The sequence below is a fragment of the Variovorax boronicumulans genome (genome assembly GCF_009811375.1).
In the GTDB taxonomy this organism is placed as follows: domain Bacteria; phylum Pseudomonadota; class Gammaproteobacteria; order Burkholderiales; family Burkholderiaceae_C; genus Variovorax; species Variovorax boronicumulans.
Genome location: NZ_BKDH01000004.1, coordinates 1 through 110,773 on the forward strand (window position 1 = coordinate 1; position 110,773 = coordinate 110,773).

Annotated in this window: 108 protein-coding genes and 1 tRNA gene (1 of these 109 cut by a window edge); 71 read left to right on the forward strand and 38 right to left on the reverse strand. The window is 69.0% G+C overall.

All coding sequences use genetic code 11. The features are described 5' to 3' along the window. Positions 1-485: 485 nt before the first annotated feature. Positions 486-1,028, reverse strand: coding sequence for a hypothetical protein (locus VHAB30_RS25020; RefSeq protein WP_159278950.1), 543 nt, complete (start codon positions 1,026-1,028; stop codon positions 486-488). Positions 1,029-1,151: 123 nt separating this feature from the next. Here VHAB30_RS25020 and VHAB30_RS25025 point away from each other — a divergent pair, with 123 nt between their 5' ends. Next, entirely contained in the window at positions 1,152-2,123 is a 972-nt protein-coding gene (locus VHAB30_RS25025; protein ID WP_159278951.1) for a LysR family transcriptional regulator, read from the forward strand. A gap of 50 nt (positions 2,124-2,173) precedes the next feature. On the opposite strand, the gene VHAB30_RS30995 is transcribed toward VHAB30_RS25025, so the two are convergent. After that, positions 2,174-2,347: a hypothetical protein gene (locus tag VHAB30_RS30995; RefSeq protein ID WP_167394953.1), complete on the reverse strand. Its 174-nt coding sequence runs from the start codon at positions 2,345-2,347 to the stop codon at positions 2,174-2,176. Positions 2,348-2,476: 129 nt separating this feature from the next. Here VHAB30_RS30995 and VHAB30_RS25030 point away from each other — a divergent pair, with 129 nt between their 5' ends. Beyond that, a complete protein-coding gene (locus tag VHAB30_RS25030; RefSeq protein WP_159278952.1) occupies positions 2,477-3,283 on the forward strand; it encodes a metallophosphoesterase in 807 nt (268 codons plus the stop codon). A gap of 16 nt (positions 3,284-3,299) precedes the next feature. Here the strand turns inward: VHAB30_RS25030 and VHAB30_RS25035 are convergent, their stop codons facing one another. Beyond that, positions 3,300-4,034, reverse strand: coding sequence for a GntR family transcriptional regulator (locus VHAB30_RS25035; RefSeq protein ID WP_062470492.1), 735 nt, complete (start codon positions 4,032-4,034; stop codon positions 3,300-3,302). Between the two features lie 297 nt (positions 4,035-4,331). Between VHAB30_RS25035 and VHAB30_RS25040 the strand changes: the two genes are divergently transcribed. The 8 genes from VHAB30_RS25040 to VHAB30_RS25075 all read left to right on the forward strand — a co-directional run bounded on the left by VHAB30_RS25040 (position 4,332) and on the right by VHAB30_RS25075 (position 12,106). Next, positions 4,332-5,669, forward strand: a complete 1,338-nt coding sequence (locus VHAB30_RS25040; RefSeq protein WP_159278953.1) for an aromatic ring-hydroxylating dioxygenase subunit alpha — start codon at positions 4,332-4,334, stop codon at positions 5,667-5,669. Between the two features lie 9 nt (positions 5,670-5,678). Beyond that, entirely contained in the window at positions 5,679-7,124 is a 1,446-nt protein-coding gene (locus tag VHAB30_RS25045; protein WP_159278955.1) for a glutamine synthetase family protein, read from the forward strand. A gap of 8 nt (positions 7,125-7,132) precedes the next feature. Next, positions 7,133-7,456, forward strand: a complete 324-nt coding sequence (locus VHAB30_RS25050; RefSeq protein ID WP_062470484.1) for a 2Fe-2S iron-sulfur cluster-binding protein — start codon at positions 7,133-7,135, stop codon at positions 7,454-7,456. A gap of 97 nt (positions 7,457-7,553) precedes the next feature. After that, the gene (locus VHAB30_RS25055; RefSeq protein ID WP_235926917.1) at positions 7,554-8,756 is read left to right on the forward strand and encodes an ABC transporter substrate-binding protein; all 1,203 of its coding nucleotides are present in this window, start codon (positions 7,554-7,556) and stop codon (positions 8,754-8,756) included. A 36-nt stretch (positions 8,757-8,792) separates the two neighbouring features. Then, the gene (locus VHAB30_RS25060) at positions 8,793-9,653 is read left to right on the forward strand and encodes a branched-chain amino acid ABC transporter permease (protein ID WP_062470478.1); all 861 of its coding nucleotides are present in this window, start codon (positions 8,793-8,795) and stop codon (positions 9,651-9,653) included. Then, entirely contained in the window at positions 9,650-10,612 is a 963-nt protein-coding gene (locus tag VHAB30_RS25065; RefSeq protein ID WP_159278957.1) for a branched-chain amino acid ABC transporter permease, read from the forward strand. Before VHAB30_RS25060 ends, VHAB30_RS25065 begins: the two co-directional genes overlap by 4 nt. Beyond that, a complete protein-coding gene (locus tag VHAB30_RS25070) occupies positions 10,609-11,385 on the forward strand; it encodes an ABC transporter ATP-binding protein (RefSeq protein ID WP_159278958.1) in 777 nt (258 codons plus the stop codon). The genes VHAB30_RS25065 and VHAB30_RS25070 overlap by 4 nt, the downstream gene beginning before the upstream one ends. Beyond that, positions 11,378-12,106, forward strand: a complete 729-nt coding sequence (locus VHAB30_RS25075; protein WP_159278960.1) for an ABC transporter ATP-binding protein — start codon at positions 11,378-11,380, stop codon at positions 12,104-12,106. The genes VHAB30_RS25070 and VHAB30_RS25075 overlap by 8 nt, the downstream gene beginning before the upstream one ends. Positions 12,107-12,110: 4 nt before the next feature. On the opposite strand, the gene VHAB30_RS25080 is transcribed toward VHAB30_RS25075, so the two are convergent. The 3 genes from VHAB30_RS25080 to VHAB30_RS25090 form a co-directional block, all read right to left on the reverse strand. Further along, a complete protein-coding gene (locus VHAB30_RS25080; protein WP_159278961.1) occupies positions 12,111-12,461 on the reverse strand; it encodes a hypothetical protein in 351 nt (116 codons plus the stop codon). Between the two features lie 101 nt (positions 12,462-12,562). Beyond that, positions 12,563-13,732, reverse strand: coding sequence for an ABC transporter substrate-binding protein (locus VHAB30_RS25085; RefSeq protein WP_062470539.1), 1,170 nt, complete (start codon positions 13,730-13,732; stop codon positions 12,563-12,565). Positions 13,733-13,817: 85 nt separating this feature from the next. Continuing rightward, positions 13,818-15,413 carry a phospholipase D family protein gene (locus VHAB30_RS25090; RefSeq protein ID WP_159278962.1) on the reverse strand — a complete coding sequence of 532 codons (1,596 nt, stop codon included), beginning with the start codon at positions 15,411-15,413 and terminating at the stop codon, positions 13,818-13,820. Positions 15,414-15,509: 96 nt separating this feature from the next. On the opposite strand from VHAB30_RS25090, the gene VHAB30_RS25095 reads away from it, so the two are divergent. Continuing rightward, a complete protein-coding gene (locus tag VHAB30_RS25095; protein WP_159278963.1) occupies positions 15,510-16,739 on the forward strand; it encodes a nucleoside recognition domain-containing protein in 1,230 nt (409 codons plus the stop codon). A gap of 6 nt (positions 16,740-16,745) precedes the next feature. Here VHAB30_RS25095 and VHAB30_RS25100 read toward each other — a convergent pair whose 3' ends face one another. Further along, positions 16,746-18,746: an alkyl/aryl-sulfatase gene (locus VHAB30_RS25100; RefSeq protein WP_159278964.1), complete on the reverse strand. Its 2,001-nt coding sequence runs from the start codon at positions 18,744-18,746 to the stop codon at positions 16,746-16,748. 132 nt (positions 18,747-18,878) lie between these two features. Between VHAB30_RS25100 and VHAB30_RS25105 the strand changes: the two genes are divergently transcribed. The 5 genes from VHAB30_RS25105 (at position 18,879) to VHAB30_RS25125 (ending at position 22,788) form a co-directional block, all read left to right on the forward strand. After that, on the forward strand, positions 18,879-19,793 hold the full coding sequence (locus VHAB30_RS25105; RefSeq protein WP_159278966.1) for a LysR family transcriptional regulator: 915 nt from the start codon (positions 18,879-18,881) through the stop codon (positions 19,791-19,793). A 50-nt stretch (positions 19,794-19,843) separates the two neighbouring features. Next, a complete protein-coding gene (locus tag VHAB30_RS25110) occupies positions 19,844-20,353 on the forward strand; it encodes a flavin reductase family protein (RefSeq protein WP_139703538.1) in 510 nt (169 codons plus the stop codon). Beyond that, positions 20,350-20,856 carry a BON domain-containing protein gene (locus tag VHAB30_RS25115; protein ID WP_159278967.1) on the forward strand — a complete coding sequence of 169 codons (507 nt, stop codon included), beginning with the start codon at positions 20,350-20,352 and terminating at the stop codon, positions 20,854-20,856. Before VHAB30_RS25110 ends, VHAB30_RS25115 begins: the two co-directional genes overlap by 4 nt. A gap of 82 nt (positions 20,857-20,938) precedes the next feature. Further along, on the forward strand, positions 20,939-21,847 hold the full coding sequence (locus tag VHAB30_RS25120) for a DMT family transporter (RefSeq protein ID WP_062470449.1): 909 nt from the start codon (positions 20,939-20,941) through the stop codon (positions 21,845-21,847). Further along, positions 21,844-22,788, forward strand: a complete 945-nt coding sequence (locus VHAB30_RS25125) for a glutaminase (RefSeq protein WP_159274323.1) — start codon at positions 21,844-21,846, stop codon at positions 22,786-22,788. Before VHAB30_RS25120 ends, VHAB30_RS25125 begins: the two co-directional genes overlap by 4 nt. 7 nt (positions 22,789-22,795) lie before the next feature. On the opposite strand, the gene VHAB30_RS25130 is transcribed toward VHAB30_RS25125, so the two are convergent. Beyond that, positions 22,796-23,785, reverse strand: coding sequence for an NAD-dependent epimerase/dehydratase family protein (locus VHAB30_RS25130; RefSeq protein ID WP_159278969.1), 990 nt, complete (start codon positions 23,783-23,785; stop codon positions 22,796-22,798). Positions 23,786-23,880: 95 nt separating this feature from the next. On the opposite strand from VHAB30_RS25130, the gene VHAB30_RS25135 reads away from it, so the two are divergent. The 13 genes from VHAB30_RS25135 to VHAB30_RS25195 all read left to right on the forward strand — a co-directional run bounded on the left by VHAB30_RS25135 (position 23,881) and on the right by VHAB30_RS25195 (position 36,997). Continuing rightward, a complete protein-coding gene (locus VHAB30_RS25135) occupies positions 23,881-24,837 on the forward strand; it encodes a LysR family transcriptional regulator (RefSeq protein WP_159278970.1) in 957 nt (318 codons plus the stop codon). Further along, positions 24,838-25,332, forward strand: coding sequence for a hypothetical protein (locus tag VHAB30_RS25140; protein WP_095948507.1), 495 nt, complete (start codon positions 24,838-24,840; stop codon positions 25,330-25,332). It abuts the gene before it with no gap. Between the two features lie 400 nt (positions 25,333-25,732). Next, positions 25,733-26,926 carry an urea ABC transporter substrate-binding protein gene (gene urtA / locus VHAB30_RS25145; protein ID WP_159278971.1) on the forward strand — a complete coding sequence of 398 codons (1,194 nt, stop codon included), beginning with the start codon at positions 25,733-25,735 and terminating at the stop codon, positions 26,924-26,926. A 5-nt stretch (positions 26,927-26,931) separates the two neighbouring features. Beyond that, the gene (urtB, locus tag VHAB30_RS25150; RefSeq protein ID WP_062470432.1) at positions 26,932-27,834 is read left to right on the forward strand and encodes an urea ABC transporter permease subunit UrtB; all 903 of its coding nucleotides are present in this window, start codon (positions 26,932-26,934) and stop codon (positions 27,832-27,834) included. Between the two features lie 3 nt (positions 27,835-27,837). Next, positions 27,838-28,890, forward strand: coding sequence for an urea ABC transporter permease subunit UrtC (urtC, locus tag VHAB30_RS25155; RefSeq protein WP_159278972.1), 1,053 nt, complete (start codon positions 27,838-27,840; stop codon positions 28,888-28,890). Positions 28,891-28,904: 14 nt separating this feature from the next. Further along, entirely contained in the window at positions 28,905-29,687 is a 783-nt protein-coding gene (urtD, locus tag VHAB30_RS25160) for an urea ABC transporter ATP-binding protein UrtD (RefSeq protein WP_070061447.1), read from the forward strand. 17 nt (positions 29,688-29,704) lie between these two features. Next, a complete protein-coding gene (gene urtE, locus VHAB30_RS25165) occupies positions 29,705-30,394 on the forward strand; it encodes an urea ABC transporter ATP-binding subunit UrtE (RefSeq protein WP_159278973.1) in 690 nt (229 codons plus the stop codon). A gap of 42 nt (positions 30,395-30,436) precedes the next feature. Continuing rightward, on the forward strand, positions 30,437-31,474 hold the full coding sequence (locus VHAB30_RS25170; protein WP_159278974.1) for an aliphatic amidase: 1,038 nt from the start codon (positions 30,437-30,439) through the stop codon (positions 31,472-31,474). An 11-nt stretch (positions 31,475-31,485) separates the two neighbouring features. Next, entirely contained in the window at positions 31,486-32,496 is a 1,011-nt protein-coding gene (locus VHAB30_RS25175) for an alpha/beta fold hydrolase (RefSeq protein ID WP_159278975.1), read from the forward strand. Beyond that, positions 32,493-33,311 carry a CbbQ/NirQ/NorQ/GpvN family protein gene (locus VHAB30_RS25180; RefSeq protein WP_159278976.1) on the forward strand — a complete coding sequence of 273 codons (819 nt, stop codon included), beginning with the start codon at positions 32,493-32,495 and terminating at the stop codon, positions 33,309-33,311. Before VHAB30_RS25175 ends, VHAB30_RS25180 begins: the two co-directional genes overlap by 4 nt. Continuing rightward, positions 33,308-34,942 (forward strand): nitric oxide reductase activation protein NorD, encoded by a 1,635-nt coding sequence (locus VHAB30_RS25185; RefSeq protein ID WP_159278978.1) that lies wholly within the window; start codon positions 33,308-33,310, stop codon positions 34,940-34,942. Before VHAB30_RS25180 ends, VHAB30_RS25185 begins: the two co-directional genes overlap by 4 nt. A gap of 66 nt (positions 34,943-35,008) precedes the next feature. After that, positions 35,009-36,163 carry a transporter substrate-binding domain-containing protein gene (locus VHAB30_RS25190; protein WP_095743106.1) on the forward strand — a complete coding sequence of 385 codons (1,155 nt, stop codon included), beginning with the start codon at positions 35,009-35,011 and terminating at the stop codon, positions 36,161-36,163. 180 nt (positions 36,164-36,343) lie between these two features. Then, positions 36,344-36,997: an ANTAR domain-containing response regulator gene (locus tag VHAB30_RS25195; RefSeq protein ID WP_095948498.1), complete on the forward strand. Its 654-nt coding sequence runs from the start codon at positions 36,344-36,346 to the stop codon at positions 36,995-36,997. A 6-nt stretch (positions 36,998-37,003) separates the two neighbouring features. Here VHAB30_RS25195 and VHAB30_RS25200 read toward each other — a convergent pair whose 3' ends face one another. After that, positions 37,004-37,894, reverse strand: a complete 891-nt coding sequence (locus VHAB30_RS25200; protein WP_062470400.1) for a LysR family transcriptional regulator — start codon at positions 37,892-37,894, stop codon at positions 37,004-37,006. Positions 37,895-37,984: 90 nt separating this feature from the next. On the opposite strand from VHAB30_RS25200, the gene VHAB30_RS25205 reads away from it, so the two are divergent. Both VHAB30_RS25205 and VHAB30_RS25210 read left to right on the forward strand, forming a co-directional pair. Continuing rightward, complete coding sequence (locus VHAB30_RS25205; RefSeq protein ID WP_159278979.1) at positions 37,985-38,179, forward strand: DUF1127 domain-containing protein; 195 nt, start codon at positions 37,985-37,987, stop codon at positions 38,177-38,179. A gap of 64 nt (positions 38,180-38,243) precedes the next feature. Continuing rightward, positions 38,244-39,911: a hypothetical protein gene (locus tag VHAB30_RS25210; RefSeq protein WP_159278981.1), complete on the forward strand. Its 1,668-nt coding sequence runs from the start codon at positions 38,244-38,246 to the stop codon at positions 39,909-39,911. Here VHAB30_RS25210 and VHAB30_RS25215 read toward each other — a convergent pair. From VHAB30_RS25215 to VHAB30_RS25240, 6 genes are all read right to left on the reverse strand, one after another. After that, entirely contained in the window at positions 39,817-40,476 is a 660-nt protein-coding gene (locus tag VHAB30_RS25215) for a uracil-DNA glycosylase family protein (RefSeq protein ID WP_159278982.1), read from the reverse strand. The two genes, VHAB30_RS25210 and VHAB30_RS25215, sit on opposite strands and share 95 nt — an antisense overlap. A gap of 10 nt (positions 40,477-40,486) precedes the next feature. Continuing rightward, complete coding sequence (locus VHAB30_RS25220) at positions 40,487-41,317, reverse strand: isocitrate lyase/PEP mutase family protein (RefSeq protein ID WP_159278983.1); 831 nt, start codon at positions 41,315-41,317, stop codon at positions 40,487-40,489. A 25-nt stretch (positions 41,318-41,342) separates the two neighbouring features. Further along, a complete protein-coding gene (locus VHAB30_RS25225) occupies positions 41,343-42,452 on the reverse strand; it encodes a serine hydrolase domain-containing protein (RefSeq protein ID WP_159278985.1) in 1,110 nt (369 codons plus the stop codon). A gap of 115 nt (positions 42,453-42,567) precedes the next feature. Next, complete coding sequence (locus VHAB30_RS25230) at positions 42,568-43,953, reverse strand: L-serine ammonia-lyase (RefSeq protein ID WP_174250298.1); 1,386 nt, start codon at positions 43,951-43,953, stop codon at positions 42,568-42,570. 4 nt (positions 43,954-43,957) lie between these two features. Continuing rightward, entirely contained in the window at positions 43,958-45,127 is a 1,170-nt protein-coding gene (locus VHAB30_RS25235; RefSeq protein WP_070061374.1) for a M20 aminoacylase family protein, read from the reverse strand. A 25-nt stretch (positions 45,128-45,152) separates the two neighbouring features. Beyond that, positions 45,153-46,502 (reverse strand): DUF3100 domain-containing protein, encoded by a 1,350-nt coding sequence (locus VHAB30_RS25240; RefSeq protein WP_095948491.1) that lies wholly within the window; start codon positions 46,500-46,502, stop codon positions 45,153-45,155. Positions 46,503-46,614: 112 nt separating this feature from the next. Between VHAB30_RS25240 and VHAB30_RS25245 the strand changes: the two genes are divergently transcribed. Together VHAB30_RS25245 and VHAB30_RS25250 are read left to right on the forward strand one after the other, a co-directional pair. After that, positions 46,615-47,592: a LysR family transcriptional regulator gene (locus VHAB30_RS25245; protein ID WP_159278988.1), complete on the forward strand. Its 978-nt coding sequence runs from the start codon at positions 46,615-46,617 to the stop codon at positions 47,590-47,592. Between the two features lie 56 nt (positions 47,593-47,648). Further along, the gene (locus VHAB30_RS25250) at positions 47,649-48,107 is read left to right on the forward strand and encodes a CopD family protein (RefSeq protein WP_159278990.1); all 459 of its coding nucleotides are present in this window, start codon (positions 47,649-47,651) and stop codon (positions 48,105-48,107) included. Here VHAB30_RS25250 and VHAB30_RS25255 read toward each other — a convergent pair. From VHAB30_RS25255 to VHAB30_RS25275, 5 genes are all read right to left on the reverse strand, one after another. Beyond that, complete coding sequence (locus tag VHAB30_RS25255; RefSeq protein WP_159278992.1) at positions 48,104-48,511, reverse strand: hypothetical protein; 408 nt, start codon at positions 48,509-48,511, stop codon at positions 48,104-48,106. The genes VHAB30_RS25250 and VHAB30_RS25255 overlap by 4 nt on opposite strands. 13 nt (positions 48,512-48,524) lie before the next feature. After that, on the reverse strand, positions 48,525-49,100 hold the full coding sequence (locus tag VHAB30_RS25260; protein WP_159278994.1) for a hypothetical protein: 576 nt from the start codon (positions 49,098-49,100) through the stop codon (positions 48,525-48,527). A gap of 86 nt (positions 49,101-49,186) precedes the next feature. Then, complete coding sequence (locus tag VHAB30_RS25265) at positions 49,187-49,645, reverse strand: VOC family protein (RefSeq protein WP_159278996.1); 459 nt, start codon at positions 49,643-49,645, stop codon at positions 49,187-49,189. A 13-nt stretch (positions 49,646-49,658) separates the two neighbouring features. Beyond that, entirely contained in the window at positions 49,659-50,897 is a 1,239-nt protein-coding gene (locus VHAB30_RS25270) for a CaiB/BaiF CoA transferase family protein (RefSeq protein ID WP_159278998.1), read from the reverse strand. A gap of 8 nt (positions 50,898-50,905) precedes the next feature. Further along, positions 50,906-52,105: an acyl-CoA dehydrogenase gene (locus VHAB30_RS25275; RefSeq protein ID WP_062470370.1), complete on the reverse strand. Its 1,200-nt coding sequence runs from the start codon at positions 52,103-52,105 to the stop codon at positions 50,906-50,908. A 185-nt stretch (positions 52,106-52,290) separates the two neighbouring features. Here VHAB30_RS25275 and VHAB30_RS25280 point away from each other — a divergent pair, with 185 nt between their 5' ends. The 3 genes from VHAB30_RS25280 (at position 52,291) to VHAB30_RS25290 (ending at position 54,463) form a co-directional block, all read left to right on the forward strand. Then, positions 52,291-53,193, forward strand: a complete 903-nt coding sequence (locus VHAB30_RS25280) for a LysR substrate-binding domain-containing protein (RefSeq protein ID WP_159279000.1) — start codon at positions 52,291-52,293, stop codon at positions 53,191-53,193. Positions 53,194-53,256: 63 nt separating this feature from the next. Further along, on the forward strand, positions 53,257-53,751 hold the full coding sequence (locus VHAB30_RS25285; protein ID WP_159279002.1) for a helix-turn-helix domain-containing protein: 495 nt from the start codon (positions 53,257-53,259) through the stop codon (positions 53,749-53,751). Then, positions 53,744-54,463 carry a nucleotidyl transferase AbiEii/AbiGii toxin family protein gene (locus tag VHAB30_RS25290; RefSeq protein WP_159279004.1) on the forward strand — a complete coding sequence of 240 codons (720 nt, stop codon included), beginning with the start codon at positions 53,744-53,746 and terminating at the stop codon, positions 54,461-54,463. Before VHAB30_RS25285 ends, VHAB30_RS25290 begins: the two co-directional genes overlap by 8 nt. Before the next feature lie 16 nt (positions 54,464-54,479). On the opposite strand, the gene VHAB30_RS25295 is transcribed toward VHAB30_RS25290, so the two are convergent. Then, a complete protein-coding gene (locus VHAB30_RS25295; protein WP_159279006.1) occupies positions 54,480-54,989 on the reverse strand; it encodes a GFA family protein in 510 nt (169 codons plus the stop codon). A gap of 120 nt (positions 54,990-55,109) precedes the next feature. Between VHAB30_RS25295 and VHAB30_RS25300 the strand changes: the two genes are divergently transcribed. Beyond that, positions 55,110-55,823: a 2OG-Fe(II) oxygenase gene (locus VHAB30_RS25300; RefSeq protein ID WP_159279008.1), complete on the forward strand. Its 714-nt coding sequence runs from the start codon at positions 55,110-55,112 to the stop codon at positions 55,821-55,823. Between the two features lie 226 nt (positions 55,824-56,049). Beyond that, on the forward strand, positions 56,050-58,014 hold the full coding sequence (locus tag VHAB30_RS31295; protein ID WP_159279010.1) for an adenylate/guanylate cyclase domain-containing protein: 1,965 nt from the start codon (positions 56,050-56,052) through the stop codon (positions 58,012-58,014). Positions 58,015-58,045: 31 nt separating this feature from the next. Here the strand turns inward: VHAB30_RS31295 and VHAB30_RS25310 are convergent, their stop codons facing one another. Continuing rightward, positions 58,046-58,489, reverse strand: a complete 444-nt coding sequence (locus VHAB30_RS25310) for a YbaY family lipoprotein (protein ID WP_159279012.1) — start codon at positions 58,487-58,489, stop codon at positions 58,046-58,048. 31 nt (positions 58,490-58,520) lie between these two features. Beyond that, a complete protein-coding gene (locus tag VHAB30_RS25315; RefSeq protein WP_159279013.1) occupies positions 58,521-60,515 on the reverse strand; it encodes an acetoacetate--CoA ligase in 1,995 nt (664 codons plus the stop codon). Positions 60,516-60,615: 100 nt separating this feature from the next. Between VHAB30_RS25315 and VHAB30_RS25320 the strand changes: the two genes are divergently transcribed. The 7 genes from VHAB30_RS25320 to fahA are packed head-to-tail and all read left to right on the forward strand — an operon-like array spanning position 60,616 to position 66,867. Further along, positions 60,616-61,395, forward strand: coding sequence for a TetR/AcrR family transcriptional regulator (locus VHAB30_RS25320; protein ID WP_235926918.1), 780 nt, complete (start codon positions 60,616-60,618; stop codon positions 61,393-61,395). Beyond that, positions 61,392-62,339 carry an ABC transporter substrate-binding protein gene (locus VHAB30_RS25325; protein ID WP_159279014.1) on the forward strand — a complete coding sequence of 316 codons (948 nt, stop codon included), beginning with the start codon at positions 61,392-61,394 and terminating at the stop codon, positions 62,337-62,339. The genes VHAB30_RS25320 and VHAB30_RS25325 overlap by 4 nt, the downstream gene beginning before the upstream one ends. Continuing rightward, entirely contained in the window at positions 62,336-63,121 is a 786-nt protein-coding gene (locus VHAB30_RS25330; protein WP_139703481.1) for an ABC transporter ATP-binding protein, read from the forward strand. The genes VHAB30_RS25325 and VHAB30_RS25330 overlap by 4 nt, the downstream gene beginning before the upstream one ends. Beyond that, complete coding sequence (locus VHAB30_RS25335; RefSeq protein ID WP_159279015.1) at positions 63,114-63,884, forward strand: ABC transporter permease; 771 nt, start codon at positions 63,114-63,116, stop codon at positions 63,882-63,884. The genes VHAB30_RS25330 and VHAB30_RS25335 overlap by 8 nt, the downstream gene beginning before the upstream one ends. Further along, complete coding sequence (locus VHAB30_RS25340; RefSeq protein ID WP_159279016.1) at positions 63,881-64,675, forward strand: ABC transporter permease; 795 nt, start codon at positions 63,881-63,883, stop codon at positions 64,673-64,675. The genes VHAB30_RS25335 and VHAB30_RS25340 overlap by 4 nt, the downstream gene beginning before the upstream one ends. Positions 64,676-64,724: 49 nt before the next feature. Next, positions 64,725-65,531, forward strand: coding sequence for a cyclase family protein (locus tag VHAB30_RS25345; RefSeq protein ID WP_095743084.1), 807 nt, complete (start codon positions 64,725-64,727; stop codon positions 65,529-65,531). Positions 65,532-65,544: 13 nt separating this feature from the next. After that, positions 65,545-66,867, forward strand: a complete 1,323-nt coding sequence (gene fahA, locus VHAB30_RS25350) for a fumarylacetoacetase (RefSeq protein WP_159279017.1) — start codon at positions 65,545-65,547, stop codon at positions 66,865-66,867. Between the two features lie 54 nt (positions 66,868-66,921). Here fahA and VHAB30_RS25355 read toward each other — a convergent pair. The 3 genes from VHAB30_RS25355 to VHAB30_RS25365 all read right to left on the reverse strand — a co-directional run bounded on the left by VHAB30_RS25355 (position 66,922) and on the right by VHAB30_RS25365 (position 68,414). Continuing rightward, positions 66,922-66,997, reverse strand: a tRNA-Gly gene (locus tag VHAB30_RS25355). Positions 66,998-67,060: 63 nt separating this feature from the next. Next, complete coding sequence (locus tag VHAB30_RS25360; protein WP_159279018.1) at positions 67,061-67,963, reverse strand: NAD(P)/FAD-dependent oxidoreductase; 903 nt, start codon at positions 67,961-67,963, stop codon at positions 67,061-67,063. Continuing rightward, positions 67,953-68,414 (reverse strand): Rrf2 family transcriptional regulator, encoded by a 462-nt coding sequence (locus tag VHAB30_RS25365; RefSeq protein ID WP_159279019.1) that lies wholly within the window; start codon positions 68,412-68,414, stop codon positions 67,953-67,955. Before VHAB30_RS25365 ends, VHAB30_RS25360 begins: the two co-directional genes overlap by 11 nt. A 249-nt stretch (positions 68,415-68,663) precedes the next feature. Between VHAB30_RS25365 and VHAB30_RS25370 the strand changes: the two genes are divergently transcribed. Then, on the forward strand, positions 68,664-69,140 hold the full coding sequence (locus VHAB30_RS25370; RefSeq protein WP_159279020.1) for an adhesin: 477 nt from the start codon (positions 68,664-68,666) through the stop codon (positions 69,138-69,140). Between the two features lie 106 nt (positions 69,141-69,246). On the opposite strand, the gene VHAB30_RS25375 is transcribed toward VHAB30_RS25370, so the two are convergent. From VHAB30_RS25375 to VHAB30_RS25395, 5 genes are all read right to left on the reverse strand, one after another. Next, positions 69,247-69,693: a MaoC family dehydratase gene (locus VHAB30_RS25375; protein WP_159279021.1), complete on the reverse strand. Its 447-nt coding sequence runs from the start codon at positions 69,691-69,693 to the stop codon at positions 69,247-69,249. 10 nt (positions 69,694-69,703) lie between these two features. Further along, positions 69,704-70,984 carry a benzoyl-CoA 2,3-epoxidase subunit BoxA gene (gene boxA, locus VHAB30_RS25380; RefSeq protein WP_070061454.1) on the reverse strand — a complete coding sequence of 427 codons (1,281 nt, stop codon included), beginning with the start codon at positions 70,982-70,984 and terminating at the stop codon, positions 69,704-69,706. Positions 70,985-71,034: 50 nt separating this feature from the next. After that, positions 71,035-72,462, reverse strand: a complete 1,428-nt coding sequence (boxB, locus tag VHAB30_RS25385; protein ID WP_062470322.1) for a benzoyl-CoA 2,3-epoxidase subunit BoxB — start codon at positions 72,460-72,462, stop codon at positions 71,035-71,037. A 34-nt stretch (positions 72,463-72,496) separates the two neighbouring features. Next, the gene (gene boxC / locus VHAB30_RS25390) at positions 72,497-74,170 is read right to left on the reverse strand and encodes a 2,3-epoxybenzoyl-CoA dihydrolase (RefSeq protein ID WP_159279022.1); all 1,674 of its coding nucleotides are present in this window, start codon (positions 74,168-74,170) and stop codon (positions 72,497-72,499) included. A 436-nt stretch (positions 74,171-74,606) separates the two neighbouring features. Then, on the reverse strand, positions 74,607-75,554 hold the full coding sequence (locus VHAB30_RS25395) for a helix-turn-helix transcriptional regulator (protein WP_095743079.1): 948 nt from the start codon (positions 75,552-75,554) through the stop codon (positions 74,607-74,609). A gap of 168 nt (positions 75,555-75,722) precedes the next feature. On the opposite strand from VHAB30_RS25395, the gene VHAB30_RS25400 reads away from it, so the two are divergent. The 9 genes from VHAB30_RS25400 (at position 75,723) to VHAB30_RS25440 (ending at position 84,749) form a co-directional block, all read left to right on the forward strand. Continuing rightward, a complete protein-coding gene (locus VHAB30_RS25400) occupies positions 75,723-76,217 on the forward strand; it encodes a 4-hydroxylaminobenzoate lyase (protein ID WP_159279023.1) in 495 nt (164 codons plus the stop codon). Then, entirely contained in the window at positions 76,214-77,764 is a 1,551-nt protein-coding gene (locus tag VHAB30_RS25405) for a 3,4-dehydroadipyl-CoA semialdehyde dehydrogenase (protein ID WP_159279024.1), read from the forward strand. The genes VHAB30_RS25400 and VHAB30_RS25405 overlap by 4 nt, the downstream gene beginning before the upstream one ends. 30 nt (positions 77,765-77,794) lie before the next feature. Continuing rightward, the gene (locus VHAB30_RS25410; RefSeq protein WP_159279025.1) at positions 77,795-79,348 is read left to right on the forward strand and encodes a benzoate-CoA ligase family protein; all 1,554 of its coding nucleotides are present in this window, start codon (positions 77,795-77,797) and stop codon (positions 79,346-79,348) included. Next, positions 79,345-80,169, forward strand: a complete 825-nt coding sequence (locus tag VHAB30_RS25415) for an alpha/beta fold hydrolase (RefSeq protein ID WP_159279026.1) — start codon at positions 79,345-79,347, stop codon at positions 80,167-80,169. The genes VHAB30_RS25410 and VHAB30_RS25415 overlap by 4 nt, the downstream gene beginning before the upstream one ends. After that, on the forward strand, positions 80,166-81,341 hold the full coding sequence (locus VHAB30_RS25420) for an ABC transporter substrate-binding protein (RefSeq protein WP_139703460.1): 1,176 nt from the start codon (positions 80,166-80,168) through the stop codon (positions 81,339-81,341). Before VHAB30_RS25415 ends, VHAB30_RS25420 begins: the two co-directional genes overlap by 4 nt. 105 nt (positions 81,342-81,446) lie before the next feature. After that, positions 81,447-82,319, forward strand: coding sequence for a branched-chain amino acid ABC transporter permease (locus tag VHAB30_RS25425; protein WP_062470301.1), 873 nt, complete (start codon positions 81,447-81,449; stop codon positions 82,317-82,319). After that, positions 82,316-83,299, forward strand: coding sequence for a branched-chain amino acid ABC transporter permease (locus VHAB30_RS25430; RefSeq protein ID WP_159279027.1), 984 nt, complete (start codon positions 82,316-82,318; stop codon positions 83,297-83,299). Before VHAB30_RS25425 ends, VHAB30_RS25430 begins: the two co-directional genes overlap by 4 nt. Beyond that, the gene (locus tag VHAB30_RS25435) at positions 83,296-84,048 is read left to right on the forward strand and encodes an ABC transporter ATP-binding protein (RefSeq protein WP_062470295.1); all 753 of its coding nucleotides are present in this window, start codon (positions 83,296-83,298) and stop codon (positions 84,046-84,048) included. Before VHAB30_RS25430 ends, VHAB30_RS25435 begins: the two co-directional genes overlap by 4 nt. Then, positions 84,048-84,749 carry an ABC transporter ATP-binding protein gene (locus VHAB30_RS25440; protein ID WP_139703457.1) on the forward strand — a complete coding sequence of 234 codons (702 nt, stop codon included), beginning with the start codon at positions 84,048-84,050 and terminating at the stop codon, positions 84,747-84,749. The genes VHAB30_RS25435 and VHAB30_RS25440 overlap by 1 nt, the downstream gene beginning before the upstream one ends. A gap of 16 nt (positions 84,750-84,765) precedes the next feature. Here VHAB30_RS25440 and VHAB30_RS25445 read toward each other — a convergent pair whose 3' ends face one another. Continuing rightward, positions 84,766-85,677: a LysR family transcriptional regulator gene (locus VHAB30_RS25445; protein ID WP_159279028.1), complete on the reverse strand. Its 912-nt coding sequence runs from the start codon at positions 85,675-85,677 to the stop codon at positions 84,766-84,768. Between the two features lie 107 nt (positions 85,678-85,784). Between VHAB30_RS25445 and VHAB30_RS25450 the strand changes: the two genes are divergently transcribed. The 3 genes from VHAB30_RS25450 to VHAB30_RS25460 all read left to right on the forward strand — a co-directional run bounded on the left by VHAB30_RS25450 (position 85,785) and on the right by VHAB30_RS25460 (position 88,914). Continuing rightward, positions 85,785-86,525, forward strand: coding sequence for an SDR family NAD(P)-dependent oxidoreductase (locus VHAB30_RS25450; RefSeq protein ID WP_159279029.1), 741 nt, complete (start codon positions 85,785-85,787; stop codon positions 86,523-86,525). Positions 86,526-86,556: 31 nt separating this feature from the next. Then, a complete protein-coding gene (locus VHAB30_RS25455) occupies positions 86,557-86,781 on the forward strand; it encodes a tautomerase family protein (protein WP_070061404.1) in 225 nt (74 codons plus the stop codon). Positions 86,782-86,943: 162 nt separating this feature from the next. After that, positions 86,944-88,914, forward strand: a complete 1,971-nt coding sequence (locus VHAB30_RS25460) for a sigma-54-dependent Fis family transcriptional regulator (protein WP_159279030.1) — start codon at positions 86,944-86,946, stop codon at positions 88,912-88,914. A 54-nt stretch (positions 88,915-88,968) separates the two neighbouring features. Here the strand turns inward: VHAB30_RS25460 and VHAB30_RS25465 are convergent, their stop codons facing one another. Further along, complete coding sequence (locus tag VHAB30_RS25465; RefSeq protein WP_174250285.1) at positions 88,969-90,276, reverse strand: hypothetical protein; 1,308 nt, start codon at positions 90,274-90,276, stop codon at positions 88,969-88,971. A 507-nt stretch (positions 90,277-90,783) separates the two neighbouring features. Here VHAB30_RS25465 and VHAB30_RS25470 point away from each other — a divergent pair. Beyond that, positions 90,784-92,586, forward strand: a complete 1,803-nt coding sequence (locus VHAB30_RS25470) for an NAD(P)/FAD-dependent oxidoreductase (protein ID WP_159279032.1) — start codon at positions 90,784-90,786, stop codon at positions 92,584-92,586. Between the two features lie 40 nt (positions 92,587-92,626). Here VHAB30_RS25470 and VHAB30_RS25475 read toward each other — a convergent pair whose 3' ends face one another. Continuing rightward, complete coding sequence (locus tag VHAB30_RS25475) at positions 92,627-93,337, reverse strand: Crp/Fnr family transcriptional regulator (RefSeq protein ID WP_062470280.1); 711 nt, start codon at positions 93,335-93,337, stop codon at positions 92,627-92,629. Positions 93,338-93,351: 14 nt separating this feature from the next. After that, positions 93,352-93,732 carry a DUF1090 domain-containing protein gene (locus tag VHAB30_RS25480; RefSeq protein WP_159279033.1) on the reverse strand — a complete coding sequence of 127 codons (381 nt, stop codon included), beginning with the start codon at positions 93,730-93,732 and terminating at the stop codon, positions 93,352-93,354. A gap of 168 nt (positions 93,733-93,900) precedes the next feature. Here VHAB30_RS25480 and VHAB30_RS25485 point away from each other — a divergent pair, with 168 nt between their 5' ends. From VHAB30_RS25485 to VHAB30_RS25500, 4 genes are read left to right on the forward strand one after another with little or no spacing between them, the layout of a single operon-like run. Next, positions 93,901-94,821 carry a BKACE family enzyme gene (locus VHAB30_RS25485; RefSeq protein ID WP_159279034.1) on the forward strand — a complete coding sequence of 307 codons (921 nt, stop codon included), beginning with the start codon at positions 93,901-93,903 and terminating at the stop codon, positions 94,819-94,821. Positions 94,822-94,854: 33 nt separating this feature from the next. Next, positions 94,855-96,063: an ABC transporter substrate-binding protein gene (locus VHAB30_RS25490; protein WP_159279035.1), complete on the forward strand. Its 1,209-nt coding sequence runs from the start codon at positions 94,855-94,857 to the stop codon at positions 96,061-96,063. Beyond that, positions 96,060-97,007: a 3-hydroxyacyl-CoA dehydrogenase NAD-binding domain-containing protein gene (locus VHAB30_RS25495; protein WP_159279036.1), complete on the forward strand. Its 948-nt coding sequence runs from the start codon at positions 96,060-96,062 to the stop codon at positions 97,005-97,007. Before VHAB30_RS25490 ends, VHAB30_RS25495 begins: the two co-directional genes overlap by 4 nt. Before the next feature lies 1 nt (position 97,008). Beyond that, positions 97,009-98,817, forward strand: a complete 1,809-nt coding sequence (locus tag VHAB30_RS25500) for a feruloyl-CoA synthase (RefSeq protein WP_159279037.1) — start codon at positions 97,009-97,011, stop codon at positions 98,815-98,817. A 13-nt stretch (positions 98,818-98,830) separates the two neighbouring features. On the opposite strand, the gene VHAB30_RS25505 is transcribed toward VHAB30_RS25500, so the two are convergent. Then, the gene (locus VHAB30_RS25505; protein WP_159279038.1) at positions 98,831-99,643 is read right to left on the reverse strand and encodes a PaaX family transcriptional regulator; all 813 of its coding nucleotides are present in this window, start codon (positions 99,641-99,643) and stop codon (positions 98,831-98,833) included. Positions 99,644-99,723: 80 nt separating this feature from the next. On the opposite strand from VHAB30_RS25505, the gene VHAB30_RS25510 reads away from it, so the two are divergent. Continuing rightward, positions 99,724-100,506 carry a crotonase/enoyl-CoA hydratase family protein gene (locus VHAB30_RS25510; RefSeq protein WP_159279039.1) on the forward strand — a complete coding sequence of 261 codons (783 nt, stop codon included), beginning with the start codon at positions 99,724-99,726 and terminating at the stop codon, positions 100,504-100,506. A gap of 47 nt (positions 100,507-100,553) precedes the next feature. After that, the gene (locus VHAB30_RS25515; protein ID WP_159279040.1) at positions 100,554-102,098 is read left to right on the forward strand and encodes a class I adenylate-forming enzyme family protein; all 1,545 of its coding nucleotides are present in this window, start codon (positions 100,554-100,556) and stop codon (positions 102,096-102,098) included. Positions 102,099-102,113: 15 nt separating this feature from the next. Here the strand turns inward: VHAB30_RS25515 and VHAB30_RS25520 are convergent, their stop codons facing one another. Next, a complete protein-coding gene (locus VHAB30_RS25520; protein WP_159279041.1) occupies positions 102,114-103,505 on the reverse strand; it encodes an aminotransferase-like domain-containing protein in 1,392 nt (463 codons plus the stop codon). A gap of 137 nt (positions 103,506-103,642) precedes the next feature. Here VHAB30_RS25520 and VHAB30_RS25525 point away from each other — a divergent pair, with 137 nt between their 5' ends. The 3 genes from VHAB30_RS25525 to VHAB30_RS25535 all read left to right on the forward strand — a co-directional run bounded on the left by VHAB30_RS25525 (position 103,643) and on the right by VHAB30_RS25535 (position 106,863). Next, the gene (locus VHAB30_RS25525; protein ID WP_159279042.1) at positions 103,643-104,929 is read left to right on the forward strand and encodes a hydroxymethylglutaryl-CoA reductase, degradative; all 1,287 of its coding nucleotides are present in this window, start codon (positions 103,643-103,645) and stop codon (positions 104,927-104,929) included. A gap of 93 nt (positions 104,930-105,022) precedes the next feature. After that, a complete protein-coding gene (locus VHAB30_RS25530; protein ID WP_095743059.1) occupies positions 105,023-105,478 on the forward strand; it encodes a hypothetical protein in 456 nt (151 codons plus the stop codon). Between the two features lie 41 nt (positions 105,479-105,519). After that, the gene (locus tag VHAB30_RS25535; protein WP_159279252.1) at positions 105,520-106,863 is read left to right on the forward strand and encodes a tripartite tricarboxylate transporter permease; all 1,344 of its coding nucleotides are present in this window, start codon (positions 105,520-105,522) and stop codon (positions 106,861-106,863) included. Between the two features lie 154 nt (positions 106,864-107,017). Here the strand turns inward: VHAB30_RS25535 and VHAB30_RS25540 are convergent, their stop codons facing one another. Next, positions 107,018-108,340 carry an AsmA-like C-terminal region-containing protein gene (locus VHAB30_RS25540; RefSeq protein WP_159279043.1) on the reverse strand — a complete coding sequence of 441 codons (1,323 nt, stop codon included), beginning with the start codon at positions 108,338-108,340 and terminating at the stop codon, positions 107,018-107,020. A gap of 87 nt (positions 108,341-108,427) precedes the next feature. Here VHAB30_RS25540 and VHAB30_RS25545 point away from each other — a divergent pair, with 87 nt between their 5' ends. From VHAB30_RS25545 to minC, 3 genes are all read left to right on the forward strand, one after another. After that, on the forward strand, positions 108,428-108,850 hold the full coding sequence (locus VHAB30_RS25545; protein ID WP_159279044.1) for a hotdog fold thioesterase: 423 nt from the start codon (positions 108,428-108,430) through the stop codon (positions 108,848-108,850). A gap of 159 nt (positions 108,851-109,009) precedes the next feature. After that, positions 109,010-110,296, forward strand: coding sequence for a solute carrier family 23 protein (locus VHAB30_RS25550; protein ID WP_070061419.1), 1,287 nt, complete (start codon positions 109,010-109,012; stop codon positions 110,294-110,296). A 131-nt stretch (positions 110,297-110,427) separates the two neighbouring features. Next, a protein-coding gene (minC, locus tag VHAB30_RS25555) for a septum site-determining protein MinC (RefSeq protein WP_070061420.1) crosses the window boundary here: on the forward strand, positions 110,428-110,773 show its beginning. The gene runs 431 nt beyond the window's last position; only the first 346 of its 777 coding nucleotides appear in the window; it begins with the start codon at positions 110,428-110,430; its stop codon lies off the right edge, out of view.

Genomic DNA, 110,773 nt, shown 5'->3' on the forward strand with positions numbered 1-110,773 from the left:
CTGAAGTTGTTTCAGCGAAGCCTTCGATTATGCACTGTTTTTTCAAACCGCGTCAACTTTCGAAGACTTTCTTCACCACTCACAACCAACGCTCCTGAGAGCACCAGTCGCTTCGAAACACCAGAGGTATTCAGCAGCGAAGCCTGCCAGTGTATGTCATTTTGGGTGCCGAAGCCAACACGAGATGAAAAGAATCTTGCATCGAGACCGCTCCACAGCTTGCCGCGTCTTCAGGGACCGCTTGATCCCACGGCGTTCCCCAGGAGCGACTCCATTCGCCCCCTTATATATAGAGGCATAGAGGCGCACACTCCCCCAACCAGGGCGCCGTCGAACAACTCCCTCAGCGCCTTCATGACAGCAGAGACATTCACCAACCTGCATCGGCTCCGCCCCCAATGAAAAAGGCCCGTCGGACATACGTCCGACGGGCCTTTGAACCAACTCAACTACAGCCGGCCGCTCAACGCCCGGTTCAGCCTCGTTTAGTAATAGCGCGAGCTGTTCATGCGGCGCATCGCTTCGTACAGCGTGGGCATGCGCACCTCTTGCGAACGGCGGTTCATGCGGGCCAGGGCGTCGACCTTGGCGACGGCCTGAACCGACACGACGTCCTCCGACTGCTGGCGCCACACCGCGGCTTGCAGCTCTTGCATGATGCGCGGATCGCTCTGGGCGGTCGCCAGGAAGCGGGCGTCTGCACGCGCTTGCGCACGGCGCTCTGCAGCTTCGCGCCACAGGGTGGCCAGGCTGCTCTTGCGGACCGAGCCGACGAAGAGTGCGAACAGGGCGATGGCGGCGACGCAGAACACGGTCCATGCGGCGAGCAGCGCGCCTTCGTCCCAGTTGGAGACGATCTTGTCGGCGACCACGAGCACGGCGGCCGCGAGGGCCAGCACGAACAGTGCGATCAGCGGACGGGCGCCATGGGCACCGGCGCGGGCGGCCTGGATCTGGCCGAAGAGAACTTCGGCGCGACGGACGCCGGGATGTTCGGTGGGTTGGTCAACGTGGACAAAGCTGGTCATGATGCATCCCTCCTGGGGACAAGTGGTAATCAGTGGTGGCGAACAAGGCCGATGACCTGATATTAGGGATTACCCCAGTGTTCCACCACTTTATCTTTCTGATGTTTATCATTCATATCACTGATGGACGTCAATTTCCGCACATTCGACCTCAACCTGCTGCGCGTCTTCGATGAGGTGATGGCGGAGCGCAACCTCACGCGCGCCGCCCGCAACCTCGCGATCACCCAGCCGGCCGTGAGCAACTCGCTGCGCCGTCTGCGCGAGCTCTTGGGCGACGAGCTGGTGCGGCGTTCCGGTGCGGGCGTGGAACCCACGCCGCGCGCGCAAGCCCTCTGGCCGACGGTGCGCGACGCCTTGCGCCAGCTGCAGCACACGCTGGCGCCCGGCGAGTTCGATGCCGGCACCGCCGACACGACCTTCCTGCTGGCCATGGCCGATGCCACGGCCGCCGAACTCATGCCGGGCCTGGTGAAGATTGCGGAAGAAGAAGCCCCGGCCATCTCGCTGCGCGTGCTGCCGCTGACCACGCGCGACCCGCGCCGCATGCTGGAGCACGAAGAAGTCGACATGGCGATCGGCTACTTTCCCGCCGTGATCGCGAGCCTGGCGGCGCGCGGTCAGTCGGGGGTGGGGGTGCCGTTCGAGACCCAGCGGCTCTACCTGGGCCAATATGTCTGTGTGATGCGGCGCGGCCATCCACTGGCCAGCGCACCGCTGACGCTCGACAGCTACTGCACAGCGCGGCACCTGCTGGTGAGTTTTTCGGGGCGGCCGTACGGCTTCATCGACCAGACGCTGGGCGCCATGGGGCGCGAGCGGCGGATCGCGGTGACGGTGAACCAGTTCTTCACCGCCGGGCGCGTGGTCGCGAATTCGGACCTGCTGGCGGTGCTGCCGCGTCACTTCGTGAGCGTGACGGGCATCGAGAATCAACTGGTGGTGCGGGACCTGCCCTTCGACCAGCCGCCGGTGCACGTGGATGCCATCTGGCACCGGCGCGCCCAGCATGGGCATTCGCACGAGTGGCTGCGCACGGCGCTGTTGCGCTCGGCGGCCGCGGCGTTTGCGGACTCGGTCCACGGGCAGGCGTGACCTGCCCTTGGATTCCGGGTGCACCGCACGGGGCGGCGCGCGTCAGCGAATTACCTGACGACGCTGAGCCAGGCGGAAGCCGCCGCACGCAGCTCTTGCGCGTGGTGCGCACCGCGACCGGCACGGCTGTCGGCGCTTTCCATCAGCGCGGCAGCGTGGCTGGCGGGGGTCTGGCTCGGCGACGAACGGAAGAAACGGGCCACTTGGGCAAGAAGACTGAACATGACGGTGCGCGGCTTGTGGCTGCGACGGGGTTGATTAACGATGGATATAGATTAAGGGTAATCCCTAGTAAAGCAAGCCCCAGGTTATGCATCTCACGCATAGTGCGATTCACCTAGACTGACCCGACGATGAAGCTGCAACTGCTCTCCGACCTCCACCTGGAATCCCATCCGCGTTTCCACGCCGACCCCATCCCGGGCGCCGACCTGCTCGTGCTCGGGGGCGACATCGGCTCCTACCAGGAAGGCTCCCGCCTGGCGGACACCGACTTCGGCCTGGGCCGCTTCTCGCCACGCAAGGGCTGGCCGACGCCAGTGGTCTACGTGCCGGGCAACCACGAGTACGACAACCTCGATTTCGATGCGACGCATGCGCGCCTGCGGGCGCTGTGCGACGAGCTCGGCATCCTCTGGCTGGAGCGCGAGACGCTGGTCATCGAAGGCATCCGCTTCATCGGCACCACGCTGTGGGCCGATTTCGACGCGCTGGTCGAGCCCCGCGACGGCCTCGCCGAGGCGCTCAAGAAGCGCGGCAAGGCGATGCGCGCGGCCGATTTCTACCTCGAGAAAATGGCCGGCACACGCGACGGCAAGCCCTTCATGGCTGCCGAAATGAGAGAGCAAGCGCTCACCTGCCAGGCCTGGTTGCGTGATGCGCTGGCCCAGCCTTACGACGGCACGACGGTGGCCATCACCCATTTCGCGCCCAGCTTGGCGAGCGCCGATCCACGCTACGGGCTCACGCCCGGCACCGCGGGTTTCTGCAATTCGCTCGACGAGCTGCTGCCGCACGCACAGCTGTGGCTGCACGGCCACCTGCATTGCCCGTTCGACTACGTGAGGGACGGCTGCCGCGTGGTCGCCAATCCGCTGGGCTACCGCAGCAACGGCGAGCAAGAGGGCTACCAGCCCCAGCTGCTGATCGAGATCCGCTGACCGGGCGTTTCGCCGGTCAGGCGGTGCGCCCCTTGGCCACGAGCCGGATGCCCGGCATGAGCTCGGCCGCGAGCTCGGGCCGCTCCAGCGCGTAGTCGAGGTTCATGCGCGCGATCTCGACGTGCTCCTCGCCGAGCGCCTGGGCGCGCGAGCCCTGGCCGCGCTCGATGGCCTGCACCATCGCGTGGTGCGTGCGGTGCGCCTGGCGCATCCACTGCTGACCCTCCTCCATCGACGACTGCATGGGCAGCATCGCGCTGGGCGCGGCAAAGGGCTGGCCGCCGAGCATGTCCATCACGCGCTTGAGCGCAAGGTTGCCGCAGCCTTCGAGGATCAGCCGGTGGAAGCGGTCGTTCATCTCGACGTAGGCCGCGTAGTCGTCGATCTCCATGCTGGGCTTGTTGACAGCGCGGTCGCCGTCTTCCAGGCAGTCCTTCAGGTCGCGCAGCAGCTGGCGCGACACGCCGTCTTCGGCCAGCAGGCGGGCGGCAAAGCCCTCGATCACGCCGCGCACGCGGATGGCGTCGGCCACTTCCTGCGAGGTGAAGCGGCGCATCTGGTAGCCGCCGCTGGGCGACTGCTCGATGAGCCCTTCGTGCTCGAGGCTGGCCAGCGCCAGGCGCACCGGCGTGCGCGAGGCCCCGAGCTTCTCGGCCAGCGGGATCTCGGCCAGCCGCTCTCCAGGCACGAATTCGCCCTTGAGGATCAGGTCGCGCAGTTGCACGAGCACGCGGGATTGTTGGGAGTCCATCGGGAGGCGCCAGGGCAACAAGGAGAGGGATGAATGGGCGGATTCTAGGAGACCCGCCCACCACTGCACACAGCATAGCCAAACGGGCGCGGTTGTTGCATGCACTGCAAACAGAAGTGTGTCAAAAACACACAAACATCTCAGAGTTAACCCTATATATGGCCGCTCCAAGCCCCAAAAAAGGGCGAATCGGCTGATGAAAGTTTGACCTTTGTCAAAAATCACCAAGACAATGCATACAACTGCATGCAATGCCTGCAGGCCTTCTGACAAAGACCTCTCGATGGAGCCCGCACGATGATCAGCGCCGAGCAAAACGATTTCATCACCCGCGTCGGACCCGGCGCGCCCGCCGGCAAGCTGCTGCGCCGTTATTGGCAGCCGGTGGCCCTGGCCGACGAACTGGCGGGCCCGCGCCCGGTCAAGCCCGTGAAGCTCATGGGCCAGGACTTCGTGCTGTTCCGCGACGAGAGCGGCCAACTCGGCATGCTCGACCGCGACTGCCCGCACCGCGGCGCCGACCTGGCCTTCGGCCGGCTGGAAAACGGCGGCATCCGCTGCGCCTTCCACGGCTGGCTGTTCGACGCCAAGGGCAACTGCCTGGAGACCCCCGCCGAGCCCGCCACCAGCAAGCTGTGCAGCCGCATCAAGCAGTCGGCCTACCCGGTGGTCGAGAAGGCCGGCATCGTCTTCGCGTACATCGGCGAGGGCGAGCCCCCGGCCTTCCCCGACTTCGACTGCTTCGTCGCGCCCGACACCCACACCTTCGCGTTCAAGGGCCTCTTCGAATGCAACTGGCTGCAGGCGCTCGAGGTGGGCATCGACCCCGCGCACGCCTCGTACCTGCACCGCTTCTTCGAGGACGAAGACACCTCCGAGAGCTACGGCAAGCAGTTCCGCGGCGCCTCGGCCGACTCCGACATGCCCATCACCAAGGTGCTGCGCGAGTACGACCGCCCCGACATCAGCGTGGAACCCACCGACTACGGCTTCCGCCTGAAGGCGCTGCGCAAGCTCTCGGAAGACACCACCCACGTGCGCGTGACCAACGTGGTGTTCCCGCAGGCCTTCGTGATCCCGATGAGCGCCGAGATGACCATCTCGCAGTGGCACGTGCCCGTGGACGACACGCACTGCTACTGGTACGCCGTGTTCACGAGCTTCACCGGCCCGGTCGACAAACAGCAGATGCGCGACCAGCGCCTGAAGCTGTACGAGCTGCCCGACTACACCTCGCGCAAGAACAAGCGCAACAACTACGGCTACAGCATCGAGGAACAGCTGACCGAAACCTACACCGGCATGGGCGACGACATCAACGTGCACGACCAGTGGGCGGTGGAGTCGCAGGGCGCCATCCAGGACCGCACGCGCGAGCACCTGGGCAGCACGGACAAGGGCATCATTGCCTACCGCCGCGTGCTGGTGAAGGCCATCGAGGCCACGCTCGCCGGCGAAAGCGCGCCGATGCTCATCGACGCCGCGCAGGCCAGCGCCATGACCGGCCCGCCGTCGATCGACGGCATCGGCAAGGTCGTCGATGAAGCCGCCACCGAGGCCTACTGGCAAGACGCCGACCGCGCGCGCCGCCTGAAGTCCGACTGGGCGTCCGCACGTCTGGCCGCCACGGCCTGAGCACGCGCCATGAACAGCCACACCTTCGTCGACCGCTTCGGTCTCTGGTCGGCCGACCAGCATGCGCAGGCGCGCGAACTCGTGCGCCGCATCGACAGCGGCGAGGTGGACACCGTCCGCTTCGCCTGGCCCGACCAGCACGGCCTGCTGCGCGGCAAGACCCTGGTCGCGGGCGAGGCGCGCTCGGCCCTGTGGGAGGGCGTGAACCTCACCTCCACCCTGCTGGCCAAGGACACCTCGCACAAGACCGTGTTCCCCGTGTTCACCCAAGGCGGCGGCTTCGCCATCGAGGGCCTGCAGGGCGGCGCCGACTTCACCATCGTGGCCGACCCCGCCACCTTCAAGGTGCTGCCCTGGGCGCCGCGCACTGGCTGGATCCTGTGCGACGCCTACATGGCCGACGGCCGGCCCTGCCCCTTCGCCACGCGGCAGATCCTGCAGCGCGCGGTGACGCAGCTCGACGAGCTCGGGCTGGACTTCATCGCCGGCCTCGAGGTCGAGTTCCACGTCTTCAAGCTCGAAGACGCGCGCATGGGCCTGGCCGACTCGGGCCAGCCTGGCGAGCCGCCGCGCGTGTCGCTGCTGTCGCATGGCCACCAGTATCTGACCGAGCTGCGCTACGACCGCGTCGACGGCCTCATGGAGCTGCTGCGCTCGCAGCTCGTGGCGCTCGGCCTGCCGCTGCGCTCGCTGGAGATCGAGTTCGGCCCGAGCCAGTTCGAGCTCACCTTCGGCCCCACGGCCGGCGTGACGCCCGCCGACACCATGGTGCTGCTGCGCAGCGCCATCAAGCAGATCTGCCAGCGCGCCGGCCTGCATGCCACCTTCATGTGCCGCCCGAAGATCCCGAACGTGATGTCCAGCGGCTGGCACCTGCACCAGTCCTTGCGCCGCAAGAGCGATGGTGTGAATGCCTTCATGCCCGAGCCCGGCGGGCGCGACCTCAGCGAGATCGGCATGCACTACCTCGGCGGCCTGAAGGCGCACGCCTGCGGCGCGGCCGCGCTCGCCAGCCCGACGATCAACGGCTACCGCCGCTATCGCCCCTTCTCGCTCGCGCCCGACCGCGCGATCTGGGCCCGCGACAACCGCGGCGCGATGCTGCGCGTGCTCGGCGGCCCGGGGCAGAACGCCTCGCGCATCGAGAACCGCGTGGGCGAGCCGACGGCCAACCCGTACCTGTACCTCGCGTCGCAGCTGTTCTCGGGGCTGGACGGCATCCGCAACAAGACCGACCCAGGCCCCTCGGCCGATGCACCGTACGAAACGCCGGCCGAGCAACTGCCGCGATCGCTCGGCGACGCCCTCGCCTGCCTGCGCCGCGACGAGATGCTCAACACGCAGATGGGCAAGACCTTCGTCGACTACCTGTGCCACATCAAGGAAGCGGAGATCGCCCGCTTCAACCTCGAAGTCAGCGAGTGGGAACACCGCGAGTACTTCGACATGTTCTGAACCCTTCAATGCCCACGATCCACTACATCCTCAAGGACGGCACCACGCGCGAGGTCGACGCCAAGGTCGGCGCCAGCGTGATGGAGACCGCCATCCGCGGCAACGTGCGCGGCATCGACGCCGAGTGCGGCGGCTGCTGCTCGTGCGCGACCTGTCACGTCTACGTCGACGACGCGTTCCTCGAACTGCTGCCGCCGCCCGACGACATGGAAAGCGCGCTGCTCGATGCCGTCGCGTCCGAGCGTCGGCCCGGTTCGCGCCTGAGTTGCCAGCTCAGCGTGAGCGCCGCCCTCGATGGCCTCACGGTGCGTGTGCCCGATACACAGGTCTGACCAACGCGTCGGGCATCATCGCCCGCTGCCAAACATCCGGTTACAAGCCAGCGGCGCCCGTGCGGCGCATTCCACTCCCACTGAAAGGCGTTTTTTCATGACGACGACGATGACCAAGCGAACCCTCCTCTCGACCCTGCTGCTCGCCGGCCTCGGCATGGCGGGTGCGGCCCAGGCACAGACCAGCGAGCCGCTGCGCATCGGCCTCATCGCGACCTACTCCGGCCCCTACGCCGACTACGGCCGCCAGTTCGACGCCGGCATCGCGCTGTACCTGAAGGAGCACGGCGGCAAGGTGGGCGGGCGCACCGTCGAGATCATCAAGAAAGACACCGCCGGCCCGGCGCCCGACGCCGCCAAGCGCATCGCGCAGGAGCTCATCGTGCGCGACAAGGTGAACGTGCTCACCGGCCTGGACTTCAGCCCCAACGCCTACGCCGTGGGCGCCATCGCCACGCAGGCCAAGATCCCCACGCTGGTGATGAACGCCGCCTCCTCGGCCATCACCACCAGCTCGCCCTACGTGGCGCGCCTGTCGTTCACCGTGCAGCAGGTCACCGACCCGATGGCGCGCTACATGCTCAAGCAGGGCGTGAAGGACGCCTACACCGTGGTCGCCGACTACGCCTCGGGCGTCGACGCCGAGACCGCGTTCAAGAAGGCCTTCACCGCCGGCGGCGGCAAGGTCTCGGGCGAGGTGCGCACGCCGATGAACAACCCTGACTTCTCGGCCTACGTGCAGCGCATCAAGGACGCCAAGCCCCAGGCCGTGTTCTTCTTCTTCCCCTCGGGCGTGATGCCGCCAGCCTTCCTCAAGGTGTGGAAGGAGCGCGGCATGGAGCAGGCCGGCATCAAGCTCTTTGCCACCGGCGAAGCCACCGACGACAGCTACCTGGACGCCACCGGCGACGTGGCGCTGGGCCTGGTCACCAGCCACCACTACTCGTTCGCGCACAACTCGCCCAAGAACCAGAAGTTCGTGAAGGACTTCGCCGCCGACAACGGCGCCAAGCTGCGCCCCAGCTACTTCGCCGTGACCGCCTACGACACCATGGCCGCCATCGACCTGGCGCTGGCCAAGACCAAGGGCGACACCGCCGGCGACAAGTTCATGGACGCGCTCAAGGGCCTGAGCTTCGAGAGCCCGCGCGGCCCGATCGAGATCGACGCCGCCACGCGCGACATCGTGCAGACCGTCTACATCCGCAAGACCGAGCGCGCCAACGGCCAGCTGGTGAACGTGGAGTTCGACAAGTTCGAGCGCGTCAAGGACCCGGCCAAGGAAGCCGCTCCCAAGTAAGACAACGCCAGCCAGCACGCAGCAAGCAGGAAATTCATGGGCATCGTGATCTTCGATGGAGTGGCCTACGGCATGCTCCTGTTTCTCATCGGCGTGGGCCTGTCCATCACGATGGGACTCATGAATTTCGTCAACCTCGCGCACGGCAGTTTCGCGATGGTGGGCGGCTACGCGGCCAGCGTGCTCATGAACCAGTGGGGCCTGGGCTTCGGGCTCTCGCTGGCGGCCGCCTTCGTGGCGGCAGCGGTGGTGGGCGCGGTGCTGGAGTTCGTGTTCTACCGGCGGCTGTACCGCGCGCACCCGCTGGACCAGGTGCTGCTGTCGATCGGCGTGGTGTTCGTCTCGATCGCCGCGTTCACCTACTTCTTCGGCCCGACGATGCAGCCCTTCACGCTGCCGAAGGCGCTCGAGGGCCAGGTGTCGCTGCTGGGCCTCGAAGTGGGCCGCTACCGCCTGTTCCTGATCGGCTGCGGCGTGGCCGTGCTGGTCGCGCTGCTGCTGGGCCTGGGCAAGACGCGCTACGGCGCGATGGTGCGCGCCGCGGTCGACAACCAGCGCGTGGCGGGCGGCACGGGCATCCACGTGCAGCGCCTGTTCTTCCTGACCTTCTCGCTGGGCTGCGGCCTGGCGGGCCTGGGCGGCGCGCTGAGCCTGGGCATGCTGGGGCTGGAGCCGTCGTTCCCGCTCAAGTACCTCGTCTACTTCCTGATGGTGGTGTGCGTGGGCGGTGCGGGCACCGTCACCGGGCCTTTCATCGCGGCGCTGCTGGTCGGCATCGTCGACGTGGCGGGCAAGTACTACCTGCCTGAAACGGGCGCCTTTCTCATCTATGTGTTCATGATCGTCATGCTGCTGGTGCGCCCGAACGGCATCGTCGCCAAGAAGGGGCTCGCATGAAGCCGCTGAGCCTGTCCCCCGCGCAACTGCGCGTGGCCGAAATCGCCTTCTGGCTCGCGCTCGCGTCGAGCTTCTTCCTTCTGCCCGACAAGCTCACGCTGATGAGCCAGATCATGATCTTCGGGCTCTTCGCCGTGTCGCTGGACATGGCGCTGGGCTACGCGGGCATCCTCACCGTGGGCCACGCCGCCTTCTTCGGCGCGGGCGCCTACGCGGCCGGCCTGCTCGCCAAGTACGGCTGGAGCGAGCCCTTCAGCGGCCTGGTGTTCGCGCTCGCCGTGTGCGGCCTGCTGGGCTACGTGCTGAGCTACCTCGTGGTGCGCGGCGCCGACCTCACGCGGCTGATGATCACCATCGGCGTGTGCGTGCTGCTGTTCGAGCTGGCCAACCGGCTCTCGGGCATCACGGGCGGCACCGACGGCCTGCAGGGCGTGGTGATCGCGCCGGTGCTGGGCCTGTTCGGCTTCGACCTCTACGGCAAGACCGCTTTCGGTTATGCCTTCGGCGTGGTGCTCGCGATGTTCCTGCTGGTGCGGCTGGTGCTGCGCTCGCCCTTCGGCCTGGCGCTGCGCGGCATCCACGACAGCCGCAAGCGCATGACGGCCATCGGCTCGCCGGTGGAAGCGCGGCTGCGCATGGCCTACGCGATGTCGGCCGCCGTGGCCGGCGTGGCCGGCGCGCTGCTGGCGCAGACCACGCAGTTCGTCGGCATCGAATCGATCAGCTTCAACCGCTCGGCCGAAGTGCTGATCATCCTCGTGCTCGGCGGCACCGGGCGGCTGTACGGCGGCCTCATCGGCGCCATCGTCTACATGCTGGTGCACGACTGGTTCGCCGACATGAACCCGCAGTACTGGATGTTCTGGCTCGGCATCTTCCTGATCGCGGCCGTCATGCTGGGACGCGGCGGGATCATGGGCGCGCTCTCGCGCGTGGTGCGCACGGGGAAGGCGCGATGAGCTCCACCACCGCAACCACCACGCACGCCCTGCGCACGCAGAACCTGGGCATCAGCTTCGGCGCCTTCCAGGCCGTGAGCGAGGTCAACCTGTCGCTCGAGCCCGGTGCGCGGCAGGCGCTGATCGGCCCCAACGGCGCCGGCAAGACCACGCTCATCAACCTGCTCACGGGCGTGTTCAAGCCCACCAGCGGCCACATCCACCTGGGCCCGCGCGACATCACGCGCCTGCCCGGCGACAAGCGCGCCCGCATGGGGCTGGCGCGCACCTTCCAGATCAACACGCTGTTCCCCAGCCTCACGCCGCTGCTGTCGGTGGTGCTGGCCATCAGCGAGCGCGAAGGGCTGGGCGCCACCTGGTGGCGGCCGCTCAAGGGCTGCACCGCCGTGTTCGACGAAGCGCATGCGCTGCTGGCCACGCTGAAGCTCGACGCCCTGGCCGACGTGCCCGTGGCCGAGCTGGCCTACGGCAAGCAGCGGCTGCTCGAGATCGCGCTGGCGCTCGCCGCCAAGCCCCGCATCCTGCTGCTCGACGAGCCCGCCGCCGGCGTGCCGGAAGACGAGAGCGGCGAACTCTTCGAAGCCATCGCGGCGCTGCCGGCCGACATCAGCGTGCTCTTCATCGAGCACGACATGAAGCTCGTGTTCCGCTTTGCGCGCCGCATCTCGGTGCTGGTGGGCGGACGCATCCTCACCGAAGGCACGCCCGCCGAGATCGGCGCCGACCCGCGCGTGCGCGAGGTCTACCTGGGAAGCTCGCACCACCATGGCTGAAACCGCCGCCCTCGCCTTCGACCGCGTCACCGCCGGCTACGGCAACGCCGTGGTCCTCGACCGCCTCGACTTCTCGCTGCGGCCCGGCGAAAGCCTGGCCATCCTCGGGCGCAACGGCGTGGGCAAGACCACGCTGCTCGAAACGCTGATGGGCAACACCCGCGTGATGCAAGGCGCGATCCGCTGGCAGGGTGCCGACATCACGCGCTGGCCCGCGCACCAGCGCGTGCGCGCGGGGCTGGGCTGGGTGCCGCAGGAGCGCGAGGTGTTCCCCTCGCTCACGGTGGAAGAAAACCTCACGGTGATCGCCCGCCCCGGCAGCTGGACCTTGCAGCGCGTGTACGAATTCTTTCCGCGTCTGCGCGAGCGGCGCGGCAACTACGGCAACCAGCTCTCGGGCGGCGAGCAGCAGATGCTGGCCATCGGCCGCGCGCTCATGACCAACCCGAAACTGCTGCTGCTCGACGAGCCCATGGAAGGCCTCGCGCCGATCATCGTGGAAGAGCTGGCGGCGGCGATCCGGCGCCTGTGCGAATCGGAAGGCCTGGCCTCGATCGTGGTGGAGCAGCACCCGGTGCTGGCCCTGGACATGACGCACCAGGCGATCGTGCTGGAGCGCGGCACCGTCGTGCACGCCGGCCCGAGCGCGGTGCTGGCGGCCGACAAGGAGCTGCTCGAAGGCCTGCTGGGCGTCGGCATCGCCGAGGCGCCGGCCGGCTGAACCGTCAGGCCAGCAGGCCGATCCGCCGGGCACCGACAAAGAAACGCCACGACGCCAGCCCGCCGGCGATGAGGCTCACGCCCCACGACAGCCACACGCAGGTGTACAGGATGAAGGCCAGGCCGACGTCCACCACGGGCGCCAAAAAAGTCGTGTCCTTGCCGAACAGCACATGGGTGCCCAGGCCCCACCACACGAAGTACGGCAGCACGGCCAGGCACAGGCCGTAGACGAGGCTGGCCACCAGCGGGCCCAGGTGCTCGCGCAGCACGGCCCAGCGCACGAGGAAGAACAGGGCCAGGTCCAGCAGCACCAGGGCCAGCAGGCCGAGGCCCAGGATGAGTTCGAGGGTCATGGCCGCACTGTAAGCACGCCGACCCGCGACAGGGCCGCGCGTGCGCCGGCGTACCGGCAGGCGCTACCGTGCGCCGCAGCGCGCGGTACGCCTCGACCGCATCAGCTCAGCATCTGCCCGCGGCTGCCGATCACGGCCACGTCCACGAACTGGCCGCCTTCGCGGTTGGAGCGGCCGTAGTTGATCTTCACGCCGCCCAGGTCGAAGTTCTCGATGCTCGCCATGCCGCCGAGCACGGCGGCGCGCGTCGGCGCGGGGCCGGCGCGGCGCAGGCCCTCGGCCAGCACGGCGGCGTTCATGTAGCCCTCCAGGCTGGTGAGCGAAAAATCCTTGGTGCCGTTGGCCACCATGTCGGCCTGGTAGCGGCGCACGATCTCGAACTTGGTCGAGTACGGCGACGGCACCACGATCACGAAGCCCAGGCCGCGCGCCAGGTCGCCCATGGCCGACAGCGCGCTGGCCGTGATCGACAGGCCGTAGGCCGAGCTGCTGTTGCCCGCGCCGCGCAGCGCCTTCAGGAACACCGGCGCCGTGCCGGCCAGGCCGACCACCACCACCTGCGGCTTGGCCTTGGCGATGGCCTCGGCGGCCGGGCCCACTTCCATGCTCGTGGTGTTGGGCGTGGTGGCGATCACCGCCGGCTCCAGCTTGGCCTTGGCCAGCGCGTTCTTGAACGCCGCCAGCACCGACTGGCCCAGTGGGTCGTTCGAATGCACGAGGCCGATGCGGGTCTGGCCCAGCACGGCGGCCGTGCTCACCAGCTTGTCGACCTCCTGGTCGTAGTTGGCGCGCACCCAGAAGGTGTTGGGCGAGGTCTTCTTGCGCAGCGCGATGGTGCCGGTGATCGGGCCGACCACGGCCATGCCGGGCACCGCGTCCATCACCTCGGCGGTCTGGCGCGTGCCCAGCGGGTGCACCAGCGCGAGCACCGAGCTGTCCTTCTCGAAGGCCAACGCGTTGGCCTTGGCCACCTCGGGCTTGAAGGTGTCGTCGGCCATCACGAGCTCGACCTTGCTGCCGTGGATGCCGCCGGCCTTGTTCAGCGCGTTGAAGAACGCGGTGGAGCCCTGGTACAGGCCCTGGCCATTGGCCTTTTCGACGCTGCTGTTGTCGAAGGTCGTCCCGATGCGGATCGCACGGTTCTGCGCGAACGCCGGAAATCCCAGCCCGACGCCAGCCGCGGCGGCCGTCGTGGCGGCCAGCCCGGAAAGGGCGCGGCGGCGGCTGGTGGAAAGCGGCGCGGTCGACTCGCGCGGCACGGGGACGGTCATGATCAAAGCCTCCAATAGTCGGTGACAAAAGTTCACATTTCAAACAGAAATGTAACGCACCTCACTGGATCGGTCATGACAAACCCTAGAGCAGCTCCTCGCCCACGATGGGTAAAAGCAACCAGTTCTTGAAGCGCAGCCAGAGGAATTCCCCCGGTTCGTCCTCGTGCACGATGTCGCCGCCGGCATCGTCGTATTCCAGCCACTGCACGCGCCGCCCGCCGGGCGCGAGCCGCAGCCGGTAGCCCAGATTGACGCGCTCGCCGTTCATGAGCTTGTCGTAGTCCTGCACCAGCCGCGGGCTGTCGATCACCAGCCCCATCTCGGTGTTGACGGCGGCCGAGCGGTGGTCGAGGTTCATCGAACCGACGAAGAAGCGCTCGTCGTCCACGATGGCCAGCTTGGCATGCAGCCGGCTGATCGACTTGCCGAAGTCGCCGAATCGCCCCGAACGCCCGGTGAGCGTGGGCGCGATCTCGTAGATGGTCACGCCGATCTTCAGCATGTCGGCGCGGTAGCGCTCGTAGCCCGCATAGGCCAGCGGTTCGTCGGTGGCGCCCAGCGAATTGGTGACCACCGTGATGCGGCCGCCGCGCTCGATGGTCGCCTTCATCATCGCCATGCCCCGCGCGCCCGGAATGAAGTACGGCGAGCCGATCTTCACTTCGTGCTTCGCCGCCTGGATCACGCCGAGCGCGCCCTCGGTCACGCTGCCGCCGTAGGCCGCCTCGGCCTTGCGCGTGATCTTGTCGGGGTCGTCCACGAACAGCGTGGCCGGGGCCCAGTAGCGGTCGATGCGGCCGGTGGTGAGCTGCTCGCCGAGCGGCGACTTGTTCAGGATGTCGCGCTGGCGCATGGGCACGTCGGGCACGGCCGCGCGCGCCAGGGTGTCGAAGCGCCGCTGGGCTTCTTCCACCGGCACGCGCCGCGGCGCGATGCGCTCGATGGGCCAGGCGTGCTCGCTGTTCCAGTAGCGGTCGAAGCCCTCGGACATGCGTCGCACGATCGGCCCGCTGGAGAGCACGTCCATGTCGATGAAGTTCGCCGCCGTGCTGCGCATGAAGTACTCGTTGGCGATGTTGCGCCCGCCCGAGACCGCGAAGCTGTTGTCGGCCACCAGCAGCTTGTTGTGCATGCGGTGGTTGATGCGCCCGAAGTCGCCCAGCGAGAACAGCAGCCGCGCGGCCAGCGAGCCGGCGCGCGAAGGCAACGGGTTGAACAGCCGCACCTCGATGTTCGGGAAGGCCGAGAGGCTGCTGAACACCTCGTCCTCGCCCGCCGTGTACAGGTCGTCCACCAGCAGCCGCACGCGCACGCCGCGCGCGGCGGCCTCGCGCAGCTCCTTGAGGAACAGCAGGCCGACGTCGTCGTTGCTGATCAGGTAGTACTGCACGTCGAGCGATTTCTCGGCGTGCCGCGCCAGCGAGATGCGCGCATCGAACGCGAACGCCGCCTCGGGCAGCAGCCGGAAGCCCGACAGCGGCACCGCCGCGCTGCCCTGCGGCGCGTCCTGGGCGGCCAGCCGGCCCAGGTCGGTGTCGGCCACGTCGGTGATCGCGTTCGTGAGCACCGGGTGCGGCTGCGGCGGCGGCAGGCTGGCGCAGCCCGCGAGCCAGGCGAGGGCCAGCCCGCTCGACACCAGGGCGACGAAGCGACGAAGGCGGAACAGGGCGGCGGCCATGGGTTGCACTGTAGCGCCGCAGAGCCCGGCCCGGGCGGCATGCCGCCCTATGATCAACGGCACACACGGCAGCCAACGAAAAGAAGGAAAAAACGCGTGCTCAATGGGTTGTGGCTGGGGTTCTTCGGGATGGCGGCGCTCGCAGCGCTGGGACGGTGGCTCGTCGGCGGCGACCCGACCGTGTTCGCGGCGCTGGTCGAAAGCCTGTTCGCGATGGCGCGGCTGGCCGTCGAGGTGATGGTGCTGCTGTTCGGCACGCTCACGCTGTGGCTGGGCTTCCTGCGCATCGCCGAAACCGCCGGCCTCGTCGGCTGGCTGGCGCGCCTGCTCGGGCCGCTGTTCCGACGGCTGATGCCGGGCGTGCCGGCGGGGCACCCGGCGCTGGGGCTCATCACGATGAACTTCGCGGCCAACGCGCTGGGGCTGGACAACGCCGCCACGCCGATCGGCCTGAAGGCCATGCGCGAACTGCAGCGCCTGAACCCCGACCCCGTGACGGCCACCAACGCGCAGATCCTGTTCCTGGTGCTCAACGCCTCGTCACTGACCTTGCTTCCCGTCACCATCTTCATGTACCGGGCGCAACAGGGCGCGAGCGACCCGACGCTGGTGTTCCTGCCGATCCTGCTGGCCACGAGCGCCTCGACGCTGGTGGGCCTGCTGTCGGTGGCGGTGGTGCAGCGCCTGCGGCTGTGGGACCCGGTGGTGCTGGCCTACCTGGTGCCCGGCGCGCTGCTGCTGGGCGGCTTCATGGCGCTCCTGGGCACGCTGTCGGCGGCGGCCATCGCCTCGCTGTCGTCGCTGCTGGGCAACCTCACGCTGTTCGGCGTGATCATCGTGTTCCTGGCGGCCGGCGCGGTCCGGCGCGTCAAGGTCTACGAGGCCTTTGTCGAAGGCGCGAAGGAAGGCTTCGACATCGCGAAGCACCTGCTGCCCTACCTCGTCGCGATGCTGTGCGCGGTGGGCGTGCTGCGCGCCTCGGGCGCGCTCGACTTCGCGCTCGACGGCCTGCGCTGGCTGGTGCAGGCGGGCGGCTGGGACGCGCGCTTTGTCGACGCCATGCCCACGGCGCTCGTCAAGCCCTTCTCGGGCAGCGCGGCCCGCGCCATGCTCATCGAGACCATGAAGACCCAGGGCGTCGACAGCTTCCCCGCGCTGGTGGCCGCCACCATCCAGGGCAGCACCGAGACCACGTTCTACGTGCTGGCGGTGTACTTCGGGGCGGTGGGCATCCAGCGCGCCCGGCACACCGTGGCCTGTGCCTTGCTGGCGGAGCTGGCGGGGGTGGTGGCCGCGATTGCGGTCTGCTACTGGTTCTTCGGCTGAGCCCGCTTACTTGCGGGGCTCGACCACCGGGAACATCAGGTTGAAGTTGTCGAGCATCCCGAACAGCTCGCCCAGCTTCGCCCGGTTGCCGTCGATCTTCACGAGCCCCGACTGCACGGCTTCTGGAAAGGTCGTCTGCTTCAAGGTGATCGCATCGAGCGTCGCCCGGCTCAATGTGACCGTGGCATCCGCGCCGGCCGCCTGCTGGTTCTTCACATGCGTGAGCGCCGAGTTCTCCAGCGTCAGCACGAACTTCTGGTTCGAATCGGTGAAGTTCCAGTTGACCACCATCGTCTTGCCCTCCGCCTTGGCCGCGTCGAGCCGCACGCCGAGGTAGTCGAAGAAAAGTTCGTTGCTCACGGCCTTGAGCGTGTCGCCGTTCGCACTGCTGCCGCCCGGAATCTTCGGCACGCCGTTGCGCAGTTCCATCGCGCCCACCAGGTAGGCGCTGCGCCAGGTGCCCGCCTCCGATTGGTAGCCCAGCTGTTCGAGCGCATCGGCGCCGAGTTCGCGTGCCGCGCGGTTGGCCGGGTCGGCGTACACCACCTGGCTCATCGCGCTGGCCACCCAGCGGTACTCGCCCTTCTTGAAATCTTCGCGGGCGCGCGCCACCACCGCGTCGGCGCCGCCCATGTACTCGACCGTCTTCTTCGCCTGCGCCACCGGCGGCAGCGGGTTCAGGTTGGCCGGGTTGGCGTCGTACCAGCCCAGGTACTTCTGGTAGACCGCCTTCGCGTTGTGGCGCAGCGTGCCGTAGTAGCCGCGCGTGGACCACTCCTGCTCCAGGCTCGCGGGCATGCGCAGCGTCTCGGCGATCTCGGACGCCGTGTAGCCGTGGTTCAGCAGGCGCAGCGACTGGTCGTTGATGAACTTGTACATGTCGCGCTGCTTCTTCAGCAGGTCGACGATGCGTTCGCGCCCCGTGGTGGGCCAGTGGTGCTGCGCGATGAGCACGTCGGTCCTGTCGCCGAAGGCCACGCGCGCCTCGTCGATGTACTTGGCCCACAGGTTGCCGTCGCGCACCTCGGCGCCGCGGATCGTGTACAGGTTGTGCATGTTGTGCGTCACGTCCTCGGCCATGTTGAGCACGCGGAACTGCGGCAGGTACATGAGCATCTCGGACGGCGCCTCCGAGCCCGGCACCAGCTGGAATACGATCTGCACGCCGTCGATGGTGCGCTCCTCGGTGGTCTTCTCGACGGTCGAGGTGGGCGCGATCAGCGTCACGCTGCCACGCGCCAGCGCCTTGCCCAGGCCGGTGTCGACCTGCCCGCGCGCGCCCGGCGGCAGCAACGTGCCGAACTGGTACTGCGAGCGCCGGTTCATCGCATTGCCCGCCAGGATGTTCTCGGCCACCGCCGACTCCATGAAGCCCGAGGGCGCGATCACCTGCACCTTGCCCGCGGCCACATCGGCCTCGCTGACCACGCCCTTCACGCCGCCGAAGTGGTCGGCGTGGCCGTGCGTGTAGATCACCGTGCCGACCGGCTTCTTCGGGCGGTGCTGGTAGTACAGCTCGAGCGCGGCGCGCGCGGTCTCGGCGGCCAGCAGCGGGTCGATCACGATCAGCGAGGTGTCGCCTTCGACGATGGTGACGTTCGCCAGGTCGAAGCCGCGCACCTGGTAGACCCGGTCGGTCACCTTGAACAGGCCGTGGATGGCATTGAGCTGCGCCTGCCGCCACAGGCTCGGGTTGACCGTGTCGGCCGCCTCGTTCGCCTTCAGGAAGTCGTAGGGCTTCATGTTCCAGACCGGGCGCGGGCCGCTGCCGCTCACCAGTGCGTCGGGCACGGTGCCGATGAAGCCGCGCATCGCGTCCTCGAAGTCCTGCTTGTTCGCGAAGGGCAGCGCCTTCGCCATGTCGGCGTTGGCCTTCAGCGTGACGGGCTCGGCCGCCTTGGGCGCGACCACCACCGGCTGCGCGGTGGCGGTGAAGGCGCAGGCCCAGGCGACGAGGGCCAGGGAGAAGCGGGCGGAAGGCGCGGAAGCAGAAGCAATGCGGGTCATCGATGTCTCGGGGTTGTTGTCTGTCGGACGACGGAGCACGGGAAAGCACGGGGAGGCCGTGGCCGATTCTCGGAAGCACCCAACCCCTTGGCAAATGCAAAATGTGATCTTGCTTTTGAACCAAAACGCAAAATGCAGCTGCGCCACCTCCAGCATCTGATCGCCCTCGCCGAGCAAGGCAGCTTCGGGCGTGCCGCGCAGGCCGTGCACCTGTCGCAGCCCGCGCTCTCGCGCAGCATCGACGCGCTGGAGCAGGCGCTGAAGGCCCGCCTCATCGACCGCGCCTACGGCACCGTGCGCTTCACGCAGGCCGGCGAGCTGGTGCTGGCGCGGGCCCGCGAGCTGGTCGCCGACGCGCGGCAGATCCAGCGCGAGGTGCAGCAGCTCGAAGGCCTCACGCTCGGCAGCCTCAACGTCGGCCTGGGGCCCTTCGCGGCCGGCCTGCTGGGGCGCGCGGCGCTCTCGCTCATGACGCAGCGCCACCCGCAGCTGCTGATGCGCATGGAAGTGGCCGACACCCCCACCCTCAGCGAGCGTCTGCACCGGCGCCAGATCGACCTGTTCATCGCCGACACCCGCGACCTGAAGAAGCAGCCCGGCCTGAAGCTGGCGCGGCTGCCCAACGTGCCGGTGTCCTTCTTCGTGCGGCCCCGGCATCCGCTGCTCAGGCAGCCGGCGCCGGTCACGCTCGAGCAGCTCATGGACTACCCGGTGGCCGGCCCCAACCTGCCGGCCGAGGTGGCCGCGCATTTCGACCGGCAGATCCGCCGCACCGACCGCGGCGTGTTCAACGTGACCTGCGACGACGCCGACACGCTGCGGCACCTCGCGCTCACGGCCCACGCGGTGATCCTCGCGCCCCACGCGCCCGGCCTCACGCCCGAGACCGCCGCGCTCGCGCCGCTGCCGGTCGCGGGCCTGTCGCGCATGCGCACCCACTACAGCCTGGTGACGCTGGCGGGCCGCACGCCCTCGGCCGCAGCCACGGTCTATACCCGGCTGGTGACCGAGTTGCTCGGCCCCGCCAAGCAGCCCGCCGGGGCCTGAGCCAAAATGGCCCCTCCTCCGCCGCTCACCGCCTTGCCGTCCGTTCTCCCGTGACCACTTCCCGCCGGGCCCAGCCCCCCACCTTCTCGCCCGGCGAATTCCGCAAGGCACTCGGCATGTTCGCCACCGGCGTGACCATCGTCACCGCGCGCGCGGCCGACGGCAGCCTGGTCGGCCTCACGGCCAACTCGTTCAACTCGGTGTCGCTCGCGCCGCCGCTGGTGCTGTGGAGCCTGGCGCGCGCGGCCGCGTCGATGTCGGCGCTGCGTGCCGGCTCGCACTACGCGGTCAACATCCTGGCCGCCAACCAGAAGGCGCTGGCGGAGCGCTTCGCCACCAAGAACATCGACCGCTGGGCCGACGTGGCCTACACCGACGGCCTGGGCGGCGCGCCGGTGCTGCAGGGCGCGGCGGCGAGCTTCGAGTGCTTCAACCGCAGCCGCTACGACGAAGGCGACCACGTGATCTTCGTGGGCGAGGTGGAGCGCTGCACGCACGACCCCGACGCCTCGCCGCTGCTGTTCCACGGCGGGCGCTTCTACACCGAGCATCCCTTGTGAAACACCCCGCGCTGCTGGCCGTCCTGCTGCTCGCCGCGCGGATCGCCACGGCGCAGGGCACGCCTGAGCCATCGCCGCCGCTGCGGCAGAACTGGTTCGACGACCCCTTCTTCCAGGTCGCCGCGGGCCTGCCGGCCTGCCCCATGCCGCAGGGCCCCTACTACACCGCCGAGGAACGCCGCGCGCAGACCCACTCGCGGCTGGAGCGCGGCACCAGCTGCTGGCTCGCCGGCAAGTGCACCGACAGCAACGCCTACCGCTACGACAAGCCGCTCGCGCCGAAGGTGCGTGCCGCGCTGCTCGCGGTGCCGGGCGTGCGCCGCAGCAGCGTGTGGGTCACGGTGCAGCGCCGCTGGGTCTACCTGCAGGGCTGCGTGCCCGACGCGGCCCTGGCCCGCAAGCTCGAGCGCGCGGCGCGCACCGTGGCCGACGTCGAGACCGTGGTGCCCGACCTGATGGTGGGCACGCGCGGCAAGCCGCCCTACCCGCTGGCCGGGCACTGAGCGGCGCCGCACGGGTTCTTCGCCGGCGCGATACGATCATCGGATGAATTCCGCGGCCCGTGCCGCCACCGATTGACCGCGAATGATCCAGCGCAAGACCCACCTCGACTCCCTGGCCATCGGCCTGCTCATCGTCTGCTGCGCGTTCTGGGGCCTGCAGCAGATCCTCATCAAGACCACCGTGACCGAGGTGCCGCCGCTGTGGCAGGCCACGGTGCGCATGGTCGGCGCGGTGGCGCTGCTGTGGCTGTGGTGCGCGGTGCGGCGCGTGCCGCTGTTCGAGCGCGACGGCACGCTGTGGCCCGGGCTGCTGGCCGGCCTGCTGTTCGCGGGCGAGTTCGCCGGCATCTACCTGGGCCTGCAGCACACCAGCGCCTCGCGGCTCACGGTGTTCCTCTACACGGCCCCGTTCTGGGTCTCGCTGCTGCTGCCGCGCTGGGTGCCGGCCGAGCGGCTGCGCGGCTTCCAGTGGCTGGGCCTGTTCATCGCCTTCGCGGGCGTGGTGCTGGCCTTCAGCGAGGGCTTCGGCCACATGAGCTCGTCGCAGCTCATCGGCGACGGCATGGCGCTGGCGGCCGGCATGCTCTGGGGCCTGACCACGCTCACGCTGCGCACCACGCGCCTGGCCACGGCCAGCGCCGAAAAAACGCTGTTCTACCAGGTGGCCGTGACCGCCGCCGTGTGCCCCCTGCTGTCGCTCGCACTGGGTGAAACCTGGGGCTTCTCGTACTCCGCCTGGGCCTGGACCTCCATCGGCCTGCAGACGGTGGTGGGCGCCTTCGCGAGCTACCTCACCTGGATGTGGCTGCTGCGGCACTACCCGGCCACGCAGATGTCGTCCTTCACCTTTCTCACGCCGCTGTTCGCGCTGATCTTCGGCGTGGCGCTGCTGAAGGAGCCGCTCACGCTGCAACTGGTGGTGGCGCTGATCGGCGTGGCGCTGGGCATCGTGCTGGTGAACCGGCGGCCTGCGGTACAACGCCCGGCATGAGCAAGAAACTCCACCGGTTCCAGCCCGTCCTCGACGAGATCGTCGCCACCCTGCGCCTGCAGCTCGGCCAGGGCGGCACCGTGGCCAGCTACATCCCGGCGCTGGCGCGCGTCGATGCGCGGCAGTTCGGCATTGCGCTGCGCACCTGCGACGGCGAGGAAGCCGGCGCGGGCGACTTCGAGACGCCCTTCTCCATTCAAAGCGTGTCCAAGCTCTTCACGCTCACGCTCGCCATGCAGCGCATGGGCGACGCGCTGTGGGAGCGCATCGGGCGCGAGCCCTCGGGCAACCCCTTCAACTCGCTGGTGCAGCTGGAGAACGAGCAGGGCAAGCCGCGCAACCCCTTCATCAATGCCGGCGCCATCGCGGTGGCCGACCGGCTCGTGAGCCAGGCGAAGGCCAAGGGCGGCAGCGCCAAGGCCGACATCCTCGCGCTCATGAGCAGCCTGTGCGGCGAGCGCATCGACTTCGACGGCGAGGTGGCGCAGTCGGAGGCCGACACGGGCTTTCGCAACGTCGCGCTGGCCAACTTCATGAAGAGCTTCGGCAAGATCGACAACGACGTGGCCGAGGTGCTCGACACCTACTTCCACCAGTGCGCGCTGCGCATGAGCTGCCGCCAGCTCGCGCGCGCCGCTGCCTTCCTGTGCCGCGACGGCGCGCACCCGATCGCCGGCGAGCCCGAGGTCACGGGCGAGCGGCAGACGCGCCGCATCAACTCGCTGATGCTCACCTGCGGCACCTACGACGCGGCCGGCGACGTGGCCTTTTCGATCGGCCTGCCCTGCAAGAGCGGCGTGGGCGGCGGCATCGTCGCGGTGGTGCCCGACCAGCTCACGCTGTGCGTGTGGTCGCCGGCGCTCGATGCCACCGGCAACTCGCTGCTGGGCATGAAGGCGCTGGAGCTGTTCGTGGCGCGCACCGGGCTGTCGGTGTTCTGACCTGCATTCAGGCCGCCACGGCCACGGGTGCCACGGGCAGGCAGCCCATGCCGTCGAGCGATGCTTCCACGGCCTCTTCGAGCGGCGTGTGCGGCTCGCGGCCCAGAAAGGCCACCAGCTTCGCGTTGTCCATGCCCACGGGCGTGCGCCACAGGTAGCGCATCTCGCGCAGCTCGCGAAAAGTGACGACGAAGGGCGAGGCCAGCGCCAGCAGCCACCAGGGAAAGGCCGACACGCGCACCTGGGCGCCGGTGCGCCGGGCCACCACCTGGCGGATCGCGTCGCTCATGCGCGTGCCGTCGGCGTCCCAGTGGCCTGCCATGTGGAAGCGCGCAAAGGGCGGGAGCCGGTCGCGCCGCGCCAGCAGCTCGACCATGGTGCGGGCCACGTCCGGCAGGTACGACCACTGGTGGCCCACACCGGGGTCGCCGGGGCGGCTGACGGCCCGGACGGGCTGGCCCGCCTTCACCAGCCCCTGCGAGAACCAGTTGTTGCCCGCCTTCGGGCCGAAGAAGTCACCGGCGCGCACGATCAGCACGCGCGCGCCCTCGCGGCTGGCGTCTTCGAGGCGCTTTTCCATCTCGACGCGGATCGCGCCCTTGGCGGTGAGGGGGCGCTGCGGCGAGTCTTCGGCCAGCAGCGGGAAGGCATCGGGGCCGAAGTTGTAGACCGTGCCGGGCAGCACGACGGTCGCGCCCTCGGCCTTCGCGGCGGCCAGGGTGCTGTCGAGCATCGGCAGCACCAGCTCCGACCAGCCGCGATAACCCGGCGGATTGACCGCATGCACGATGACCGCGCATCCCTTCGCGGCCCGCCGCACGGCCTGCGCGTCCATCGCGTCGCCGGCCAGCCAGGTGATGCCCTCGCGCTTTCCCTCGGCGGCGCCGCGCTTCAGGGCGCGCACCTCCCAGCCCGCATCGCACAGCTGGCGGGCCACCTCGCCGCCGATGCCGCCCGTGGCGCCGAGCACCAGAACCGTGTTGTCGTTGCGTGCCATGAAATGCTCCTGAACAGTGATCGATGGACGAATTCTGGGCAGGACGGGGTTCGAATGGAATTGCCGAACATGCACCATCGACCATACATTTCCGTATGACCTGGAACATCAGCTGGGAGCTGTACCGCTCCTTCCTCGGCGTGCTGCGCGAGGGTTCGCTCTCGGGTGCGGCGCGCGCACTCGGCATCACGCAGCCCACAGTCGGGCGCCATGTGGCGGCGCTCGAAGAAGCGCTCGGCGTGGTGCTCTTCACCCGCTCGCAGGTGGGCCTGCTGCCCACCGAGGTGGCGCTGGCGCTGCGCACGCACGCCGAGGCCATGGAAAGCACCGCCGCCTCGCTGCAGCGCGCGGCCAGCAGCCAGGGCGACGGCGTGCGCGGCGTGGTGCGGGTGTCGGTCAGCGAGGTGGTCGCGGTGGAGGTGCTGCCGCCCGTCGTGGCGCGGCTGCGCGAGGCGCACCCGGCGCTGAAGGTCGAGCTGGTGTCGACCAACCGCGTGCAGGACCTGCTGCGGCGCGAAGCCGACATCGCCGTGCGCATGGTGCGGCCCCGGCAGGCGCAGCTGGTGGCGCGCCGCATCGGGAACATCGAGCTGGGCTTTCACGCGCACACCAGCTACCTCGCGCGCCACGGCACGCCGCGCACGCCCGACGACCTGGCGGCGCACGCGCTCATCGGCTACGACCAGCCTTCGGCCTTCGTGCGCGAGGCGATCAAGTCGTTCAAGTCGGTCACGGGTTTCACGCGCGATGCCTTTGCGCTGCGCACCGACAGCGACCTCGCGCAGCTGGCCCTCATTCGCGCGGGCGCGGGCATCGGCGTGTGCCAGGTGGGCCTGGCCAAGCGCGACGCCGCGCTGGTGCGCCTGCTGCCGCGCGCGCTCTCGCTCAAGCTCGACACCTGGGTCACGATGCACGAAGACCTGCGCCACAGCCCGCGCTGCCGCGTGGCCTTCGATGCACTGGTCGAGGGCTTGCAACAGTACGTTGGCGCAGCTTCCACGCCCGCGCCCCGGGCGACAATGCCCCGCGCAAGACCCAAAGCCTCTCCCTGAATGACGACGACCGATTCCCCCGACCACCTCCCCCTGCAGGAACCCCGCCTCTGGCGCGACGACCTCTGGACCGCCCGCATCATCAAGAACGAGGAAGACGACGGCTGGGCCGTCGAGATGACCCGCCACGGCGACCCCGAGCCCGCGCTCGTCGGCCCCTGGACCATGGGCCGCGACAAGAAGAACCCCAAGCCGCTGGACACCCCCGCCTTCCACACGCTGGTGAAGACCGCCGCCGAGGTGATCCGCCGCCACGAACAGCAGCTGCACGCCACGCTCAACAAGAGCGTGACGGTCACCGCGCGCAACGACCAGCGCATCCGCGTGGCGCTGTCGATCGTGCCCGACGAAGACAACCCCTCGGCCACGCTCACGGCGTATGACGATGCCGACGACTCGGAGCTGGCGAGCGTGAACGTGTCGCCCGCGTTCCGGCTCACGACCTCGAGCGCCACCGCGTGGATCGAGTCGGACTACGCACGCCCGCGCAGCTGATGTGTTCAGGCGCTGCGCGCGAATAGCACACGCGCCGCCCTTTCGCCAATTAGCGAAAAAGCGTATGTTCACACCGGGGTGAGTTGAGAAGAATCCGCCCCAACGAGCAATCGTTCCCAGTCATACGACGCCCGCTGCCAGTGCTGCCAGCGAGGTGTCGGGCAATTAAGCCCGAATCGGTTTCACCACCGGTTCGGGCTTTTTTGTTTTTTCGGTCGCAACAACGCCTTTTTCAAACGGATGCGCGCCATCCGGTGGCGCAGCCTTGCCCGGAGAAAACGCACTGGCAACACAGCGCTCGTTTGCAGGGGCCGCGCGGCGGGAGGAGACACCCAAAACGCGGTGCCGAAGGTCGGATGTTCCTGATGACTCGCACAAAACCAAAGCAAAGGAATTTGACATGACGAACGCTTTCAACCGCCGCCAGATCGTGAAGACCGGCGGCTCGATGATCGTGCTGGGCGCCGCCTCCGGCGTGGCCGGCCTGGCCCGCGCGCAGGACGGCGCCACCGTGAAGCTAGGCCTGCTGCATTCGCTCTCGGGCACCATCGCCATCGCCGAGGCTTCGCTGGTCGACGCCGAGAAGCTGGCCATCGAGGAGATCAACGCCGCCGGCGGCGTGCTGGGCAAGAAGATCGAGGCCGTGGTCGAAGACGGCGCGAGCGAGAACTCGGTGTTCGCCGAGAAGGCGCGCAAGCTGCTGGAGCGCGACAAGGTGGCGGCCATCATCGGCTGCTACACCTCGGCCTCGCGCAAGGCGCTCCTGCCAGTGCTCAACCAGGCCAAGGGCCTGCTGTTCTACCCGACCTACTACGAAGGCCAGGAGCAGGACAAGCGCGTGTTCTACCCCTCGCAGGAAGCCACGCAGTCGGTGATCGCGGCCGTGGAATGGATGGCGCGCGAGAAGGGCAAGAACTTCTTCCTCGTCGGCTCCGACTACATCTACCCGCGCACCTGCAACAAGATCGCCAAGCCCGCCATCGCGAAGGCCGGCGGCAAGGTGCTCGGCGAAGAGTACGCGCCGCTGGGCCACACCGAGTTCTCGTCGATCATCAACAAGATCAAGGCCGCCAAGCCCGACTGCATCTACAGCACGGTGGTGGGCGGCTCCAACGTGGCCTTCTACAAGCAGCTGCGCGCGGCGGGCCTGGACGGCGCCAAGCAGGTGCTGCTCTCGACCGTGGTGTCCGAGAACGAGATCGACGGCATCGGCAAGGACAACGCCGCCGGCTACTACGCCTGCATGGGCTACTTCCAGAGCATCAAGTCGCCGGCCAACGAGAAGTTCGTGAAGGCCTTCAAGGCGAAGTACGGGCAGGACCGCGTGATCGGCGACCCGATGGAGGTGGCCTACAACAGCGTGTACCTGTGGAAGCTGGCGGTGGAAAAGGCCAAGTCCTTCGACGTGGACAAGGTCACGGCCGCCGCCGCGGGCGTGGAGATCGAGGCGCCCGAGGGCACGGTGCGCATCCACGCCACCAACCACCATGTGTGGAAGAAGGTGCGCGTGGGCCGCGCGCGGCCCGACGGGCAGTTCGACATCGTGTGGGAATCGCCGCAGCTGGTCGAGCCCAACCCCTTCCCGAAGGTCTGAACGCGATGAACTTCGACATCGCGGTGATGCAGGTGTTCAACGGCGTGAGCCTGTTCACCATCCTGCTGCTCATGGCCATCGGGCTGGCCATCGTGTTCGGCCTGATGGGCGTCATCAACATGGCGCACGGCGAGCTGATGGCGCTGGGCGCCTACATGACCTACCTGGCGGCGCGCTTCTTCGCACACTACGCACCGGGCTTCATGGACCTGTACCTGTTCGCCGCGATCCCGTTCGCGTTCGCCGTGACCTTCGCGTTCGGCTATGTGCTGGAGCGGGGCTTCATCCGCTTCTTCTACGACCGCCCGCTCGACACCCTGCTGGCCACCTGGGGCCTGAGCCTCATGCTGCAGCAGGCCTACCGCTCGATCTTCGGCGCGCAGGAAGTGAGCGTGCCGCTGGCCTCGTGGCTGGCGGGGGCGTGGGAGCCGACGGCGGGCATCCAGCTGCCGCTGAACCGCATCTTCATCGTCGGGCTCACGGCCCTGGTGGCGGTCGGCGTGTACCTGCTGCTGTACCGCACGCCGTGGGGGCTGAAGGTGCGCGCGGTGACGCAGAACCGCGCCATTGCCGGCGCGGTGGGCATCGACACGCACCGCGTCGACGCGATGACCTTCGCGCTGGGCTCGGGCCTGGCGGGCATCGCGGGCGCGGTGTTCACGATGATCGGCTCGACCAACCCCGGCACGGGCCAGCTGTACATCGTCGACTCGTTCATCGTGGTGGTGTTCGGCGGCGTGCAGAGCCTCATCGGCACCGCGCTCTCGGGCTTTGCCATCGCGCAGTCGCAGACCTGGCTCGAGTACCTCATGAGCGGCTCGATGGCCAAGGCCACGATCCTGCTGCTGGTGATCGCGGTGCTGTACTTCCGGCCGAACGGCCTGTTCGCCACGCGTTCGAGGAGCTGAGGCATGCACGGTCTTTCTCCTCAACGCAAGCGCGACCTCGGCGCGATGGTAGCGGTGCTGGTGCTGCTGGCCGTGGTGCTGCCGCTCACGCTCGACGCGTTCCGCCTCAACCTCGTGAGCAAGTACCTCGCCTTCGCGTTCGTCGCGGTGGGCGTGGTGCTCACCTGGGGCTACGGCGGCGTGCTGAGCCTGGGCCAGGGCATGTTTTTCGGCCTGGGCGGCTACATGATGGCGATGTTCCTCAAGCTCGAGGCCTCGGCGCCCGAGCTGCCGGACTTCATGGTGTGGAGCAGCGTCGAGCAGCTGCCCACGTGGTGGCAGCCCTTCCACTCGCTGGGCTGGACGGTGGTGGGCATCCTCGTCGTGCCCGCCGTGCTGGCCTACGTGTTCTCGTACGCGATCTTCAAGCGGCGCGTGAGCGGCGTGTACTTCGCGATCGTCACGCTGTCGCTGGCGCTCACGCTCACGGTGGTGGTGGTCGGCCAGCAAGGCGACACCGGCGGCGCCAACGGCATCACCGATTTCCGCACGCTGCTGGGCTGGGACATCGCGGGCGATGAAGCCAAGCGCACGATGTACTTCGTCGAGGTGGCGGCCATTGCGCTCGTGATGATGGTGTCGCTCGCCATCGTGCGCAGCCGCTTCGGCAAGCTGCTGATCGCCATCCGCGACAAGGAAGACCGCGTGCGCTTCAGCGGCTACAACACGGCGCACATGAAGGCCTTCGTGTTCGCGGTGGCCGCCGTGCTGTCGGCCATCGGCGGTGCGTTCTACAGCCTGCAGGTGGGGCTCATCGCGCCGGGCGTGATCGGTGTCGTGGCCTCGGTCGAGATGGTGATCTACGCGGCGGTCGGCGGGCGGCTGTCGATTCCGGGCGCGGTGATCGGCGCGCTGCTCATCGGCTTTCTCAAGTCGTACCTGTCGGAGACCTTCCCCGAAGGCTGGCTGTACGTGCTGGGCGCGGTGTTCATCCTCGTGGTGTGGGCGATGCCGAACGGGCTCGCGGGCCTGGGCGAAAAGCTCGTGCGCCGCCGTGCCGCGGAGGTGGCACCATGAACGCCACGATGACGATGCCCAACGGCGGGCTGCCGCAGGCCGCTTCGGCGGTGCCGCCGTCGAGCGAGCAGATCCTGCGCATCGAGGACCTCACCGTGTCCTTCGACGGCTTCAAGGCCGTGGACGGGCTGAGCCTCTCGGTCGAGCGCAACGAGTTGCGCGTGATCATCGGCCCGAACGGCGCCGGCAAGACCACGCTGCTGGACATGGTGTGCGGCAAGACCAAGCCCAGCGCGGGCCGCGTGCTGTTCAACGGCCAGGACCTCGGGCGCCTGAACGAGTACGAGATCGTGCGCGCCGGCGTGGGCCGCAAGTTCCAGACGCCCTCGGTGTACGAAGACCTCACGGTGCTGGAGAACTTCGAGATCTCGCTGCCGCGCATGCACGGCCTGCTGCAGTCGCTGACCTTCCGCCGCACGCCCGCCGTGCGTGCGCGCATCGACGCGATGGCCGAGCAGGTCTTCCTGGCCGATCGCCTGGGCCACCGCGCCGGGCAGCTCAGCCATGGGCAAAAGCAGTGGCTCGAGATCGGGATGCTGCTGATGCAGGAGCCCGAGCTGCTGCTGCTCGACGAGCCCGTGGCCGGCATGAGCCCGCGCGAGCGCGAGCAGACCGGCGACCTGCTGCGGCGCATCTCGGCCGGCAAGTCGGTGGTCGTCATCGAGCACGACATGGACTTCGTCAAGCGCATCGCGCACCGCGTCACGGTGCTGCACCAGGGCAAGTTGCTGAGCGAAGGCACGGCGGCCGAGGTGCAGGCCGACCCGCGCGTGATCGACGTGTACCTCGGCCATTGAGAAAAGGAGATATCCAGATGCTTGAAGTCTCCGACCTCAACGTGGCGTATGGCGAGTCGCACGTCATCCGCGATGTGTCGCTGCGCGTCGCGCCCGACGAGGCGGTCGCCATCATGGGCCGCAACGGCATGGGCAAGACCACCTTGCTGAAGTCGCTCATCGGCCTCTTGCCCGCGCGCGGCGGCCACATCCGCCTGAGCGGCACCGAGCTCACGACGCTGCCCAGCTACCAGCGCGTGGCGCAGGGCCTGGCCTTCGTGCCCCAGGGGCGCATGGTGTTTCCGTTCCTCACGGTGGAGCAGAACATCCTGTCGGGCGCCGCCCGGTCGGGCCACCGCACGGTGCCCGACTACCTCTACACCTTCTTCCCCGTGCTCAAGGACATGAAGCAGCGCAAGGCCGGCAATCTCTCGGGCGGCCAGCAACAGATGCTGGCGATTGCGCGCGCGCTCATCTCGGAGCCGAAGGTGCTGATCCTCGACGAACCCACCGAGGGCATCCAGCCTTCGATCATCAAGGAGATCGCGCAGACGCTGAACGTGCTGCGCGCCGAACGCGGCTTCGCCGTCGTGGTGTCGGAGCAGGTGCTGAGCTTCGCGCTCGACCTGGCCGACCGCTTTCTCGTCATCGACCGGGGCCGCATCGTGCACGACGAAGCGCGCGCGAGCCTCGACCAGGACAAGGTCAGGTCCTTCCTGACCGTGTAGCCCTTCCTCTTTTTCTTCAACCACCCCTTCAGGAGCAGCGTCATGAGACATGGTGATATTTCGAGCAGCAACGATTGCGTCGGCGTCGCGGTCGTCAACTACAAGATGCCCCGCCTGCACACCAAGGCCGAGGTGCTGGACAACGCACGCAAGATCGGCGAGATGCTGGTCGGCATGAAGAAAGGCCTGCCGGGCATGGACCTGGTGATCTTTCCCGAGTACTCCACGCACGGGATCATGTACGACGCCAAGGAGATGTACGACACCGCGTCGGCCATCCCCGGCGAGGAGACCGCGATCTTCGCGGACGCCTGCCGCCGCGCCAACGTGTGGGGCGTGTTCTCGCTCACCGGCGAGCGCCATGAGGAACATCCGAACAAGGCGCCCTACAACACGCTGATCCTCATGAACAACCAGGGCGAGATCGTCCAGAAGTACCGCAAGATCATGCCGTGGGTGCCCATCGAGGGCTGGTACCCGGGCGACTGCACCTACGTGAGCGAAGGCCCCAAGGGCATGAAGATGAGCCTGATCATTTGCGACGACGGCAACTACCCCGAGATCTGGCGCGACTGCGCGATGCGCGGCGCCGAGCTCATCATCCGCTGCCAGGGCTACATGTACCCGGCCAAGGAGCAGCAGATCCTGGTGTCCAAGGCCATGGCCTTCATGAACAACACCTACGTGGCCGTGGCCAACGCGGCGGGCTTCGACGGCGTGTACTCGTACTTCGGCCACTCGGCGCTCATCGGCTTCGACGGCCGCACGCTCGGCGAATGCGGCGAGGAAGAGATGGGCATCAACTACGCCGAGCTGTCGATGGGCCTGATCCGCGACGCGCGCAAGAACGGCCAGTCGCAGAACCACCTGTTCAAGCTGGTGCACCGCGGCTACACCGGCACCATCAACTCGGGCGACGGCGACAAGGGCGTGGCGGCCTGCCCCTACAACTTCTACACGCAGTGGATCAACGACCCCGAGGGCACGCGCGAGAGGGTGGAGTCGTTCACGCGCACCACGGTCGGCACGCCCGAGTGCCCGATCGAGGGCATTCCGAACGAACCGGCCAAGCACCGCTGAAACGCCGCCCCATGGACCACGACATCTTCGAACTCGGCGATGTCGCGCTGCAGCGGGGGGCCACCCTGCGCGGCGCGAAGCTCGCCTACAAGACCTACGGCACGCTCAACGCACAGAAGAGCAACGCCATCGTCTACCCGACCTGGTACTCGGGCCAGCACACCGACAACGAATGGCTCATCGGCCCCGGCATGGCGCTGGACCCGGCGAAGTACTTCATCATCGTGCCCAACATGCTGGGCAACGGGCTGTCGTCCTCGCCGAGCAACACGCCCGAGCCCTACAACCTGGCGCGCTTTCCGAACGTCACGCTCTACGACAACGTGACGCTGCAGCACCGGCTGGTGACCGAACAGTTCGGCATCGAACAGCTCGCGCTGGTGGTGGGCTGGTCGATGGGCGCGCAGCAGACCAACCAGTGGGGGTGCCTCTACCCCGGGATGGTGAAGCGCATCGCGCCCTTCTGCGGTTCGGCGAAGACGGCACCGCACAACATCGTGTTCCTCGAAGGCGTGAAGGCCGCGCTCACGGCCGACGCCGCGTGGAACGGCGGCTGGTACACCGCGCCGCCGACGCGCGGGCTGCGCGCGGTGGGCCGCGTGTACGCGGGCTGGGGCCTGTCGCAGCCCTTCTACATGCAGCAGCTGTGGCGCGAACTGGGCTTCAGCTCGCTCGAAGACTTTCTCGTAGGCTACTGGGAAGGCTTCTTCTTGCAGAAGGACGCGAACAACCTGCTCGCGATGCTGTGGTCGTGGCAGCACGGCGACATCAGCGACAACCCGGTGTTCAAGGGCGACTTCAAGAAAGCGCTGGGCGCCATCCGGGCGCGCGCGATCGTGATGCCGGCCGAGCGTGACCTGTACTTTCCCGTGGCCGACAACGAATGGGAGGTGTCGCACATGCCGAACGCCGAGTGCCGCCCGATCCCCGGCGTGTGGGGCCACTTCGCGGGCGGCGGCAGCAGCCCGGTCGACACCCGCTTCATCGACAACGCCCTGCAGGAACTGCTCGCCACGCCATGAACGCTCCCGTGCACGACCCGCTCGCCAGCTACCGCATCGAGACCGAGCCCTTCTACAGGCCCGCGGACCACGAGGTGGCGCTGTACCGGCACGCGTACCGCCACCGCATGCCGCTGATCCTGAAAGGCCCGACGGGCTGCGGCAAGACGCGCTTCGTGGAGCACATGGCGTGGTCGCTCGGGCGGCCGCTGGTCACGCTCGCGTGCAACGAGGACATGACGGCGTCGGACCTCGTGGGCCGCTACCTGCTCGACGCGAACGGCACGGCCTGGCACGACGGGCCGCTGACGCTCGCGGTGCGCCACGGCGGCATCTGCTACCTCGACGAGGTGGTGGAGGCGCGGCAGGACACCACCGTGGTGATCCACCCGCTGACCGACGCACGCCGCATCCTCCCGCTGGACAAGAAGGGCGAGCTGGTGCACGCGCACCCCGACTTCCAGCTCGTGGTGTCGTACAACCCCGGCTACCAGAGCAGCGCCAAGGACATGAAGCCCTCGACGCGCCAGCGCTTCGCGGCGCTGGAGTTCGACTACCCCGACGGCGCGCTCGAAGCGGAGATCGTTGCGCACGAGGCCGGTGTCGACCCCGCGCTCGCCGCGAAGCTGGTGGCCATTGCGCACTGCTCGCGCGAGCTCAAGCACCGCGGGCTCGACGAGGGCGTGTCGACGCGCATGCTGATCTACGCGGGCGTGCTGATCCGCGACGGCGTGTCGCCGCGCGACAGCTGCGACATGACGATGACGCGCGCCCTCACCGACGACCCCGACATGGCGAGCGCGCTGCAGGGCTTTGTCGAGGCGCAGTTCGGATGAACGACGGGCACGGCGCCCTCTCGCTGCTGGCCCGCGGGCTGGCCGGCGTCGATGTCGACGTGCAGCCGCTGGCCGGTGCGCGTGCGGTACTCGCGGGCCGCCGGCTGCTGCTGCCCGAGGGCGACGAAGCCGCGCGCCTGCACCGCGCGATGGTCGCGCATGCGGTCGCGCACCTGCGCCACTCGACGCCTGCGCGGCCGGCGCGCGCGCTCAAGCCGATGGGCATCGCCATCGTCTCGGCCATCGAAGACGCACGCGTCGAGCGGCTGCTGTGCCGCGACTTTCCCGGCCTGCACGGCTGGTTCACCGCCGCGCTGCCGCCCGCGCCCGATCCGCTGGACCTGCGCTTTGCCGCGCTGGTCGCGCGCATGGACCGCGTGCTGCTGCGCGCCGAGGCGCAGGACGACAACCACTGGGTGAACAAGGCGCGCCGCCTGTTCGAGGAGACGGTCGCCCGCGCGGGCCTGGAAGACTACGACGCCTTCCGCGCCGTCGCCTCGATCCTCGCCAACGACCTGGGCCAGATGCGCGTGCGCTTCGAGCCGCAGGACTACGCCGTGCCCGCGCCCTGGCGCGACGACAACAGCTACCTGTGGGACTTCGGCGAGGCCGAGACGCCGCCCGACGAGGCCATCGCGCTGCAGCAGACGGGCGCGCGGCCACCACCACCTTCCGATGCATCGAACGAAGGCAACGACGCGCCACCCGAAGGCATCGCCGACATGGAACTCGGCCGCTACACCTACCCCGAATGGGACCGCACGCAGGAGCGCCTGCGCCCCGACTGGTGCACGGTGATCGAGAAGCTGCCTGCGTGGCAGGGCCTGGGCGCGGCGGGCGCTTCGGGAGCGGCGGGCCATGAGCGCATCGTGCCGCTCGCCCTGCCCCGCGCGCACCACCTCGACCGCACGCACCGCCTGCGCCGCCAGTGGGAAGGCGACGACATCGACCTCAACGCGGCCATCGAGGTGCTGGTCGATCGCCGCCTGCGCCTGCGGCCCGATGCGCGTCTGTTCATGCGCCCCGGCAAGGGGCCGCGCCCGTCGAGCGTGCTGGTGCTGCTCGACCTCTCGGAGTCGGCCAACGACGCGGGCCACGGCGGCGGCGCCGTGTCGCTGCTCGACCTCGAGAAGCAGGCCGCTCTGCTGCTCGCCGCCTCGAACGCGCGCGGCATCGACCGGCTCGCCATCCACGGCTTCTCGTCGAACACGCGCGCCGAGGTGTACTACTACCGCCTGCTCGAGTTCGGCCAGCCGCTGGCCGCGCCCTCGCGCGCCATGATCGGCGCGGTGCGCGGGCGCTACTCGACGCGCATGGGCGCCGCGCTGCGTCATGCGGCCTCGCACCTGCAGGCCGAGCCGGCGGGGCCGCGCGCGATCCTGCTGGTGACCGACGGCGCGCCCTCGGACATCGACGTGCACGACCCGAAGTACCTGATCGAAGACGCCCGCCAGGCCGTGGCCGAGGCGCGCAACGCCGGCGTGCGCAGCGCCTGCATCGCGGTGGACGGCGCGGCCGACGCGTACGTGCGGCGCATCTTCGGCTGGCGCAACTATTGCATCGCCGACGACGCGCGCAGCCTGCCCGCGCGGCTGGCCCGCATGAGCACGCGGCTGGCCGCCGCCCATTGACCGACCGAATGAAGAAAGCCAGGGAGGAGCACACAATGAGGGCCCACACATCCAGGAGACACCCCAGTGGCTGACAGGGACCCTCTTCGCGTCGGCATTCTGTATTCCGAGACCGGCGTCACCTCGACCATCGGCCTGTCGCAGTTGCAGGGCGCGCTGCTGGCCATCGAGGAGATCAACGCGGCCGGCGGCGTCGACGGCCGCGAACTCGTGGCCGTGCGCTACGACCCGCAATCGAACCCCGTGCGCTACGCCCAGCTGGCCGAGCGGCTGATCGTGCAGGACCGCGTGAACGTGCTCTTCGGCTGCTACATGTCGAGCAGCCGCAAGGCCGTGATCCCGGTGATCGAGAAGTGGAACAAGCTGCTGTTCTACCCCACGCTGTACGAAGGCTTCGAGTACTCGGGCAACGTGATCTACACCGGCGCGGCGCCCAACCAGAACAGCGTGCAGCTGGCCGAGTTCATGACCACGAACTTCGGCGCGCGCGTGTACCTGATCGGCTCCGACTACATCTACCCCTATGAGTCGAACCGCATCATGGGCGAGCTGGTGATGCAACGCCCCGGCAGCGAAAAGCTCGGCGAGCGCTACGTGGCGCTGGACGCCACCGAGAAGGACTACCGCGCGATCATGGACGACATCCGCGACAAGCGGCCCGACTTCATCTTCTCGACGGTGGTGGGCGATTCCACCGCCAGCCTGTACCGCGCCTATGCCGAGGCCGGCTTCGACCCGAAGACGATGCCCATCTCGAGCCTCACCACCTCGGAGGCCGAGATTTCGCAGATGGGCCCCGGCGTGGCCACGGGCCATTTCACGGCGGCGCCGTATTTCCAGTCGATCGACTCGCCCGCCAACCAGCGTTGCCTGACGCGGCTGCGCGCGCGCTTCGGCGACGGCTGCGTGCCCAACCTGTGCTGGGAGGCCTCGTACTTCCAGATGCACATCTTCGCCAACGCCTTCCGGCAGGCGGGCACGGACGGCATCGCGGAGATCCTGCCGCACATCCTGGGCAGCGAGTTCGATGCGCCGCAGGGCCGCGTGAAGATCGACCCGACCAACCACCACACCTGCCTGTACCCGCGCATCGGCCGCGTCGACGCGCACGGGCAGTTCACCATCGTGCGCCAGGCGACGCGCCCGGTGTACCCGGACCCGTACCTCGTCACGCACTCGCTGGGCGACTGGACGGCGCGGCTCGATGCGCTGGAGCTCTAGGATGAACCCGCAGCGGTCGTTCATCGGCGAGCCCCGGCAGCGCGTCCCCGTGCGCAGGACACCGGGTGCTTCCCGCAGCGAAATCAAGGAGGAGCCGAAGGCGGGGGACATTCGCGGAGGGAAGTACCCGGTGGCCTGTGCACGCACCCCGGACAGCAGCGTCAAGAGAAAGCCCTGACCGTGGACAGCACAGCCCCCAAGCGACACACCCTGCGGGTGACGCCACCGCAGCTCAAGGAGCTGCGGCTGCTGAAGATCGCGGTGATCCACCCCGACGACGCAGACGGCCGGCAGCTCACCCAGCAACTGCAGCGCATCGGCTGCCAGGTGCAGGCCTTCTGGCCGCCCGTGCAGCACCTGCCCGAGGGCATCGACGTGGCCTTCATGGCCGTGCAGCCCGACTTCATCAACCTGCGCTTCGAATGGACCCAGAGCGAGGACGCCCCCGCCGTCATCGCCGTCGTGACCTACGAGAACCCGACCATCGTCGAGGCCGTGCTCGAGATCCGCGCCAAGGCCGTGCTGCCGTCGCCGGTGCGCTCGTTCGGCCTGCTGTCGGCGCTGGTGGTCGCGCGCGAAGCCCACAAGGAAAGCCGCTCGCTCGCGCGGCGCCTGCGCAAGACCGAGGCCAAGCTGCTCGGCGTGCGCCAGCTGGCCGAGGCCAAGAGCATCCTCATGAAGACGCACGACGTGTCCGAAGGCCAGGCCCACGACCTGATCCGCGAACAGGCCATGAGCAAGCGCACCACCATGGAAGACATCGCCGCGGCCATCGTCAACGCCAACGAGATCCTCTCGCTGGGCACGCGCGGCCCCAAGCCCGGGCCGGGCTGACCGCACTCAGAGCTGGCGGAACGCCGTCAGCACCTTCAGCACGCTCTGCGTGGCGCCGTCGAGCGTGGCGTGCGGGCGGTGCGCGATGCCCAGGCGGCGCGTGAGCTTCGGCGTGACTGGCACGATCTGCATGCGCTCGTTGAGCGCCGCGTCGGTGGTCTGCTGCAGCGGCAGCAGCGCCGCGCCATAGCCCGCCGCCACCAGGCTGCGGATCGCCGCGTCGTAGTTGAGTTCGATGCGCGCGCGCGGCGCAAAGCCGGCCGCGGCAAACCACTCCATCGACAGCCGGTACATGTGCGTGGTCGCGTCGTTGAAGATCAGCGGCTGCGTCGCCAGCCAGGCCGGCGTGGCGCGCTTGGGCGCCTTCCAGCGCGGCGGCACGAAGGCCATCATGGGCTGCGTGCGCCACGGCGTGACCACCAGGTCGCGCTGCGGCGGCTGCGGCATCGCGACCAGGCCGATGTCGAGCGTGCCCGCCGCCAGCCGCGCCATCGCCTCGGCCGAGCCGAGGATGCTCACCTCGACGTCGATGCCCGCATGGCCCACGCCCAGCGCCTCGAGCACCTGCGGCAGCAGGTCGACCACCACGCCGGTGGAGGTGCCCAGCCGCACGCGGCCCGTGCGGCCCTCGGCCTGGCGCTTGACGGCCTCCACCGCCTCGTCGGTGTCGCGCAGCAGCTTGCGCCCGCGCTCGACCAGCGCCGCGCCGGCCGCGGTGGGCGTGACGCGGCGGTTGCCGCGCACCACCAGCTGCGCACCCAGGCGCGATTCGAGCTCGCTGATGTGCAGGCTCACGGTGGGCTGCGCCAGGTGCAGCGCCTGCGCCGCCGCCGAGAAGGTGCCCAGGTCGGCAATGGCGATGAGCGTACGCAGTTGATCGAGGTTGAGCTGTCGCATCAGGAATACTGATTGAAGGTGTCAGAAATCTCAACTTCCACAATAGCACGCGCCGCCGGAAGATGAGCGCTCCCCTACCAGGAGCCCACCGTGACCGCGCCGAAGCCACCGTCTTTTCATCAACGCCTGCTGCACGCCCTGCACGACTGGCGCCGCCGCGCCGTGACACGCCGCCGCGCCCGCGACGACGTGCAGCTGCTGGCCGGCATGAGCGACCACGACCTGCGCGACCTGGGCATCGGCCGCAGCGAAGTGCCCGAGCTGGTCGACCGCAGCCGCTACTGACCCGCTGGACCTCGCCTGCGGTTTCTTCAGGAAGCCGCGGGCGATTTGAGGTTCAATCCGGGGCGTGCCCTCCACCGCCTCCCCTGCCCTTCTTTCCATCGAACTCACCTCGCCGCAGTCCGTCGACGGACGGCGCGCGGCCTTCCAGTCGCTGTGGCTGCTGGTGCGCATGCAGCACGCCCATGCCCACGGCGGCGGCAGCGGCGTCGTGCGGCTGGCCGACCTGCGCGGCGAGGTGTCCGACGCCAGCACGCTGCGCATGGTCGTGAGCCGTGCGTTCCGCGACTTCAAGGCCTGGGGCCTGGAGGTCGGCTGGGGCGAAGACCTGCAGCGCGAGCCGCGTTTTCTCAACGCCGAGCGGCGCAGCCAGGGCCCGTTCTGGCTGCCGGCCGCGCAGGCCAAGCGCCTGCGCCTGCTCGTGGACAACCGACCGGCCACCGCCGCCGAGGTGGCGTCGTTCCTCGGCCTGCGCGCCCGCAAGGCGCAGGCCGCCGGCTCGATCACGCCGCCCGACGCCGTGCACCTGCAGGACGCCGCCTTCTGGAAACAGCTGGTCGCCTCGCAGCAGGCCGCGCGGCAGGGCCGGCTGATGTCGCCGGTGGCGGGCGGAAACGGCAACGGCAGCGCGCTCGAAGCCATCCGCCTGGCCGGCACGCTGGCCGCCAGCGACTTCCAGCGCGCGCTGGTCACGCTCAACGAGGCCATGCTGTGGCGCCGGCTCGGCGACAACGAACAGGCCCGCCGGCGGCTGCAGGCGCTCAAGAAACAGCGGCTCGCGCACCACGTGGCGGGCAACGACTACCTCGGCGCGATGGAGTGCATCGTCTCGGCCTGGTGCGCCTACACGGCGCGCGACCTGCCGCTGGCGCAGTCGCTGCTAGGCGGCATGGCGCAAGACCCGGCGCGCGCACTGGTGCTGCGCCACCACCCCGACGTGCGCTTCGAGTGGTGCAACCTGTGGGCGCTGGCCTGCCGCTCGCGCGCCCTCGCGCTGGCCGCCGACGACCGCCCGGCCGCCGCGGCACTCGCCGAAGAGTCGCTGCAGCGCTTCGGCGAAGCGCTGGCGGCGGCCTTCGAGTCGCACTCCTTCGATGCGGCGCAGCACGTGGCGGCCAACATGGGCATGGCCGCATGGCTGTTCGACCGCGTGGGCCTGGGCGACCTTCCGGCGCTCGCGCACGATGGCCACCGGGCCGACACCACGCGCCGCGCGGTGCAGTGGATCGCCTTCAGCGAATGGCTGTGCGGCCACACCGACGGCCAGGGCCGCTCGGCATGGAACGCGATCTACCTGATGCGCATCGCACGCGGCCACTGCCGGCCCGACGCGCAACCCACGCTCGCGCAGTTTCGCGCGCAGAAGCCGCTCGACCCGGCCGCGATGTCGAAGCTCGCGGGCCCGCTCGCCGACGCCTTCGACACCGCGAACTGGCCCGCACGCTGGGTCGACGTGGCGCAGGCGCGGCTGGCCGACCACCAGGCCGGGCGACGCCGCTACCCCGGCTTGCAGCAGGGCAGCCTGCTGTTCGAGCACGCGTGGTACGCGGCGCATGCGGGCGACCTGAAGGCGGCCGAACGCTCGCTGGGCCTGCTGCGCGAGGTGCTGCCGCAGTTGGTGCCGAGCGACCGCGCCTACTTCACCGAGTCGTGGAACGATGCGCTGCCGGCCGAGCTGGTGCTGGAGGCGAAGCCGCCGCGGCGGCCGTCGGCCCCTCGGAAACAGGCGCACTGAGCGCCTGCTGCACGCGCTCGCGCAGCACCGGCAACACGTCGCGCTCGAACCACGGATGGTGCTGGAACCACGCGGTGTTGCGCGGCGACGGATGCGGCAGCGGGACGAAGCGCGGCGCGTAGTCCGCAAAGGCCTCGACGGTCTCCGTCACGCCCCCGCGCGCGGTCTTGCCGAGGAAGTGGCGCTGCGCGTACTGGCCGATGAGCAAGGTCAGCGCGATGTGCGGCATCTGTGCCAGCAGGCGGTCGTGCCACAACGGCGCGCACTCCTTGCGCGGCGGCAGGTCGCCGCTGGTGCCTCGGCCCGGGTAGCAATAGCCCATCGGCACGATGGCGATGCGCGCCGCGTCGTAGAACAGCTCGCGGTCGATGCCGAGCCAGCGGCGCAGCTGGTCGCCGCTCTTGTCGTTCCACGGCACGCCGGTCTGGTGCACCGTGAGGCTGGGCGCCTGGCCGACGATCAGCAGCCGCGCGCTCGCACTGGCCTGCACGATCGGGCGCGGCCCAAGCGGCAGATGCGCCTCGCATGCGCGGCAGGCGCGGATGTCGGCGAGCAGCGCATCCACGACGTTGGAGCTAGTCGGCGAACGGACGGAAGAAGGCGTTCAGCTCGGTGCCCGGCGTGGCATCGGCAAAGCCGTCGAAGCGGCCTTGCTCGGCCAGCGTGCGCGCGGCGCGGATGAAGCCGCCCCAAGCCGCGCGCGCCATGCCGCCGCCCACGCTCACGCGGCGCACGCCGAGCGCGGCGATGTCCGCCATCGTGAGCTCGCTGGTCGCGCCGACCAGCAGGTTGACCGGCTTGGGCGCGACGGCGGCCACCACGGCCGCGATCTGCTCGCGCGTCTTGATGCCGGGCGCGTAGAGGCAGTCGGCGCCGGCCTCGGCGTACGCACGCAGGCGCGCGATGGTGTCCTCCAGGTCAGGGCGGTTGGCAAAGAAGTTCTCGGCGCGGCCCACGAGCAGCGTGTCGCCACCCGCTGCGTCGATGGCCCGGCGCGCGGCGCGCAGGCGCTCGACCGCGACGTCGATGGGGAACAGCGGGTCGTCGGGGTTGCCCGTCGAGTCCTCGATCGACAGGCCCGCCACGCCGGTCTCGACCGCGAGGCGCACGCTCTCGGCCACGCCCTGCGCGTCGGCGGCGAAGCCGTTCTCGAAGTCGGCGTTCACCGGCAGGTCGGTGGCGGCCACGAGTTCACGCAGGTGCGCGAGGATCTGGTCGCGCGACAGCGCCCCGTCGGCATGGCCCTGCGACCACGCGAAGCCGGAGCTGGTGGTGGCCAGCGCCTTGTAGCCCAGGCCTTCGAGGTAGCGCGCGCTGCCGGTGTCCCAGGGGTTGGGAATGACGAAGCAGCCTTGGGTATGAAGCGCGCGAAAGTCGGCGCGCTTCTGCGCGATGGAGCGGGTCATGAGAGCCTCATCTTTCCTTTGGGGTTCAGGGAGGGGTGGCGGCCGCAGGTGAGGCCACCGGTGCAGCCGCGAGGATGTGTGCCGCGAGCACGGCGAACTGGTCGGTGCGGACCTCGCTGCGTTGGAACCAGCCCTTGCTGTTGTCGACACGGTGCACCACGACGAGGTCGCGCTTGCGATCGACCATCATGAACTGGCCGCCGGCACCCACGGCCAGGAGCAACTGGTTAGGCCCGCGCTGCCAGAACGGGAAGCCCTTGAGCGGCACCCACCACAGATAGCCATAGCCGCTCCAGCCGGGTCCGACGGTCGTGTACGAGGTGGTGCTTTCGGTCACCCAGCCGGCCGGGACGATGCGCTTGTCGTGCCACATGCCGTCGCGCGCCATCAGCAGGCCGATGCGGGCCAGGTCGCGCGCCGACAGATGCATCACTTGGGCCGGGTGCTCGGAGCTGCGTTCGAGCCGGGACTCGGTGTCCTGCGGGTAGCGGAAATCCTGGAACTGCAGCGGTTCGGCCAGGTCGGTCTTCAGCGCCTCGAAGACGCTGCGTCCGGTGCGGCGTTCGAAGATGGTGCCCAGCACGTTGGCGTCCCAGTTGTTGTAGTACCAGAACTCGCCCGGCGCATGGCTGCCCCGGGCCGGTCGCTCGGCCTTGGCCTGGGCGGTCTCGTAGGCGGCCGGATGGTAGACCCCCGAGCGCAGCTGCAGCAGCTGCCGCACGGTGGCCGTGCGTTCGGTGTCGCTGAGCCCGTCCTTGTCGCCGATGCCGAGCTGGCCCAGCGTCTGGTCCAGGTCGATCTCGCCGCGGCCGACGTGAATGCCGTAGAGCACGCTCTGCACGCTCTTGCGCACCGAGGCCAGGTTCATCGGCTTGTCGATGTCGCCGTAGGCATGCACGAGCACGCCCTTGTCGATCACGAGGTAGGCGTCGGACTTGATCGATGCGGCAAACGCATCGGCCACCTTGAGCTTCGCTTCGGACCAGTGGCTCGGTTCAGCCACGCTCGGGGTGGCCCACTGCGCGGCGGGGAACACGCCGGCCGCGGGCACGGCGTGCGCGGCGCACAGCAGCAGCACGGCAGACAGCGCGGTGCGCAACACGCCGGGCAAGAGACTGCGCGGAAGACCGGCCATGGGCATCTCGACTCCTGAAAGTCGTGCGCCTTGGAAACGACGTGGGAACCTGGGGGCTGCGGGGCCCGGCGCGACGAGCTTCGCATTCTGACGCAGCGACGCCAGCCTTGCTGCCTCAGCACTCCACCACGTTGACCGCAAGCCCCCCCAGCGAGGTCTCCTTGTACGTGGACTTCATGTCCTCGCCGGTCTGCTTCATGGTGCGGATCACGGCGTCGAGCGACACGTAGTGGCTGCCGTTGCCGCGCAGCGCCATGCGCGAGGCGTTGATGGCCTTCACGGCGCCCATCGCGTTGCGCTCCACGCAGGGAATCTGCACCATGCCGCCGACCGGGTCGCAGGTCAGGCCCAGGTTGTGTTCCATGCCGATCTCGGCCGCGTTCTCGACCTGCGCGGGCGTGGCGCCGAGCACGGCGGCGAGCGCGCCCGCCGCCATCGAGCAGGCCACGCCGACCTCGCCCTGGCAACCGACCTCGGCGCCAGAGATGGAGGCGTTGGTCTTGTAGAGCATGCCGATGGCCGCGGCGGTGAGCAGGAAGTCGACGATGCCATCGTCGCTGGCCTGCGGCACGAAGCGCTGGTAGTAGTGCATCACGGCGGGCACCACGCCGGCCGCGCCGTTGGTGGGCGCGGTGACGACACGGCCGCCGGCCGCGTTCTCCTCGTTCACCGCCATCGCGAAGGCGTTGACCCAGTCCATGGCCGCGAGCGGATCAGCGGCGCCGGCCTGTGCCAGCAGCTCGCGGTGCAGCTCGGGCGCGCGGCGGCGCATGCGCAGCGGGCCGGGCAGCGCCTGCGCGGCGAGCGGGTTGTCGATGCCGAAGCCGCGCTGCACGCACTGCTGCATCACGCCCCAGATGCGCAGCAGGCCCGCGCGCACCTCAGCCTCGGGCCGCCACACGCATTCGTTGCGCAGCACCAGCGTGGCCACGGAAATGCCGTGCGCGCGGCACTGCGCCATGAGTTCGTCGCCGGTCGTGAAGGGATGCGGCACGGCCGCAGCCGCCGCTGCCGTTTGCGCCACGGCCTGCCCGCCCTCGACGACGAAGCCGCCGCCGACCGAGAAGTAAGTGCCTTCGGCCAGCACGGCGCCGTCGGCCGCGAAGGCGGTGAAGCGCATCGCGTTCGGGTGCTCGGGCAGCGACTCTTCGCCGCGAAAGGCGATGTCGCGCACGCGGTCGAAGGCGATGGGCGTGGTGCCCAGCAGCGCGAGCTGGCCGGTGCGGCGCAGCACGTCGAGGCGCGGCTGCACGGTCTCGGGCCGCACGGTGTCAGGCGCGTCGCCGAAGAGGCCGAGGATCACGCCCTGGTCGGTCGCGTGGCCGTGGCCGGTGGCGCCGAGCGAGCCGAACAGGTCGACGTGCAGCCGCGCCACCTGCGCGAGCAGGGCGCGCCGTTCGAGCGATTGCGCGAACAGCAGCGCGGCGCGCATCGGCCCGACGGTGTGCGAGCTGGACGGGCCGATGCCGATCTTGAAGATGTCGAAGGCGGAGAGCATCAGCGCATCATGCGACCGGAAGCTGCTGTTTGACCAGCGCCACCCAGTAGGCCGCACCGAGAGGCAGGATGTTGTCGTTGAAGTCGTAGTACGGGTTGTGCACGTTCGGGTCGTTCGGGCCCTCGCCCGCGCCGATGCCGATGTAGGCGCCGGGGCGCTTTTGCAGCATGAAGGCGAAGTCTTCCGAGCCCATGGCCGGCGGAATGTCGGTGTGCACCTGCTCGATGTCGACCAGGCTGGCCGCCGCCGCGATGGCCGCGTCGGTCTCGGCCGGCGTGTTGACCACGCCGGGGTAGCCGCGGCGGTATTCGAGCGCCACCTTGGCGCCGTGCGTGGCGGCCACGCCGTCGCAGATCTGCTGCATCGCCGCCTGGGTCTTGTCCTGGATGGCGGCGTCGAGCGTGCGCACGGTGCCGCGCAGCACCACGGTCTCGGGAATGACGTTCCAGGTGTCGCCGCCGTGAATCTGCGTGACGCTGACCACGGCCGCGTCGGTGGCGCCGGTGCGGCGGCTCACGATGGTCTGCAGCGCGTTGATGAGCTGGGCCGAGATCACCACCGAGTCGATGCCGGTCTCGGGCATGGCGCCGTGGGCGCCCTTGCCGGTGATGACGATCTCGAAGGTGTCGAGAAAGGCCGTCATGGTGCCCTTGCGGATCGCGAAGCGCCCGCGCGGCAGGCTCGGAAAGTTGTGCATGCCGTAGACGGCGTCGGCCGGGAACTGCTCGAACAGGCCCTCTTCCACCATCACGCGGCCGCCGCCTTCGTTTTCCTCGGCGGGCTGGAACACGAAGTGCACCGTGCCCTGGAAGGGCTTGTGGCGCGACAGGTGCTCGGCCGCGCCCAGCAGCATCGCCGTGTGGCCGTCGTGGCCGCAGGCGTGCATCTTGCCGACGCATTTGGAGGCATGCGCCTGCGTGCCGAGCTCCTGCATGTTGAGCGCGTCGAGGTCGGCGCGCAGCGCGATGCTGGGGCCCTCGCCGTTCTTCAGCGTGCCGACCACGCCGGTGCCGGCCAGGCCGCGGTGCACGGGCAGGCCCATGAGCATCAGCGCGTTGGCCACCACGTTGGCGGTGCGGTGTTCCTCGAAGGCGGTCTCGGGGTTGGCGTGGATGTCGCGGCGCCAGCTGAGCATGCGGGCGCGGGTGTCTTCGGCAATCTCGGGGTCGCGGTACATGGCGTTTATCTCTCGTGGGACGGAATCAGTGGAAGAACTCGGCGATGAACGTGGCGCCGAGGAAGGTGCCGGCGGTGGCGGTGAGCGACACCACCACGATGCGCCAGCCGAGCCGGCGGAACACGGGCAGGTCCTTGGCGACCGAGAAGCCGGCCAACGCCAGCACCGGCGTGGTGAAGGCCAGGAAGTTGAGCTTGGCGGTGATCGCGATCAGCGCGTCGGAGAACGGGAACAGGCCCGGGATGCCGACCACGGTGGCCACCACCGAGAGCACCAGCACCATCGGCAGGCGCGGCACGAAGCGCTTGATGGCTTCGACGGCGCCGGCGATCGCCACCACGGCGAGCACGCCTTCGAGCGACACCAGCACCGGTACCTTGTAGGTCACGGCATTGCCGATGAGCACGCCGCCGCCCACCACCAGCCAGGCCAGCAGCGTGTCGCGCAGCGAGGTCGGCGCGGCGTGGGCCACGTCGGCGCTCGAGACGTTCGCGCCCGCGTCCACGGCGGCGCCCTGTTGTGCGCCATGCTTCGAGAAGCGGCCCAGCACCGGCTCCAGCTTGCCGTAGAGCCACGAGCACAGCGGCAGCGAGAGGAACAGCGTGAAGTAGAAGCCGGCCACGGTGGTCAGCAGGTTCGACGCGGCGGCAATCGCCGTGAGCTGCGGCAGCATCTCGGGCGGGCTCTGCGCGGCGATGGCGCCCAGCGCCGCCGCCATCAGGCTGCCCGAGCCCACGCCGGCGCCCATGGCCAGCGAGCGCGGGTCGAAGATGTGCAGGCTGGCGATGAAGCCCGCCAGCACCGCGATGAAGAGCGCGCCCAGCACGGTGCCGGTGATGTACTCGGCCAGCACGCCGCGGCCTTCGGGCGAGGCCATGCCGTACTTCTCGCCGATGATCACGAGGTTGCCCTCGCGGCCCACCGAGAAGGTGGCGCCCACGGCCTCGCGCTTGATGCCCAGCAGCAGCGCCAGCGGCAGGCCCAGCGCCAGGGTGCCAAGCGCATGGCCGAACTCCTGGAACAGCAGCGCCCAGCCGGCCTGCTTGACCTGCGGCAGCGCGGCGCCGACCGTGAGGCCCAGCTTCACCACGAACAGCAGCAGGCCCGCGTTGAGCAGGCCGCCGGCCAGCGACTGCTGCGCCGTGGCCACGCGCACCACGCCCGGCACGCGCCGGTGCGCGATGCCCCAGGCGGCGGCCATGAGCAGTGCCCACAGCATCGGCAGCAGCACCACCTTGCCGGGGCCGACGCTGAACTGCGTCGGGCCGATGAGTTCGGCCACGGCCACGAGGACCAGGGTGACGACGAGGAGCTTGAATTTGCCGGCGGCGCTGGAAGGCGCTACGGCTGCAATCGTGGAGGCAGCGGAGGTCATGGGTGGGCGTTTTCGAGGGGTGCCGGCGAGTTTCAGGCGGCGAGCCTCTTGCATCAATGACCGCAAATAAGGATATTCGTTGCATTGAATGCAACACTCGGAGACGACCGCCATGGACGACAAGCTCGACACCCGCCGGGTGCGCTACTTCATGCAGGTGCTCGACAGCGGCTCGGTGCGCGGTGCGGCCGACGTGCTCGACATGGACCCGTCGGCCGTGAGCCGCGCCATCGGCATCCTGGAGACCGAGTGCGGCCTGCCGCTGCTGGAGCGCCACGGACGCGGCGTGGTGCCCACCGACGCGGGCCAGCTGCTGGCCGGCTACGTGCGAAGGCAGCAGGGGCAGAAGCAGCACCTGCTGGCGCAGATGGACAGCATCCGCAAGATCGAGAGCGGCCACATCGACATCGTGGCCGGCGAAGGCTATGTCGACTGGCTCATGCGGCACAGCCTGCGCATCTTCATGGCCAGCCACCCGAAGATCACGGTGAACCTGGACGTGGCCAGCACCGACGAAATCGTGCGCCGCGTGATCGAGGAGCGCGCCCACATCGGCATGCTGTTCCAGCCGCCGAAGGACGAGCGGCTCACCTCGCACCAGTCGCACGCGCAGCCGATCCAGGCCATGGTGCTGGGCTCGCACCCGCTCGCGCAGCTGGAGCGCCCGCTGAAGCTGGCCGACCTGCTGCCCTACCCCGGCGCCACGCTGCACCGCAATTTCGGCGTGCGCCAGCACATCGAGGCGGCAGAGATCAGCGAGGGCGTGCGGCTGCCCGCGCTGCTGACCACCACCTCGTTCAGCGCGCTGGGCCACTTCGTGTCGGCGGGCCTGGGCTACACGCTGGGCACGCGCATCTCGCTCACGCCCAATGCCGACCACCCGTCGCTGGTCGAGCTGCCGATGAAGAACCCGCTGCTGTCGCAAGGGCGCTCGCACATCGTGTCGCGGCACGGCCGCCTGCTGCCGCCGGCCGCGGCGACGCTGCTGCGGCAGGTGGTGGCGGACATGAAGCGCTATGCCGACTCGATCGCGGGCACAGGCACCGCCAAGCCCCGCGCGAGCACGCGCGGGCGCGGCGCGACGGGTTGAAGGGCATGGGGCCTTGCGTTGCGTGCGCGCACGGTTCGGTGTTCTGATCGGAGCCCATGTCCTACCTCGCTCCCCTCTTCGTCCACCTGCTGTGTGCCGCCTTCTGGGTCGGCGGCATGGCGGTCATGCACTTCGCCGTGCGCCCCGCCGCCGTCGCCACGCTGGAGCCGCCGCTGCGCCTGCGCATGATGGCCGCGACGCTGCGGCGTTTCTTCATCGGGGTGGACGCGTCGGTCACGCTGCTGTTCGTGAGCGGCTTCGCGATGATCCTCGCGACCGGTGGCTTTCGCGCCGTGCACTGGCGCGTCGAGGCCATGATGGGCATCGCGCTCGTGATGGCGGCGATTTACGTCTACATCCGCGCCTCGGTGTTCCGCGCCTTGCGCCGCGCGGTGGACGACAGCGCCTGGCCCGTAGCGGCCGCGCGGCTCAATACCGTGCGCCAGCTGGTGACGCTGAACCTCGCGCTGGGCGTGGTAGTGTTCGCGGTGGCGGTGATGGGGCGCGGCGGCTAGCCGTTGCCGCGGTCGAATTCGACCTGCGGCTCGCCCGTGCAAAGCACGGAAACGCAATCGGTGAATCCGGCCACCAGGTATTCGTGCACATCGCCGTAGAACAGCCCGACACAGCTGCCGGGCCGCGCCGACTCTTGCGACAGCCAGCCACCCGACTGAATGGAGAACACCCAGCCGTTCGGCAAGGAGCACGCGGGCCAGTACTCGCCGAGATCGCGCTCGTCCATGACGCGGTAAGCCACCACATCGTCGAAGCGGACCCGGAGGGACGCGTCGCTTCCTGCCTCCTGGATGACGACCGTGAGTTGCTTCACCGCATAGTCGACACGCACGATCTCCCAGGTGCCTTCGCCATCGAATGCAATGGACACCGCGACGGCCTCGACCTGGACCGTTTCAGTCATCGCCCGACAGCCCTCAGCGTTCGCCCAGCACCGCGCCGTCGACCGGCTTCTGCAGCCACTGCGCGATGTCCTCGCCCAGCTTGTAGGTGACGACACCGACCATGCTGCAGGTGCTGCGCGGCATGCCGAAGTAGATGAACATCTGGCGCTGCGCCGTGAACTTGGCGGGCGCCGTGCCCTCGCGCTCCAGCGTGCCGCGCAGCTGGACGATCTTGGGGCCGCCGTAAAGGCCGCCCGCGTTCGCGAGCAGGTCGGTGATCTCCAGCTTCAGCACGGGCGCGCCCTGCGCATTGGCGGGCAGCGGCGGTGCGAGCAGGAACTCGTAGGGCGCGAGCAGCTGGTCCTGCACGGCCTGGCGCAGCGAGGCGGGCACGTCGCACGCATCATCCGCCTTCGACAGCGCGACGCCCTTGGCGGTGGTGCCGTAGGCCACGGGCGCCATGAGCACGCTGTTGCGCGCCGTGGCTTCGGGCGGCGGGGGTTCGGGGGCCGCAGGCTGGCGCGTGCCGCAGGCGGCCAGCAGCGAGGCGGCGCCCGCGAGTGCGAGAAGCCGCGCGGCAATGCCCGCGGCGAACGGATGTTCGGTCATGTGGAATCCCCCTGAATGATTGTTCTGCGCCGGGTGGCGCGCGCCGATTCTGCGCCCGCAGCGGCGGGCACAAGGCGCCGCAGAGTCTAGGCCGCGGGGCCCTTCAGTTCAACGCCATTGCCATCGGGATCCTCGATGTAGATCGAAGGCCCACTGCCTTCGGCCCCGAAGTTGTTCTGCACCTCGCCCTGCACCGGCACGCCGTGCCGCGCCATGCGCGCGCGGATCGCAGCCTCGTCGAAGGGCTCGATGCGCAGGCAGAGGTGATCGACGTTGCGCCCCTCGCGCCCGGCCAGCGCGCCGCCCTGGCGGCCCAGCTTGCCGTCGTGCGTGACGAGGTCGATGAGGCTGCTGCCGGCGCGCAGGTGCACGAGGCCGAGGTCGTCGCGGCGCTTCTCGAGCGTGCAGCCGAGCACGTCGCAGTAGAAGGCCATGGACCGCGCGGCGTCGCGCACGCGCAGCACGACGTGGTCGATGCGCAGCACCGCGAACGGCGGCGCATCGGCCACGGAAGAAGCTGGAGACGAAGCAGGCGAGCGCGTCATGCCCGCCAGTGTGTCAGACCACCCCGGCCGCGCGCAATGCCTCGAAGCGCGAGGCGTCGACGCCCATCTCGGCCAGCACCTCCTGCGTGTGCTGCCCGAGCGCGGGCGGTGCGCGGCGCAGCACGGGCGGCGTGGCCGTGAGGCGCAGCGGGCTCGCCACGCCGGTGATGCTGGCGATGCCGTCGCCCGCGTCGCGCGGCAGCGTGACGGCCAGGCCGCGCGACTTGACCTGCGCGTCGTCGAAGGCCTGCGCGATGTCGTTGATGGGGCCGCAGGGCACGGCCTTGTCTTCGAGCAGCGCGACCCAGTCGGCGGTGGTGCGGGTGCGTGTGAGCTCTTCCATCATCGGGATCAGCACGCCGCGGTGTTTCACGCGCAGTGTGTTGGTCGCAAAGCGTTCGTCGGCGGCCCATTCGGCGTGGCCGGCGGCTTCGCAGAAGCGCGCGAACTGGCCGTTGTTGCCGATGGCCAGCAGCATCGAACCGTCTTGCGTCGGAAAGTCCTGGTAAGGCGCGAGGCTCGGGTGCGTGTTGCCCTGGCGGCCCGGCGCCTTGCCGGTGTTGAGAAAGGCGCTCGCCTGGTTGGCGAGGATGGCCATGCCCACGTCGAGCAGCGCCATGTCGATGTGCTGGCCTTCGCCCGTGCGGTCGCGCACCTGCAGCGCCGCGAGGATGGCGGTGCTGGCGTACACGCCGGTGAACAGGTCGGTGAGCGCCACGCCCACGCGCAACGGGCCACCGCCGGGTTCGCCGTCAGGGCGGCCGGTGATGCTCATCATGCCGGTCATGGCCTGGATCATCAGGTCGTAGCCCGCGCGCTCGGCGTAGGGGCCGTCGTGGCCGAAGCCGGTCACGCTGCAATAGATGAGGCGCGGGTTGGCCGCGCGCAGGCTTTCCTGGTCGAGGCCGTACTGCTTGAGGCCGCCGGTCTTGAAGTTCTCGACCACGATGTCGGCCTGCGCCGCCATCTGCTGCAGCAGCGCCTGCCCCTCGGGCGTGGCCATGTCGATGGTGACCGAACGCTTGTTGCGGTTGCAGGACGTGAAGTAGCTGGCCTGGTCGGTGTCGTGGCCGTTCGCGTCCTTCACGAAGGGCGGGCCCCAGGTGCGCGTGTCGTCGCCGACGCCGGGGCGTTCGATCTTGACGACGTCGGCGCCCAGGTCCGCGAGGATCTGCGTGCACCACGGGCCCGCGAGCACGCGGGACAGATCGAGGACCTTGATGCCGTCGAGTGCTGCGGGCTTGGTGCTCATGCGTTCGTTCAGTTGGCGAAAGCTGCGATGCCGGTGATGGCGCGGCCCAGGATCAGGGCGTGAATGTCGTGCGTGCCTTCGTAGGTGTTCACGACTTCAAGGTTCACCAGGTGGCGCGCCACGCCGAACTCGTCGCTGATGCCGTTGCCGCCCATCATGTCGCGCGCCATGCGGGCGATGTCCAGCGACTTGCCGCAGTTGTTGCGCTTCATGATCGAGGTGATCTCGACCGCCGCAATGCCTTCGTCCTTCATGCGGCCCAGGCGCAGGCTGCCTTGCAGGCCCAGCGTGATCTCGGTCTGCATGTCGGCCAGCTTCTTTTGAATGAGCTGGTTGGCGGCGAGCGGGCGGCCGAACTGCTTGCGGTCCAGTGTGTACTGGCGGGCGCGGTGCCAGCAGTCTTCGGCGGCACCGATGGCGCCCCACGAGATGCCGTAGCGGGCGCTGTTCAGGCAGGTGAACGGGCCCTTGAGGCCTTGCACTTCAGGGAACGCGTTTTCTTCGGGGCAGAACACGCCGTCCATGACGATTTCGCCGGTGATGCTGGCGCGCAGGCCGACCTTGCCATGGATGGCGGGGGCGGTCAGGCCCTTCATGCCCTTTTCGAGCACGAAGCCGCGGATCGGGCCGACGGTGCCGCTTTCGCTGACTTCCTTGGCCCACACGACGAACACGTCGGCGATGGGCGAGTTGCTGATCCACATCTTCGAGCCGCTCAGCGAGTAGCCGCCCGGCACCTTCTTGGCGCGCGTGGCCATGCTGCCGGGGTCGGAGCCGTGGTCGGGTTCGGTCAGGCCGAAGCAGCCGATCCATTCGCCGGTGGCGAGCTTGGGCAGGAACTTCTGCTTTTGTGCTTCGGTGCCGAATTCGAAGATCGGCACCATCACCAGCGAGCTCTGCACGCTGGCCATCGAGCGGTAGCCCGAATCGACGCGCTCGACTTCGCGGGCGATCAGGCCGTAGGCCACGTAGTTCAGGCCAGGGCCGCCGTACTGCTCGGGGATCGTCGGGCCGAGCAGGCCGAGCGCGCCCATTTCGCGAAAGATCGCCGGGTCGGTTTCGCCGGTACGGAAACCTTCGATGACGCGGGGCGCCAGGCGCTCCTGGCAGTAGGCGTTGGCCGCGTCGCGGATCATGCGTTCTTCGTCGGTCAGTTGCTGGTCGAGAAGAAGGGGGTCGTCCCAGTGGAATTGCGCTTTGGCGGCCATGTGGATGTCTCCGGAAAAGGAAGAAGAAACAAAAGAAGGGGGAATGCGGTCGATCGTAGCCACGCAGGAGGCCTGGCGCAAACGATGAATCCTCACCCAGATATGCGTCTGGCGCACATCTTGAGAGATACATCTTGTTGATTTACCGGTGAAACCAGGACGCCAGTCATACACTCCCGGCATACATGCGCCGCAAGATCCCGCCCCTGCAAACCCTCGTGTGCTTCGACGCCGCCGCGCGCCACGAGAGCTACACCCGCGCCGCGCAGGAACTGGCGCTCACGCAGAGCGCGGTGTCGCGTCAGGTCGGCGCGCTCGAGGCCTTCCTGGGCGTGGCGCTGTTTCGCCGCACGCGGCACGGCGTGGCGCTCACGGCCAGCGGCGCTGCCTACGCACGCCAGATCGCCCGCCGCCTGGAGGCCATGGAACGCGACACGCTCGACGCCATGGCGCACCAGGGCGAAGGCGGGTCGCTGTCGCTGGCCGCGGTGCCCACCTTCGCCACGCGCTGGCTGGTGCCGCGCCTGCGCGGTTTTGCGGCGCTGCAGCCCGACGTGGTGGTGCACATCGAGACGCGCACCCGTCCCTTCCTGTTCGCCGACGCGGAATTCGACGCCGCGCTGTACGCCGGCACACCCGCGCAGGTCGAGAACTGGGCCGGCACGCGCGCGCTGCTGCTCATGCATGAAGACGTGGTGCCCGTGTGCAGCCCTTCATTGCTGCCCCACGGCAAGGCCGTATCGCCCGAAGCCATCGCACAGATGCCGCTGCTGCAGCAGAGCACGCGCCCCGACGGCTGGCGCCAGTGGTTCGACGCGCAGCAGGTCGACGCGCCCACCGCACGTGGCGGCCCGCGCTACGAGCTGTTCTCGATCCTCGCCGCCGCCGCCTCGCACGGCCTGGGCGTGGCGCTCATGCCGACCATGCTGGTGGCCGACGAGCTGGCGCGCGGCGAGCTGGTGGTGGCCTGCCCGCGGGCGCTGTCGGGGGAGCGCAGCTATTACCTGGTGACGCCGGAGCGGGCGGACCAGCGGCCGTTGTTGAAGCTGTTCAGTGACTGGCTGTTGGGGCAGGCGCGCGAAGGTTGAAGCAGCCAAAAATGTATCTCTTACTAGACATTTCATTAGTTTTGCCTAATATGAGATACACATATGCCATCCACCGCCCCGCCGACCTTGGACAGAGCCAGCCGACGCCTTGAAGCGTTCGGCCGGCACATCCATGCCCGTCGGAAGTCGCTCAGGATCAGCGCCACCACGGCCGCCGAGGCGGCGGGCATGTCGCGCATGACGCTGCATCGCATCGAACGCGGCGAGCCCTCCGTCACGATGGGGGCCTACATGAACGCCCTGGCGGCATTGGGTCTGGATGTCGAAGTGACGGCACCGGTCGCAGGCACCGCCAAAGAGATGGCGACGCCGGCGCCTTCGCGCACGCCGACGCAGACCGTCCGGGTGGGCGACTTCGCGCAGTTGCGCCGCCTCGCCTGGCAATTGCCCGCGGACGCGGAACTCACCCCCGAAGAGGCCTGGGGCACCTACGAACGCAACTGGCGCCACGCCGATCCGTCCGCGCTCGAGGACAACGAACGCCGGCTGCTGGCCGAACTGGCCCACCTGCTGGGCCGAAAGCCACTGGATGTTTGAGCGCGCCCACCATCGCCAGGTGGCCGAGGTGCTCGCGGCGCTGAATGCGCCCCTGCTGGCGGACAACCATTGCCTGTTCGGCGGCGGCACCGCCATCGCGCTGCGCCATGGCGAATACCGCGAGTCGGTGGACATCGACTTCCTCGTGTCCGATGTGGCGGGCTACCGCTGCCTGCGCCAGCTCGCCACCGGCAGCGAGGGACTGCGCGCGTTGGCCCGGGAAGGCGCGACCTTGCAGCAGGTCCGCGAGGTGCGCGCCGATCAATACGGCATCCGGAGTGCCGTTCGCGTGGGCGAGACGGACATCAAGTTCGAGATCGTGCTCGAAGCGCGCATCGCACTCGAAGCCCCCGGCGCTGCAGACCGCATCGACGGCATCGCCACCCTCACGCCGCTGGACATGGCGGCAAGCAAGCTGCTCGCCAACTCCGACCGCTGGGCCGACGACAGCGTGTTCAGCCGCGACCTGATCGACCTGGCCATGATGCAGCCCGGCAAGCCCCTGCTGCAGCGCGCGGCAGGCAAGGCGCGGCTCGCCTACGGGGACAGCATCGATGCCGATCTTGCGAAGGCCGCCGACGCGCTGCTGGCGCGGACCGGACGCATGGAGCGGTGCATGCACATGCTGCAGATGACCGCGATTGCGCCGGCCTTGCTGCGCAAGCACATCAAGGCCCTGCTGCCGCGAGCGAAGCGCAGCCCCGGCACTTGAACCGAGGCAGATCCGGTCAGTCCTTCGCAGCCGGCCGTGCGCCCTCTTGCGCGTACGCCTGAATCATCGCCGGAAAGGCGTCCATCGCAGGCAAGGTGCCGAAGCTGTGCTTTGCGGGCGTCGTGGCCCATGGCAGCTTCTCGTCGGTCCAGGTTTCCGCAAAGGGCACGACCCATTCGTGTCGGTCGAGCATGGTGGCGCGCAGGTTGACGAAATAGTCCATGCCCTCGGTGCGCGTGAACATCCAGCTCATGCAGTGCGGGCAGAAGAAGTGGTGCGACTCCTCGCCGTGCAGCCCGCCGACGACAGGTTCGCCCGACACCACTTCGAAGCCCGGCGTCGGGATGGCCAACGACAGCGAGAACGCACTGGCGCTCATGCGCTGGCAGCCGGTGCAGTGGCAAGCCATGGCCAGCAGCGGCGGTGCGGTGATGCGCAGGCGCACCTGGCCGCAGCGGCAGCCGCCGGTCCAGGGGAGTTGCCAGTCGTTGGCGGTGTCTTGGGGGGTGTGGTTCTGGGTGCTCATTGAATGTGAATGCTTTCAGGCTGGGTCTTCAGGATGATCGCTCAAGCCGGGCCCTGCCCCACCGAAAACCGCGTCCGAAAACGGCGAGCCCGCATCCCGCCGCCGCGCGACACTGCCCGCATGAGTTCTTCCGTCGCCGCCCGCATCCACGCCCTCGACTGGCCCCGCATCGATGCCGACCTCGCCGCGCGCGGCTGTGCCGTCACCGGGGCGTTGTTCACGCCCGCGGAATGCGCCGCGCTCACGGCCATGTACGACGAGGGCGCGCGCTTTCGCAGCCGCGTGGTCATGCAGCGCCACGGCTTCGGACAGGGCGAGTACCAGTACTTCGCGAACCCGCTGCCTTCCAAACTCGTGGCGTTTCGCAGCGCGCTGTACGAACGCCTCGCGCCGCTGGCCAATGCCTGGGCCGCGGCCATGGGCCAGCCGGCCGACTACCCACCGGACCACGCGGCCTACCTCGATCGATGCCATGCGGCGGGCCAGCTGCGCCCCACCCCGCTGCTGCTGCGCTACGGCGAAGGCGACTACAACTGCCTGCACCAGGACCTGTATGGCGACCTGCAATTTCCGCTGCAGCTCACGGTGCTGTTGAGCCGGCCCGGCGAAGACTTCACGGGCGGCGAGTTCGTGCTGACCGAGCAGCGCCCGCGCATGCAGTCGCGCGCCGAGGTGGTGTCGCTCGCGCAGGGCGAGGCCGTGATCTTCGCGGTGAACCAGCGGCCGGTGGCGGGCACGCGCGGCAGCTACCGCGTGACGATGCGCCACGGCGTGAGCCGCGTGCGCAGCGGACAGCGCCACACGCTGGGCCTGATCTTTCACGACGCGCGCTGAATAGAACGAACGTCCGTTCGCAATCAAGCCCTCGGGCGCAGCAACATCGCACCAAGCGTGCAAAGTTGCACACATGTACCAAATACAGGCGAAAATCCCGCGCGCATCCGGGGGATTGCCAGGATGGCCGGCGCACACGATCGGCCCCGCAACACCCTCCGGACGCCGGACCACGACCTCGTGAGGAGGAGCCGGGGTCCGTTCCGAGTTGTCGTCAGGGAGCTGTATGTACAAGGAATCGTCCGGGCCTCCGGATGGGACGGGTCGCCCGTCTTTCGCGCACGTCACCACGCCGGTGCCACCATCCCAGTCCCCTTCCACCGCCGAGAGTCCGCCGCCCCGACGCCCGCGTCGCTTCCGGGTCGATGTCGGCTCCATCGTCAGTGCCGTGGCGCTCGCGCAGTCGCTGCTGCTGGTCACGCTGGGCTACTGGGGCTCGCAGCGGCTGGTGACGACGATCGGCACCTCGGCGCACAAGTCGAACCACGACCGCACGGAAGACAAGGTGCTGGCCTTCCTGGCCAAGGCCGAATCGGCGGTCGGCGCGATCGGCAGCTCGCCCAGCCTCACGCCCGCGGGCGAGAACGTGGACCGCACGGCCGAGCTCCTGTGGACGCTGCTGCAGCAATCGCCCGAGCTCGACAGCGTCTACGTGGCGAACGTCGAGGGCAAGATGCTGATGGCGCTGCGCTACCCGGTGCCGGCGATCCGCCACATCGCGCGCGGCGACGGCTTCACCACCGAGACCTGGCAGTACAAGCTGCCGCTGGGTTCCGAGGCCGACGTGCAGCAGCGCTTTGCCACGCAGCGCGTGGAGGCCTACCGCAGCAACTACAACCCGACGCAGCGCAGCTGGTTCGTGCAGGCGCGCAAGACGCAGGGTCCGGTCTGGACCGTCCCCTATGTGTTCGCCGCCGCGCAGGAGCTGGGCGTGACCTACGCGCTGCCCAGCCAGCGCCGCCAGGCCGAGGGCAGCCCGCAGGCGATGGTGGTGGCGGGCGACGTGTCGCTGGGCCGGCTGTCGGAGTTCGTGCGCCTGTTCAGCCGCAACGGCAATGGCAACAGCGCGCTGCTGAGCGCCGACCACAAGGTGCTCGCGCGCAGCGACATGCCGGGCGTGCTGCACACGCTCGAAGCGCCCACGGGCGCGCTCGGCGCACTGAACGCGCAGATGGTGGCCGACGGCATCGCCGGCAGCGGCAGCGACAAGGCCTTCGCCTTCAGCCACGAGGGGCGGCGCTACCTGGTGCAGGCCTCGCGCATTCCCGCCACCGGCTGGCAGCTGGTCAGCTGGGTGCCCGAAGACGTGCTGCTGGGCGGCCTGCGCCGCGCGGTGGCGTGGTCGTTGCTGCTGGCGCTGGTGTTCCTGGGGCTGGCGCTGTACATGTCGCTGAAGCTCTCGAAGCTGGTGACGGCACCGGTCGAGAACCTCTCGCGCATCGCGCACCGCATCGGCCGCCTCGAGCTCGACGACCTGCCGCGCGAGCCCAGCCGCGTGCTCGAGATCCAGCACCTCGATCAGGCGCTCGACGATTCGGCGCGCAGCCTCAAGGCCTTCAGCAAGTTCGTGCCGGTGGACGTGATCAACCAGCTGGTGGCGCAGGGCCACGCGCTCGCGCCCAACGGCTCGCCGCGCCAGGTGACGGTGATGTTCACCGACGTGGAAGGCTTCACGTCGATCTCCGAATCGATCGCGGCCGACGTGCTGGTGCGCCAGCTGACCGACTACTTCAACCTCGCGGCCGCGGTGTTCGCACGCCACGGCGGCGTGATCGACAAGTTCATCGGCGACGGCATCATGGTGCTGTGGGGTGCGCCGGCCGACCTGGAAGACGCCGAGTACAAGGCCTGCCGCGCCGCGCTCGAGCTGCACGCCGAGATGCACCAACTCAACCGGCAGTGGGCCGAACAGGGCCTGCCCGAGTTCCGCACGCACATCGGCATTCACACGGGCGTGGTGGTGGCGGGGGTGCTGGGCTCGAACGACCGGCTGTCGTACACGGCGTTCGGCGACGTGGTGAATGTGGCGAGCCGCATCGAAGGCGCGAACCGCCAGCTGGGCACGCGCATGCTGATCTCGGAAGTCACCTTCGCGGCGCTGAACGGCCGGTTGGCCACGCGGCGCATCGAAGAGCTGGTGGAGCTGCGCGGCCGGCAGACGCGCATGGTGCTCCACGAACTGCTGACCTGATCCGCGCGAGCCTGTCGCGCGGATCGGTCGATCAGCGCGAGGGGCGCGGCGGCGCAGGCGGCGTGGCCACGCGCACCAGCATCAGGTTGGCGGTGGTGCCGTTGCCCTGCGTGAGCACCGAGTACTGCGTGTCGTTGATGAACAGCAGCTGCTCGCCGCGCGTGATGCGCGCCGCCACGGCGTAGCGCATGCGCGGGTCGATGCGCGCGGCATCGACGCTGAGTTCGAAGGCAAAGGGCGGCTGCTTGCCGTTGGCGGGAATGCGCTGCTCGGCGAGCACGACCGAGGGTGCGTCCATGCGCGACACGTCGAGCAGTTGCACGCGCACTTCGGCTGCAGGGTCGAGCGCGATGCGCTCGCGGTAGGCCACGGTGCCCGTCACGCGCAGCGGTGCGGCGGCGGGTTGGGCCGGCGTGCCCGGCGAGCCGCCCGCGCAGGCGCTCAGGACGGAGGCGCCGGCAACGGCGGAGAGCATGAGGAGGCTGGTGCGTCTTTTCATCGCCCCATTATGCGGAGGCCCGCTGTGCGGCGAAAGCCACATACCAGTCCAGGCTGCCGGGGTTTGCCATCGCCTCGCGGTTCACCACCTTCTCGATGGGCTGGCCCAGCAGCAGCTTCTTGATCGGCAGCTCCTGCTTCTTGCCCGAGAGCGTGCGCGGAATCTCGGCCACCTGGAAGATGTCGTTGGGCACGAAGCGCGGCGACAGCGAGGTCTTGATCGCGTTGTTGATGCGCGTGCGCATGGCCTCGTCGAGCGCCACGCCGGGGCGCAGCACCACGAACAGCGGCATGTAGCTGTCGCGGCCCAGGTATTCGAGGTCGACCACCATCGAGTCGAGCACCTCAAGCAGGCCTTCGACCGCGCTGTAGATTTCGCTGGTGCCCATGCGCAGGCCCTGGCGGTTGATGGTGGCGTCGCTGCGGCCGTAGATGATGCAGCCGCCGTCGCTGCCGATCTTGATCCAGTCGCCGTGGCGCCACACGCCCGGGTAGGTGTCGAAGTAGCTCGACACGTAGCGCGCATTGCCTTCGTCGCCCCAGAAGTACAGCGGCATCGACGGAATGGGCTGCGTGCACACCAGCTCGCCGACCTCGCCGATGACCGGCTGGCCCTGCTCGTTCCAGGCCTCGACCGCATGGCCGAGTTCGCGGCACTGCATCTGGCCCGGCACTTCGGGCAGCTCGCGGTTGCCGCCGACGAAGGCGCCGCAGAAGTCGGTGCCGCCCGAGATGTTGCACCACCACACCTCTTTCGAGCCCGCTTCGAGGATCTGCTGCGAGCCCCAGCGCTGCACCTCGTCGGGCAGCGGCGAACCGGTGCTGCCGAGCGCGCGCACGCGCGACAGGTCGCCGCAGTCTTTCGCGACGAGCCCCGCCTTCATGCAGTTGGTGAAGTAGGCCGCGCCCGCGCCGAAGAAGGTGACACGGTGCTTCGCGACGAAGCGCCACAGCACGCCCCAGTCGGGCTTGTCCTTGCTGCCCGCCGGGTTGCCGTCGTAGATGCAGATGGTGGCGCCGAAGGCCAGGCCCGAGAGCTGCGAGTTCCACATCACCCAGCCCGTGGAGCTGTACCAGTGGTAGCGCTCGCCGAAGTTGTTGGCGCCGTAGCTCGCGCCCACGTCGTTGTGCAGGCCGCAGGCGTGCATGGTCAGCAGGATGCCGCCCTGCCCGTGCACGATGGGCTTGGGCAGGCCGGTGGTGCCGCTTGAATAGACGATCCAGATCGGATGGTCGAAGGGCAGCCACTCGGGCTCGAAGGCTGCGACCTGCGCGTCGTCGCGCGCGATGGCCTGCTGCCATTCGACGTCATGCGCCACCGCGTTCGCGGCAAAAGGCGACTGCACGAGCAGCAGCTTCTGCACACTCGGCAGCTGGCCGCGCAGCTCCTGCAGCACGGTGCTGCGGTCCAGCGGCTTGCCGCCGTAGTGCACGCCGTCGACCGCGATGAGCAGCGTGGGTTCGATCTGGCGGAAGCGGTCGGCCACGGCGGCCGTGCCCATGTCGGGCGCGCACACGCTCCACACCGCGCCGATGCTGGAGCAAGCGAGAAAGGCCACCATGGTCTCGGGCACGTTCGGCATGTAGGCGGCCACGCGGTCGCCGCGGCGCACGCCGAGCGACTTGAGCGTGAGCGCCACCGCGGCCACCTGCCGGCGCAGCTCGGGCCACGACAGCTCGCGCACCTCGCCGCGTTCGTTGTCGCTCACGATGGCGGGCAGGCCGGCCGCATGGGCCGCGTCGGCGTGGCGCAGCACCTCGCGCGTGTAGTTGACCTGCGCACCGGGAAACCAGCGCGCGCCGGGCATGCGACGTTCGGCGAGCACCGCGGTGTGCGGCGTGGGCGAGCGCAGGCCGGCGTAGTCCCAGATGCTCTGCCAGAAGGCATCGAGGTCGGTGACGGACCAGCGCCACAGCGCGTCGTAGCTGTCGAAGGCCAGGCCGCGCGTGTCGCGCAGCCAGTTCTGATAAAGGCGGATCTGGGGGATGTTGGGAGCGGGCATGCCACGAGCGTAGCGCCGCGAACGGCCGTGCTCAATGAGGGTTGACCTCAGGGTTTGTACGTGTGTTCAACATTTTTGTACAGCCGTTCAATACGCCCCCATGAACGCTCGCACACCGCCGGCCCGCAAACGCAGCGCCTCTCGAGGCTCAGGCACCTCAGGCGCCCCGACCGTCGCGCCCGAGCCCGCGCGGCCCGACCGCCGCCAGGCGATCCTGCTGGCGGCCGAGAAGCTCTTCGCGCAGCACGGCTACCACGCCGTGACGATCCGCCAGATCGCCGAAGAAGCCGGCGTGCCGCTCGCGCTGGTGGGCTACTACTTCGGCCCGAAGCACGAGCTGTTCCACGCGATCTTCGAACACTGGAGCCACAGCATCGAGGAGCGGCTGGCGCGCCTCGCGGCCGTGACCATCGACCCCGACGACGCGCGCACGCTGCCGCGCATCATCGAGGCCTTCACCGCGCCTGTGCTGGCGCTGCGCGCGAGCACCGAGGGCGAGTACTACGCACTGCTGGTGGCGCGCGAGCTGTACCACGCCACCGAGGAAGCCGACCGCGTGCTGCGCGGCTACTTCGACCCGCTGGCCGAGGCCTACATCGACGCACTGCACGTGGCGCTGCCGCACGCCACGCGCAGCCAGGTCGCATGGGGCTACCAGTTCGCGCTGGGCGCGCTGCTGCACCACCTGACCGACAGCCGCATCGAACGGCTCTCGCGCGGCGAGAACACACGCGCCGACCCGGCCGTGGCGCCGATGCTCGTGAACTTCATCGCCGGTGGCCTGCGCGCCGCGCTGCCGAAACCGAAGGCGGCTTCAAAGGCCCCCGCCGCCAAGTCCTCACGCACGAAAAAGACCATCCCCAGGAGACCCCAGCCATGATGAAAAGACGCACCCTGCTGTCGGCGCTCGCGGCCGCATCGGCCACCGCCTCGTTGCCTTCGCGCGCCCAGCAGGCGCACCCGAAGATCGTGTTCGGCTACACCGCGGTGACCGACTTCGCCTCGGTCTTCGTGGCGGCCGAAGAGGGCTACTTCAAGAAGCGCAACCTCGACGTGGAGCTGAAGTTCATTCCGCTGAACTCCACCATCCCGGCCGCACTGCAGTCCGACTCGCTACAGATCGGCGGGCCCACGCCCTCGGTGTTCCTGCAGGCGGTGGACGGCGGGCTCGACCTGGTGCTGGTGGCCGGCGGCGGCCTCACCTCGAAGACGATCACGGGCTTTGGCCTCGTGGCGCGCGCGGGCTCGGGCATCAAGAGCGCGCAGGACTGCGTGGGCAAGAAGATCGGCGTGCCGGGGCTCGGTGCCTTCCTGCACGTGACCTTCCGCGCGTGGCTGAAGGACAGCGGCGTCGACTACCGCAAGGTCAACTTCATCGAGGCCGCGTTCCCGCAGCATGCCGACCTGCTGCGCGGCGGCTCGGTCGATGCGGTGGTGTCGGCCGACCCGTTCATGAGCCGCATCACCGAGAGCGGCGCGGGCTACGTGGCCTCGTACTACTCGACCTTCCTGCCCGAGAACAACCAGACCATCGTGCACGCGGCCAAGCGCGAGTGGGTGGCGAAGAACCCCGCCACGGCGCGCGCCTTCCGCGAGGCACTGGTCGAGGCCGGCGCCTTCATCCAGCTGCCGAAGAACGACGCCAAGGTGCGCACGGCCATCGGCAAGTACATCAAGCTGCCGCCCGAGGTGCTGGCCAAGGTGCAGGTCTCGCCGCCCGGCCCCGTGGTCACCGACAAGCAGCTGGGCTACTGGACCGGGCTCATGAAGGAGCAGGACATGCTCAAGACGAACATCGACGTTGCGAAGCTGATCGCCAAGTGAGCGCGGCCGCCGATTCCTTCCTGCGCTTCGACGGCGTCACCATCCGCCTCGGCGGGCGCGAGATCCTGTCGCCCACCTCGTTCGACGTGGCGCGCGGCGAGTTCGTCTGCATCGTCGGCCCGAGCGGCTGCGGTAAGACCACGCTGCTGCGCGCGGCCAGCGGCCTCGTCACCGCGAGTGCCGGCGAAGTGCGGCGCAAGGGCGTGCCGATGACGGCGCCCTCGCGCGAAGTGGCCTTCGTGTTCCAGGACTACGGCCGCGCGCTGCTGCCGTGGCGCACGGTGGAAGGCAACGTGAGCCTGGCGCTCGAAGCGGCCGGCGTGCCCGCGGCTGAGCGCGCACCGCGCATTGCCGACGTGCTCGGCAAGGTCGGGCTCGCCAAGCATGCGCACAAGTTTCCGGTGCAGCTGTCGGGCGGCATGCAGCAGCGCGCGCAGATTGCCCGCTGCCTCGCGCAGAAGCCCGAGCTGATGATGATGGACGAGCCCTTCGGCGCGCTCGATGCGCTCACGCGCCAGAGCCTGCAGGACGAACTGGCACGGCTGGTGCGCGACGACGGGCTCACGGTGCTGTTCGTCACGCACGATCTCGAAGAGGCCATCTATCTCGGCGACCGCGTGATCGCGCTGCAGGCCAACCCCGGGCCGGGGCGGCCGAGCCTGGCGCGGATGATCGACGTGAAAATTCCGCGCCCCCGCGACCAGCTCACGACCAAGGAGCATCCGGAGTACCTGCAGTTGCGGCGTGAGCTGTTCGCCTTCATCGAGCAGGGCCATGACTGAAGGCCGCCTCTTGCGCTGGTTGCGGCCGTGGGTGTTTCCCGCGCTGCTGGTCGGCGCCTTCGAGTGGTACGCGCGGCGCGCGGCGGCATTGGGCAGCGATGCGCTCGCTCCGCCGAGCGCGGCGGCCAAGGCCTTTGTCGGCGCGGCGATGGACGGCTCGCTCTGGCAGGCCACGGGCTTCACGCTCGGCACGGCGGCGCTGGGCCTGCTGCTGGGTGCAGTGCTCGGCATTGCGCTGGGGCTGGTGCTCGGGCTCTCGCGCCGCGCGGCGCAGCTGGGTGCCGTGTCCATCGAGGTGCTGCGTCCCGTGCCGTCGGTCGCGCTGATCCCGCTCGCGATGCTGGGCTTCGGTTTCGGCGTGCGCATGGAAGTGGCGATCGTCGCCTTCGCCACCTTCTGGCCGCTGCTGGTGCTGGTGCAGTCGGCGGTGCAGCAGATCGAGCCCCGGCTGCTCGAGGTGAGCCGCGTGCTCGGGCTGTCGGCGCGCGAACGCGCCTTCAAGATCGTGCTGCCGGCCATCGTGCCTCGCCTGTTCGTCGCGCTGCGCCTCGGTGTGGCGGTGGCGCTGGTGGTGGCGGTGACGGTCGAGATCGCCGCCAATCCGCACGGCATGGGCTACGCGATGATGATCGCGCAGCAGAGCTTCGACCCCGCCCTGATGCTCGCGTGGCTGGGCTGGATCGGCGTGGTGGGCTTCGCGGTCAACGCGGGCATGGTGCGCCTGCAGGCCATGGTCGCGCGACGCATGGGGGTACAGCCATGAACAACAACCGCAACGACCGACTGGGTCTGGGGTGGCTGGGCTCCGTGGGCGTGCTGCTCGCGCTGGTTGCGCTGTGGTGGGTGGCGAGCAACGCGGGCTGGGTCAGCCGCGTGTTCCTGCCGACGCCGCAAGCCACCTTCGCGAGCCTGCTCGAAGGGCTCAATCTCTCTTCCGGCAATTCAGGCAATGGCGAACTGCTCGCCTTCACGCAGGCCACGGTCGGCCGCATGGTCGAAGGCTGGCTGCTGGCGTCGCTCTTCGGCGTGCTGCTGGGCGCGGCCATCGGCGTGTCCCCCGCGGTGCGTGCGTGGGTGCAGCCGACGCTGGAGTTCATCCGCCCGCTGCCCGCCTCGGCGCTGCTGCCGCTGGCCATTTCGATCTTCGGGCTGAACCCCGGCATGGTGCTGTTCGTGGTCGCCTTCGGCGCGATGTGGCCGGTGCTGCTGGCCACGGTGCACGGCTTCGCGGCCGTGGAGCCGCGCCTGTCGGAGGTGGCGCGCTGCCTGCAGATGTCGCGCACCGCGTACATCTGGAAGATGGGCCTGCCCAATGCCATGCCCGACATCCTGGCCGGCATGCGGCTGGCGCTGACCATCGCGCTGATCGTCGCGGTGGTGGGCGAAATGATCGCCTCGCAAAGCGGCCTGGGCCAGGCCATTCTTCTGGCGGCGCGCGCCTTCCGCGCCAGCGATCTGTTCGCCGGCATCGTGCTGCTCGGGCTCATCGGCTTCGTGAGCAACGCGCTGCTGGCCTTGGCCGAGAAGCGCCTGCTGCGCTGGCAGCAGCCCTGATTGATTCGATCGATTCCTTCAAAACCTACACCCCACAAGGAGCCTCGCCATGCCACGCAAGTTCGTCGACCTGTCGATCTTTCTCGAAAACGACGTGCTGTCCGATCCGCCGGCCTTCGCGCCGAAGATCCAGTACTTCACGCACGAGCACACCTTCGAGCAGATCGAGCCCTTCTTTCCCGGCCTGAAAAAGGAAGACCTGCCCGACGGCGAAGGCTGGGCGGTGGAGCTGGTGCAGCTGTCCACGCACAACGGCACGCACCTCGATGCGCCCTATCACTTTCACTCGACGATGGACAAGGCGCTGGGCGAGAAGAAGCCCGCCATCGCCATCCACGACGTGCCGCTCGAATGGTGCTTCCAGCCCGGCGTGAAGCTCGACTTTCGCCACTTCGCCGACGGCTACGTGGTCACGGCGGCCGATGTCGAGGCGGAGTTGAAGCGCATCAATCACACGCTGAGCCCGCTGGAGATCGTGGTGGTCAACACGCGCGCCGGCTCGCGCTACGGCAACCCCGACTACGTGTCGGCCGGCGCGGGCATGGGCTACGAAGCGACGATGTATCTGCTGGAGCGCGGCGTGCGTCTCACGGGCACCGACGCGTGGAGCTGGGACGCGCCCTTCGTGCACACCGCCAAGAAGTACGGCGAGACGCACGACGCCTCGCTCATCTGGGAAGGCCACAAGGCCGGGCGCGACATCGGCTACTGCCACATCGAGAAGCTGCACAACCTCGAGGTGCTGCCGCCCACGGGCTTTTTCATCAGCTGCTTCCCGCACAAGATCCGCGGCGCCTCGGCGGGCTGGACGCGCGCGGTGGCGATCTTCGACGACGCGCTGATGGCGTCGGTCTGAGGTGCAGGCGGCCATGAACGGACTCAACCACACGCACGACGTTGGCGCCCGCAGTTGGGTCGCATCCGCCAATGTCGCGGGCAGCGACTTTCCGATCCAGAACCTGCCGTATGCGATGTTCCGCCGCACCGGCAGCCCCGAGCCGTTTCGCGGCGGCGTGGCCATCGGCGACCAGGTGCTCGACCTCGCGGCGCTGGCCGCGGGCTCGCACGTCGACGGCCTGGCGCTCGATGCGGCGCGCGCCGCTGCCCTGCCCGCGCTGAACGATTTCTTCACGCTCGGCCCGCCCGCCTGGCAGGCGCTGCGCCATGCGGTCTTCGCGCTGCTGCACAGCGATGCGCCGGCCGCGACCGCGGACGACCTGCGCGGCTGCCTCGTGCCGCAGGCCGAGGTCGAATACACCGTGCCCGCGCGCATCGGCGACTACACCGACTTCTACACCTCGATCGACCACGCGCTGAACATCAGTCGCCTGATGAACCCCGACGGCGACGTCACGCCCAACTTCCGCTGGGTGCCGACGGCGTACCACGGGCGCGTGTCGACCATCGGCGTGAGCGGCCAGCGTTTTCACCGGCCGATGGGCCAGGCCATGGCGCCCGGCGCGAAGGCGCCGACCTACCAGGCCTGCGCGCGGCTCGACTACGAGCTTGAGCTGGGCGTGTGGATCGGCCAGGGCAATGCGCAGGGCGAGGCGATTCCACTCGCGCGCGCGGAAGACCACATCTTCGGTCTCTGCCTGCTCAACGACTGGTCGGCGCGCGACATCCAGTTCTGGGAAATGGCGCCGCTCGGGCCCTTCCTTGCAAAGAACTTCGCCACCACGATCTCGCCGTGGATCGTGACGATGGAAGCGCTGGCGCCCTACCGCCAGGCGTGGACGCGGCCCGTGAACGAGCCGCAACCGCTGGCCTACCTGGAGAGCAGCGCGAACCGCGAAGGCGGCGCGCTCGACATCCGGCTCGAGGTGTGGCTCGAAAGCGAAAAGGCGCGCGCGCAGAAGACCGGGCCGTCGCGCCTGTCGGGCACGAGCTTCAAGCACCAGTATTGGAGCGTGGCGCAGATGGTGGCGCACCATACGGTGGGCGGCTGCAGCCTGAACCCGGGCGACCTGTTCGGCAGCGGCACCATCTCGGGCCCCGGCGAGGGCGAGGCCGGCGCGATCATCGAGCTGACGCGCGCGGCCCAAACCCCGGTGACGCTGGCCAACGGCGAGACGCGCGGTTTCCTGGAAGACGGGGATGCGGTGCTGCTGCGCGGCTGGTGCGAGAAGCCCGGCCATGCGCGCATCGGTTTCGGCGAGAGCCGAGGGACCGTGCTGCCGGCGCGGGGTTGAAAGCGACGCGCCAATGAAAAAGGCCACCTGGTGAGGTGGCCTTTTCATGCGATTTGGAGCGGGAAAAGAGTCTCGAACTCTCGACCTCAACCTTGGCAAGGTTGCGCTCTACCAACTGAGCTATTCCCGCGTGAGCCTCAGATTATAGGGTGGTTTGAGGCGGTTTGCCATCCTCCCCCGAAAAAATTTGAAATCAGGCGCCGAACACCAGCGCGCGGTGCATCGACACCCCGGCGAACAGCCCGTCGGCCGAGGCCAGCGTGGCGTTGGAAAAAGCCATCGCCACATCGCCCGCCGCGTACACGCCGGGCACCGTGGTCGTCTTCATCGCATCGACGCGCAGCACCGGGCCCGTGGGGCCGTCGTCGAACGCGCAGCCCAGCTGCTCGGCCAGCGGACTGGTCGGCCGCGTGTGCGGCGCCACGAACAGCGCCTCGATCGGCACGCGCCGCCCGTCGTCCAGACGCACGGCCGCGAGGTCCGTCCCCTGCCCTTCGAGGCCGGCGATGCGCCCGGGCTCCAGGGTCACGCCGCGCGACTGCAGCCGGGCACGCGCCTCGGCATCTGGCCCTGCGTCGCCATTCAGGAAGAGCGTGGTCGGGCCCCACTCGGCGATCAGCAGCGCGTGGTCCGGCGGGTGCGCGCTGTGAAAGAGCACGCCCAGCGGACGGTCGCCGAACTCGTAGCCGTGGCAGTAAGGACAGTGCAGCACGCTCTTCCCCCAGCGCTCGCCGAGACCCGGAATGTCCGGCAGGCCGTCCTGCACGCCGAAGGCCAGCAGCAGCTTGCGCGTCGACAACTGTTCCCCGTGGTTCAACGAAACGGTGAAGCCCTCCGCGCCATCGGCCGTCGCGGCAGTCACCGTGCCTTCGACGAAGGTGACCGACGGATAAGCGAGCAGCTTGTCGCGCGCGTCGGCAATCATCTGCAACGGCGGCATGCCGTCCTGCCCGAAGAAGCCGTGCGAGGCGGCGGCGAAACGGTTGCGCGGCGCGCCCGCGTCGACCACACAGACCTTCCTGCGTGCGCGCGCCAGTTGCATGGCGGCGGAGAGGCCGGCAAAGCTGCCGCCCACGATGAGTGCGTCATGGCGCATGTGCGATGTCCTTCGCGGTGAAGCCGCCGCCCGTCATGCGGCGATGAAAGTCCCTGGAAAGATCGGCCAGCGTGATCCCGTTGAGCCGCCGCAGCAGCAGCGCCTCGGCCTCCTGGCAGGCGCTGTCGAGCGCCGCGTTCACCGCCTGCTCGACGATGCAGCCCGGGCTCTCGGTGCGGTTGCCCATGGCCAGCAGCGCAGGCGCGCCGACGGCGTTGTGGATGTCGCCCAGCGTCACCGAACTCAACGAACACGACAGCACCCAGCCGCCCCCATGGCCCTTGGCCGAGCTGACGAAGCCGGCCTGCCGCAGCCCCGCCATGAGCCGGCGCACGACCACGGGGTTGGTCTGCATCGCCGCGGCGAGCGCCTCGGAGGTGATGGGGGCGTCCAGCTCGGCCATGTGCAGCAACACGTGGAGCACGCCGGAAAGCTTGCTGTCTCGTTTCATGCAACATTATGAGTTTCATGTTTTCGATGACACGGTGCATCGCGCCAAGAAACCCCGGATCGGGCGGGGATTTGAGAACGCCGCCCTAACGCACGAGCCCCCGATTCCGCCGACGGCCGATTCCCACAGCGTCGAGCGAACGCGCCGCACATGGCGACAACCTGCCGGCCCGTCATGGTTGCCCCCGAATCGATCGAACCCCGGTCGGTTCTGCAAACCGTGACTCAGCAACGAAAGGAACTGTCACTCATGACTACACATGCAACCAACCGCATCTTCATCGGCGCCATGCTGGCGGGCCTGCTGGCCCTCGGCGGGACGGCCCAGGCGCAAGGCGTCGGGGTCGGCGTGGGGGTCAACGCCGATGTGAAGGCCTCGGGCAGCACCGGCGCGACGCCACAAGGCGGCGCAGCGGGCGCACGCACGCAGACCGGTGCGTCGGCCGATGCCAACGCGGACACCTCCACCTCCGGCGCGACCGGCGGCGTGGGCAATGCCGTCGGTGGCGTGCTCGGCACGGCCACGGGTGCGGTCGGCGGTGCCACCGGCGCCGTGGGCGGCGCGACGCAAGCCGTCGGCGGTGTGACCAACACCGTCGGCAGCACCGTGAACAGCGCGACCGGTGCCGCGGGCGCCGTGGGCGGCGCCGTGAAACCGGCCACGGCCGGCGCCAAGGCGAGCGGCAAGGCCCAAGGCTCGGGCGCGGTCGACCTGCACAAGAAGTAAGTCGCACCCCGCATCGCTGCAGCGGCCGGACGCGGCGGCTGCAGCGCATCGCTCCGCAAGAAGAAATCAAGCCCGCAACGCGCCATGCGTTGCGGGCTTGTGTCGTTCAGAGGTCGGGTGCGGACAGCTTGAAGAGGCTGGTGACTTCGGTGTCGAGCACCACCAGCGCGCGCTGGTTGAACAGCCGCCAGCGCCAGCGCAGGATGCCGAGCGTGGGGCGCTTCTCGGAGCGGCGCACCTCGATCACGTCGGCCACGAGCCGCAGCGCATCGCCGGGTCGCACGGGGTTCGGCCAGCGCACGTGCTCGAGCCCGGGCGAGGCGAACGATTCGGAACCGGCCAGCGCCGCCTCGACCACCAGCCGCATCGCGATCGAGCAGGTGTGCCAGCCGCTCGCAATGAGCCCGCCGAAGGGGCTGCCTGCCGCCGCCTCGGCGTCGGTGTGGAACCACTGCGGGTCGTAGGCCCGCGCGAACTGCACGAGTTCGGCTTCGGTGAGCACATACGGCCCGGCCTCGATGACCTGGCCTGCGTGGAAGTCGGCGAACTGCATCCGCCGCAGCTTAGTACGTTTCGAGGTGCAGGCGACCTTCGCGCTTCAGTGCCGCGCCCACCGTGTCCCAGTCGAGCCCCGCTTCCTTCGCCACATCGCGCAGTGCGAGCACCACGCCCTCTTCCATGCTCTTGAGGCCGCACACGTAGAAGTGGCTGGCGCCGTCTTTCAGCAGCGCGGCCAGGTCGGCGGCGCGTTCGCGCATCAGGTCCTGCACATAGCGCTTGGGTTGGCCCGGCGTGCGCGAGAACGCGAAGTTGATGTCGATGAAGTCTTTCGGCAGCGACTGCAGCGGGCCAAAGTACGGCAGCTCCTGCTGCGTGCGCGCGCCGAAGAACAGCATGAGCTTGCCGCCTTCGAACTTGCCGCTCTTGCGCAGGCGCCGGCGCCATTCGGTCATGGCGCGCATGGGCGCGCTGCCGGTGCCGGTGCAGATCATCACGATGTGCGACTTGGGGTGGTTCGGCATCAGGAACGACGCGCCGAAGGGCCCCACCACCTGCACGGTGTCGCCCACCTTGAGGTCGCACACGTAGTTGGAGCACACGCCGCGCACCGGGTCGCCTTCGTGGTCCTCGGTGACGCGCTTCACGGTGAGCGAGACGTTGTTGTAGCCGGGCCGCTCGCCGTTGCGCGGGCTGGCCACCGAGTACTGGCGCGCATGGTGGCGCTTGCCGATGGCATCGACGCCCGGCGGCACGATGCCGATCGACTGGCCTTCGAGCACGGGGAACGGCACCACGCCGAAGTCGAGCACGATGTGGTGGGTCTCGCTGTCGAAGCCGGCCTCGGTGCAGTTGAAGTTGCCCACCACCGTGGCGGTGGTCGGCGTCTTCGGCGGAAAGAGGTTGGTGTAGGCGTGCGCGGCCGACCAGGGCGGCACGCTGGCGCCGTACTGCGCGGAATTGAAGGCGGGCTCGGTGCCCTGCACGGCGGCCTGGGCCTGCGTCTGGGCAGGCACTTCCGCGGCCTCGGCGGCGGCGCCGGACACGCCCGCCGCCTCGAGTTCCTCGGGCGACAGCTCGGCGGGCAGTTCTTCCCACGTGAGCTGCTCTTCGATGGTGTACGCGCGCACCAGCGGCATGGTGCGCCAGTTGTCGATCGAGCCCGTGGGGCACGGCGAGATGCAGGCCATGCAGCCATTGCAGACGTCCGCACGCACGACATAGTTGTTGTCGTCGTGCGTGATCGCGTTCACGGGGCAGGTCGCCTCGCAGGTGTTGCAGCGGATGCAGATCTCGGGGTCGATCAGGTGCTGCTTGATGACCCCGGCTTCAACGACCATGTCCATGTTGTTCTCCATGCCCTCGCCGTGGGGACGAGGGCTTCATATCCAGACGCTCAGCCGAAACGCACGTATTCAAAGTCCACCGGCTGGCGGTTGATGCCCATCACCGGCGGCGAGATCCAGCCTGCGAACTTGCCCGGCTCGATCACGCGGCCCATCAACGATGCCACGAAAGCGAAGTCTTCGGAACTCGGCAGCCATTCGTCGCGCTTGGCGGCCCATTCGATGTCGTTCACCACACGGCCCTCGGGCGACATCTTGATGCCGGCGAGTGCGCCGATCTGGCGGTTGAAGGCCTTGTGCGGCACGACCAGACGGGTGGGAATGCCGGCCTTCTCGAGCACCTTGTTCCAGCGGCCGACGCCGGCCACCGAGTCCTTGATGAAGTCGTCGCGCAGCACTTCGTTCAGGGCGTTGAGCATCGGCACGTCCTTCTCGACGAGCTGGCCGTCCTTCACCTCGAGCACCTTGTAGGTCTGGCCCTTGAGCACGTGGTCGTCGTCGCGCTTGCCTTCTTCGTAGCGGCCCTTCAGGCCCGAGCTGTAGAAGATGGCGGCGTTGCTCGACTGGTCGGCGCCGAACAGGTCGATGGTCACCGAGTAGTGGAAGTTCAGGTAGCGCTGGATGGTGCCCAGGTCGATGCAGCCGGCGGCGCGGATCTTCTGCGCGTCGTCGGTCTTGAGCTCGTTCATGACCTGCGCGGTGCGCGCGATGACGCGTGACACGCCGCTCTCGCCCACGAACATGTGGTGGGCCTCTTCGGTCAGCATGAACTTCGTGGTGCGCGCCAGCGGGTCGAACGCGCTCTCGGCCAGCGCGGCCAGCTGGAACTTGCCGTCGCGGTCGGTGAAGTAGGTGAACATGAAGAACGCGAGCCAGTCGGGCGTCTTCTCGTTGAAGGCGCCCAGGATGCGCGGGTTGTTGGCATCGCCCGAGGTGCGCTGCAGCAGCGCGTCGGCCTCTTCGCGGCCGTCGCGGCCGAAGTGCTTCTGCAGCAGGTAGACCATGGCCCACAGGTGGCGGCCTTCTTCGACGTTGATCTGGAACAGGTTGCGCAGGTCGTACATGCTGGGCGCCGTGAGGCCCAGGTGGCGCTGCTGCTCGACCGACGCGGGCTCGGTGTCGCCCTGCGTGACGATGATGCGGCGCAGGTTGGCGCGGTGTTCGCCGGGCACGTCCTGCCAGACCTTCTCGCCCTTGTGGTCGCCGAAGTGCACTTCGCGGTTGGCATCGCCCGGGTTCAGGAAGATGCCCCAGCGGTAGTCACGCATCTTCACGTGGCCGAACTGCGCCCAGCCTTGCGGGTCGACGCTCACGGCGGTGCGCAGGTACACCTCGTGGTTGGTCGAGCCTTCGGGGCCCACGTCGTCCCACCAGTTGATGAAGTTGGGCTGCCAGCCTTCGAGCGCGCGCTGCAGCGTGCGGTCTTCGCCGAGGTTGACGTTGTTGGGGATCTTCTCGCTGTAGTTGATCGTGCTCATCGTTGTTCCTTGGGTTGTGCGGACTGCTCTGTGCTCAAACGCGGTTCAGGTCGAAGCCGGCTTTCTGGCCGGTGCCGTAGACCTTCAGCGCGCCCTTTTCGCCGACGGCGTTGGGGCGGTTGAAGATCCAGTTCTGCCAGGCCGTGAGGCGGCCGAAGATGCGGGTGGCCATGTTCTCCTTGCTGGCAAAGCGCAGGTTGGCTTCGAGGCCGGTGAGTGCGTCGGGCGACATGGCGGCGCGCTCTTCGATGGCGATGCGGATCTCGTCGTCCCAGTCGATGTCGTCGGGCGCGGCGGTGACGAGGCCGAGCTTCACGGCTTCGTCGGCGTCGAGCGCCTGGCCGGCGGCGGCGCGCGCGGCTTCGAGCGGGGCGGCCTCTTCATAGAAGCGGCGCTGCAGGCGGCTCTGGTCGTTCACCATCGGGAAGAAGCCAAAGTTGAATTCGTTGAGCGTGAGCTTCGGTGCGCGCGCGGCATCGTCGGGCAGCGCGAGCATGTAGGTGCGGTCGGCCGCGAAGGCCAGCTCGGCCAGCGTGCCGGCGAAGCACGAGCCGGCCTCGACCAGCGCGAACAGGCTGCGCGACGACACATCGAGGCGCGCCAGCGTGCGGCGCAGGCCGCCGATGGTTTCGCGCACCAGCCAGTGGTCCTTGTTCGCGAACATCACGGCATCCGATGCGAGCACGGCGGCGGCGTCGCCTTCGGTCTTGAGCAGCCAGGTGCCGACGTCGAGTTCGTTGGTGCGCAGGTTGAGGATCGCGTCGTCGAGCTCGCGGCACACGGCCAGCGGCCACCAGGCGGCGCCCGCGGCTTCGATGGCGGCGATGTCGGCCGGCTGCGCGCCGGTGGGCGCCTTCACGGTGATCGTCGCGGTGCGCTTGCTGCGGTCGATCTGCACGTTGACGTTGGCATACGCGATGCCGTCGGCGCTGTCGGTGCGTTCGACGCGGGTCAGGGCCACGCCCTTGGCGCCGGCGGGGCGGTCGCTGCCGGCGGCGAGTTGCGTGGCGCGTTCCTGCACGGCAGCGGGGAACTGCGCGGGCTTGGCCACGGCATCGACCAGGCGCCAGTCGACCGCGCGCTGGCCGCGCACGCCTTCGACGCTGGTGCAGAAGATGTCGGCGAGGTCATGGCGCACATGGCGCTTGTCGGTCACGCGAGTGAGGCCGCCGGTGCCGGGCAACACGCCGAGCAGCGGCACTTCGGGCAGCGAGACGGAAGAAGAGCGGTCGTCGACCAGCAGGATCTCGTCGCAGGCCAGTGCCAGTTCGTAGCCGCCGCCGGCGCAGGCGCCGTTCACGGCCGCGAGGAACTTCAGGCCCGAGTGCCTGGAGGTGTCTTCCATGCCGTTGCGCGTCTCGTTGGTGAACTTGCAGAAGTTCACCTTCCAGGCGTGGCTGGAAACGCCCAGCATGAAGATGTTGGCGCCGGAGCAGAAGATGCGGTCCTTGCCGCTGGTGACGATCACGCTGCGCACTTCGGGGTGCTCGAAGCGGATGCGGTTGAGCGCGTCGTTCAGCTCGATGTCCACGCCCAGGTCGTAGCTGTTGAGCTTGAGCTTGTAGCCGGGGCGGATGCCGCCGTCTTCCGCGATGTCGAGCGTGAGGCGCGCAATGGCGCCGTCGAAGCTCAGCGACCAGTGGCGGTACTGGGCGGGTTCGATGCGGTAGTCGACGCGCTGGGGCGCCTGGAGCGTGGTGTCGGTCATGCGGAAGTCTCCTGTGGGGCTGTGTTCAGAAAACCGTGAACAGGAATAATAATGCACTTCCTTGTTCCGATGACATGCATCATGCTGCATGCAAACAGGCAAGTCAATGCCTGTTGTGCTTTTTTTCAGATTTCAGGCAGATGAGGGATCAGGGGGCGTGCGCAGGACACCGGGTACTTCCCTCCGCGAATGTCCCCCGGGCTTCGCCCTCCTCCTTGATTTCGCTGCGGGAAGCACCCAGTGCCCTGCGCACGGGGCACGCGGTCGGGCCACGGCCGATCAACCACCGCTCTGAAAACGCTCACGCCGATGGGGTGCCTTGCGCAGCGAAATCAAGGAGGAGGCCGCAGGCCGGGGGACATTCGCGGAGCAAGGTACCCCGTCGGCGGGAGCGTCGCCCTGAACAGCGAACGCCCCAACGCCAGCAGCAAGAAACTCAGGCCAGCCCCATCGACTGCCGGGCGACCGCGCGCAAGGCCTGAAAGCTCTGTGGCAAGGTCTTCCCACTGGTATCGACCGACAGATCGGCCTTCGAATAGAAGGCAGCGCGGCCGTTCAGGATGCGACGAAGGTCTTCCATGGCCTCCTTGCTGGCCGCCATCGGGCGGGTGTCGCCCTGGGCGGCCACGCGGCCCATGTGCTCCTCGGGCGCGGCCTGCAACCACACGGTGGTGCAGTGGGCCAGCAGTTCGTTGAAGGTGGCCGGGTCGGACACGATGCCGCCGGGCGTGGCGATGACCACCTCGCTGTAGATCTGCACTGCTTCTTCCAGCGCGCGGCGCTCGTAGCGGCGGTAGGCGTTGGTGCCGTACAGGTCGTGGATTTCGCGCACGCTGCAGCCCGCCAGCTTCTCGATCTCGCGGCTCAGTTCGATGAACGGAATTTCGAGGTCCTCGGCCAGCATCTGCCCCAGCGTCGACTTGCCCGCGCCGCGCAGCCCCACGAGCGCGATGCGCCGGTGCCGCGCCGGGTCGACCGAAGCCGTGCCCAGCATCTCGCCGAGCGCCACGCGCACGCGGCGCAGGTCGGCCTCACTGCGGTGCTCGAGCAGTTCGCGGATCAGCAGCCACTCGGGCGAGCTGGTCGTCACGTCGCCCACCAGCTCGGCCAGCGAGCAGTGCAGCGCCCCGGCCACCTGCTGCAGCACCAGGATCGATGCGTTGCCGATGCCGTATTCCAGGTTCGCCAGGTGGCGCTCCGACACGTCGGCCGACAGGGCCACCGCCTTGCGCGTGAGGCCGCGCTGCGCGCGCAGATTGCGCACGCGGTCGCCCAGCGCCACCAGCAATGGGTTCTTGGCCTCCCCGGCCACGGCGGCGCCGTGGTTGTTGCCGGTGCCGCCCTCGGGCGCGGTGGCCAGCACCGCGTCTACATGCTCGTTCATGCCATTCCTCGTTCTTCGCCGGGATTGTGCGCGCTCAGGGTAAACACCATAGATGCACTATATTGCTTGACACCTGTTGTCTCGCTGCTTATTGTTCGATCACACGCAAGATACTGCACACGCAGACTTCCTGCAAGAAGTCGATAGTTCATCCGTTCGAGGCCCACGATGTCCGACACCTCCACGCCCGCCACCGGCAAGGCGGCATTTCACCAGCTGATCGCCGACCTGACCGCCGAGATCGCCGGCCAGCCGCTGGACGCCACGCTCGACCAGTGGCTCAACGCCACCCACGGCGCCGGCAGCGCCCGTTTTGCGCAACTGCGCCAGGCCTGCATCGGCGGCGTCGCCGAAGGCTGGCTGTGCGATCGCGAAGGCGGCGGCATCAAGTACGGCCGCGTCTTCAAGGCCGAGGACGCGCTGCACCGCTTCTCGGTCGACGTGGTCGACATGCAGGACCTCGCCGGCCCGCACCACACGCACCCGAACGGCGAGATCGACCTGATCATGCCGCTGGACGACACCCCCGCCGCCACCTTCGACGGCCGGCCCGCGGGCTGGTGCGTCTACGGGCCCGGCACCGCACACCGCCCGACCGTGGCCAAGGGCCGCGCGCTCGTCCTCTACCTGCTGCCCGAGGGGCAGATCAAGTTCACTTCATGACCGACCTTCTCGCCAACCACGTCGCCGGCCGCTGGCAAAGCGGCACGGGCGCCGGCACGCCCCTGTTCGACCCGGTGCTCGGCACCGAACTCGCGCGCGTCGACGCCACCGGCCTCGACCTGCCCGAAGCCTTCGCCTTTGCACGCGAACAGGGCGGCCGCGCGCTGCGCGCCCTCACCTACCGCCAGCGCGCCGGCCTGCTCGCCGCGCTCGTGAAAGTGCTGCAGGCGAACCGCGACGCGTACTACGAGATCGCCACCGCGAACTGCGGCACGGTGAAGAACGACTCGGCGGTCGACATCGACGGCGCGATCTTCACGCTCGGCCAGTACGCCAAGTGGGGTGACGCGCTCGGCGACGTGCGCGCGCTGCGCGACGGCGAGGCCGTGAAGCTCGGCAAGGAGCCCGTGTTCCAGTCGCAGCACCTGCAGGTGCCGACGCACGGCGTGGCGCTGTTCATCAACGCCTTCAACTTCCCGTCGTGGGGCCTGTGGGAAAAGGCCGCGCCCGCGCTGCTGTCGGGCGTGCCCGTGATCGTGAAGCCCGCCACGGCCACCGCCTGGCTCACGCAGCGCATGGTGAAAGACGTGGTCGATGCGGGCGTGCTGCCGGCCGGCGCGCTGTCGGTCATCTGCGGCAGCTCAGCCGGCCTGATGGACCAGCTCCAGCCTTTCGACGTGGTCTCGTTCACCGGCTCGGCCGAGACGGCCGCCATCATCCGTTCGCACCCGGCCGTGGCCGAGCGCTCGGTGCGCGTGAACATCGAGGCCGACAGCCTCAACAGCGCCCTGCTGCTGCCCGGCGCCGCGCCCGGCAGCGAGGCCTTCAACCTGCTCGTGCGCGAAGTGGTGCGCGAAATGACGGTCAAGTCGGGCCAGAAGTGCACCGCCATCCGCCGCATCCTGGTGCCGGCCGAGGTGTACGACGCCGCCGCCGAAGCCATCGGCGCGAAGCTCGCGGGCGTGACCGTCGGCAACCCGCGCAACGAGAGCGTGCGCATGGGCTCGCTCGTGAGCCGCGCGCAGCTGAACGCGGTGCGCGACGGCCTCGACGCGCTGGCCGCGCAGACCACCGTGCTGCACGACAGCCGCAACCAGCCGCTCATCGACGCCGACCCCGCCGTGGCCGCCTGCATCGGCCCCGTGCTGCTGGGCGCGCGCGACGCCGATGCGGCGCAGCGCGTGCACGACGTGGAAGTGTTCGGCCCGGTCGCCACGCTGCTGCCCTACAACGACCTGGCACACGGCATCGCGCTCGCGCACCGGGGCCAGGGTTCGCTCGTCACCTCGCTGTATGGCAGCGACGATGCCGCGCTCGCCCAGGCTGCGCTGTCGGTCGCACCGAGCCACGGCCGCGTGCACGTGATCACGCCCGAGGTGGCGCAGGCCCACACCGGCCACGGCAACGTGATGCCGATGTCGATGCACGGCGGCCCCGGCCGCGCGGGCGGCGGCGCCGAGCTGGGTGGCCTGCGCGCGCTCGATTTCTATCACCGCAGGAGCGCGGTGCAGGCGAGCCCCGGCGTGCTCGCCGCCCTCGGCCTCTAGCGCCACGCACAGGCCCCAAGGAGACACACGATGAACAGCAGCCTGCCCGCACGATTCAACTTTGCCGAACACCTGTTCGCCCTCAACCGCGGCCGCGCCGCACGCACCGCCTACATCGACGACCGCGGCACGCTGGGCTACGGCCAGCTCGAAGACCGCGCGCGCCGCCTGGCCGCCGCGCTGAAGGCCGCGGGCATCCGCCGCGAAGAGCGCGTGCTGCTGCTCATGCTCGACGGCAACGACTGGCCCGTGAGTTTCCTGGGCTGCCTGTACGCGGGCATCGTTCCCGTGGCCGTGAACACGCTGCTCACGCCCGACGACTACGCCTACATGCTCGACCACAGCCGCGCGCAGGCGGTGCTGGTGTCGGGCGCGCTGCTGCCGACCCTGCAAGATGCGATGGCGCGCGGCGGCCATGAAGTGCAGACGCTGTTCGTGTCGCAACCGACGGGCGCATTGCCCGAAGGCGCGCAAGAGTTCGAGGCCGCGCTCGCCGCCGCCGAGCCCCTGCCCGCACCGGCACCCACCGCGTCGGACGACCCCGGCTTCTGGCTCTATTCCTCCGGCTCCACCGGCAAGCCCAAGGGCACGGTGCACACGCACGCCAACCTGTGGTGGACCGCCGAGCTCTACGGCAAGCCCGTGCTCGGCCTCACCGAAGGCGACGTGTGCTTCTCGGCCGCCAAGATGTACTTCGCGTACGGCCTGGGCAATGCGCTGACCTTCCCGCTGTCGGTGGGCGCCACCGTGGTGCTGATGGCCGAGCGCCCCACGCCCGATGCCACCTTCCGTCGCTGGACCGAGCACAAGCCCACCGTGTTCTTCGGCGCGCCCACGGGCTTCGCGGGCATGCTCGCCTCGCCGAAGCTGCCCGCGCGCGAAGCCGTGGCGCTGCGCATGTGCTCGTCGGCCGGCGAGGCCTTGCCCGGCGAGATCGCGCAGCGCTTCAAGGCGCACTTCGGCTGCGAGATCATCGACGGCATCGGCTCCACGGAGATGCTGCACATCTTCATCTCCAACCGCCCCGGCGACGTGCGCTACGGCACCACCGGCAAGCCGGTGGACGGCTACGAGGTCGAGCTGCGCGGCGAGGACGGCCGCCCCGTGCCCGACGGCGAGGTGGGCGACCTGTACATCCGCGGCCCGAGCTCGGCGCTGATGTACTGGTGCAACCGCGAGAAATCGCGCGACACCTTCCAGGGCGGCTGGACCAAGAGCGGCGACAAGTACACGCGCGACGCCGACGGCTACTTCACGTACGCCGGGCGCAGCGACGACATGCTCAAGGTCAGCGGCATCTACGTCTCGCCCTTCGAGGTTGAGGCCACGCTGATGCAACACCCCGCCGTGCTCGAGGCCGCCGTCATCGGCAAGGACGACGCCGACGGGCTCACGAAGACCAAGGCCTTCGTGGTGCTGAAAGACGGCGCTGCGGCCACCGAGGACGAGCTCAAGGCCTTCGTGAAGGAACGCCTGGCGCCCTACAAGTACCCGCGCTTTCTGGAGTTCGTGAGCGAGCTGCCGAAGACGGCCACCGGCAAGATCCAGCGCTTCCGGCTGCGCGAACGCGAGAAGCAGGCATGAGCACGCCGACGGTTGCCACCGACTTCGCCACCATCGACTGGCGCGGGCGCACCGTGCGCATCGAGTGCCAGTGGATCGCCCCCGAACGCGGCGCCGACACCCCGCTCATCGTGTTCCTGCACGAAGGCCTGGGCTCCGTCGCGATGTGGAAGGACTTTCCCGCCCAGGTCTGCGAAGCCGCCGGCGCGCGCGGACTCGTGTTCTCGCGCCCCGGCTACGGCCGCTCCACGCCGCGCGCCGAGGACGAGATCTGGGACGTCGACTTCATGCACCGCCAGGCGCACGAGGTGCTGCCCGCGCTGTTCGCCGCGCTGAAGCTCGGCGACGAGAAGCCCTGGCTCTTCGGCCACAGCGACGGCGGCTCGATCTCGCTGCTGTATGCCTCGCGCTTCTCGGACAAGGTCGCGGGCCTCGTGGTGCTCGCGCCGCACATCTTCGTGGAAGACAAGACCGTCGCGAACATCGAGATCGCGCGCGACGCCTACCGCACGAGCGACCTGCCCGCCAAGCTCGGCCGCTACCACGACAGCGCCGACTCGGCCTTCTGGGGCTGGAACCGCATCTGGCTGCACCCGCCTTTTCGCGACTGGAACATCGAGGCCGAGCTGGCCACGATCCGCTGCCCCGTGCTCGCGGTGCAGGGCATCGACGACGCGTACGGCACGCTCGCGCAGATCCGCGACATCGCACCGCGCGTCGGTGGGATTTGCGAGCTGCTCGAAATCCCTGAATGCGGGCATTCCCCGCATCGCGATCAGCCGGATCGTGTCATCGTCGCGACCGCTTCTTTCATCACCAACAACAGGAGACAGACACCATGACGAACCTTCGCACCGCGCGCCTGGCGCTCACGGCCATCGCCCTCGCCGCCCTGGCCTCCGCGGCCGGCGCACAGGGCACGGCAAAGCTCAAGGTCGGCCTCATGCTGCCCTACAGCGGTACCTACACCGCCCTGGGCGTGGCCATTGAAAACGGCTTCAAGCTCTACGTGGAACAGCAAGGCGGCAAGCTCGCGGGCCGCGAGATCGAATACTTCAAGGTCGACGACGAGTCCGACCCCGCCAAGGCCACCGACAACGTCAACAAGCTCATCAAGCGCGACAACGTCGACGTGATCGTGGGCACCGTGCACTCGGGCGTGGCGATGGCCATGGCCAAGGCCGCCAAGGAAAGCGGCACCGTGCTCATCGTGCCCAACGCCGGCGCCGACGCGGTGACGGGCCCCATGTGCGCGCCCAACATCTTCCGCAGCTCGTTCAGCAACTGGCAGCCGGCTTTCGCCATGGGCGAGGTGGCGGCCAAGCAGCAGGGCAAGAAGAAGGTCATGACCATCACCTGGAAGTACGCGGCCGGCGAAGAGTCGGTCAACGGCTTCAAGGAAGGCTTCGAGAAGAACGGCGGCAAGGTCGACAAGCAGCTCACCCTGCCCTTCCCCAACGTGGAATTCCAGGCCCTGCTGACCGAGATCGCGGCGGCCAAGCCCGATGCGGTGTACGCCTTCTTCGCGGGCGGCGGCGCGGTGAAGTTCGTCAAGGACTACCAGGCCGCCGGCCTGAACAAGACCATCCCGCTGTACGGCCCCGGCTTCCTGACCGACGGCACGCTCGACGCGCAGGGCGAATCGGCGCAAGGCATGCTCACCACGCTGCACTACGCCGACGGCCTGAACACCCCGCGCGACAACGCCTTCCGCGTGGCCTATGCCAAGTCGTTCAAGCTGCAGCCCGACGTGTACGCGGTGCAGGGCTACGACGCCGCGCAGATGCTGGGCGTGGGCCTGAATGCCACCAAGGGCGACATCTCGAAGAAGGCCGAGTTCACGGGTGCGATCGAGAAGGCCAAGATCGACAGCCCGCGCGGCACCTTCACGGTGAGCAAGTCGCACAACCCGGTGCAGGACATCTACCTGCGCAAGGTGGAAGGCAAGGAAAACAAGCTGGTGAGCACCGCGATCAAGGGTCTCTCCGATCCGGCACGCGGCTGCCGGATGTAAGCCAGGCCACAGGCCTTCGGTTCTCTCTCGTTCCCTCGCGGCCCCGATCCATTTCACGGGGCTGCGAGCCGCCTTGCGGCAACCACAACCAACTGGGATCTCACGGTGGATTTCGGAACCTTTCTCGTGCAGTGCCTGAACTCCGTTCAATACGGCCTGCTGCTCTTTCTCGTGGCCTCGGGGCTGACGCTGATCTTCGGGATCATGGGCGTCATCAACCTCGCCCACGGGAGCTTCTACATGATCGGCGCCTACATGGCGTTCTCGCTGGCGCCGCTGTTCGGCGACCAGTTCCTGCTGATGCTGGTGGCCGGCGTGGTGCTGGCCGCGATCTTCGGCTACGTGCTGGAGTGGGCCTTCTTCAGCTACCTCTACCAGCGCGACCACCTGCAGCAGGTGCTCATGACCTACGGGCTCATCCTGGTGTTCGAGGAGCTGCGCTCCATCTTCGTGGGCAACGACGTGCACGGCGTGAAGGTGCCCGCGTGGCTGGACGGCAGCTTCGCGCTGGGCAACGTCATGAGCTACCCGTGGTATCGCCTGTTTGCCTCGGCCGCCTGCATCGTGCTGGCCGTGGGCCTGTACTACGTGGTGAACCGCACGCGCCTGGGCATGATGATCCGCGCCGGCGCCAGCAACCGCGACATGGTGCGCGGCCTGGGCATCGACGTGAAGCGGCTGTACCGCATCGTGTTCGCGGCCGGCGTGGCGCTGGCGGCGCTGGCCGGCATGATCGCCGCGCCGATGTCCTCGGTGTACCCGAACATGGGCGCCAGCGTGCTCATCATCTGCTTCGTGCTGGTGGTGATCGGCGGCATCGGCTCGATCACCGGGGCGCTCGTGGCCTCGCTGCTGGTGGGTTTTGTCGACACCTTCGGCAAGGTGTTCTTCGCCGACCTGGCGGGCATCGGCATCTACCTCTTGATGGCCATCGTGCTGATCTGGAAGCCCGAAGGCTTGATGGGGAGGCGGCCATGAGCCCCGTGGTTGCATCCGCACCTTCGTCGCCGCGGCGTGGCGCCTTCGTCGTGCCCCTGCTGTGCGCCATCGCGCTCGGCGTGGCCGGTCCGCTGCTGGGCAACTACGCGTCGGACTTCATCGTCAAGGTGATGATCCTGTCGATCTTCGCGCTCAGCCTGGAGCTGCTCGTGGGCATGACCGGGCTCGTGAGCCTGGGCCACGCGGCCTTCTACGGCATCGGCGCGTACGTCACCGTGCTGGCCTCGGGCAACGAGGGCGGCAACTTCGCGCTGCTGCTGGTGCTCGCGATGGGCGCGGCGGCGCTGTATGCGCTGTTCGTGGGTGCGCTGAGCCTGCGCACGCGCGGCGTGTACTTCATCATGGTCACGCTGGCCTTCGCGCAGATGGCCTTCTTCGTGTTCCACGACACCAAGGTCGGCGGCGGCAGCGACGGCATCTACCTGTACGTGCGCCCGGCCCTCGGCGCGCTCGACATGGAGAACCGCACGGTGCTGTTCTACGTGGTGCTGGCGGCGCTGGTGTTCACCTACGGCCTGCTGGCGCTCATCCGCCGCTCGCGCTTCGGCGCCGCGCTCGCGGGCATCCGCGTGAACGAGCAGCGCATGCGCGCGGCGGGCTTCGCGGTGTACGGCTACAAGCTCGCGGCCTTCGTGCTCGCGGGCGCGCTGGCCGGGCTCGCGGGCTTTCTGCTGGCCTCGCGCGACGGCGTGGTCAACCCCGAGCTGATGGCCTGGCACAACTCCGGCGAGGTGCTGCTGATGGTGATCCTGGGCGGCCTCGGCCACCTGCGCGGCGCGGTGATCGGCGCCGTGGCCTTCACGCTGTTGAAGGAAATCTTCTCCACCCACGCCGTGATGGGCCCGCTGGCCGACCACTGGCAGCTCACGCTGGGTATTGCCATCATCGTGTTCGTGGCGCTGCTGCCCAAGGGCCTGATCGGCCTGGTGCAGCGCCTGTCGCCGAAGGGAGGCGCATGACCGCCGCACTGCTGTCCGTGGACAAGCTCACGCGCCGCTTCGGTGGCCTCACCGCCGTCAACGCCGTCACGCTCGACCTGCACATCGGCGAAGTGCATGCGGTGATCGGCACCAACGGCGCCGGCAAGTCGACGCTCATCAACATGCTCTCGGGCGAGATCGAGGCCTCCGAAGGCCGCATTGCGCTCGACGGCGTGGACATCACCGCGCGCGCGCAGTCGCGCCGTGCCCGCGACGGCGTGGGCCGCAGCTACCAGCGCACCACCATCTTCCCGGAGTTCACGGTGCACGAGAACTGCCGCCTCGCCGCGCAGGCCGCCACGGCAAAACCGTGGGCGATCTGGCAGTCGTCGCAGCGCTGCGCCACCAGCAACGCCTCGGCCGACGCCGCGCTCGAAGCGGCGGGCCTCACCGCCGAAGCCCGGCGCGTCGCCGGCACGCTGAGCCACGGCGCGCAGCGCCAGCTCGAAGTGGCGATGTGCCTGGCCACCCACCCGCGCGTGCTGCTGCTGGACGAACCGCTCGCCGGCATGGGCGCGGAAGAGACCGACCGCATGCTCACGCTGCTCGCGCGGCTGAAGGCCACGCACGCCATCCTGCTGGTCGAGCACGACATGGACGCCGTGTTCCGCATCGCCGACCGCATCACGGTGATGGTGAACGGCACCGTCATCGCCACGGGCAACCCACAAGAAATTCGCGAGAACCCCGAAGTGCGCACCGCGTACCTCGGCGAGGAGCAACACTGATGCTGATCGTTCGCGACCTCAACACCTACTACGGCAACAGCCACATCCTGCGCGGCGTGCATGCCGGCATTCCGGCGGCGACCTCCGTCGGCCTGCTCGGGCGCAACGGCATGGGCAAGACCACGCTCATCCGCACCATCATGGGCTACGTGCGCCCGGCCTCCGGCGAAGTGCAGGTCGACGGCCGCACCGTCACCGGCCTGCCGCCCGAGAAGATGGCACGGCTGGGCATCGGCTACGTGCCCGAAGGGCGCGGCATCTTCCCGAACCTGTCGGTGCGCGAGAACCTCGTGATGAGCGAGCGCGCCGGCATCGACGGCCAGCGCGCCTGGACCTTCGACCGCGTGATGGCCACCTTCCCGCGCCTGTCGGAACGGCTCTCGCACGGCGGCCAGCAGCTGTCGGGCGGCGAGCAGCAGATGCTCTCCATCGGCCGCGCGCTCATGACCAACCCGCGCCTCCTGATCCTCGACGAGGCCACCGAAGGCCTCGCGCCGCTGATCGTGGCCGAGATCTGGCGCGTGATCAGCGAAATCCGTGCGACGGGCATCGCCACGCTGATCGTCGACCGCGACTACCGCAAGGTGCTCGCGCACACCGACCTGGCGGTGGTGATGGAGAAGGGGCAGATCGTGCGGCATGGGGCGTCGGCCGATCTGCTGGCCGAGCCGCAGGTGCTGGAGGAACTGCTGGGCGTGTGAGCATGCGTGGCGGGCATCACCCGGTCCGCTGCGCCATCAGGAAATCGATGAACACCCGCATGCGCAGCGGCACGTGGCGCCCGTCCGGGTACAGCAGCGTGTAGGGCCGCGAACGGCCCGCGAAGGGCTTCAGCACCTCGACGAGCGAACCGTCGGCCAGTTCCTTCTCCACGACGAAGCGGTAGGTCTGGAACAACCCGGCGCCGCTTTTCGCGAGCGTGACGCCGCCGAGCACGTCGTCGGAGCAGCTGTAGGCGCTGTCCGCGAAGACTTCGCGGTCCTTGCCGTTCTCCTTGAAGAGCCACGAAATGCGGCGGCCACTGCTGGGCAGCTCGAACTGGATGCACTCGTGCGCGGCGAGATCGTCCAGCGTGCGTGGCGTGCCGGCCCTCCTCAGGTATTTGCGCGTGGCGACCACGACCAGGTCCGCATCCTCGAGGTGCCGCGCGATCAGCGTGGAGTCGGGCTGGGCCCGCACGCGCACGGCCATGTCGTAGCCCTCTTCCACGAAATCGATGTTGCGGTTGCTCAGGTGCACGTGCAGCCGGATGTCGGGAAAGCGTTCGCGAAACGCCGGCAGCATCGGCAGGATGCGGTGGTGGCCGTAGGTGGTCGGCACGCTGATGCGCAGCGTGCCCGAAGGCAGCGCCTGCTGGCCCATCACCTCGCGCTCGGCCTCGGCGAGCTGCGCCAGCGCCTGTCGGCACTGTGCAAAGTAGGAGCGGCCCGCGTCGGTGAGCCGCACGCTGCGCGTGGTGCGCACGAAAAGCCGCAATCCCAGCCGCTTCTCGAGCCGGGAGATCGATCGGCTCACGGCCGCCGGCGTCACACCAGCCGCGAGTGCCGCCGAGGTGAAGCCGCCGCTCTCCGCAGCGAGGCAGAACAACTCGATGCTGCCCAGAAGGATGTCGCCGAACTGCCGCTGCATGGATTGATTACCTTGTGTATCAAGTGAAGTTCGAGTCTAGTGACTTATCTGTTTCGCTGTCATCAATACAGTTCTCCCCACGTCATCAACTTCCCTGGAGAACCGACATGCAGGACAACTCTTCCCCCACCGTGGTCATCACCGGCGCCTCGAGCGGCATCGGCCTGGGCCTTGCGCAGGCGTACCTCGCGCGCGGCTTCAACGTGGTCGCGAATGCGCGCACCGAAGAGCGGCTCGCAGCCGCCGCGAAGCAGCTCGGCAACCCGGCGCGCCTTCTCGGCGTCGCGGGCGACATCGGCCGCCGCGACACCGCGCAGCAGCTCGTCGACCGCGCCGTGGCGCGCTTCGGCCAGGTGGACGTGCTCGTCAACAACGCGGGCATCTTCAACGCCAAGCCCTTCGTCGACTACACCGAAGACGAACTCGACCAGCTGGTCGCCACGAACCTCAAGGGCTTCGTCTACGCCTCGCAGGCCGTGGCAAAGCACATGGTCGCGCGCCGCCGGGGACACATCGTCAACATCACGGCGAGCATCGCGCTGCAGCCGAACCAGCAGGTGCCGGCCGTGTTGCCGGTGCTGATCAAGGGCGGCATCAATGCCGCGACGCGCGCGCTGGCGCTCGAACTCGCACCGCACAACGTCAAGGTGAATGCGGTGGCACCCGGCATCGTGGACACGCCGCTGTACACGCCCGAGCAGCACGGCTTCCTCAACGGCCTGGCACCCGCCGGCCGCATCGCGACCGTGCAGGAGATCGCCGATGCGGTGCTCTACCTCACGAGCGCCGATTTCACGACCGGCGTCGTGCTGCCCGTGGATGGCGGCATGAGCACCGGCAAGTGGTAGTCACCTCAGTCATTCACCCAAGGAGCACACCATGCCTTTCATCAACCTGAAGATCACCCGCGACGGCGTCACGCGCGAACAGAAAACCCAGGTCATTGCCGAGTTCACGGAAACGCTCGAACGGGTGCTGAAGAAGCCGCCGGAATGGACGCACATCGTGATCGAGGAGATCGACACCGACGACTGGGGCTTCGCGGGCCTGACGACCACCGAGTACCGCAAGCGGCTGGCCGAGCGTGCGAAGCCGCCGCAGTGAAGGAATGGCGCCGGACCGGGCCGCATTGCCCTCGATGTGAGGGGGAGTAACACGTCCGTTCCACCGGGTTTCACCTCTGTCCTGCGACAGCGCGACAGCCGAATCATGTCCGGCTGCGCAGCCCCTCCCCGTGCCGCGCCCACTCCACGCACGAGGCTGCGCATGACGTCCCTGCAATCGCGCCACATCGACAACGTCTATTCGATCGCCACCGGCACGGCGCTGCGGGCTGATCCGGCGGCGAGCCTGGTGCACAAGTCGTGGGCGCGCTGCGTGCGCGACCATGGGCTTGATCCGTCGCGGCCGACGCCCGCGCGCATCCTGCCGGCGCAGGAGGTGCGCGTGCACCAGCAGCAGCTCGAGCACTTCCTGCGCGCCGCGCGCGCGGGCATGGAAGACATCTACCGCCGCGTGGCCGAGCTGGGCTACATGGTGCTGCTGACCGATGCCGAGGGCATCACGGTCGACTACATCGGCAACCCCGCCTGGGACGACCAGCTGCGCCGCGCCGGACTGTACCTGGGCGCGGACTGGAACGAAGCGCACGCCGGCACCTGCGGCGTGGGCACCTGCCTCATCGAACGCCAGCCGATGACCTGCCACCAGACCGAGCACTTCGACGCCACGCACATCGCGCTCACCTGCACGACGGCGCCGCTGTTCGACCACAGCGGCAAGCTCACGGCGATCCTCGACGTGTCGGCCCTGCGCTCGCCCGAGGCGCGCGAGAGCCAGCACCTGGTGCGGCACCTGGTGTCGATCTACGCGCGGATGATCGAGGACGCCGACTTCCTGCGGCACTTTCGCGGCCACTGGATCCTGCGGCTGGGCAGTGCCTTCGGGCTGGTCGACGTGGCGGGCGAAGTGATGCTGGCCTTCGACGAGGGCGGCACGGTGGTGGGCGCCAACGGGGGCGCACGCGAGGTCTTCCTGGGGCGCCAGCAACCTCTGTTGGGCGGTGCGGTGTCGGAGCTGCTGCACCTGCCGATGGACGCGATCTGGCGCCTGGGCAACGGCGGCGCGTCGGCCCTGCCGTTTGCGCACACCGTGCTGCTGCCCGGCGGCGGCGAGTACCACGCCTCGTTGATCGCGCCGCGGCTGCGGCGCTCACCAGTCACGACGCCCGCATCACCTGCGCCCCAGCCTTCGGACCGCCTGCCGCCGCTCGAGCGCATCGCGGGCGACGACGACCCCGCCATGCAGCAGCTGATCGCGCAGGCGCGCCGGCTGGTGGACCGCGGCATCCATGTGCTGGTCGAGGGCGAGACCGGCAGCGGCAAGGAGGTGCTGGCGCGCGCGCTGCATGGCGCGAGCCGGCGCGCGGCGCTGCCCTTCGTGGCGGTGAACTGCGCGGCCATTCCCGATTCGCTGATCGAGAGCGAGCTCTTCGGCTACACGCCCGGCAGTTTCACGGGCGGCCGCGCCAAGGGCATGAAGGGGCTGATCGCGCAGGCCGACCGCGGCACGCTGTTTCTCGACGAGATCGGCGACATGCCGATGGCGCTGCAGACGCGGCTGCTGCGCGTGCTGTCCGAAGGCGAGGTGCTGCCGCTGGGCGCGGAGTCGCCGCAGCGCGTGGACCTTGCGGTGGTGGCGGCCACGCACCGCGACCTGTCGGCGCTGGTCGCGGCCGGGCGCTTTCGCGAAGACCTGTACTACCGCCTGTGCGGCGCGGTGCTGAAGCTGCCGCCGCTGCGCGCGCGGCGCGACCGGCGCTACCTGATCGAGGCGATGTTCCGTGAAGAGGCAGCGGCGATGGGCTCGACGGCGCGGCTGTCGGAGGCGGCGATGCTGCGGCTGATGGCGCACGACTGGCCGGGCAACCTGCGCGAGTTGCGCAATGTGCTTCGATTGGCGCTGGCGTTGTGTGCATCGGAGTTCGTAACCGCTGACGAATTGCAACTGGCAACGCCCCGCGCAATCTCAGCCATCGATGCGTCGACGGCTCGAAAAGAATGCCACGATGCGGCCACGAAAGACGAAATTCATGGGGCGCTGTTAGTCGAAGCGCTGCAGCGCCATCGCTGGCATGTGTCCCGTGCAGCACAAGAACTAGGCATCTGCCGCGCCACGCTGTATCGGCACATGAAGCGCCACGCCATCACGCCACCGCAACGCGGCCAGCGCCCATGAAAAAACCCGCAGCCCTGTTCAGAGCATGCGGGCTCCGTCGCAATGACGACTCGCTCAGTAGATGATGCCCAGATGCAGGAAACCAGCCTTTGGCGACGGGCTGCGTGCGCCGATCAGCACCTCAAGGCGCTTCGAACGCATCGCAAAATAAACGTCGCTGCCGACTACTGCGGCACGGATGCCAGCAGGTGACGTGGCGGGACCAGCGGAGAGCGCGAGGTCGGCTGAAGTACCACTTCCCGGAAGGCTCATGGAGACGGTGTATGTCGACGCGGCGACCTTCGACAGATCGATGGTGCCTTTGGTCGACCAGCCCGTGCTGATGAAGTCCTCATAGCCCTGTGCGGCCGGAACGCCAATGGCGAACACTTGGTTGCCGTTGGCGGGTGACGTGCCGGCACTCAGGTAGGTCTTGTCGCCTTCAACATCGGCGATCCCGAAGCGACCGAGCAACGCACCAGTGGTCTGGTTTTTCAGCAACCACATGCCAGGTTGTGTATCAGCTTCGATATTGCTGGTGACCACGTTTGCCGCGGGGCAGTTCTCGATGCGGTAAATGACCGGATCGACACACTGCTTCATGATCGTACCGCCCCCGGAAATCTGGATCTGCGCAATGGCCGACTCACCACCAGCGGCCGAGACCTCGATACGCGCGCGGTCGTAAGTGCCGTCCAACTTGCTCTGCGTGATAAGCAACGCCCGCGACGCTACAAAGGGAAATGCACCGTACGTCGGGGATCCCGCGTAAGGCACGCTGAATGGAAGCGCACCGACGACGTTGTCGCGCAAGCCACGCAAACGCAACGCGGCGGCGGGGACGCCGGTGATGCGATCGCTCTGCACAAGCCAATCGCTGGTGGGCGACACGCCCGGTGTCATCGTGCCGGAACTCGCATTTCCGGACGCATCCGTCACGGTGTAGGTGAACTTGTTGAAGTCCATGTTGAGTGTCTGACGCGAGCCGTTGGCTGCGAACACGATGTAGTCACCGTTTCTGTAGTCGCCCGTTTGGACCCAGAAGTTCAACTCCTTGGTACGCCCCTCCGATGCGCTGGCCACCAGCTTGTAGCTGGTCGCGCCCAGCCCGATATTGTCAAAGCGAGAGACCCATTGCTTGGACGACGTGTCGACATCAGTGCGTCTCACGTTGGCACTATCCATGCCGCCGACCCACGAGACGCTGTCCCCCTCGCTGGTTTTGACTGCAACCAACTGGCCGGGCAGCACGACATAGCGACCAGAACTGTCCGGTGTGGCTGCGCTGCCATTGATTTCGACCGTCAATTTCAGCTCTGCTGCTGTTGCGGGCGGCGGGCTGGGCTCCGGCTCCGGCGCTGGCGTGATGGCAACAGGCAGCATGGGCATTCCTCCGCCCCCGCCCCCCCCCCCACCACCGCCGCCGCAGCCGGCGAGTCCCAGAACCAACGCCGCAGCGAATGCGGTCTCGACGTTTCTCCTCATCTCTGTCCCTCTCGAATTTGTATTGATCGACCATCCCCCCGGCGACGCCAGCGAGCCTCTGAAAATGTAACGAGAACATTGGTTTTCATAGATAGGTGCATATGAAGCAGTCGTCCGCGCGCCACACTTTTCAGGCTTGCTCCAGATAGCCGCGAATGGAATTAATTCGAAAGTTTTCGAATTGAATCTTGTGCGGCCACGGCTGCCTCCCAAAGGCTCCAAGGCGTCGCAGCACGCGAGCGACATCACAGAGACATTGCGACACGGCGTGCGACAAAAACACATCTAAGTCCTTGATTCCTCGTCGCCCTCCGCACGGCACGAAAGCTGCGCCACGACCCCCGCGTGCGCCTTGCCGCGCCGCAATTCGATTCGATTCGTTCAACGACACAACGGAGACATGCAATGACAGACCCGACCACCGGCCCCACCCGGGCCGCCGCCCAATGGCTGGCCGACTTCGCCGCCGCGCTCGCACGCGGTGACATCGATGCGGCCGTCTCGCTGTTCGAGGCCGACAGCTACTGGCGCGACCTCGTCGCCTTCACCTGGAACATCCGCACGCAGGAAGGCGCGGGCGCCATCCGCGCGATGCTGCAGGCGCGCCTGGCCGACACGCAGCCCACGGCCTTCGCGCTCGAAGGCGAAGCGACCGAGGCCGACGGCGTGGTCGATGCGTGGTTCGGCTTCGAGACGCGCGTGGCGCGCGGGCGCGGCCATCTTCGCCTGCGCGATGGCAAGGCCTGGACGCTGCTGACCACCATGACGGAGCTGAAGGGCTTCGAGGAAAAGACCGGCGACAACCGCATCAAGGGCGCCGAGCACGGCGTGCACAAGGGCCGCAAGAACTGGCTCGAGAAGCGCCGCGACGAAGAGGCCGCGCTGGGCTACACCGAGCAGCCCGAGGTGGTGATCATCGGCGGCGGCCAGGGCGGCATCGCGCTGGGGGCGCGGCTGCGGCGGCTGGGCGTGCCGACGATCATCGTGGAGCGCAACGCCAAGGCCGGCGACTCCTGGCGCAAGCGCTACAAGTCGCTGTGCCTGCACGACCCGGTCTGGTACGACCACCTGCCCTACATGCCCTTCCCCGACGACTGGCCGGTGTTCGCGCCCAAGGACAAGATCGGCGACTGGCTCGAGATGTACACGAAGATCATGGAGCTCAACTACTGGAGCTCCACCAACGCGACCAAGGCGCGCTTCGACGAGGCCACGCAGCGCTGGGAGGTGCAGGTGGAACGCGAGGGCAAGCCCGTGACGCTGCGCCCGAAGCAGCTGGTGTTCGCGCTCGGCGTGTCGGGCTACCCGAACGTGCCGAAGGTGGCGGGCGCCGAGAACTTCCTGGGCGACCAGCACCACTCCAGCCAGCACCCCGGGCCCGAGGCCTATGCGGGCAAGAAGTGCGTGGTGCTGGGCTCGAACAACTCGGCGCACGACATCTGCGCGGCGCTGTGGGAGCACGGCGCCGACGTGACGATGGTCCAGCGCTCGTCCACCCACATCGCGCCCTCGCAGTCGCTCATGGAGCTGGCGTTGGGCGGGCTGTATTCCGAGCAGGCGGTGAAGAGCGGCATCGACCACCACAAGGGCGACCTGATCTTCGCCTCGGTGCCCTACAAAATCATGCACACCTTCCACATCCCGGTGTACGAGGAGATGAAGAAGCGCGATGCCGACCTGTACGCGCGGCTGGAGAAGGCCGGCTTCCTGCTCGACTTCGGCGTGGACGGCTCGGGCCTGTTCATGAAGTACCTGCGGCGCGGCTCGGGCTACTACATCGACGTGGGCGCCTCGGAGCTGGTGGCCAACGGCAGCATCCACCTCAAGAGCGGCGTGAACATCGAGCGCGTGAACGAACGCTCGGTCACGCTCACCGACGGCACCGAGCTGCCGGCCGACCTGCTGGTGTATGCCACGGGCTACGGCTCGATGAACGGCTGGCTGGCCGACCTGATCTCGCCCGAGATCGCCGACAAGGTCGGCAAGTGCTGGGGCCTGGGCTCCGACACGCCGAAGGACCCGGGTCCGTGGGAAGGCGAGCTGCGCAACATGTGGAAGCCGACGCAGGTGCCCCAGCTGTGGTTCCACGGCGGCAACCTGCACCAGTCGCGCCACTACTCGCAGTTCCTGGCGCTGCAGCTGAAGGCGCGCATGGAAGGGATCGACACGCCGGTGTACGAACTGGCGGCGTCGCACCACAAGCGCTGAGCGGCTCCGGCTTCCTCTCCCCTCGGGGAGAGGGAGTCATTCACTCCTGGATGAAGCGGCGCAAGCCTTCGAGGTCCGTCACGGTGATGCCGCCGTACTCGATGTGCAGGAACCCGGCCTCCTTCAGCCGGTTGAGCGCCGCGTTGCAGCGCTGGCGCGACACGCCCGACAGGTTGGCGATTTCTTCCTGCGAGGTCTGCAGGTGCGGCTCGCTGCCCGGGTGCAGCCAGGGGTGGAACAGGCCGGCCAGCGCGCGCGCCACCTGGCTGTCGGCGTCGAGCAGCCGGTGCGCGGCGTAGCTGCCCATGAACCAGTGCAGCCGCTCGTTGATCTGCTGCAGCAGGAAGTGATCGAAGCCGCGCTGCGTGCGGTGCAGCCACTCGAAGGTCTCCAGCGGCAGCTGCGCCACGCGGCTGGGCCGCAGCGCGATGATGTCGGCCGAGCGCGGCACGGCGCGCAGCAGCGTGCCCTCGCCGAACCAGCTGCCCACCGACAGCCCGCCCAGCGTGACCGAGCGGCCGTCGCTGGAGGTGATCGACCACTTGAGCAGCCCTTCGAGCGTGCCGTACCAGTGCAGCGGCGTGTCGCCGCGCCGGCACAGCGCGGCGCCGGCCGCCACCTCGACCTCGCGCATCTCGTCAAGCACGCGCTCGCCCGCGCCCACGTCGAGCAGCGGGAACCAGGCCGAGCCCTGCAGCAGCTGGGGAATGGTCAGGGAGGCCGCGGGGATCGCCGGCTTGGTCGAGGGCATGCTGTCTTTTTTGTTTACTGCGCGCCCTTGAGCTGCTGCAGCTCGGCCTGCGCTTCGTGCAGCTTCTTCTCGCGGTCCGCGATCTTGCTGGCACGGCCCTTCTCCTGCGCCGCGCGCAGGTCGCGCTCGCGCTCGGCCACCTTGCGCTCCTGGGCGCGGATGCGCTTCTGGTGCTCGGCCGCCAGCTTGGCGTCGGTGCAGTTGCGGTTCACTTCCGCCAACGCGGTTTCGAGCCCGCGCACCCGCTGCTTCTGGCCCTTGGACTTGGCCATCTCGATGTCGCGGCCGATGGCTTCGCGCTTGGCGTCGCAGGTGGCGGGGCCGGCGGGTTGCGCGGCGGCGCCGAGGGCGGTGAACGCGGCCGCGGCGGCCAGCACGAGGGGCAGAAATTTCATGGAGAGGTTCCTTGTGTGCGCAACGGCGCAGGGGCGACTTTAGCGGCTGGCGCCGCGTAAACCCTGCCCCTGAATGTCGTCGCGATGACTGAGTACGAACGCATCACAAAAAATAATGGCGCGCCCCCTGACTGACTGACCGAACGACCGACCCCAGGAGCCCCGAGCATGTCGAAGCGCAAAGTGATCGTGACCATCGCCCCCACCGGCGGCATGGCGCACAAGTCGCAGAACCCCCACCTCCCCACCCAGCCCGCCGAGATCGCCGCCGATGTGCTGCGCTGCTGGAACGCCGGCGCCAGCGTGGTCGCCATCCACGCGCGCCGCCCCGACGACGGCGCCACCTGCAACGCCGAGGTGTACCGCGACATCAACAGCCGCATCCGCGCGGCCGGCAGCGACATCGTGCTGAACAACTCCACCGGCGGCGGCGTGCACGGCGACATGGTCAAGCCGCTGGCCGGCGATCGCTGGGAGATCGCGTGGGAAGAGCGCATCAAGGGCATGGACGCCGGCGCCGAGATGTGCACGCTGGACGCCACCACGCTCAACCTGAGCTTCGAGGGCAAGCAGATCCTGATGGACACGCCGATCACGCGCGGGCGCGAGCTGGCCGCCGGCATGAAGGCACGCGGCATCAAACCCGAGTGGGAGGTGTTCAGCCCCACGCACATCCTGCAGGACACGACCACGCTGATCGAGGAAGGCCATGACGACGAGCCCTACTTCGTCAACCTGGTGATGAACGTGCACCGCAACTTCCAGAACGCGATGCCGTACTCGCCGCGCAACCTGCAGATGATGGTCGACACGCTGCCCAAGGGCGCCATCTTCGGCGTGAGCGGCATCGGCATGTCGCAGCTCGAAGCCAACGTGGCGGCGCTGCTGCTGGGCGGGCATGCGCGCGTGGGGCTGGAGGACAACCTCTACTTCCGCCACGGCGAGCTGGCCACCAACGTGCAGCTCACCGAGCGCATCGTGCGCGTGATCCGCGAGCTCGACATGGAAGTGGCCACGCCGGCCGAGGCGCGCCAGATCATGGGCCTGCCGCGCGTGGGCGGCCCGCGGCCCGAGTTCGCGCTGGGCTGAAGACGCACGAGAACAACGAACGGAGACACGCACATGAACATTCCCCGCACCGCACTGGCGCTCGCACTCGGCGCCCTCTTCACATCGAGCGCCCTCGCCCAGGTGTCCGACGACACCATCCGCATCGGCTTCATCAGCGACATGTCAGGCATCTACCGCGACTACGACGGCCCGGCCGGCGCCGAAGCGATCCGCATGGCCATCGCCGACATGGGCGGCGCCATCGACGGCAAGAAGATCGAGCTGGTCACGGCCGACCACCAGAACAAGCCCGACATCGCCGCCGCCAAGGCGCGCGAATGGTTCGACGTGAACAGGGTCGACATGCTGATCGGCGGCGTGAACTCGGGCGCGGCCATTGCCATGGCCGGCGTGGCGGCCGACAAGAAGAAGCCGTACTTCGTGGTGGGCTCGGGCGCATCGAGCCTCACCAACGAGTACTGCTCGCCCTACACCGTGCACTACGCCTACGACACCGTGGCCATGGCGCGCGGCACCGCGAGCGCGGTGGTCAAGGCCGGCGGCAAGAGCTGGTACTTCGTGGCGGCCGACTACGCCTTCGGCGCGGCGCTGCAAGGCGACGCCACCAAGACCGTGCAGGCCAGCGGCGGCACGGTGGCGGGTTCGGTCAAGCACCCGCTGGGCGCGAGCGACTTCTCGTCGTTCATGCTGCAGGCGCAAAGCTCGAAGGCGCAGGTGCTGGCGCTCGCGAATGCGGGCGGCGACACGGTGAACGCCATCAAGTCGGCGGCGGAGTTCGGCATCAGCAAGAACATGAAACTCGCCGGCATGATCATCACCATCAACGACGTGCATGCGCTGGGCCTGAAGGCTTCGCAGGGCATGTACCTCACCGACAGCTGGTACTGGAACCAGAGCCCCGAGTCGCGCACCTGGGCCCGGCGCTTCTTCGACAAGCACAAGCGCATGCCCTCCTCCTTCCACGCCGGCGACTACTCCGCCGCGCTGCAGTACCTGCAGGCCGTGAAGGCCGCGGGCAGCGACGACGCCGACAAGGTGATGGCGCAGCTGCGCAAGACGAAGTTCAACGACATGTTCGTCAAGGGCGGCTGGCTGCGCGACGACGGCCTCATGGTGCACGACATGCACCTCATGCAGGTGAAGACGCCGGCCGAGTCGAAGGAGCCGTGGGACTACTACAAGGTGATCGAGAACATCCCCGGCGAAGCCGCGTGGACCACCAAGACGGAGAGCCGCTGCGCGCGGTGGAAATCGGCATGAACCTCACCACCGACGTGAAGCGCGTCGCCGTCGTCGGCACCGGCGTGATCGGCGCGAGCTGGGCCGCGCACTTCCTCGCGCACGGGCTCGACGTGAACGCGACCGACCCCTCGCCCGGCGCCGAAGACCGGCTGCGCGCCGCCGTGGCGCAGCACTGGCCGACGCTGGCGCGCTTCGGCCTGGCCGAGGGCGCCTCGGTCGATCGCCTGCGCTTTCACGACAGCCTGGAAGACGCCGTGGCCGTGGCCGACTTCGTGCAGGAGAACGGCCCCGAGCGCATGGACTTCAAGATCGACCTGTTCCGCCGCATGGACGCCGCCGCGCCGCCGGAGACGGTCCTCGCGTCGAGCTCGTCGGGCCTGGCGATCAGTGGCGTGCAGTCGGGCTGCACGCACCCGCAGCGCGTGGTGCTGGGGCATCCGTTCAATCCGCCGCACCTGATTCCGCTGGTCGAGGTGATCGGCGGCGAGCAAACCTCGCCCGACACCATCGCCCGCGCGATGACCTTCTATGCCGCCATCGGCAAGCGGCCGATCCACGTGAAGCGCGAGGTGAAAGGCCACATCGCGAACCGGCTGCAGGCCGCGCTGTGGCGCGAGGCGTTTCACCTCGTCAACGAAGGCGTGGCGAGCGTGGCCGACATCGACACCGCCATCGCGCACGGCCCCGGCCTGCGCTGGGCCGTGATGGGGCCGTTCATGAACCTGCACCTCTCAGGCGGCGCGGGTGGCATCGAGCATTTGCTCGCGCATCTGGGCGGGCCCATCGAAGACTGGTGGAAGGACCTGGGCGCGCCGTCGATGACGGCCGAGCTGAAGCAGCAAGTGGTGAAAGGCGTGGACGACGCCCTGGGCACGCGCCACACCGCCGACCTCGAAGCCGCGCGCGACACCCTGCTGTTGAACCTGATTCGCGCCAAGGCCGAGACGGGTACGCTGGATTGACATGACCGACTTCCTTCTCGACGACACCCTGGTCGCGCCGCCCCGCACGGTGCGCATCGACTTCGACGACGGCTCGTTCGTGCTGCGCTCGCCGACGGCGTTGCAGCCGTATGCGCGCTGCATCGGCGAATGGATCGAGCGCTGGGCGCGCGAGACGCCCGATGCGTTGGCCTTTGCCGAGCGCGATGAAAGCGGCGAAGGCTGGCGCACGCTCGACTACCGCGCGCTGCGCGCGGCCGTCGGTGCGGTGGCGCAGGGCCTGCTCGACCTGGACCTGCCGCCGGGCCGCCCGGTCGTGATCCTCTCGGACAACGCCATCGACCATGCCGTGCTGATGCTCGCGACGATGCACATCGGCCGCACGGCCTGCTCGCTGTCGAGCGCCTACTCGCGCATGGCGAAAGACCCGTCGCGGCTGCACGGCATGTTGAAGGCGCTGCAGCCCGGGCTGATCTACGCCTCCGACGCGACGGTGTACGGCGCATCGCTCGCAGGCAGCGGCCTCGAGGCCGTGACGGTGTTCAGCCGCCACGCCGACACGCATCCGGGCGCGCTGGCTTTCGGCCAGTTGCTCGACGCGAAGGAAACGCCCGCCGTCATGCAGGCCTTCGCCGCCGTGGGCCCCGACACGCACGCCAAGTACCTGCTGACCTCCGGCTCCACCGGCCAGCCCAAGGTGGTGATCAACACGCACCGCATGCTGTGCGCCAACCAGCAGATGATGGCGCAGACCTGGCGCTTCCTGTCGCAAGAGAAGCCGGTGCTGGTCGACTGGCTGCCGTGGAGCCACACCTTCGGCGCGAACCACAACCTGCACATGGTGCTGTGCCACGGCGGCGCGCTCTACATCGACGAGGGTCGGCCCGCGCCGGGCCTCATCGAGAAGACGGTGCGCAACCTGCGCGAGGTGAAGCCCACGTTGCTGTTCAACGTGCCGCGCGGCTTCGACATGCTGCTGCCCTTTCTCGAAGCCGACGACGCGCTCGCCGCCGAAGTGTTCTCGCGGCTGCGCCTGGCCTTCTACGCGGCGGCCGCGCTCGCGCCTTCGACCTGGCAACGGCTCGAAGCCGTGGCGCGGCGCGTGCGGCCCGCGCGCCCGCTGTGGCTCACGACCTCGTGGGGCGCCACCGAGACCTCGCCCGCCATCACCTCGGCGCACTGGCAGCTCGACGGCGCCGGCTGCATCGGCGCGCCACTGCCGGGGCTGGAGCTGAAGTTCGTGCCCAACGGCGAGAAGCTGGAGATGCGCGTCAAGGGCGTCTCGGTGTTCCCCGGCTACCGCGACGCGCCGCGCGAGACCGCCAGCGCCTTCGACGCCGAGGGCTACTACCGCATCGGCGACGCCGGCTTTCTCGCGAACCCCGGCGACCCGACGCAGGGCGTGATCTTCAACGGCCGCGTGGCGGAAGACTTCAAGCTCTCGACCGGCACCTGGGTGTCGGTGGGCACGCTGCGCGTGAAGCTGGTGTCGCTGCTGGCGCCGCATGTGCAGGACATCGTGCTCACGGGCCACGACCGCGACGCGATCGGCATGCTGGTGTTCGCCAGCCCGCAAGGCGCCGCCCTCGCGCCCGGGGCACTGGCCACGCGCATTGCCGAAGTGCTGCGCGCCCTGCGCGATGAAGGCGCGGGCTCGTCGCAGTGCCCGGCCTGTGCGCTGGTGCTGGCCGAACCGCCCAGCCTCGATGCGGGCGAGATCACCGACAAGGGCTACATCAACCAGCGCGCGGTGCTCACGCGGCGCGCGGCCGAGGTGGCGCGGCTGCATGCGCCGGCGCCGGGCGATGCGGACGTGATCCGCGCGCTCTGAAGCCGCAGCGACCTCAGGCGGCGGGCAGCGCCAGCCACTGACGCCACAGCTTGCGCGCCCGGTCCTGGTAGCGCCGCGCGACGGCCCGCAGCGCGGTGCGCGGCGCAGGCGACATCAGTTCGTCGGGCAGCAGCGGGTCGCGCACCAGGTGCGCGATCACGGCGCGCCCCAGCAGCAGCGACTCGCGCACCGCCACCTCCAGCGGCACGGTGCGCAGCCGCTGTTCGCCGCGCTCCAGCCCGGCCTGCAGGCGGCGGCAGTCGTCGGCCAGCGCGCGCACGTTCCACAGCCCGCGCGCTGCCGCCTGCGCGGCGGGGTCGAGGCCGGCCAGGCGGAACACCAGCGCATGCGGCGACAGGCCCAGCGCCACGAGCTGCGCGCGCTCGGCCTCGAGCCCGCCCGCCAGGTTGTCGGGCCGCAACTGCAGGCCCGGGCGCAGCGCCGCGAAACCGCGCAGCGACAGCGCCAGGCTGTGGCGGCGCCACGCGGTCTTGTCGGCGCGCGCCACGCCCGCGTCGTGTACCGCGAGCCAGCCGCCCTGCCACGCCACCACCTGCGCGCGCGTGTGCCGCCAGTCGCCCACCGCGCGCGACAGCGCCGGCCCCGCGCGGTTCAGGCTGTAGCTGCCGCGCTCGCCGCGGGCGATCTTGCCTTCGGCCGCCAGCCGCGTGAGCCCCACGCGCAAGGTGGTTTCGCCGATGCCCATGAGCGCGCCCGCGCGGCACAGGGCCTGCGAACTCAGCGTGCCGCCGTCGGCCACCAGCAGGTCGAGGATCAGCTCCGGCGCGCTCGGCATCGCCACGGGAACATTACATACCTTGTCCATGTTTGCGAAATAAAGAAATGTTTCCTAGGATGCCAGAGACCGACTGATTCCTGCAATTTTTCTCCGGAAGGACCCCGCACATGACCACGCCCTTCGTGACCTGGGAGGTGGACGGCCCCGTCTGCACGCTCACGCTGAACCGCCCCGACAAACGCAATGCGGTGGACGGCGCCGTGGCCGCCCAGCTGCGCGCGGCCTTCGAGCGCTTCGAGGCCGACGACGCGCTGCGCGTGGCCGTGCTGACGGGCGCCGGTGGCCACTTCTGCGCCGGTGCCGACCTGGGCGCCGTGGGCGACCCGGCGCGCCGCAACGAGCTCGACCCCGACGGCGGCGGCGCCGGCCCGATGGGCCCGACGCGCATGGCGCTGTCCAAGCCGCTGATCGCGGCGGTGAACGGCTACGCGGTCGCGGGCGGGCTCGAGCTGGCGCTGCTGGCCGACCTGCGCGTGGCCGACGACGACGCGGTGTTCGGCGTGTTCTGCCGCCGCTGGGGCGTGCCGCTGATCGACGGCGGCACCGTGCGGCTGCCGCGCCTCGTGGGCATGGGGCGCGCGCTCGACCTGATCCTCACGGGCCGGCCGGTGTCCGCCGCCGAGGCGCTGGCGATGGGCCTGGTGAACCGCACCACGCCGCGGGGCGGCGCGCTGGCCGCCGCGCAACAACTGGCACAGCAGATCGCCGCCTTCCCGCAGCAATGCATGCTGGCCGACCGCCGCTCCGCTTTCGAACAGTGGGACCTGCCGCTGGCCGAGGCGCTGCGCCGCGAAGGTGCGCAGGGCGTGCCGATCGTCGCGGCCGAGGGCGAGGCCGGCGCCGCGCGCTTTGCCGGCGGCGCCGGGCGCCACGGCGAGTTCAAGCGCTGAACGCCCCCGCTCTTTCGATTTCACCTAGAACCTCCTGGAGACACGCCTTGCCTTCCCCCTCGCCCGCCCGTGGCCCGACCTACCTCGAACTGATCCGCCGCGGCGCCCTGCAGCACGGCCCGCGCACCGCCATCGTCTACGGCGACCAGTCGATGACCTTCACCGAGGTCGACCAGCTCAGCAGCCGGCTCGCCCATGCGCTGCATGCTGCCGGTGCCGCGCCGCGCACGCGCGTGGCGCTGCTGCTGAACAACGGCCTGCACAGCGTGCCGCTGGACTTCGCCTGCGTGAAGGCCGGCATCAACCGCGTGCCGCTGAACGCGCGGCTCTCGCTGGCCGAGCACGCGCGCATGGTGGCCGACACCGGCTGCACGCACCTCGTGTTCGGCCCCGACCTCGCCGAGCGCGCGGCGGCCCTGCGCGAGGCCGTGCCGGGCCTGGCCTGCATGGGCCTGGGCGCGTCGCTCGACGGCGCCGCCGACCTGTTCGCGCAGGCCTTGTCGTGCGCCACGCAGGCGCCTGCGTTCGAGCCCGCGCCCGACGACGTGGTGCTCACGCTCTTCACCTCGGGCACCACCGGCACGCTGAAGGCCGCGCAGCACACACAGGCCTCGTACGCGGCGATCTGCCGCAACGTGCTGCTCAACCTGCTGCCCGCCACGCCCGACGACGCCATGCTGCACGCGGCCTCGCTGATCCACGCGAGCGGCGTGTTCGTGCTGCCCTTCTGGCTGCGCGGCGGCCGCACGGTGATCCTGCCGGGCTTCGAGCCGGGCGCCTTCCTGCGCACGCTGCAGGCCGAGCGCATCACCGCGATCAACCTGGTGCCGACGATGCTGCAGATGCTGTTCGAGCACCCCGACATCGCGCACACCGACGTGGCCGCGCTGCGCTACGTGATCTACGGCGCCTCGCCGATGCCGCGCGCGGTGATCCGGCGCGCCATGGCGGCGTGGGGCCAGCACCGCTTCTGGCAGTACTACGGCCAGACCGAGGTGCCGCTGTGCCTGGCGGTGCTGCGCCCCGAAGACCACACCGAGGAGCTGCTCGACGCCTGCGGCCAGCCGGCGATCGACGTCGAGCTGCGGCTGGTCGACGAAGCCGGCAACGACGTGCCGCCCGGCACGCCCGGCGAGATCGCGGTGCGCGCGCCCTCGGCGGTGTCGGGGTACCACAACGCGGCCGGGCTCAATGCCGAGACCTTCGTCGACGGCGGCTGGGTGCGCACGCGCGACGTGGGCCAGTTCGACGCACGCGGCTTCCTGCACCTGAAGGACCGCACCTCCGACATGATCATCAGCGGCGGCTACAACGTCTACCCGCGCGAGGTCGAGAACGCGCTCATGACGCACCCCGCCGTGCGCGAGTGCGCGGTCATCGGCCTGCCGCACGAGAAGTGGGTGGAGATCGTCACCGCGGTGGTGGTACTGCGCGAAGGCCAGCAGGCCGATGAAGCCGCGCTCATCGCGCATGTGGCGGACCAGCTCGCCTCGTACAAGAAGCCGCAGCGCGTGCTGTTCGCCCGCGAGATCCCGAAGACGGCGGTGGGCAAGCTCAACCGCCGGCAGCTGCGCGAGCTGCACCGCGGCTGACGCACTGCCAGCCGGTCAGCCTGCGCGCCGCCGCAACGCGGTGCGCAGCGCCTTCGCGAAGCGCGGATCAGCCATGGCGCCGACATTGAAGCGCGACCAGCGCGAGACCTGTGTCGAGTCGACGCTGAAGATGCGCCCCGGCGCCATCACGATCTTGCGCGGCAGCAGTTCCTTCGCGAAGGCCAGCGAGTCGTCCACGCCGGGCAGCGCGGCCCAGATGTAGAGCGACTGCGGGCTGCGCGCGAAGACCTCGGCGTCCACGGCGTCGAACAGCTTCAGCGCGTCGCGCGTGGCCTCGCCCAGCCGCTGCTGCAGCCGCTTGAGGTGCCGCTGGTAGTGGCCCTCGCTCAGGATGACGTCGACCGTGCGCTCGCTGTACTCCGAGCTGCTCACGTGGATCAGCGCCTTCAGGTCGGCCAGGTCGCTCGCTAGGTCCGCCCCGCAGGCGATGAAGCCCACGCGCAGCGCGGCCGAGAACGATTTCGAAAAGCTGCCGATGTAGATCGTGCGCTCGAGCTGGTCGAGCGCCGAGAGCCGCGGCAGCGCCGTGGGCTTGAAGTCGGCCAGCGGGTCGTTCTCGACAATCAGCAGGTCGTACTTCTGCGCCAGCTGCAGCACGCGAAAGGCCTTGGCCGGCGAGATGTCGGAGCCCGTGGGGTTGTGCGCCAGCGACTGCGTGAAGAACAGGCGCGGCCGTTCGGCGATGAGCAGCTGCTCCAGCACCTCGAGGTCGGGCCCGTCGGCCATGCGCGGCACCGCCAGCATCTGCGCGCCCGCGAGCTTGAGCTTGCCGAACAGCGGGTAGTAGCCCGGGTCGTCCACCAGCACCTTGCCGCCGGGCGGCACGAAGTAGCGGATGACGATGTCCATCGCCTCGTTGGCGCCGTGCGTGAGCACGATCTGCCGCGGCTCGGCGCCGATGCCGAAGTCGGCCAGCTTGCGCACGAGGTGATCGCGCAATGGCGCATAGCCGAAGCGGCTGCCGTAGCGGAACAGCGCGCCGAGCCCCGTGCGCACGACCTTCGGGTGGTACTTGTCCAGCCGCACGTCGGCCAGCCATTCGACGGGCGGAAAGCCGTCGCCCACCGCCACCGCATCGGGCTGCGTCTTGAGCTGCTCGCGCATGAGCCACACGATGTCCATCGCGCGGCCGAGGCTGCCCGCGTCGTCCTCGGCGGGCTTGGGCGTGGCCGTGGCCTGCGCGAGCACGTAGTAGCCCGAACCGCGCCGCGGCTCGACGAGGCCGCGCGACACCAGCAGCTCGAAGGCGGCCACCACGGTGTTCTTGGCATAGCCGTGCAGCTGTGCGAGTTCGCGCAGCGAGGGCAGCTTGTCGCCGGCCTTGTAGGCGCCGCTCGCGATCTGGCGCGCGAGGGTGTCGGCGAGCGAATCGGCGATCGTGGTCATGGGCTTGGACTGTGACACAGCGAGGCCTGGCGGCGCACCACTGTCCGCACTGTCCCGCCAAACTGTGCCTTCCGCGGGCGGTACAGCCGGCCTAAATTGCCTGCTCCCGAATTCACCTTCCGAAGAGACACGCACCGATGGCCGCCGATTCCCGCATTCCCAATTTCCGCGCACTCACGCCCGCCCAACGCCTGGCCCACATCGCACAGGCCGCCGCGCTCACCGACGACGAGGTGGCGCTGCTCGCCCAACCCGGCGCGCTGGGCGTGGAGCGCGCCAACGGCATGGTCGAGAACGTGATCGGCACCTTCGAGCTGCCGCTGGGCGTGGCCGGCAACTTCACCGTGAACGGGCGCGACTACCTCGTGCCGATGGCGGTCGAAGAGCCCTCGGTGGTCGCAGCCGCCTCCTTCATGGCCAAGCTGGCGCGCGAAGGCGGCGGCTTCGAGACCTCGAGCACCGGGCCGCTGATGCGCGCGCAGGTGCAGGTGATCGGCATCACCGACCCCTACGGTGCGCGGCTGGCGCTGCTGCGTGCGCGCGACGAAATCCTGGCCGTGGCGAACAGCCGCGACAAGGTGCTGATCGGCCTGGGCGGCGGCTGCCGCGACATCGAGGTGCACGTGTTCGGCGACACGCCGCGCGGCGCGATGGTGGTGATGCACCTGATCGTCGACGTGCGCGACGCGATGGGCGCGAACACGGTCAACACGATGGCCGAGGCGGTGTCGCCGCTGGTCGAGAAGCTCACGGGCGGCACGGTGCGCCTGCGCATCCTGTCGAACCTGGCGGACCTGCGGCTGGCGCGTGCGCGCGTGCGGCTCGCGCCCGCCGTGCTGGCCACGCGCGAGCGCAGCGGCGAAGAGGTGGTCGAGGGCGTGATCGATGCCTACACCTTCGCGGCCATCGACCCCTACCGCGCGGCGACGCACAACAAGGGGATCATGAACGGCATCGACCCGGTGATCGTCGCGACCGGCAACGACTGGCGCGCAGTGGAAGCCGGCGCGCACGCGTACGCCTGCCGCAGCGGGCGCTACACCTCGCTCACCACGTGGGAGAAGGACGCAGGCGGCGCGCTGGTCGGCACCATCGAGATGCCGATGCCGGTGGGCCTCGTCGGCGGCGCGACGAAGACGCACCCGCTCGCGCGGCTCGCGCTGAAGATCCTCGACGTGAAGTCAGCGCAGGAGCTCGGCGAAGTCGCGGTGGCCGTGGGCCTCGCGCAGAACCTCGGCGCGTTGCGCGCGCTCGCCACCGAAGGCATCCAGCGCGGCCACATGGCGCTGCACGCCCGCAACATCGCGCTCGTCGCGGGCGCCACCGGCGACGAGATCGACGCCATCGCCAGACAGATGGCCGCCGAGCACGACGTGCGCACCGACCGCGCCGTGGCCCTGCTCGACGCACTGCGCAAGAAGTAAGCAACGCGGGGGAGCCCCGCACCAAGGTCCGCGGCCCCCACCGCGGCGGTCGCGCACGCGGCCGTCACACAACCACAGACGGAGACAACTCGAATGAACGCAGACAGTGCAACGCCCGCCCGCTGGCGGCTGGTGGAGATATGGGGCGACACGGCCGACCTGGGCCACCTCGCGTGGTCGATCGCGATCGGCGTCGCCGTGAGCCTCACGGGGTATCTCGTGGCGAGCCGCGTGCTCGCGAGCGTGGTGAGCACGCCCGAATTGGCGCGCGCCTACGCGATGCTCGCGGGCCTCGGCGGCTGCGTGGTCTCGGGCGTGATCTGCGCGAAGCTCTTCACGCCCAAGCGCGAAGTGGTCGAAGGCACCGCCGCCGATCCGCGCTGGCGCGAGGAGGTGCTGGCCGAGCTGGCCGCCGAGCACGGCGACCTGGGCTCGGTGGACGACCTGCCGCCGGTGGTGGTGCGCGAGATGAAGGAGCTCGAGATCTACGAGCTGTTCGCGTCGTACAAGCCCCAGGCCGCCAAGGCCGCCGAAGGAGCCGCCTCGTGATCGACGCCGCCCTCTTCAACCAGATCCTCGTCGCCACCGGCATGGGCCTCGTGGGCGCCATCGTGTTCGCGGCCATCGGCCTCGTCTCGGGCACCGACGAAACCACCACGCTCGCACCGCTCACGCTGCTGGTGGTGCTGCTGGGCGTGCCGCCCGAAGGCGTGTTCACCTTCTTCCTGGCGGCCGCCGTGGCCAAGCACATGACGCACGCGGTGCCCACCGCGCTGCTGGGCATTCCGGGCGACACCATGGCCACGCCGCTGCTGCAGGACGCGAACGTGCTGCGCAACCTGGGCGTGCCGCACATCGCGCTGCGCAAGATGGTGTCGGGCGCGATCATCGCGGCCTTTCTCGCGGTGCCGCTGGCCGTGCTGTTCGCGGTGCTGCTCGCGCCGTACGGCGCGGCCATCACCAAGGCGGCGCCGTGGATCTTCGTGGTGGCAGCCGTGGTCATTGCCTACTTCTCGAGCGGGCGCTGGGCCTCGGTGGCCACGCTGGTGCCGTTCGTGATGGTGATCGTGGCGCTGCAGGCGCTCACGGGCAAGTACGGCGTGAAGCTCAGCATCAGCTACTTCCTGGGCATCGCCATCGGGCCGCTGGTGGCCGACCTGTTCTCGGTGATCTCGCCGGCGGCGCGTGCGCGCATGAAGCGCGACAAGGTCCGCACCTTCTCGCTCGCGCCCGACGTGAAGGGCTGGTCGGGCTACTTCCCCAACCCGTTCAAGGTGCTCGACCGCGGCCAGGTGAAGTGGACCTTCGCGACCGCCGCGATCTCCAGCGCCACCTTCGTGTTCAGCCCGGTCGCGATGACGGTGGTGCTGGGCGAGCTGGTCGGCTCGCGCATCAAGCATGCGTACCACCGCCTCACCACCACGCTGGCCGCGCGCAACGGCGTGACCGAGGCCACCTACATCGCCGAAGCGCTGATCCCGTTGATCGCCATCGGCCTGCCGCTGAGCCCGGTGGCGGCCGGCCCTGCGGCGCCGCTGTTCAATGCGCCGCCGGTGTTCACCATCGATTCGGCCACGGGCCAGACGCACAACCTGCACAACCTGCTGAACCACTGGGAGTTCCTGGGCTACGGCATGCTGGCCGTGGTGCTCGCGGCGCTGGTGGCCTACCCCTTCACGATGAACTTCGCGCGCCGCGCGGCGCTGTTCGTGTCGCGCAAGGTGAGCCACGAGGCGATCATCGCGACCTTCGTCGGCTTGATCGTGGTGATCAGCGTGTGGGAAGGCCAGCTGCTCGGCCTCCTGGTGATCCTGACGATGGGCCTGCTCGGCGGCCTGCTGTCACGCGCCATCGGCTTCAACACGGGCGTGCAGTTCATGGGCTACTACACGGCGGTGCTGACGGTGCCGGCGGTGATCAAGGCGTTCTCCTGATCGGCCGGCCGCACACCAGCAGCGCGTCCATGTGCCCAGGACACTGGGTGCTTCCCGCAGCGAAATCAAGGAGGAGGGGCGAAGCCCCGGGGGACATTCGCGGAGGGAAGTACCCGGTGGCCTGGGCACACGCCCTGAACACGCCGGCAGCCAGTCAGCGCTTCGATGCAGGCTTCTTCTTCGCCGGCTCGTCCCCACCGAACAGCTTCTCCACCTGCTGCCCCACCCGCGCCCCGATCGCCGTGCCCACCCCCGGCAGCACCGCGCTGCCAACGGCCGCCCCCGCCAGCGCGCCGCCGGTCATCGACACCTCGGGCTCGGCCACGCTGCCGCCGATCTTCAGCGGCACGCCGACCACGCCATCGACCAGGTCCACCGCCATCTCGCCCGACATCTGGCGGTTGAACAGCCGCAGGTTGCCGCTCGCGGTGAGCACGCCCGAGCGCGCCTTGAGGTTCGTGTAGCGCATCACGATGCCGTCTTCGGTGCCCTGGGTGTCGAGCGTGCCGGTGAGCTCGTCCAGCGCCGTGGTGCCGCCACGGCTGATGCCGGCGGTGGTCACGGCCTTGGCCAGGTCGAGCCGGGTCAGCGTGGCGGGCTGCACCGAGAAGGTCGTGCGCGTGTGCAGGCCGCGGATCAGCGCGCCCACCTCGCGGGCCTCGGCCACCAGCGAGGTGTGGCCCGAGACCTTGCCCGCCACCGCCGAGCGGCGCCCGAAGGCCTGCATCAGCGGCTCGATGTCGACCTGCCGCGGGTCGAGTTCGGCCGACACGCGCAAGCCCCGCCCCTCGGGCAGCACCTCGAGCCGCGCCTGCCCGTTCCACGTGCCGCCCCCGGCGTCGATGCGGGTGCGCCAGCGGTCTTCCGTGCCCTCGCGGTCCAGCCGCAGGCGCACGGGCGATGCGGCGCCGGCGCGCTCCAGACGCAGCTCGCGAGGGCGCCAGTTGTCGTCGAACGTCACCTCGCCGTCGTAGGCCAGCGCGATGTCGCGGCGGTCGATCCAGACCACGTCGCGCCAGCGCACGCGCTCCACCGGCACGGGCGCCAGGGTCCAGGGCGCGGGCAGCGGCACGATGCGCTCGCTTTCCTGCGGCTCGGGGCCCTTGTCCCGGAAGGCGCGCACCGAGGCGCGCGGCAGCACCAGGCTCTCGAGCGCGATCTCGTCGATGGCCACCTCGCGGCGCAGCAGCAGCGGCCACAGGTGCAGCCGCACGCTCACGCGGCGCAGGGTGATGGGCTGGGGCTGGTCGGTCGCCAGCTCGGACAGCGCCAGCACGGGCACCGGCCACAGCGACCAGTGGGCGCCGCCCACCGTCAACTCGACGCCGTAGCGCTGCGAGAAGCCGGCGGCGATGCGGGCCGCCACCTCCTCGTCGTCGGGCAGGCGTGCGGCCACCACGAGCGCCAGCGCGCCGATGCCCAGCAGCAGCACCGCCGCCGAGCCCAGAAGCCACCGCCGCACCGAAGGGAAGGTCATCGACCCAAGGTAGCACGCAAAGGCGACTGCGGTTGTCAGCCGTCGTCGCTATAGTGCCCTCGCACCCCCTGTATCGGAGACCCCTGCATGCGTATCTGGAAGAAAGAGATCTCGGTCGAATCGCTGACCGCCAACCATGTGGGCACGGCCGTGGCCGCCCTGGGCATCGAATTCCTGGAGGTGGGCAACGACTTCATCCGCGCCCGCGTGCCGGTGGACGAACGCACCCGCCAGCCCTACGGCATCCTGCACGGCGGCGTGTCGGTGGTGCTGGCCGAGACGCTGGGCTCCTGCGGCGCGCACTACTCGGCCCCCGAGGGCGACCGCGCCGTGGGCCTGGACATCAACGCCAACCACATCCGCTCGGCCACCAGCGGCTGGGTCATTGGCACGGCGCGGCCGGTGCACCGCGGGCGCACCACGCAGGTCTGGCAGATCGACCTGACGAACGAGGCGGGCGAGCTGACCTGCGTCTCGCGCATCACCATGGCGGTGCTGCAGCCGCGCTGAGCGCGGGCGCGCCTTCCGGGCGCTTCTTCTTTTTCTTCTCCCGCTGGTACGCCTCTTGCGGGTGGCACCCGTGTTCAGCACGGGGTGGATCGACCACAATCTCGCCCCAGGGAGCGCGTCGACCCCCCAAACACACACCAACCGAGGAGAAGAAAACACATGTTCAACTGGACTGAAAAGCCGGTGTCCACACTGGCCAATGGCGCCGTCATCGCGCCCGACGAGCGGCTGCCCTGGCTGCAGACCGGCGCGATGGGCATCCAGCACGTGATCGCCATGTTCGGCGCCACGGTGCTGGCGCCGATCCTGATGGGCTTCAACCCCAACATCGCGATCCTGATGAGCGGCATCGGCACACTCATCTTCTATCTCGTGACGGGCGGCAAGGTGCCCAGCTACCTGGGCTCGAGCTTCGCCTTCATCGGCGTGGTGATCGCGGCCAGCGGCTACGCGGGCAAGGGGGCCAACGCCAACATCGCGGTGGCGCTGGGCGGCATCGTGGCCTGCGGGGTGGTCTACATCCTGATCGGGGCCATCGTGCAGGCCGTGGGCACGGGCTGGATCGAGCGCTTCATGCCGCCCGTGGTCACGGGCGCCGTGGTGGCGGTGATCGGGCTGAACCTGGCGGGCATTCCCATCAAGAACATGGCGGCCAGCAACTTCGACTCGTGGATGCAGGCCGTGACCTTCCTGTGCGTGGGCCTGGTGGCGGTGTTCACGCGCGGCATGGTGCAGCGCCTGTTGATCCTCATCGGCCTGATCCTGGCCACGCTGGTGTACGCCGCGCTCACCAACGGCATGGGCCTGGGCAAGCCGGTCGACCTCAGCGGCATCGCCAACGCGGCCTGGTTCGGCCTGCCGACCTTCACGGCGCCGGTGTTCACGGCCAACGCGATGCTGCTGATCGCGCCCGTGGCGATCATCCTGGTGGCGGAAAACCTCGGCCACCTGAAGGCCGTGACGGCCATGACCGGGCGCAACCTCGACCCGTACATGGGCCGCGCCTTCATCGGCGACGGCATCGCCACGGTGGTGAGCGGCGCCGCCGGCGGCACGGGCGTGACCACCTACGCCGAGAACATCGGCGTGATGGCAGCCACGCGCATCTACTCGACGGCGGTGTTCGTGGTGGCGGCTTTCATTGCGCTCATCCTGGGCTTCAGCCCCAAGTTCGGCGCGCTGATCCAGGCCATTCCGCTGCCGGTGATGGGCGGCGTGAGCATCGTGGTGTTCGGCCTGATCGCCATTGCCGGCGCCAAGATCTGGGTCGACAACAAGGTCGATTTCTCGCAGAACAAGAACCTGATCGTGGCCGCCATCACGCTGATCATCGGCACCGGCGACTTCACGCTGAAGTTCGGCGACTTCGCCCTCGGCGGCATCGGAACCGCCACTTTCGGGGCCATCATCCTCTACGCCCTGCTGGGCCGTTCGCGCAACGCCTGAGCGCAGACAAAGTGAAACCTCGTGCAATAACTGTTGTGCGGGGTCAGTGAACGCGGCGCCGGTCACCGGGCTTTGGCCGGCGCCCGTTAGACTCCAACGCTTTTCGCACCGACGTTCACACACGTTTTCCAATGGCCGATGTTTCCGCCGCTCGTACCAAGGCGGTTTTCGAATTCAAGAGCGCCACACTGCCGCTGATCGCAGTGATCCTCAAGACAGCCGACCTCGACGTGCTGGCCGAGGCGCTCGACGCCCAGTTGGCGGATTCGCCCGACTTCTTCGAGCAGGAGCCGGTGGTGATCGACCTCTCGCTGCTGCAGGAACAGGCGGCCGAGGGCGGCACCGACGCCCCCGAAATCGACTTTGCCGCCCTGCGCAGCCTGCTGGCGCGCCACCAGACCCAGCCGATCGCCGTGCGCGGCGGCAGCCCCGAGCAGCATGCCGCGGCACGTGAAGCCGGCCTGTCGGTGGCCGCCA

Coding starts and splice junctions, on each gene's coding strand:
- VHAB30_RS25020 (WP_159278950.1), bottom strand. CDS start 1,028: ATGACCAGCTTTGTCCACGTTGACCAACCCACCGAACATCCCGGCGTC.
- VHAB30_RS25025 (WP_159278951.1), top strand. CDS start 1,152: ATGGACGTCAATTTCCGCACATTCGACCTCAACCTGCTGCGCGTCTTC.
- VHAB30_RS30995 (WP_167394953.1), bottom strand. CDS start 2,347: ATGTTCAGTCTTCTTGCCCAAGTGGCCCGTTTCTTCCGTTCGTCGCCG.
- VHAB30_RS25030 (WP_159278952.1), top strand. CDS start 2,477: ATGAAGCTGCAACTGCTCTCCGACCTCCACCTGGAATCCCATCCGCGT.
- VHAB30_RS25035 (WP_062470492.1), bottom strand. CDS start 4,034: ATGGACTCCCAACAATCCCGCGTGCTCGTGCAACTGCGCGACCTGATC.
- VHAB30_RS25040 (WP_159278953.1), top strand. CDS start 4,332: ATGATCAGCGCCGAGCAAAACGATTTCATCACCCGCGTCGGACCCGGC.
- VHAB30_RS25045 (WP_159278955.1), top strand. CDS start 5,679: ATGAACAGCCACACCTTCGTCGACCGCTTCGGTCTCTGGTCGGCCGAC.
- VHAB30_RS25050 (WP_062470484.1), top strand. CDS start 7,133: ATGCCCACGATCCACTACATCCTCAAGGACGGCACCACGCGCGAGGTC.
- VHAB30_RS25055 (WP_235926917.1), top strand. CDS start 7,554: ATGACGACGACGATGACCAAGCGAACCCTCCTCTCGACCCTGCTGCTC.
- VHAB30_RS25060 (WP_062470478.1), top strand. CDS start 8,793: ATGGGCATCGTGATCTTCGATGGAGTGGCCTACGGCATGCTCCTGTTT.
- VHAB30_RS25065 (WP_159278957.1), top strand. CDS start 9,650: ATGAAGCCGCTGAGCCTGTCCCCCGCGCAACTGCGCGTGGCCGAAATC.
- VHAB30_RS25070 (WP_159278958.1), top strand. CDS start 10,609: ATGAGCTCCACCACCGCAACCACCACGCACGCCCTGCGCACGCAGAAC.
- VHAB30_RS25075 (WP_159278960.1), top strand. CDS start 11,378: ATGGCTGAAACCGCCGCCCTCGCCTTCGACCGCGTCACCGCCGGCTAC.
- VHAB30_RS25080 (WP_159278961.1), bottom strand. CDS start 12,461: ATGACCCTCGAACTCATCCTGGGCCTCGGCCTGCTGGCCCTGGTGCTG.
- VHAB30_RS25085 (WP_062470539.1), bottom strand. CDS start 13,732: ATGACCGTCCCCGTGCCGCGCGAGTCGACCGCGCCGCTTTCCACCAGC.
- VHAB30_RS25090 (WP_159278962.1), bottom strand. CDS start 15,413: ATGGCCGCCGCCCTGTTCCGCCTTCGTCGCTTCGTCGCCCTGGTGTCG.
- VHAB30_RS25100 (WP_159278964.1), bottom strand. CDS start 18,746: ATGACCCGCATTGCTTCTGCTTCCGCGCCTTCCGCCCGCTTCTCCCTG.
- VHAB30_RS25105 (WP_159278966.1), top strand. CDS start 18,879: ATGCAGCTGCGCCACCTCCAGCATCTGATCGCCCTCGCCGAGCAAGGC.
- VHAB30_RS25120 (WP_062470449.1), top strand. CDS start 20,939: ATGATCCAGCGCAAGACCCACCTCGACTCCCTGGCCATCGGCCTGCTC.
- VHAB30_RS25125 (WP_159274323.1), top strand. CDS start 21,844: ATGAGCAAGAAACTCCACCGGTTCCAGCCCGTCCTCGACGAGATCGTC.
- VHAB30_RS25130 (WP_159278969.1), bottom strand. CDS start 23,785: ATGGCACGCAACGACAACACGGTTCTGGTGCTCGGCGCCACGGGCGGC.
- VHAB30_RS25135 (WP_159278970.1), top strand. CDS start 23,881: ATGACCTGGAACATCAGCTGGGAGCTGTACCGCTCCTTCCTCGGCGTG.
- VHAB30_RS25140 (WP_095948507.1), top strand. CDS start 24,838: ATGACGACGACCGATTCCCCCGACCACCTCCCCCTGCAGGAACCCCGC.
- urtA (WP_159278971.1), top strand. CDS start 25,733: ATGACGAACGCTTTCAACCGCCGCCAGATCGTGAAGACCGGCGGCTCG.
- urtB (WP_062470432.1), top strand. CDS start 26,932: ATGAACTTCGACATCGCGGTGATGCAGGTGTTCAACGGCGTGAGCCTG.
- urtC (WP_159278972.1), top strand. CDS start 27,838: ATGCACGGTCTTTCTCCTCAACGCAAGCGCGACCTCGGCGCGATGGTA.
- urtD (WP_070061447.1), top strand. CDS start 28,905: ATGCCCAACGGCGGGCTGCCGCAGGCCGCTTCGGCGGTGCCGCCGTCG.
- urtE (WP_159278973.1), top strand. CDS start 29,705: ATGCTTGAAGTCTCCGACCTCAACGTGGCGTATGGCGAGTCGCACGTC.
- VHAB30_RS25170 (WP_159278974.1), top strand. CDS start 30,437: ATGAGACATGGTGATATTTCGAGCAGCAACGATTGCGTCGGCGTCGCG.
- VHAB30_RS25175 (WP_159278975.1), top strand. CDS start 31,486: ATGGACCACGACATCTTCGAACTCGGCGATGTCGCGCTGCAGCGGGGG.
- VHAB30_RS25180 (WP_159278976.1), top strand. CDS start 32,493: ATGAACGCTCCCGTGCACGACCCGCTCGCCAGCTACCGCATCGAGACC.
- VHAB30_RS25185 (WP_159278978.1), top strand. CDS start 33,308: ATGAACGACGGGCACGGCGCCCTCTCGCTGCTGGCCCGCGGGCTGGCC.
- VHAB30_RS25200 (WP_062470400.1), bottom strand. CDS start 37,894: ATGCGACAGCTCAACCTCGATCAACTGCGTACGCTCATCGCCATTGCC.
- VHAB30_RS25220 (WP_159278983.1), bottom strand. CDS start 41,317: ATGACCCGCTCCATCGCGCAGAAGCGCGCCGACTTTCGCGCGCTTCAT.
- VHAB30_RS25225 (WP_159278985.1), bottom strand. CDS start 42,452: ATGGCCGGTCTTCCGCGCAGTCTCTTGCCCGGCGTGTTGCGCACCGCG.
- VHAB30_RS25235 (WP_070061374.1), bottom strand. CDS start 45,127: ATGTACCGCGACCCCGAGATTGCCGAAGACACCCGCGCCCGCATGCTC.
- VHAB30_RS25240 (WP_095948491.1), bottom strand. CDS start 46,502: ATGACCTCCGCTGCCTCCACGATTGCAGCCGTAGCGCCTTCCAGCGCC.
- VHAB30_RS25245 (WP_159278988.1), top strand. CDS start 46,615: ATGGACGACAAGCTCGACACCCGCCGGGTGCGCTACTTCATGCAGGTG.
- VHAB30_RS25250 (WP_159278990.1), top strand. CDS start 47,649: ATGTCCTACCTCGCTCCCCTCTTCGTCCACCTGCTGTGTGCCGCCTTC.
- VHAB30_RS25255 (WP_159278992.1), bottom strand. CDS start 48,511: ATGACTGAAACGGTCCAGGTCGAGGCCGTCGCGGTGTCCATTGCATTC.
- VHAB30_RS25260 (WP_159278994.1), bottom strand. CDS start 49,100: ATGACCGAACATCCGTTCGCCGCGGGCATTGCCGCGCGGCTTCTCGCA.
- VHAB30_RS25265 (WP_159278996.1), bottom strand. CDS start 49,645: ATGACGCGCTCGCCTGCTTCGTCTCCAGCTTCTTCCGTGGCCGATGCG.
- VHAB30_RS25270 (WP_159278998.1), bottom strand. CDS start 50,897: ATGAGCACCAAGCCCGCAGCACTCGACGGCATCAAGGTCCTCGATCTG.
- VHAB30_RS25275 (WP_062470370.1), bottom strand. CDS start 52,105: ATGGCCGCCAAAGCGCAATTCCACTGGGACGACCCCCTTCTTCTCGAC.
- VHAB30_RS25280 (WP_159279000.1), top strand. CDS start 52,291: ATGCGCCGCAAGATCCCGCCCCTGCAAACCCTCGTGTGCTTCGACGCC.
- VHAB30_RS25285 (WP_159279002.1), top strand. CDS start 53,257: ATGCCATCCACCGCCCCGCCGACCTTGGACAGAGCCAGCCGACGCCTT.
- VHAB30_RS25290 (WP_159279004.1), top strand. CDS start 53,744: ATGTTTGAGCGCGCCCACCATCGCCAGGTGGCCGAGGTGCTCGCGGCG.
- VHAB30_RS25295 (WP_159279006.1), bottom strand. CDS start 54,989: ATGAGCACCCAGAACCACACCCCCCAAGACACCGCCAACGACTGGCAA.
- VHAB30_RS25300 (WP_159279008.1), top strand. CDS start 55,110: ATGAGTTCTTCCGTCGCCGCCCGCATCCACGCCCTCGACTGGCCCCGC.
- VHAB30_RS31295 (WP_159279010.1), top strand. CDS start 56,050: ATGTACAAGGAATCGTCCGGGCCTCCGGATGGGACGGGTCGCCCGTCT.
- VHAB30_RS25310 (WP_159279012.1), bottom strand. CDS start 58,489: ATGCTCTCCGCCGTTGCCGGCGCCTCCGTCCTGAGCGCCTGCGCGGGC.
- VHAB30_RS25315 (WP_159279013.1), bottom strand. CDS start 60,515: ATGCCCGCTCCCAACATCCCCCAGATCCGCCTTTATCAGAACTGGCTG.
- VHAB30_RS25320 (WP_235926918.1), top strand. CDS start 60,616: ATGAACGCTCGCACACCGCCGGCCCGCAAACGCAGCGCCTCTCGAGGC.
- VHAB30_RS25325 (WP_159279014.1), top strand. CDS start 61,392: ATGATGAAAAGACGCACCCTGCTGTCGGCGCTCGCGGCCGCATCGGCC.
- VHAB30_RS25335 (WP_159279015.1), top strand. CDS start 63,114: ATGACTGAAGGCCGCCTCTTGCGCTGGTTGCGGCCGTGGGTGTTTCCC.
- VHAB30_RS25340 (WP_159279016.1), top strand. CDS start 63,881: ATGAACAACAACCGCAACGACCGACTGGGTCTGGGGTGGCTGGGCTCC.
- VHAB30_RS25345 (WP_095743084.1), top strand. CDS start 64,725: ATGCCACGCAAGTTCGTCGACCTGTCGATCTTTCTCGAAAACGACGTG.
- fahA (WP_159279017.1), top strand. CDS start 65,545: ATGAACGGACTCAACCACACGCACGACGTTGGCGCCCGCAGTTGGGTC.
- VHAB30_RS25360 (WP_159279018.1), bottom strand. CDS start 67,963: ATGCGCCATGACGCACTCATCGTGGGCGGCAGCTTTGCCGGCCTCTCC.
- VHAB30_RS25365 (WP_159279019.1), bottom strand. CDS start 68,414: ATGAAACGAGACAGCAAGCTTTCCGGCGTGCTCCACGTGTTGCTGCAC.
- VHAB30_RS25370 (WP_159279020.1), top strand. CDS start 68,664: ATGACTACACATGCAACCAACCGCATCTTCATCGGCGCCATGCTGGCG.
- VHAB30_RS25375 (WP_159279021.1), bottom strand. CDS start 69,693: ATGCAGTTCGCCGACTTCCACGCAGGCCAGGTCATCGAGGCCGGGCCG.
- boxA (WP_070061454.1), bottom strand. CDS start 70,984: ATGGACATGGTCGTTGAAGCCGGGGTCATCAAGCAGCACCTGATCGAC.
- boxB (WP_062470322.1), bottom strand. CDS start 72,462: ATGAGCACGATCAACTACAGCGAGAAGATCCCCAACAACGTCAACCTC.
- boxC (WP_159279022.1), bottom strand. CDS start 74,170: ATGACCGACACCACGCTCCAGGCGCCCCAGCGCGTCGACTACCGCATC.
- VHAB30_RS25395 (WP_095743079.1), bottom strand. CDS start 75,554: ATGAACGAGCATGTAGACGCGGTGCTGGCCACCGCGCCCGAGGGCGGC.
- VHAB30_RS25400 (WP_159279023.1), top strand. CDS start 75,723: ATGTCCGACACCTCCACGCCCGCCACCGGCAAGGCGGCATTTCACCAG.
- VHAB30_RS25405 (WP_159279024.1), top strand. CDS start 76,214: ATGACCGACCTTCTCGCCAACCACGTCGCCGGCCGCTGGCAAAGCGGC.
- VHAB30_RS25410 (WP_159279025.1), top strand. CDS start 77,795: ATGAACAGCAGCCTGCCCGCACGATTCAACTTTGCCGAACACCTGTTC.
- VHAB30_RS25415 (WP_159279026.1), top strand. CDS start 79,345: ATGAGCACGCCGACGGTTGCCACCGACTTCGCCACCATCGACTGGCGC.
- VHAB30_RS25420 (WP_139703460.1), top strand. CDS start 80,166: ATGACGAACCTTCGCACCGCGCGCCTGGCGCTCACGGCCATCGCCCTC.
- VHAB30_RS25430 (WP_159279027.1), top strand. CDS start 82,316: ATGAGCCCCGTGGTTGCATCCGCACCTTCGTCGCCGCGGCGTGGCGCC.
- VHAB30_RS25435 (WP_062470295.1), top strand. CDS start 83,296: ATGACCGCCGCACTGCTGTCCGTGGACAAGCTCACGCGCCGCTTCGGT.
- VHAB30_RS25440 (WP_139703457.1), top strand. CDS start 84,048: ATGCTGATCGTTCGCGACCTCAACACCTACTACGGCAACAGCCACATC.
- VHAB30_RS25445 (WP_159279028.1), bottom strand. CDS start 85,677: ATGCAGCGGCAGTTCGGCGACATCCTTCTGGGCAGCATCGAGTTGTTC.
- VHAB30_RS25450 (WP_159279029.1), top strand. CDS start 85,785: ATGCAGGACAACTCTTCCCCCACCGTGGTCATCACCGGCGCCTCGAGC.
- VHAB30_RS25455 (WP_070061404.1), top strand. CDS start 86,557: ATGCCTTTCATCAACCTGAAGATCACCCGCGACGGCGTCACGCGCGAA.
- VHAB30_RS25460 (WP_159279030.1), top strand. CDS start 86,944: ATGACGTCCCTGCAATCGCGCCACATCGACAACGTCTATTCGATCGCC.
- VHAB30_RS25465 (WP_174250285.1), bottom strand. CDS start 90,276: ATGCTGCCTGTTGCCATCACGCCAGCGCCGGAGCCGGAGCCCAGCCCG.
- VHAB30_RS25470 (WP_159279032.1), top strand. CDS start 90,784: ATGACAGACCCGACCACCGGCCCCACCCGGGCCGCCGCCCAATGGCTG.
- VHAB30_RS25475 (WP_062470280.1), bottom strand. CDS start 93,337: ATGCCCTCGACCAAGCCGGCGATCCCCGCGGCCTCCCTGACCATTCCC.
- VHAB30_RS25480 (WP_159279033.1), bottom strand. CDS start 93,732: ATGAAATTTCTGCCCCTCGTGCTGGCCGCCGCGGCCGCGTTCACCGCC.
- VHAB30_RS25485 (WP_159279034.1), top strand. CDS start 93,901: ATGTCGAAGCGCAAAGTGATCGTGACCATCGCCCCCACCGGCGGCATG.
- VHAB30_RS25490 (WP_159279035.1), top strand. CDS start 94,855: ATGAACATTCCCCGCACCGCACTGGCGCTCGCACTCGGCGCCCTCTTC.
- VHAB30_RS25495 (WP_159279036.1), top strand. CDS start 96,060: ATGAACCTCACCACCGACGTGAAGCGCGTCGCCGTCGTCGGCACCGGC.
- VHAB30_RS25500 (WP_159279037.1), top strand. CDS start 97,009: ATGACCGACTTCCTTCTCGACGACACCCTGGTCGCGCCGCCCCGCACG.
- VHAB30_RS25505 (WP_159279038.1), bottom strand. CDS start 99,643: ATGGACAAGGTATGTAATGTTCCCGTGGCGATGCCGAGCGCGCCGGAG.
- VHAB30_RS25510 (WP_159279039.1), top strand. CDS start 99,724: ATGACCACGCCCTTCGTGACCTGGGAGGTGGACGGCCCCGTCTGCACG.
- VHAB30_RS25520 (WP_159279041.1), bottom strand. CDS start 103,505: ATGACCACGATCGCCGATTCGCTCGCCGACACCCTCGCGCGCCAGATC.
- VHAB30_RS25525 (WP_159279042.1), top strand. CDS start 103,643: ATGGCCGCCGATTCCCGCATTCCCAATTTCCGCGCACTCACGCCCGCC.
- VHAB30_RS25530 (WP_095743059.1), top strand. CDS start 105,023: ATGAACGCAGACAGTGCAACGCCCGCCCGCTGGCGGCTGGTGGAGATA.
- VHAB30_RS25535 (WP_159279252.1), top strand. CDS start 105,520: ATGGGCCTCGTGGGCGCCATCGTGTTCGCGGCCATCGGCCTCGTCTCG.
- VHAB30_RS25540 (WP_159279043.1), bottom strand. CDS start 108,340: ATGACCTTCCCTTCGGTGCGGCGGTGGCTTCTGGGCTCGGCGGCGGTG.
- VHAB30_RS25545 (WP_159279044.1), top strand. CDS start 108,428: ATGCGTATCTGGAAGAAAGAGATCTCGGTCGAATCGCTGACCGCCAAC.
- VHAB30_RS25550 (WP_070061419.1), top strand. CDS start 109,010: ATGTTCAACTGGACTGAAAAGCCGGTGTCCACACTGGCCAATGGCGCC.